This is a genomic window from Pseudoalteromonas sp. JSTW (genome assembly GCF_013423925.1).
Lineage (GTDB): Bacteria > Pseudomonadota > Gammaproteobacteria > Enterobacterales > Alteromonadaceae > Pseudoalteromonas > Pseudoalteromonas lipolytica.
Map to the genome: position 1 here is coordinate 57672 of NZ_CP058972.1, position 115343 is coordinate 173014.

The window sequence follows — 115343 nt, forward strand, 5'->3', positions numbered from 1 at the left end:
TATTTTAGCTGCGCATAGTATTCGCTACTTTGCCGATTTAGGCATTGATAAAGTACGCGCCCATAACTTAGCAATGCTTGCTACGTTGCATGCTGAGCTGAGTGAATATATGCGTTCGCCAAGTGCAGCAGATAAATGCTCCGGCACGGCAATCATGCATTTTGGTCGTCAACAACAGGCGGTTAAAGCGGCGTTGCATGAGGCTAATATCGCTGTTGATGAACGTCATTTAGGGCTAAGGGTCTCAGCCCATGTTTATAATGACGACAATGATATAAATGACTTTATTAAGACTGTGAAAAGCGTTTTAGATTAAGTGCTTGTCGCGCTTTTGCCTTTACAGAACGCCAGTGTGTCATCGGCTTTTTCGGTACCAGCGCTAAAATGTGTTCGAAATCGATGTCATCAATATGCATTTCATTACTGTGCGCAAACATAATGCGTTGAGGTTTAAGGGCTTTTAGCATTAATAAAGAGTTTAAATACAGTTTAGGATAAAACACAGGAAAGGGTGGCATAAGCTGCCCTTTCACTTTTACGAGTAAGTCGGCAATGTAAATTCGCTCTGTGGGAATATGGTACAGGCTAATATCGCGGTCGGTATGACCTGGCGTATGCAGTGCTTGCCAGTCATCAAAATTCGGTAGGGTAGAGTCGGTTGCTAAGTAATAGTCGGCATCTAGATATCGGCTATACCAAAGGTTGCGTCTTTCTTTGTTTAGCCGACCTGCAACCCACCATGCAAGAGCGATATCGGTCAAGTGCATTAAAATACCATCAAGGCCCTTATACCATTGCCCCGGTGCATTAGATGTCGCAATTTTTGCACCGCTTAGTTTTCTTAGGGCATGGGCGCCACCGGCATGATCGGGGTGCATATGAGTCACAACAATCAGTTTTAAATCAGTCAGAGGGCGGTTGAGTTGTTCGGTAATATAGTTAAATACGGTGTCGACATCAGCGCGGCAACACCCATCGAGTAGCATTAGTTTGTCGGGATATTCAACTAAGTAAATATTTTGAATATAGCCTTCGATTGTGTGTATGTGCATTACCCTCGCTCCCTTAATTAACCCGTCTCAATTGTTATATCATGCCTGACCAGTTTAGGAAAATTAGGGGGTTTGTGTGCCTTTCAGTTGCTTTTTACGCTCTTCTAATTGTTTTATCTGTTGTGCAAATTGCGTAAGTTGGTTTTCATAGTATGAATTTATGCGCTTACTTTGTTTACTTATTGCATCGTCAATCGAATCTGCACCTAATCTGTTCGCCGCATCTTGAGTCATTAACTTAAGTTTTTCTATTCGTTCGCGCTGTTGTTGCTTTAGGTTTTTACGTTCTAATTCTAGTTGTTGAATTTTGCGATCGATTTCTTGGACTTGTAGGTAGTCATCAACGCTTAGCTCAGGCTGTTTTTTTGTATTATCGGTGAGTTGTTTAGGGGGAAGGTTGATTTTTATGATAGTGGCGTCTTTTCCACAGGGTTGCTCTGAGAAAGTGGCAACACCCTTTATCATGCATTTATAGACAGTTGCTTGGCTGCTATTCGCGCCTAACAGTAATGTTAAAGTTAACAAAGCTGAACTGATCATGGCGTCTCACCGATAATTTAACTGAGACTTAGCATGCATGATTAACAATAAAAGGTGCAAGTTTTTGGGCATAAAAAAACCGCTAAAAAGCGGTTTTTAATAATAAAATGGTGGAGAAGGAGGGATTCGAACCCTCGATAGAGCTACAAACCCTATACTCCCTTAGCAGGGGAGCGCCTTCGGCCACTCGGCCACCTCTCCAACGCATAATTCAGATTGTAACTTGCTGATAATTATCAACAAATAAAAATAAGTGGTGGAGAGATAGGGATTTGAACCCTAGAGGGGCTACAAACCCCTGCCGGTTTTCAAGACCGGTGCATTCGACCACTCTGCCATCTCTCCACAAAGTGTTGCGAGAATAATACTTAGCTGAATCGGTTGTGTAAATAGGAAAAAGTTCGTTTGCTTGTTTTTTGAGCGTAAAGACGGTGTTTTTTGTAAAAAGCTTTAAATTTTTGCTGTTTTAGTGCTTTTAAAAAGAGGGGAGCAGCAAACGAGGAGCTAAAGAAGATGCTTCGTTAGTGGTTGGGTGTTTGCTGCACCTAAAAAGTAACCATGGTTGGGGATTACTTATATTGTACTGCACCGCCAAGCGCTAGCTTTTTGCCGTAGCGATTAAGTTTTGCCAACATTTTTGCTTTGCGGTTAGTTGGTTTTACGGCAACATGAGTTGCAGCATTTTGATTTAAAGTGTTAATTGGGTTCATTACTTTGCTCCAGATTGTGTTTGGTTGAAAACATGGGTATTTTGCAGGCAAAGTGAACAAAAATAAAACGATAAAATTTGAGTCTACCGGATAACTTTTTCTTATCTGAATGTGCCTTGTTAACGGTGGGTTAAGTTACGTGTCTCATTGTTTTTTGAATAATTATGCTAAGGGAGTTCGCTCTAAAACCCTTGTTTATAAGGGTTTTTAGATTTTGAAACTTTGTTTTATGCGTTTTTAAAGTTTCAAATTGAGTATTTATTCAGATTAATTTAATTTGAATAAAAAGGGGTTTCTTACTGAGAAGATGAAGTGATAGTTGATGTTAATAATAATAAAGCCAAGTGACAAAAAAAATACTAAGCAAAGTGTCGAATGGTTATTAAACGAATGCACATTACGGCACATTGAGCCGCAACTTTTCTTTACCACGGGACACTTTGAAAGTGACCATAAAGCAATTGCGAATCTTGCAAAGCACGTTAATCAGGCTGTTGTTATTGGTGGCGATGGTTCACTGCATTTAGCCATTAATGCACTGTTTGGTTGTGATTGTTCAATTGCCTTATTGCCAGCAGGGACCGGTAATGACTTTGCGCGAGGCTTTGCTTTTAAGCCGCAACAATGGCGAGACGCTGTCTTTTCAGGCCATACTCAGTTAATTGATGTTGGGAAAATTAATCAGCGGTATTTTATTAATGTGGCTGGGGTCGGTTTTGATGCGGATGTTGTTAGTCAATTAAATCAAGTGGGGCGGTTTACTGCGTTTGGTTATCTATGGCAGGGCATTAAACAGTTATTTTCTTTTCAAGCAAAGTCTTTATCAGGGGTATTTGCCGACAAGCATGAAGAGTTCACTAATTTAGTGACTTTATTTGCTAACCATCATTATTTTGGTGGAGGCTTAAAAATTGCGCCTCATGCCATATTGAATGATGGAGAGCTTGAGTGTTATCGCATGCCAGCAGGTAACTTAGTGAAGAATTTACGCAGTTTTTTACATCTCATTTTTGTAAAACATCATAACTTAAACGAGCTTCAATACTGCCGTTTGTCTCGTGCCGAAATACACACTGCCGGTTTACTAATAGAGGCTGATGGCGAGTTGGTCGGTGTGACACCTGCAAAAGTTGTCATGTATCACCAAGCATTACGTTTTCATTTACCATAAAAAAGCGCCTGCTATTTTTAGCAGGCGCTTGGTGTTAGAGGTGACATAATCACTTCTAACTGGGGACAGAGCGATTTTGCAGATTATTTCTTGTAGCAAAAAACGCTTTAATTCGTTGTGTGGGCGTTAATACAATGGCATTGCCAAATAGCACTAAACTAAACCCTATAAATGTGTTGGTTTGCCACTCAAACCCTTCAAACAATGTACTCAGTACGACTGCAACCAGAGGAAATAATACAATGACGTAACTGGCGCGCTCGGGACCAATATTTTTCAACAGCGCAAAATAACAAGCAAATGCGATGACAGTGCCAAATATGGCTAAGTAAAGTAGCGATACCCAGTAACTTGCAGGTGCAGTGAATGTCAGTTGCACGTCGCTTATTAATACATACACGGCTAAGCCAATAGCACTGTAAAGCATGCCCCATGCATTCCCCTGCATAACGCCAATATCACGCTGAGAATTGCGGACGCTGATCATATTACCTAATGAAGCCACAAAGGTCCCTGACAGCGCAAGTAGTAACCCGACCAACGTACCATTACTCAAGTCGAACTGCTGAATTTGTGGCCAAAACAAGCTGGCGATACCCAAAACGCCTAACAATGCGCCAACGTAAATTCGCTTGGCGATTGGTTTCGAAAAAAACAGTCGGGTATTAATAATATTCATCACTAATAGCATTGAGAATGCAATGGAGGCCATGGCAGAACTAAGGTAGTTTTGTGCCCAATACAGTGTTAGGTAGTTCAAACCAAAGTTAAATAATGCCAGTAGGGTAAAAAAACCATGATCACGCCATGAATAACGCATCGGCAGGTTTTTAAATAACACAAATGCCCACATTAAAATGGCGGCAATCGCAAAACGATAGAACAAAGAAATTTCAACGGCGACATCACCTAATTGAAACTCAATAGCCAGCCACGTTGATCCCCAGATCAATACAGTTGCAAGGTAAAGAGCGGCGCTTTTCATCTTTATTGCCTAAATAGGGTAAGTGTGTTTATTTTAAGTTGATTCTGTATACTTAACATATACAGAAAACTACAAATGCAACCTATACAGTTTGGTGGGCTATGTCACAAGTGATCAGTCGCAGTAACAGTGAGTTCTTGTATCAGCAAGTGACTCAGTTAGTAAGAGATTTATCGTCACAGGGATCGTTATTACCCGGTGAAAAACTCCCTTCATTGCGAAAAATGGCTGAAAAGCTTAATGTCAGTATTCCTACCGTTAAGCAGGCCTATCAGCTTCTTGAGGGGCAAGGGTTGATTGAAGCGAGAGAGAAGTCGGGATACTTTTTAAAATCATCGCAGTTAAATCAATCAAGACCCAAGCGCGTGAAATTAAGCCGCGAGCCAATGACTGTCAACAAGCAAGCGCTGATAGAGCAAGTTTATAGCGCAATTCACAAAGCCAATGTTGTCCCGTTTGGTATTGCTAATCCAATTGCTGCGGCACCCACCGATAAAGCATTAGCACGAACGATGCGCCGAGTGATGACATTGGCCGGAGCTACGGTAATTAATTATGGGCCGATGGATGGCTTTGCTCCGTTAAAAAAGCAATTGATTCATCGTTATTTAGATTTCGGAATTGGTGTGGCGAGCGATGAATTGGTGATCACCAATGGGGCACAAGAAGCGCTTGCCATTGCACTAAAATGCGTGGCAAAACCTGGTGATGTGATTGCGATTGAATCACCTTGTTACTTTGGCATCATTGAGTTAATTGAAAGTTTAGGATTGAAAGCGCTGGAAATCCCACTATGCCCAGATGAAGGCATTTGGTTAGATGACTTACAACAGGCGCTAGATGAGCATGATATAAGAGCATGCGTGTTCTCTACCTCATTGAATAACCCCGTGGGGAGTTTTATGCCTGATAGTAAGCGTGAACAGCTGGTCGCTTTACTTGAGGCTCGTGATGTTGTGCTGATAGAGGATGATGTATACGGTGACCTACATTACACCGCAAAACGTGCTACACCAGCGCAGGCTTACTCTAAAAAAGGATTGGTGATCACCTGCGCCTCATTTTCAAAAACGGCTGCGCCGAGTTATCGGATTGGTTGGATTATTGCGGGCCAGTTTGCTGAACAAGCCAGACGTTTTAAACGAGCCTTGAGCTGCTCAGCGCCATTGATCAATCAATGGACCTTGTATGAATTTATTGCCAGTGGTGAATATGACAGAAATATTCGTTTATTACGCCAGCGACTAAGTGCCAACAAAGAGCGAATGATTTGGTGCCTGCAGCAATATATGCCAAGTTGTGCACGTATTAGTAACCCGCAGGGAGGGTGTGTTATTTGGGTGGACTTAGGGAGCCAATATGATGCCGTTAAACTATTCCATTTAGCATTAGATGCGGGGATTAGTATTACTCCTGGGCTTATTTTTTCGGCGGGGAAAAAATACCGCAGCTGTTTTCGATTAAGCTATGGTTTGCCTTGGTCAGAGCGTTTGGAAGACGCGCTCAAAACGTTGTCACAACTAACCGTACTTGCAAAAAAATAAAAAAAGCGCAGAGCAAGCTCTGCGCCATAAGACCAAGTAGATTGGTTCAGGGATGTTAATGCATTACAGGGTGTTCTGTTTGAACGTGAACAGTTGGTATTCTTTGAGTTGTGGCACTAAAGCAACGAGCTGTTGCTCTTTGTGAGCAATATCGGCAAAGCTGCCACACAATGCGTCGGCACGTTTTTCAAGTTGCGCTGCTTGTGTTTCTACACGCGCTTCGATTTGTTCACCCATGTTTTCCATGCGCTGTTCAAACGTGTCCATATCACCACCCGAGCCAAGAAGCTCAGAGCCTAGCGCAACTAAAATACTGCCCATTGATTGCATCATTGCCGATTCAACTGCAGACTCAATTTGTTGGTCGAATTGTTCATCAAAATTTTGACCAAACTTTTCAAAACTTTGCTGACCCATGGTGAATGCACCTTGTTGGTAAAAGGTATTTTGCACTTCTACACTAATCTCATCCATTAATTCCGAGATGTCATCAAAGCCACTAATGTTGAATGCGTTTGCCACTTCTTCAATTGCAACACCGGCAATTTTCACACCCTCTAGAGCAATGTTTGCCACTTCGGGTAGTTGGCTACGTAAGCTATCTGAGTAATTTGCAATAGCTTGTTGTTGAGATGCATTCAGCGATATGTTTTCGCCATCAATGTATAAGTTATTTTGATCAATGATTTTCATTGTGCGGTTATCAGTAGTGAACACTTCTAATTCGTTTGGCGTGATGCGAACATCGTTCTTGAACTCAACATCACATTGCTCACCACTGAATGAAATATGCGTATCATTATCGTTATGAGCCATAGCGCTGGTTGCGATAAATAAAGAACTTACTAACAATAACTTTTTCATTTTTTTCTTTCCTGTTTGAAATGACGAAAATAAATAATCAAACTTAATGCCAAGGTTTTTATTGTGTTTATTTTCATTGAGTTATGTTGTTTTTGTGGTTTTTTAAAATGAAAGCTGTTTGGTTTTTTAGCCATTTTTTAGTCAAATTAACTAAAAAACACACATGGATAAATGTGTTTTATCGAAACGATAAAAAACTCTCACTTTTCAGAAATCAAATTTAGCGCTATTTATTCACAATATTGACATATCGCCACTTTAGCATGGCGGTGTGGCTTTATTTTGGTGGTTTTTTACATACTAAATAACCACTGAGCTTTTTAATCTTTGCCAATTCACAGAGCAAATTTTAATCTCCTGAATTGGTCTCAAACACTTTATGGAGTGGGTTGTGGGTAAGACATTTAGTTATGATGCGCTAGATGACGATTTTGTTGAAGACGAGTACGAAATGGTCGGGCGTAATCAACACGACAAGAAAAAGCAACGCGTTAAGAAGAAGTTGGAAGACTATCTTGAGCAAAAACGCTTGCGCAGAAACTTAGGCGAAGACGACTTTGATGAGTACATGAACGACTAAGCATAAATTTAGATAAAGAGGCTATTGCCTCTTTATTGCTTTTTGGTTCGAGGTTTATTTGCTCAGTGCTGTAATAATTGCAGACTCGATGTGTTCTGGTTTAGTGAGGGGCGCGAATCGTTTAATTGCTTTACCATGCCTACCAATCAGAAACTTTGTAAAGTTCCACTTTATTTTACGGGTGATAAAGCCCGGTAGTTCTGATTTTAGGTGCCTAAAGACAGGGTGAGCATGTTCACCATTGACATCCACCTTACTCATCATTAAGAAACTCACGCCATAGTTGATGAGGCAGCCTTCCTTAATTTCTTTTGCGTCACCGGGCTCTTGTTTACCAAACTGATTACACGGAAAGCCAATAATAATGAGGCCTTGATCATGGTATTTTTCGTGCAATTTTTGCAGGCCTTCGTATTGTGGTGTAAAACCACACTTGCTCGCTGTATTGACGACTAAAACGACTTTATTTTCGAAATCAGAAAAGTGAACCGTTTGGCCTTGTAAGTTGGTTGCTGAGAGTTGATAAAATTCGTTCATAATAGTGACTTTTTATTATTATTTGATTGATTCTAACCCGCTTGCCTTATTTCTGAAAGTGTGAATTTTATTCAGCGAATTCATTGGTAAGGTGCTCAATTAGTAAACGTACGCGGTAAGGCAAGAGATCTTTGCGCGGATACACCAACCAAGAGGCGTTGTCGCTGACTTGAAAGTCATCCAGCACTGTTACAAGTTGCCCTTTTGCAATATAGGGCTCAACAATGTCGTGTGCCAAATGCGCGATTCCGATGCCAGCAATAGCTGCACTTAGAATGGCTTGAGGGTGATTGCTGCGCCAATTGCCATTTATACGGACTTCTTTGATGTGTTCATCAATGTTAAAACGCCAACGTTTTCTCATCGCGATTAGGCAATTGTGTTCAGTCAACTCATAAGGGTGCGTTAAGCGTGGATGGTTGGCTAGGTATTCAGGGCTTGCGACAAGCGTCATTATTCGCTTGCAAAGAGGTCTGGCGATAAGATTGGAGTCTTCCATGCGGCCAAAACGAACGGCTAAGTCAAAGCCCTCTTCAACTAAATTGACATTACGGCTATTGAAGTCGATTTCGACTTCGACCTCTGGGTAGCGTTTGACAAATTCGGCAACTTTCGGTGCAACTTGATTGGCAACAAATTCACCGGCACCTGTAATACGAATAAGCCCTTTAGGTTGGCGTTGCTCACCCTGTAACTGGTTATTCGCATCGATAAGCTCTTGCCGGATTGCTTTAAGTTTGATCGCATATTCTTTTCCGGCCTCTGTCAGGCTTATTTTTCGCGTGGTACGCTGAAAAAGGACTGACCCTAAGCGGTTTTCAAGTTGTTGAATTTGCCTACTAATATGTGAAGTAGAGACCTCCATCGCCTTGGCTGCATGGGTAAAGCTCCCTTGCTCAACAACATATAAAAATTCGTCTAAACCTTGCCACATATTCATATCCTAAGATTTCTAGCTAGTGTGAGTTTACGTTAATTATTATTGCATTACTGCAAAAGTGATTATCTATTTTACCGCTTTATCCCTATATAAAAATAACTAAAATGGTTTATTCACTGATAAAAACTCACATCAACGATGAGGAAGCCACATGTTAAATTTTAGTTTTGAAAACCCAACCAAGATTCATTTTGGTGAGCAACAGATTAAAGAGATTCAGTCAGAAATCCCTAAAAATGCCAAAGTACTCGTCACTTATGGTGGTGGCAGCATTAAGAAAAATGGCGTTTATGATCAGGTTAAAGCAGCATTAAGTGAGCATACGTGGTTTGAGTTTGCAGGTATTGAGCCAAACCCAAGTTACCAAACCTGTATGAAAGCCGTAGAGCTTGTTAAAGAAAAGCAGATTGATTTCATTCTGGCTGTAGGTGGGGGTTCTGTGGTTGATGGCAGTAAGTTTATTGCCGCTGCGGCTGAATTCACGGGTGAGCCTTGGGATATTTTAGCAAACGGCGCAGAAGTAAAATCGGCGGTTGCACTCGGTGTGGTACTGACCTTGCCTGCAACGGGGTCTGAGTCGAATACCTTTAGTGTTGTCTCAAACCTTGAAACTCACGATAAACTTCCATTTGCCAGTGAGTATGTGCGCCCTCGTTTTGCGGTACTTGACCCCGCAGTAACGTTTTCATTACCAGAGCGCCAAGTGACTAACGGGATTGTTGACGCATTTGTACATACTATGGAGCAATACCTTACGTATGATGTAGGTGCAAAGTTGCAAGACCGCTTTGCCGAAGGAATTTTAATGACCCTCATTGAAGAAGGGCCTAAAGCATTCTCAGAGCCAGAAAATTATCAGGTGCGCGCTAATATTATGTGGTCAGCAACAATGGCATTAAATGGGTTGATTGGTGCGGGCGTACCTCAAGATTGGGCAACACATATGATAGGGCATGAAATGACAGCAGTGTACGGCCTTGATCATGCGCAAACCCTAGCGATTGTATTACCACGCATGATGGCTGAGCAAAAAGACACTAAGCGCGGTAAGTTACTACAATATGCAGAACGTGTGCTGGGACTGGATATTACCAATGAAGAGGCGGCAATTGAACACGCGATAGCTGCAACGGAAGCTTTCTTCCACAGTGTTAAAATGCCAACACGTTTGAGCGATTATAACTTAGACGACAGTGTGGCAGATAAGCTTGTTGCGCAGTTAGAGCGCCATGGTATGACTGCACTGGGTGAGCGTGAGCAAGTGACACTTGAGAAAAGCCGCGCTATTTTGCTCGCCAGCGTATAAGTTGCGTTAGCTCAAGATTATAAATAATCCCATCCCTGCCAGTGTTGTGTAGTAAATGTTGTGTGTTTTGTAAGCCACAATAACGGAAAGTACTGCAGCAATTAGGTAGGGATTTTGCCAATCTAAATTAATCCCTTCATCATTAATAAATACAATGGGCACCCAAATAGCAGTGAGCACGGCAGGAGCACTAAAACTCAAAAACTGCTGCATTTTAGGGCCTACCTTAAAAGGCAAAGCGCGGTGTAGAAACAAGTAACGCGTAAAAAAAGTAATACACGCCATTAATACAATCGTGGTCATCATGCACTATGCTCCTCTTTTGCTTGCCAGCGGCTAATTGCGTACCCAACCGACATAGCAATCAGTGCTGCTGTTACTAACCATAACTGAAAACCGTGGCTTTTAAGGAGGGTTGCAACGACTCCTGCGGTGACGACGGTGGCAAGAGTTGCGAGGTTTTTCACCCCTGGCACCACTAATGCAATAAAAGTGGCGGCAATAGCAAAATCAAGGCCTAGGTTTGTTAAATCGGGCAATAAGCTGCCAGCAACAATACCAAGCAATGTCCATATGTTCCATGCGATATAAAAACTAAAGCCAGCACTTAAAGCATAAATAAGGCGCAGCTTTGTTTGGTAGGCTTTAGGGTGATGCGAAAAAGCAAATAACTCATCGGTTAAAACAAAGCTGACAGGTAAACGCCAACCAAATGGTTGATCAATGACTTTATGGCGGATGGCTAGGCCATACAAAAAGTGTCTTGAACTTATAATAAGCGTGGTAAATAAAATAGTGAGTAAGGGGGTATTGCCAGCCATTAATTCAATCGCGACTAACTGCGCAGAACCGGCAAATACGAGTAGTGACATTGCTTGTGTTTCAAACGCACTAAAACCATTTTGGATTGCTAAAGAGCCACACAGAATGCCCCATGGGATGACGGCTAAACATAGCGGGAGCATGTCGAAAAAGCCTTTTAATAACGCTTTGAGAATAGGTTTTTGCATTTTATCGCTCTTACTTGTTGTTATGGCTCAGATCAAAACACCTGTAATAGAGGCGTGTCAAAATAACCGAAGTTTGCAATAATGTATACCCCAATGCCTTGCCGGTTCTGGTCTTTTTAAGTGCTTTGAGTATATTTCATAGGGAGCGTTATCATGTCTAAAGTGAAAGTATGGGATGGCTTTATAAGAAGCTTTCATTGGTTATTAGTTGTTGCAATTGCAACGCTTTATTTTAGTGCTGAAGAAGGCATGCTGGAGCTACATTTTGCAACTGGGTATTTCACGCTAGCGCTCATAATCACGCGTCTTATATGGGGAGTTATTGGCAGTAAAACAGCCAAGCTGTCCTCATTGATACATTCACCGATTGCGGCAATTAAGTCATTTAAAAATAATGAGCATAAAGCTGGTCACGGGGCTGCCGGCAGCTATATGGTCATTGCGTTTTTTATATTAATTTTGGCGCAACTAGGCTCAGGATTGATGACCAGCGATGACATACTTACCGATGGACCGCTTGTTAAATATGTATCTACGGACACGGTTGAGTTTGCTGGTTGGTTACATCACCTGAACTTTGATATTTTACTGTATGCTATTGTGCTGCATGTAATTGCGATTGTGATATATCGCATTAAAGGCAAGAACCTCGTTAAACCAATGCTGACGGGCAGTAGTGAGCAAGTCTCTGTGACTGAGCCTGTGACAAAATCACCCTTGCTTGCATTCGTTATTTTTGCGCTGTGTTTAGTGGTACTTTTTACCACATGGGGTGCTGAGCCATTAAGTTATTTGTTTAATTAAGTGAGTTGAGTGAGTTAAGTGTTAAAAAAGGCGCAGACGGCGCCTTTTTTAATGTCGTTGACTAGTCTTTAAATGACTTATGACAGTCTTTACATCCTTTAGCCCACGCACCGAATGCTTTACCAATTACTTTCTGATCACCACTTTTTGCTGCAACCGCAAGTTCATCCGCATATTGCTGGAAAGCGACTGCTTTTTTCATAAAAGTATCGTTATCGCTCCACACCGCGGGAAGCGCTGATGTTTCGCCTTTGTCTGAACCTGCAACAAATGCTTCCCATGGCATTTTTGATAAAGCGGCAGCATTATTTGCTCGCATTTGGAAGCGCTCAGCATCAAAAGGGACTTTTCCTTTTAACATGTCGCCCATATCACCAATTTGTACACGGATCATAGAAAACGCAGCTTGGCGGTATTCAATCGCGTCGCTAGGTTCTTCGAATACGGTGCTTGCTGTTGCGCCTAGTGCCAGTGTCGATAACATGGTACCTAATACTAAGTGTTTTAATTTCATTCCTTTTGCCCCTTTAGATGTCATAAAGATAAACTGTTTGAGTTGTATCTTAGCTAGGTGTTTTATTCAAGTGTAATGCGGTTAATCTTAACTTAAGTTTAATTTAATCATTAATATCAATGTCAGCGAAGATCATCCCGCGTCGCATGCTACGTGTTGCTAAGAAAACTTCGCCAAGTAACGATAAAAAGCCACAAATGAGCAGTGCCATCGCAGCCACAAAGCAACTGGCAATGGTCACACTTAAGTTGATAGAGTGAATGTGTGATAAAAATAAACACATAACCACGGCGCACACGAGCAAAGCACTTAATACACTTGCACTAAATGCAATATGAATACAGCGAGAACGTTTTAGCAGGGCTCTTAATTCTGTGGTCAGTGACTTATTGAACTCTTCGTCGGTACTGACTTTTAGCTTTCGCTCTAACTGCCTAGCGCGGTCTGTAATACGCGCTAAACGATTTGATAAAACACCTAAGGTTGCCGCAATACCGGTGATTAAAAAGACTGGAGCGACAGCGGTTTGTATAACCTTTGCCATCGTTAGTATGTTAATGACTTCTGAGTTCATTGTGCCTTACTCTACTCTAAAAATACTACTTTCGTTTACAAACGTTTACATCAAATTTATGATGTCAAAGCTCAATTAAAACAATGGGGTAGATTAACATTGGCACCTTTTGTAGGTTGTAATGTAACCATAATGTAATCGAGATGTTGTTCTGGTTTGTGTTTACGTTTTATATTGGTACTGAAACGTAGTTTCAATCACTATTTAGACGATAACATAACATATCCCAGGGGAACCCATGTCTAATAATCTAATAAAAAGAACAGCCGTTGCTTTAGCTGTGACTAGTGCACTATGTGCCAGCGCGCAAGCGAATGATTTTTCAAAATATAATCTAGCAGGTAAAGAATTAATTAAACCGAGTGCGGTAAGTAAAAAAGAACAAAATACTCGCAGTGAAGTGACTAGTTGGTTAGTTAAATTAAATGTGCCAGCAACTATTAATGCAAAAAGTTTAGGGGCAGATGTTGCCTCAGTTCAAGCACAAGCCAAATTAGCACAAGCCAGTGTAGAGCAAGCTATTCAGAGTATGGACTTACCCGTTCAAGTTGTAGCTAAGACATCAACACTTGTAAGCTCGGTTGTACTGAATGGTAACAAACAAGATATCGCAAAATTACTTTCAAACTCGCAAGTTGAAGGTATTTATCCCGTCTATGATTACAAATTACATGTAGCTGATAGTGCTGACTATATTGAAGCGACTCCACTTGTAGCGAATGGCTTAGCGACGGGTCAAGGTGTACGTGTTGCTGTACTAGATACAGGTATTGATTATACGCACACTGCATTTGGTGGTGAAGGCACTGAAGCTGCCTATGAAGCAGCCATTGCAGACCCTACAACTGTTGATTGGCCGCAAGGAAAAGTGCTTGGTGGTTTCGATTACATTAATAATGATGCGGATCCAATAGATGTAACGACAAACCATGGTACGCACGTATCTCACTCTGTGAATGGCATTGCACCAAATGTTGATTTATTTGTTTATTCAGTGTGTGCTGCTAACTGTCCAGGGTTGGCGCAATTACTTGCGTTAGAGAATGCGATGGACCCTGATGGTGATGGTGATATTTCTGATCGTGTAGATGTCATTAATATGTCTTTAGGTGGTGACTATGGTGACATTGCTAACGACGCGGTTGGACTTTTCATTAATGAGGCTGTAAAGCTAGGCACTAACGTGGTTATTTCAGCGGGTAATGATGGTGCATACCCATTTATTGTTGGTGGTCCGAGTACAACAGAGAATGCGTTGTCTGTTGGAGCAATGACTCACCCTACAGAAGAGCAGTCAGTTGCTAGCGGTACAGTTAACGATGAAGAAACTATTGTTCAACCAGCTAGCTTCGGTCCACAAACTGCATTTAGTTACACAAATGACAACATTGAATTAGTTTACCCAGAAGCAAATCAAACAGCGTGTGAAGCATTTGCTGATGACGTTGATTTTACTGGCAAAGGTGTGATTATTGACCGTGGTGCGTGTGCATTCACAGTTAAAGTATTAGCAGCTCAAGCAAAAGGTGCAGAGTTCGTTGTCATTGCAAATAATACAGATGATGGCACGCCAGCACCTATGGGCGGTGCCGATGCAGCAGTCACAATTCCTTCTGTAGGTGTAACATTTACAGCAGGTGCTGCGCTTAAAGCGGGTGGAACATTTAACTTAACTGTTGAGCGTTTAGTATTGTCTGGTGCAATTGCAGACTTTACATCACGTGGTCCATCAATGGGCGGTTTATTAAAACCAGAAATTACCGCGCCGGGCGTGAACATTATGACGGCTCACCCAGGTCTTGGTGATGGTTTAACAGGCGCTACAGGTACTTCGTTCTCTGGTCCTATCACGGCTGGTGCAGTGAGTTTACTGAAAGAAGCATTACCAGAGCGCAATGCACTTGAAATTAAAGCAACGTTAATGAATACCGCTAACTTAAACGTAACAATGGAGCCATTAGCACTTAACCCAGATGCTGAACTTGCGCCAATTAGTTACATCGGTGCGGGTTTAGTTGATGTTAATAAAGCTGCAAACTTACCTGTTGCTGCTTGGGCAGCAGATACCAAACAAGCGGCTCTTTCGTTTGGTTTAGTGAATGCATCAGAAACAGTTAAATTAACAAAAACGGTACAAGTTAAGAACTTCTCGAATGAAGTCAAAGTGTATTCGCTTTCTTTAGAACAGCGTTATCAAAACGATATTGACCGTGGTTCATTCTCATTAGATTACCCAGAGACAATCACTGTTCCTGCAGGTCAAACGCTATCATTTGATGTGACAGCAACGATTGACCCTACTACATTACCAGAATGGACACTGACGGATGATAACATTGGCTCGCAAGCAGTCACTGCTGATTTAACAAACTTAGAGCTTGATGGTGCGTTAGTCTTCTCTGATGGTAGTGAAAGAGCATTCCACCTTGTGTATCACGTATTGCCAAAAGCAAACGCTGCAATGAGCTTTACTCCTGTGATGACAGAAGATGGCCTTGCTCATACGTTAACTAATACTGGTGCAGTGGCACTTGAACCAGTATTTGCACCAACAGTAATGACTGATGAAATAGATGAAGACCAACGCTTTGATTTAGTGGGCGCGTCAATTGAGACGTTTGCTGTGCCAACAGAAGTCTGTGCAAGCGGTTTTGTTACTTTAACTACGGTAGTGATGAATGAAGGTATCACTCACTCTTATGTGGGTGGCTTTATGGCTGACTTCGATATAGACCAAGATGGTACATACGATGTAACAGTTCAAAATGGTAAACTTGAGTGGTTCTATGATGTTGAGCCTGGTACTGCAATTACCTTTACACATGGTTATGGAAGCAGCTCTGGCGCGCTGAATAATATCTATCAAATCATTGGTAATAATCACTTAACAATGCAAAGCTGCTTGGGTGATTTTGGTTTAACTGCTGAAGATATTGGTAAAGTCTCAGCAAATGTTCGCTTCCGTACAGAGGAAGAAACATGGACACCAATCGCTACAGGTGCAGGCGATGTTGCAATGGGAACATATACGTTTACTGATGCTTCTAATGATGTATATGCTGTACTTGTGAATGAAGCTGGTGAAGCAGTAAGCTCAGTTGAGCCTGGTGCATCAGCAACGCTATTAAACGCAGGTGCAGACTTCATGATCCTGTCTGATTCAGGTTCTAAAGCATTTGTAGCAACACCTCGTGATGACGCAAATTCAGCCCCAGTTCTTTCTGATGCAATGTTTAGCGTTGATGAAAATACATCGACAGGTACTGTTATTGGCACACTTGAAGCAACATACAGTGCAGATCTTGCAAACCCTATCTCTGAGTTTATTGTACTCAGTTCCAATTCAACAGCTGTTTCAGTAACTTCTGAAGGTGATGTTGTTGTAATGGATGAAGCAATGCTTGATTTCGACGCAGGACTTGTGTCTATAGAGATAGAAGTTGTGGTAACTGACTCTGCTGGCAATATTTCTGAACCGGCTATGGTTACAGTAATGGTTAATAACTTAGCAGATGAAGCCGCTGAAATGATGCCAGTTGTGGAAGCGGGTCAAATGTTTACTGTTCAAGAAAATGCAGTGTCAGGAACAGTGATTGGTACTGTTTTGGCATCTGATCCAGACGCTGAAACTACGCCAATTGTTTCTTACTCAGTAGAAGGTCATGATGGTATTGCTATTGATGAAATGGGCAGCCTGACTGTTGTAGGTGAAATTGATTTTGATACAACACCAGTTATCGAATTAATGGTTACTGCGATAGACAGTGCTGAAAATATGTCTGAGGCTGTTCTAGTTACTATTGAAGTTACAGAAGACCCAGCAGAATCTAAGCCTGTTATAGCTTCAGGACAACGCTTCTCTGTTGATGAGAATGTTGCTTTAGGTACTGTGATTGGCACGTTAGAGTTCTCTGATCCTGATTCAGATGAAACGCCAGTTGTTGAATTTATCGTATCGGGTAGCAACTTAGTTACTGTTAATACTAATGGTGTTATTAGTGTTGCGAGCGAGCTTGATTATGAATTCCAAAGTGAATTTACATTCTCTGTAATTGCTGTTGATTCTGCCGGCAATATGTCAGACGCAGTAAACGTTGAAGTTGAAGTGAATGACATTCGTAGTAATGACGATGATGATAAAGATGATTCAGGTTCATTAGCATGGTTAACTTTACTAGCTGCACCGTTTGCATTTATGCGCCGTCGCAAGCAAAAGTAATGACTTGATTTGTAATTAATAAAGGGAGCTTCGGCTCCCTTTTTACATTGCTTCACAAAGCATGCTTATATCTTGCTCTGTTTTTACTTATATTGGAGGATGAATAATAAAAAATACAACAGGAATCTCATGAACGTTGGTTACTCTCTCTGCTTTGCAGCACTCTCATTTGCCGTTTTAACGGCGTGTAATAAAGTCCCTGATACCGCACATAATATTGAGCAATCACGTATTACAGAAAATGCAGTTATAGCGGCACCTATTGCAAAAAAAATTCGCCATGAAATGAGTATTCATGGTGATACGCGTGTCGATAACTATTACTGGATGCGTGATGATGCGCGTAAAAATGAGGCGGTAATTGCCCACCTCACTGCTGAAAATACTTACGTAGATCGCACGATGGCGCATACAAAAGCGCTGCAAGATACACTTTTTAATGAGCTTAAAAGTCGTATAGAGAAAGACGATAACTCTGTGGCTACCAAAAAGGGAGACTATTATTACTCATCGCAGACGCGAGGTGATGATGAGTATCCAATTTATGTGCGAAGCAAATCCAGTGATGGTAACAACCAACAAGTCATATTGGATGTTAATGAGCTTGCTAAAGAGCATGACTACTTTGCTGTAACAGGCTTAGAGGTAAGCCCTAATGGGCATTTATTGGCATACGGTGAAGATACTTTAAGTCGGCGTATTTATACCATTAGAGTGAAAGACTTGGTCAGTGGTGAGCGACTGGCAGATACGATAGAAGGGAGTGAGGGAGATGTTGTTTGGGCAAATGACAACCGCACTTTTTACTACATTAAAAAAGATCCACAAACGTTATTAGGTTATCAGGTTTATCGCCATACATTAGGCACCCCACAAGCTGATGATGAACTGGTTTATGAAGAAAAAGATACTCGCTATTACACCAGCATAGGTAAGAGTAAAGACCATCAAAAAATCTATATTTATCATGAAAGTACTAGTGCTTCTGGTGTCTCTGTTATTGATGCAAATGACACAGGTACTTTGCCGAAGCGGTTCATTGAGCGTGAACCAGAACTTGAATATAGTATTAAAAAGCACGGGGATTGGTACTACATAGTCACCAATCTACATGCCGTTAATTTTCAATTAATGAAGGTACATCAATCACAAGCGCATGATAAAGGCCATTGGCAAACGGTGATTGCGGGTAGGGATAACGTTAAACTTGAAGATATCGAGTTATTTAAGAATCATTTGGTATACAAGGAACGTGAAATGGGGCAAACCCGTTTAACTATTCGTGACTTACGAAACCAAAATGAACAAGTGATTGTTTTTAATGATCCAACTTATATGGTTGATAGCTATGGAAATTTTGAGCTGGATAATCCTCGTTTACGTGTTTACTACTCAAGTATGACAACCCCAGATACCCATTACGATATCGACCTTATAAGCGGCGAAAAAACAGTGCTTAAGCAGCGCAACGTTTTGGGTGACTTTACGCCAAGTAACTATGCATCTGAGCGTATCTATGTAACAACCCGTGATGGTGTTGATGTACCGGTCAGCCTTGTTTATCGTAAAGATAAGTTTAAAAAAGATGGCAGTAACCCTCTTTTACAATACGGATATGGTTCGTATGGTGCGACGATGGATCCGCGTTTTTCGAGCTCGCGTTTGAGCTTACTCGACCGCGGTTTTGTGTTTGCGATTGCACATATTCGTGGCTCTCAAATGCTTGGTCGCCCTTGGTATGAAGATGGCAAATTACTTCATAAGAAAAATACGTTTAATGACTTTATTGATGTAACTAAATCTTTAGTTGCACAAAAGTATGGTGACAAAGAACGCATATTTGCCATGGGAGGCAGTGCCGGAGGGTTATTAATGGGGGCGGTCGTTAATCAAGCGCCAGAGCTTTATAGCGGGGTGATTGCTGCAGTGCCATTTGTTGATGTAGTCACCACGATGTTAGACACAAGTTTACCACTAACAACCAACGAATATGACGAGTGGGGTAATCCGAATGAAAAAGTATTTTACGATTATATGCTGTCATATTCACCGTATGATCAAGTAAAAAAACAAGCCTATCCTCATATGTTGGTCACTACAGGGTTACATGATTCGCAGGTGCAATATTTCGAACCTGCAAAGTGGGTTGCTAAACTGCGCGAATACAAAACAGATAACAATTTAGTACTGTTTAAAACAGATATGGAAGCCGGGCATGGAGGGGCGTCGGGACGCTTTAAAAGCTTACAAGACACCGCCTTGTACTATGCCTTTATGCTTGATTTAGCGGGTTATCAACAATAAGCAAAAAGGCATCAATGCGCTTTTATTGATGCCTATTTTGATAAGTTAAAGCGAAACTGGCTGCCTTTCCCTAAGGTACTCTTCACTTCGATATTACTGTCCATTAGGGTTAGTAAGTGCTTGCATATTGCTAACCCTAGCCCTGATGTTCCTCGTTTTATACTGTTTCGTGCTTGATAATGTGGCTCAAAGATCGCGTGTAACTCGTCTTCGTGTATGCCGATACCCGTGTCTGATACTGTGACGTAAAGTTGCTCACTTTGCTGTGACACGCTAATTGAGACAGTGCCCTTTTCCGGAGTATGGCGAATAGCATTTTCGATCAGGTTGGTTAATATACGTTCTAGTTTGGCAATATCCGTGGTCACGGTGAAATCGCAGATTTCAGGGATAACCTGGAGAGTTATGCCGGCTTTTTGTGCAGTTAATGCTAGCTTGGCCAGGCAATCATAAATAAGCTCTCCTAGATTAAAGGTTTCTGTGTTTATTTTTACTTGGCCACTTTCTAAGTGCGCTAGTTCGAAAATTTGTTCTATTAACAGTTTTAACTGCTGGCAGTTATCCATAGCAAGGCTTAAGTAGTGCTGTTTTTCGTGTTCATTCAAATGACTTTTGGGTTTTTTTATTACTTCAATAAATCCGTGCAATGAAGCAAGCGGTGTTCTTAAATCATGCGAAAGGTGAGTGAGTAACTCGCGGCGCTGTTTATCTGCCTGTTGTAACGATTTTAATTGATCATCAATGCGAGACAACATGCCATGAACTCCTTTGCTTAAGTTACCTATTTCATTGTTACCCGAATAGCGTGGGCTTTGTGTCATTTTTGTTAAGCTGTAATTTGCCGCTCTAATTTGGCAAATCTCGTTATTTAGCTGCGTGAGGGGTAAGGTAAAAAATCGAAAGAGAATAAGCATGATAATAAGTAACGTAATGACTGCAACTACAAACCCTATTGCACCAATCTTAAGAATGTCATTACTTTTAATATTATTAAGTAAAGTATCAAAGGTTTGACCACCAATAATCACGTACAAATAACCTTGCAATTGTTGTTGGTTATAAACCGGCGCGGCAGAGAATATTTTTTGGGTATTACTGCGAGGATCATCACCGTAAATCGGTGTTGTACTCGTTTTATTAATTAGTTCTTTGATAGGGACGAGATTTATTTTTTGTTTAATTACTTGCCCAGGTTTAGCCGAATAGGTCAGTAACTTACCGGTTGAATCAACAAAGTAGAATTCAAAAGCCGGGCCGAGGATCATCAAGGTATGAAATAAGTTCTCCAAAGCTTTATAGTCATAGACACCTTGTTTAATTAATGGATTGTCATTCACTAGGTGCTCAGCTAACTGTAAATGCAGGTTTTGTTGTGCATGATCTTGGGCGCTTTGCTCCAGCTGTTTACTCCAGTTGAATACCAGTGTACACAACAGGCTAAAAATAAATATGAACGACCATGCGAGCTTTTGATATAAGGTCATCGAGTGCATTAATTGGCACTCAACTGACGAGGGTTTAGTTTATAGCCAACACCCCAGACGGTTTCTATAAATGGTGTTTGATGGTATTGCTCAAATTTACTCCGCAGACGGTTGATATGTGAATTCACTGTATGCTCATAACCACTGTGTTGATAACCCCACACTTGGTCGAGTAATTGTTGTCGGCTAAATACGTGGTTCGGGTGCTTGGCAAAATACACCAGTAAATCAAACTCGGTGGCGGTTAAGTTAATTGCTTGGTTAGCTAAAAATGCTTGGTGGCTGGCAAATTCTATGTGCAGTTTGCCTAGTTGTATTATGGGTTGTTTCTCAGTTTGCTCGTTACTTGATTGTGCCATAAGAAGCTGTGCGCGATGGCGTAGTTGGGTTTTTATACGTGCCTGTAACTCTCTGGCGAAAAAAGGTTTGCAAATATAATCATCTGCTCCCATTTCTAACCCTATAACTCTATCCATATCGCTGCTAAGAGCGGTTAGTAAAATGACTGCGATAGTTGGGTAATGTTCCTTAACTTTTCGACATAAACTTAATCCATCCATCTGCGGCAAGTTTATATCTAGTAATACAAGCCCATAGTGATTGCTAGCAAGCTTTTTAATCGCTGATTCAGCACTGCATGCTTCATCAATGTGTAGGTTTAAGCTTTGTAACTGGGTGGCGATCAAGTGTCGTATAGTTCGGTCATCTTCAACAATTAATACTTTTTCTGTGCGCATAGTCATATCCAAATCGCTAAGGCACCTCCCTATGCCCTCAGCGTAAGTGGGTGCTATTATTATTGCGTCCGCGTTATGATTATCTGAGCAACAGGGTTATCAAATTTATGTTGGTTCGTTAGCACTGAACTTCGTAAACCATCATCTTGGCTAACAACACCAGGGTGCATTGCTACACTGTTGATATCATCTCGGCTTTCGTTAAAACCTTCTCCTGAGTCAGCAGGACCTGGGATCGTACCATGTGCTTCTGAGTTGGTCTCTGTACCAGCATCATAAGCATGACTATGGCGAGAAAGTGATTCATTAACAGCTAACGAAGACACGTCTATAGCATTAAGACCGGTAAAAGCGTCATTTGTATTCACCAACATTGTCGCTAAGCTAATCTTTAATGATTCAAGCTGCTCCGTGGTGAGTGTAAGAGTAAGTTGCTCTCCCGGAGGTAGTGGGCTTTCAGCACTCTGAGCGTGTGTTGCAAAATCAACGGTTAATAGTTGGCTGTTATCACCGCCCTCGGCCATTCTTTCTAATGCCTCTGAAGCAGAGTTTCCTATTTGCCATAGCATACCCTCTGTGTGAGCGATAAGGGCAACAGGAGAAAAAGGTTGTGCGGCGGTTAAATTGGTTATTGTCACAGTAAATTCGTAGCTTGTCGGAGTGACAACCACGGGAGGTTTTACTTCCACATCATTGTTATCTGAATCACTGCATGCTGCGAGGCTTACACCCAGCGCGAGTATAATTAAGCTTTTTGAAAAGCGCATAACGGCCTCCTACTTCACGGTTACAGTTAACATCGCAACAGGGTTAAGCCATCTGTGTACTGTATTATTAAGATCACTGATACCCGCTTCGAGGTCGTCATCACCTAAGTTACCTGGATGAATGTGTACCATGGTATTGTTTTCGTTACTTGTTACACCACTTGCTCCACTACCAGCATTCCCACCAGGTGCCGCAGGAATACCTAAAACACCTAACGCACCCGCACCCTCAACAACACGTTCATCATTGGCTTCTGTACCCGCATCATAAGCATTTAAATACACGGTGTAAGTTCCTGCTTGCGATGGAATCATCCAGCTATCTAAGCCGACAAAACCATCATTGGTGGGGAGTAACATTGCAGTTAGCGATAAATAATTGTTGCCATCGCTGGTGGTTAATGTGGCCATAGTGGAACTGGTAGGCGCTAATAAGCCTTCTGCAGGATTCGCAACCATGTCACTACTTGCAGCAGTCGCTTCATTAATTAAAGGCTCTAAATTTCCGCCTTCAGCCATTGTTTGTAATGCCGTTGAGGCAGGCATTGCTACGTTAAATAACTTATGTTCACTGTTGTGGGCTGCAATGAGCACTGGGGTAAAATGTAACCCTTGGGTGAGGTTGGTCAGTTTAATGTCCAGTTCAGCCGCTTGGCCTAAAAAACTAGTCAAAGCGCTGGCTGCTAACATTGATAAAGGTAAAGCTTTCATTGTTCTTTCCTGTTTTTGATGATTTAAAAACAGTATCAAAGCGCAATATCAAGAAAGCCTCACGAAGTTATCACTTTTTTATCACAGCAAATTAAGTAGCCGTTCAAGGGCGTATACATCTTCGCCATTTTCTTCTTGAATCAGTCGGTTATCTTCATCGAGTAGCAATAGGCGAGGAATCCCTTTGTTTGCATAGGCATTATAAATTGTGCGATTTTCATCACTGATAAGCGGATAGTTAAGATGGTAGTCACGTTTAAACTGTGCCAACGACGTGGAATTTTCTTCACGGCCAATCGCAATAATTTGCAGTTCAGAATTATTGACCCATGGACTTGCTTGTAATTGCTCAATAGTACGCTGAGAATCAGCGCACCAGGTGGCAAATAAAATAATTAGTTTTTTCTTATTCTTAAGTTGTACGATATAGTTTTCAATATCAGTAAATTGGCTATGTTTAAATGATCCGCCTGGTTTAATAAACGTGACGTAATCGTTTTGAGGTAACGCTGGGGTCGTAGCTTGCTTTGCTCCGTTTGAAGAACAAGCGGTTGCTAGAAAACTACAGAGTATCAGTGTTATGCGTGTTTTTTTCATTTGCATCGTGAGCGTTTAATTTTTAATCTGCCCTCATAATATAGGCAAATGAAAAACGAAAACAATACAACAAGGAGATAAAATGGAAGATAATCAAAAAGTTGAATTAGTGGAATGTAATAAAGAGCAACGCACTTGGGCGATGTTATGCCACTTAAGCTCGTTTGCAGGGCTGTTGATCCCCTTTGGTTCCGTGATTGGTCCGCTTATAGTGTGGCTTGCTAAAAAGGATGAAATGCCATTAGTCGCCGAGCATGGCCGTAAATCACTTAATTTTCAATTAACCATGATGATCGCCTACATCGTGAGTTTTTTACTTATCTTTGTAGTGATTGGCGTGATTTTACTGCCTGTGATTGCGGTGTTTGCTTTTATCATGGTGGTGGTCAGTGCAATTAAGGCCAATGATGGTAAAGACGTTAACTACCCGTTGAGTATTGAATTTATAAAATAATGGGATTGCAATATACTGTTAAAGCTCAGTAACCGTGCTGAGCTTGTCTTTTTTGGTGTGTAATGGCCTATTTATCACTTTTTTTTACTGCTTTTATTTCAGCCACCTTATTACCGAGTTCCTCAGAATTAGTCATGACAGCGATGGTAGCCAAAGGCAACTACGTTTTATGGTTACTGTGGCTTAGTGCCACCTTAGGCAATGTGTTAGGGAGCTGTGTAAACTATTGGTTAGGAACACAAGTTTTACGTTTTAAAAACCGTAAATGGTTTCCGGTGTCAGAAAAATCAATTAAAAAAGCAGAAACGCAATTTAACAAGTACGGCATATACAGTTTGTTGTTTGCATGGCTGCCTGTTGTGGGCGACCCTCTGACAGTGGTTGGGGGAATATTTAGAGTTAAATTTTCTGTGTTTTTGATATTAGTTGCCCTTGGCAAAGGCGCACGTTATTTAGCCGTGCTTGCCTTTGCGGTTGGGCTAGAAGGGTTGCTTTAGTCTTTTTGCCAGTCAAGTGTGAGTGACACAGAGTCAGCAAAGCGAAGAGCATGAGGTTTATCAACGCGCACTTTAGCGTAATGAACGCTCTGGTGCTCATGGCAAATTGCCAGTATCTCTGCAACGAGTTTTTCTAAGAGTAAAAAATGCCCTTGCTCCACAAGACTGATCACCTCTTTAGTGATGGTTTTATAGTTGAGCGCTTTATCAACGGCATCTGTTTCACATGCTTGGTCAGCCGGGTAGTGAATTTCTAAGTTGATCACCACATCCTGCTTTTTTTCCCGCTCGTCTGGGTTAAAACCAATAAAGGTTCTCAGTCTTAAATTCGTTACATTAATAATTGCATTGGCCATAATTACCCTCTAACTAGTTGTAAAAACTCGTTACGGGTTTTTGGATCAGCCCTAAAGTTGCCAAGCATCACTGAGGTGCGCATGCTTGAGTTTTGTTTTTCAACGCCACGCATCATCATGCACATGTGTTTCGCTTCAACAATCACCCCCACGCCTTTTGCTCCAGTGACTTCTTCAACTGCTTTCGCTATTTGATGAGTAAGTTGCTCTTGGATTTGAAAGCGACGTGCAAACATATCAACAATACGTGCAAACTTTGATAAACCAAGTACTTTACCATTTGGAATATAAGCAATGTGGCAACGACCAACAAAGGGTAGCAAGTGATGCTCACACATTGAGTAAAGTTCAATATCTTGAATTAATACCATGTCATCAGCATCTGAGGTAAACACCGCGTTGTTGGTAATTTCATCTAACGTTTGACGATAGCCTTTTGTTAAATATTCCATCGCCTTTGCGGCACGCTTAGGTGTATCTAGTAAGCCTTCGCGTTGAGGGTCTTCGCCTACAGCGCTAATAATGCCTTGGTAACTCTTTTTTAAATCATCGTGCATAGGTTTCTCAATAATTCGTTATTTTAAATGTCTGCCACCATCAACGGGCATCGAACGGCCTGTGATGTAATGACTGTTAAGTAGTAGCTCTACACTGTTAATAATTTCGGCGCAGCCGGGCTCAATACCCATCAACGATTTTTTCAATGTTTTGGCTTTGTATTCGTCGCTATCGTGTTCATTAAAAATGATGAGTGAAGGGGCGATAGCATTGACCTTGATTGCTGGGGCAAATTTTGCAGCAAATGATTTTGTTAAGTTATCAAGCGCGGCTTTACTCGCAGAATAAGCAAGGTGTTTAGGGCTGCCTTTTTCAACTACGTAATCAGTAAGATGAATAATATCGGCAGGGTGTCCTGTGTTTTTTTGATAATTAAGTAATAAGTCTGCCGAAGCGAGATTTATTAAATAGGGGGCTTTCGCGTGAATGCGCATCATGTTGTCGAACAGGGCAGCATAATCGTGATTATTTGCTTCGCAGTCCCAGCTTGAAGCGTTGTGAATAATTGCTTTAAGCTGGTTTGTGTGACTTTTTAATTGTTCAATAAAGTGCGCAATTGCTTCGTCGTTATTAAAATCTGCATGAATGCAGGTTGCCCCTTTTCCAGCAAGTGTATCAATCGCTTCATGACGTGTGCGATAAGTGACAATGATTGCTTGCCCTTGTGCTAAAAAGTGCTCTGCTAAAGCAAGTCCTATACGTTGACCTGCACCAGTAATTAAAATGGGCGATGACATAAATTAATATAAATCCTTAGACTTTTTAATGCGATAAGGTATGCATTAAGAGTACGTTACTGTAACAACTATAAACCAAATTACAGAACTATTTCATCTTTACTGCAATCATGTAAGCAAAACTTTTACGTATCTAATCTCTATATAGATCATTTGCTGAACTTCAAGAGTCAGGCATAATAATCGCACTCGAGATTCTTCTAGCTGCTTATGTTTGCTTTTTTAAGGTCATGGCATTGGTTACGGTTTATGCCATGGCTGTTCATTATCAGTGTGTACTGTTCCTTATTATTTTCTCAAGGAGCCACCGGGCTAATGGGTCACTTTATGGCGCAATTGAGTATTGCCGCCACGATGGCTCTCGGATCCTTTGTTGCCGGAGGTACGGCATTAGGGGGCGGGGCGGTGGCGTTTCCTGTGATGACCAAAGTATTAGCAATAGAGCCTGCAACAGCTAAAGTTTTCTCTCTAGCGATTCAAAGTTTTGGTATGACAGCCGCGGCTTTAACAATTATTTTTGGTCGTATTGCCTATTACAAGCACGTGGTGTTGATTGCTGCGCCTTTGGCAATTGTGGGCGCTATTTTTAGCTTACTGTTTATTGCAGATTACGTGCCTCGCTTAGTCGTGAAAGGGGTATTTAGTTCACTACTGTTGTGTTTTGCGCTCACATTAGCGTGGCGTATTTACCGACGAGCCCAGCATATTTGCAGTCAAACTGATATTACCGTGAATAAAGCGCGAGTGGCGCTGGTGGCTGTTATTGGTGGCATTGCATCGGGGTTAGTTGGTTCAGGGGCTGATATTGCCATATTTGCACTGCTCGTCATTGCATACAATGCGAATATTCAACGTGCGACAGCAACCACGGTGATTATAATGGCGTTGACTTCGGTGGTGGCCAGTTGTGTAAACTATTTCTTTCTTAACGTAGTTACTGCGCAGGTTGAAGCGTATTTATTAGCCGCGATCCCTGTGGTTGTGCTTGGTGCGCCATTGGGGGCGTATGTGTGTGCGCGGGTCAAAAGCGGGCAATTAATAGGCTTTTTATTGCTGTTAATTGCCCTTGAAGTGTCATTTACGGTTTATGAGCTGTTAAATGCAGTTTAAAGCGCGTCGTAAACAGTGGGGATAGCTTGGCGTTTGTGCTGTGTACGCAGGTAAATCGCCGTTAGTTTTTGCTCTACTTCACTGCTCACATCTTTCCCTTCTAAAAAGTCATCAATTTGCTCATACGTTAAGCCGAGCGCCTCTTCGTCGGTTAAACCTGGGCGGTCACATTCTAGGTCGGCTGTTGGTACTTTGTGTACGAGCAGTGCTGGGGCACCTAAGTGCTCGGCAAGCGCTCTAACTTGACGTTTCGACAGACCAAACAATGGCGCAAGGTCGCATGCACCATCACCAAATTTAGTGTAAAACCCTGTGATATTTTCAGCACTGTGATCTGTGCCTACAACGAGGCCTTGGCAAAAACCAGCAATTTCGTATTGCGCGACCATACGTTGGCGAGCTTTAACGTTACCTTTAATGAAATCGATTTTTGCTTGTTCAGGCAATTCACCCCCAGCGCCGATGACAGCCGCCATAGCTTGCTCATGCATGCCATCCACAGCGGCTTTAATATTAACGGTCATGCGCTTGCTGGGTTGAATAAAGTCAACGGCCATTTGCGCTTCGTCTTCATCGGCTTGAATACCGTACGGTAAGCGCACAGCAATAAATTGATACTCGTTGGTGTTATGCTCTTGGTTCAATTCATTCACGGCTAATTGACATAAACGGCCACAGGTTGAAGAGTCCACACCGCCACTAATACCTAATACTAGCGAGCGCGAGTGCGCAGCAAGCAGTCGGCTTTTAAGAAAGTTGACGCGTCGAGTGATCTCCGCTTTTACGTCAATCGTGGGTTGGACTTTCATTTCTGCCAGAATATCGGCACGCATGGTAGAGCTCCTATTTATGTTATTTTTGGCGTTGAATCTAGGGGTATTATGTTACGGGTCTGCTTTTTATTAAAGCCCTAAATGTGCTTTTATAGTGTCTATATGTCGCTTAAGTTCGTCGATCTCAGCCCGTAATTGCTCAACTTCATCGACACGATCGTGTTCAGGCTCTGCTGAATGCGTTATTTCATGTACACTTTGTGGATCAACAAATAGATGTTGATAACGGCTTTCGCGTTTACCGGGCTCACGCGCTAAGCGAGTAACATACTCTTGCTCAATTAGATAGTTTAAAGCGCTTTCGACCTCATTGACGCTTGCAAACTCAGCAAGGCGATTACTGCGCGTTCTTAATTCGCCCGGCGTCTGTGCGCCGCGTAGTAATAACAAGCAAATAATGGCGCGTTGCTGCTCGGTAAATTGCAAGCTGCCGAATTCAGTATTACAAAAACGGTGCGCGTACTTATTCACGCGACCCGACAGCCCCTCATCAACAGTGACAAGGCGTAATGCAATTAACTCATCAAGCGTGTCTTGCACATCGGCTTCAGTAAGAGAGAGCACAGGTTCCCGATTTGATTTTTGATTACAGGCATTGGTTAATGAATTTAAAGACAGTGGATAATGTTCGGGTGTTGTACTTTGTTTTTCGAGTAAACAGCCAATAACGCGTTGTTGATTAGGAGATAATTGCATTGTTTTACTCTCTTTCTTGGTGGGTGTCTAACCACACGGATAGTTTTTTATTAAGTGAATCAAAGTTTAGCGGCTTGGTTAAATAATCATTCATACCGGCGTTTAAACAGCGCTCTTTATCGCCTTGCATCGCATTAGCTGTAAGCGCAACAATACTAACTTCGCGATGTGCTGTGCCTGCATCGCCGTTACGAATTGCCCGTGTCGCTTGGTAACCGTCCATTTCAGGCATTTGACAATCCATTAAAATTAATTCGTAGGGCATATGTTCTCGGTTTGCTATTTTTGCAATTGCCTCAAGGCCATTTTCGGCAATGTCAAAGCTAATACCGGCTTGTTTTAGCAGCGCGCCTGCAACCATCTGATTTACTTTATTATCTTCAACTAACAATATTTGCGATGCCGAATTTACAGTGTACGTTGCTACTTTTTTTACTAAGGTTTCTTTATTGATTTGTTGCTGCTCGATATATTTATCGTTAGCAAGAGAGTTAAACAAATCAGAGGGCGTTAATGGCTTAAAGATAATACTCTCAACTTTCAGTGTTTGTCTTGTTTGTTTTTCTGTCAGACTCATCGGGGCCATTAAAATGCGTTTACAGCGGGTTGCATTAAAATGTGTTTTAAAGGCCTGTTTTTCGGCTGCACTTGCTTGCATATACAGTTGATAATCAACAAAAATGGCGTCGCAACGTTGACCATTTTGTTGTTTGGCGCGATTTAATAAACTGGCCATGTCGTTTATTTCTTCGACTTCTGCGCCCCATAATTGCAGCTGCTTTTTGGCAATATTACTGCTTAGAGTACAGCTGTCGGCAATTAATATCTGTTTTTTATCAATGATATGGCTAGGCTCGAGGGACTGTTTTTTATAATCTAATTTTACCTTAATGGAAAAGTTAAAGGTGCTGCCTTCGCCATAAGAACTAACCACATTGACATCACCCTGCATCAACTTACACAGCTGCTTTACAATAGCAAGACCCAAGCCCGTGCCACCGTATCGGCGCGTGGTTGAAGCATCGGCTTGGGTAAATGAATCAAATAATGTGGCTTGTTTTTCAGGTTTAATACCAACCCCAGAATCAACGACAGAGCAATCTAAATACATCGCATCGTCAATCTGTTTGACCGTCGCAATGACGATTATTTCGCCATCTTTTGTAAATTTAATCGCATTTCCGAGTAGGTTATTAATAATTTGTCGAATACGATTAGGATCGCTAACAATAAATTCATGAGTAATTTGGGTGGCATCAAGCACAAGCTTGGTATTGTTTTGCTCTGCTTTAATCGCAAATGACTCAACGGTGTCACCCAGTAGTTTTGATACATTAAAGCTAATATTTTCAATATCTAATTTGCCTGCTTCAATTTTCGAGAAATCTAAAATATCGTTGATAATATGCAATAACGACTCAGCAGATGATTGTGCTAATTGAATATGATGATTTTGTTGGCTATCTAACTTGGTTTGCTTGATGATATTAAGCATCCCAATTACGCCATTCATGGGCGTGCGTATCTCATGACTCATACTGGCTAAAAACTCACTTTTAGCTTTAACAGCCTGCTCTGCGGCTTCTTTCGCTTGCACCAGTTGTTGCTCGGTTTCTATACGACGTTGGCTGGCATGTAGGCTACCAATCAGAGCAGCCACGGCAATTAAAAAGCTTTCTTCGTTTTTACTCCATTGCTGGCGACTATGGCACTTTTCAGCACATACCACCCCCATAGTTTTACTGCCTGTAGGAATAATCACCGTAAGCAGAGAGCGAATATCAAACTTATCAAGGTAATCCGTGTATAAGTCTTTAGTAAAGGGATGTTGTTGAGCATCGCTGGCGTTAATAACGGCATTATTGTTAATGGCATCAAAATAGTTTTGCACCTCAATCTGCTGCAAACAGATGGGGTCACTAAATTGTGGGTTGCTCTGATCATGAATAGCAAAAGTGTTGAGTGACTGCCTATCGTCGCTAAACAACCAAATACTTGCACGGTCGACATTGAGCGCATGGCAAATTGCTTGCACAATTACATGCTTAGACAAGTTTAAGTTGCCAGTCAGGACTGCATCATTCACGGTTAAAGATGCTAAAATTTCGTTGTGTAGTGCTATTTTCTGGTTTTCAAGTTCGATTAGTTTGCGCGCATCTATATCTTGAATTGAGCCAAATAGCTTGATGCATCGACCATTCTTATGCTCAGCCTCACAGTGGACTAAAACCCAAACCGCATCACCTTTTGCATTAATAATTTGAATTTGTGTTTCAAAGCTCTTGCCATGTTTAAGCGCCTGCTCGTAAAGGTGGCGAATTTTGTCGCGGCTAAAGCCCGCTTTAAAACCGTTAAAATTGGTAGGCCATTCAGGTTGTTTATTTATCGGATAGTTAAATATTTGCTTGGTCATATCTGACCAATACATGTTTTTGGTTTCAAGATTAAAAGACCACGCGCCGATTTTGGCAAGACTGCTCATGGTTTCAAGCATTCGTTCGCTTTTGTATTGTCGTTCTAGCATTTTTAAGAAAAATAGCGATGCGCTAGCAAATAACGCACAAACCAAAATTATGGCTATCCTAAGTGGCCATATTGTTGAACTAGGAGGGCTCCAACCTGCTTTTGGCGCCGCATACATGCGCCATTCACCACCCGGAAATGTAATACTGAAACTGAGTGGCGTGTTCTCTAAAATATGCTTTTGACCATAAAAGAATTCACCGTGTTGGCCTTTGCCGTTTCGCCCTTGTAGTGCTATGTCGTAATGATTACCTAATGAGACCAAGCCAGAGTTGGTATAGATCTTATTAATATCGAGCACCACCGAGAGTAAGCCCCAAAATTTATGGTCAGGTGGCATAAAAACAGGCATTCGGGCGACTAATGCGTGGCCACCTTGCACCAATTCTAATGGGCCCGCCATGACAATGGTATTCTCGTCACGTGCTTTAATGGCATCATCGCGCTGTGCTGCATTCTCTAAAAAGTTAAGGCCAATCGACTTTTCGTTACCTTCTAGCGGGTAGCCCATACGAATAACCATATCGGGCGCGCCACCAATATTTCTAAGCTCTGAAGAGGTCTCAAATAGAGGGGCTGCAATTTGTGCAAAGCGTGTTTGATCAAGGTTGGGCTCGGCAGCAACCGCGACAGCAAGGCCACGAACAAGCTGGATATTTGAAATGAGGATTGATTCAAGTTCAGCACGGTAGGCGCTTAATTTAGCCAGTTCTTGAGAGCGAAAGGCGTCTTTTCCGCGGTTGTAATTAATGTGATCTAATACAAAACCAATCAATACAATTAGCGCGAGCGAAAACCAGAAAGCGAGCCTGAGTTTTCTTAGCTTTTTATTGTCGTTTTCAGTCGCTAGCGGCATAAGTCTTATTGCGTATTATACTATCTTCCTACTATAGACAATTTCTGTCGTAATTAACAATGGACAATTGAGCTGTCCACGTTAAATTTAATTATTTGTATCGTAACACTATTTTTTCACAAAGCACGGGTTACTATACCCATGTATTTGTTACTTTCGCGCAAGGAATTTGGGCATGTTTAAGATAATCAAATGGTTACTAATAAGCTTACTTATAGTGGGGCTACTCGCTACGGGGATCACTTATGGTGTGTTGAATTTAAGTTTACCTGCTTTAGATGGTCGGGGAACCAGCTCGGCAATTACCCACTCAGTAAAAATTGAGCGCGATAAGCTGGGGCAAGCCGTAATTCATGCTCAAAACCGTTTAGATGCCGCTTATGCACTTGGCTTTGCGCATGGGCAAGATCGCTTTTTTCAAATGGATTTATTGCGTCGAAACGCAGCAGGGGAACTGAGTGAGCTATTTGGAAAAGCAGCTCTAGGCCTTGATAAAAAAATGCGTTTTCATCAATTGCGACAACGCAGCCAAATTATGCTCGCACAATTACCGGATAAAGATCAGGCTTTATTAAAAGCTTATACAGCGGGAGTCAATGAAGGGCATGCACAAGTTGGTTTCGACAGTTTTGAGTATATTTTAACGGGCGCAGAGGCCAAGCCTTGGCAAAGTGAAGACAGTTTACTGATTATTTTTAGTATGTACTTAGATTTGCAAACGGCAACCTTTGAGCGTGATAAAACACTGATTGAAATTGAACAACGGTACGGTAATGCAATGGTTGAATTTATAACTCAACCGAGTCCCTATCAAGCCGCGCTAGATAACAGTAAATTAGCCCCATATTCAGGCAAGATTCCCGCATTAAATGAGCCGCTGTGGGCGATGACTCACATTGATGAAAACCAAGAAGTAGGCAGTAATAACTGGGCAGTAACAGGCGATTTAACCGCCACAGGGTCGGCCATGTTATCGGATGATATGCATTTGTCGTTTGCTGTGCCAATCATTTGGTATCGCGCGCAATTGAATTACCCATTAAAGGGAGAAATGCAGCAAATTACAGGGGTATCATTACCGGGAGCGCCCGCTATTGTTGTGGGCACTAATAATAAAATCGCTTGGGGGTTTACCAATGGGTACCTCGACACTGCTGACTGGATTGCACTGGATGGAAAAGAAAAAACATGGCAAATCGACGAACCCATACTCTTAAATGATGGCAGCACTGAGCATTATGCATTAACGATGAGTGAATATGGCCCTGTGACAGAGATTAACGGTAAGCCATACGCCTTAAGCTGGGTTGCCCATCATGATTATGCTGTAAACATGGCGCTTTTAAAGCTTGAGCAAGCGCGCAATGTCGATGACGCTTTATCGCTTGCAGAGTATGTTGGTATTCCGGTGCAAAACCTCATGGTGGTTGATGATAAGGGCAGTGCAGCATGGAAAAATATGGGGGCAATTCCAGCACGTAAAGTGCCTCATCAGCTTGCGGTATCGGAGCAAGATTACTCACCCAAATGGCATGATAATGAAACCGATCGCCCCTTTGTTAAAAACCCTGAGAGTGGTCGCCTTTGGACGGGTAATTCACGTGTTGTTTCTGCAGCAGACCATGCGCGTTTTGGTAATGGAGCGTATGCGATGGGGGCTCGTTCAGCGCAAATTCGCGATCGCTTATTTGAAAAACAACAGTTTAACGAACAAGACTTTTATGACTTACAACACGATAATGAAGCGCGCTTTTTAAAAGATTGGCATAATTTACTTGTTAATCAATTAACTGCTGCCGGTGATAAGTATGCTGTTTACTTAACAGCGCTTAACAACTGGCAAGCCTGTGCTTGTAGCGACTCAATAGGCTATACCTTAGTGAAACGTTATCGAGACGAAGTTATTAATAGCCTATTTAGTCCTCTTGAAAACACACTTAAGTTAGACGGCGGTAGCTTGAAATATGTAAAGCGTGATTTAGAGCCTGCGCTTCGGCAATTGATTGAGGAAAAACCGGCACACTGGTTAAATCCAAAGTACAGCGATTGGCAGCAGCAAATGTTGGCAGTATTCGATCACACCGTCGCTAAATTAACGAAGCAGTATGGCAATAATTTACATAGTTGGGAGTGGGGAAAAGTGAATCAATTGGTGATTGAACACCCATTCGCTAAGCAGATCCCAGTGCTTAAAAAGCTGTTGAATATGCCAACGGCTCCGGGGTTTGGCGATACTTTTATGCCCGCAGTACAAGGTCGAAGTTTTGGCGCATCACAGCGCTTTATCGTACAGCCAGGTTATCTAGAAAATGCGATTATGGCGATTCCTGGAGGTCAGTCAGGTCATCCTTTATCGGAGTTTTACCGTGCAGGGTTTAATGATTATGTGTCTAGCGAGTTGACGCCACTGTTGCCGCAAAATATCGTACACAGTATTACGATTAACGCGGTTAACTAACGGCGTCAACGTTATTAAATACGCTACTTTGTCCGGTCGCGATGGTGGTTTTATTTCGCCCTGAGTGCTTGCTTTTATACAATGCGGCATCTGCTTGTTGCAGCATGCACTCAAGCGACGCTAACGGTTGCCATTCAATAAGGCCAAAACTCATCGTGACGGTTAATTCAGGAAAGTCTTGATGCGGTTCAATGGCTGCAATTTGCTGGCGTAATGCTTCGACTTTGGCAAAGGCTTGTTGTTGATTGGTGTGCCCTAGTAGTAACAAAAACTCTTCTCCTCCCCAGCGTACCGCAATATCATTTTCAGTTAAAAAAGCACGAATAGCGGCAGAAATATTCAACAATATGGTGTCGCCTTTATCATGGCCGTAGCTGTCATTTATATTTTTAAAGTGATCAATATCAGCCATAACTAAGCAGAGGTTATCAGCGTTCTCAATGCTTTTTTTATGGGCTGCTAGGATGAGTTTTTTTGCAAAACGACGGTTATACAATTTTGTAAGTGGGTCACGAGAGGCCATTTCTGTCAGCTCTATTCGCTGTGATATCGTTATTTCTCTAATTAAGCCAATGCCATATACCATGGGTAATCCAGCGATAATGATGTTGATCACATTGATATGAGGAATGAGTTCAGGGTAGGAAAAGGTATAGGTTACTTCGGCAAAAAAGACGTATAACAAAGCAAAGGTGATGATCATTAAAAAGCTATAAATAGCAGCGCGTTTTAACGGCAATTGATAGTCGATCATTAAAATACAAGAAATTGTCCATAAATAAAATTGAAACCCTGCGCTGAGTCCCAGTGTTGCACATACCACCACTGCATGAATGAGCACTTCGAGGCAAAATACTCTCAGCGCTAATGAGGTTAATCCTTGGTTTATAAGAAAGATGCCACCGCCCCAAGCAAAAACACTTAATACGTTTACTATGGCAAGCGTATTGGCTCCAATGTGGGCAAAGGCTGGTATTAATAAGGCATGAACTGCTAACGCAAAATAAGCAATTCTAGAAATGATGAGAAACTTTACATGTTCAATTTCTTCTAATCCAGTCTGCGTAGGTTGTTTAAGTAGATGTTTTATCAAACCAACCTCATAGATACAGACAGGGAGAATGTAAGTATAGATGATAATTTCAGCAGTGATCAGCTATTCTAGGTTATTCACATAGATAACAGTAAAAAAGTTCACAATTTGGGCGCAGGATTAAACACGTGTTCACCTGATATTTGCTAAGCTTAGGGTTTAGCATAACAAGCAAAAGATGCAGACTAGAATCAATTAGTTGAGAGAATAGTATGCACATTGCCGCTTGGTTTGTCCTCTCGTGCCTAAAAGGAGTATGTATGCCGGCAGAAAAAACGCATTTAGCGATCTGTAATTTAACGAAAGAGCAGTATCCACAAATAAAAACTTTAATGGATCAAGCCTATCCTGGGCTGGGGGGCGCGTGGCCAAGCCATACGATTTTCAGACTGATTGATCAATTTCCTGAAGGTCAAATCGGGATTGTGGATGATGGCGTTTTAGTAGGCATAGCACTGAGTGTGCAAGTTGATTATGCGCGTTTTTCTAACCCCCATACTTATGAAGATATTGTTGATGGTCATGACCGTGTCTTTAGTGATCCAGAAGGCGATGCGTTATACGGATTAGATGTGGTTATTTCATCGACCCACCGAGGTATGCGACTCGGTCGTCGTTTATATGACGCACGTAAAGAGCTTTGTCGTCAGTATAACTTACGCGCTATTTTAGCGGGCGGGCGAATTCCACGTTATTACAATCACAGCAGTGATATGTCGCCAATGGAATACATTGAGAAAGTTGATCACAAAGAATTATATGATCCGATTCTCAGTTTCCAGCTTTCGAATGATTTTCAGGTAAAGCGACTGCTAAAAAAATACCTACCTGAAGACCAAGAGTCAGTGGGCTACGCTACGTTGTTAGAGTGGAATAACATTATGTTTGAACCCACTGATACTGTGCTTGAATCAACTAAATCTATAGTGCGTGTAGGGGCTGTACAATGGCAAATGCGCTGTGTTGACTCGGTAGAAGAACTGCTAAAACAAGTTGAATATTTTGTGGATACAGTGTCTGACTATAAAAGCGACTTTATTTTATTTCCAGAGTTCTTTAATGCGCCAATAATGGGCTTAACTGAGCAAAGCAATCAAACAGAAGCGATCCGTTACTTAGCTGAGTACACCGAAACTTTTCGCGATGCGATGTCACGTATGGCTGTTGAATACAATGCCAATATTATTACCGGTTCAATGCCACTGGCAGAGGGCGATAAGATTTATAATGTCAGCTACTTGTGTCATCGAAGCGGTAAAATTGATGAGCAGCGTAAAATACATATTACGCCTCATGAACAAAACGACTGGGTTATTCAAGGCGGCGATAAAATTGCGGTATTCGAAACCGACGCGGGGCGTGTGGGGATCCAAATTTGTTATGACGTTGAATTTCCAGAGTTGTCGCGTATTTTAGCAAAACAAGGCCTAGATATTTTGTTTGTGCCTTTTTGGACAGACACTAAAAACAGTTATTTACGTGTGCGCCATTGTGCACAAGCGCGTGCTATTGAAAATGAGTGCTACGTGGTTATTGCTGGCTCTGTTGGTAATTTACCTGAAGTTGAAAGCCTTGATGTACAGTATTCACAATCGGCAGTATTAACGCCGTCAGATTTTTCATTTCCACACGATGCGACATTAAACGAAGCAACCCCAAATACCGAAATGCTGTTATTCAGTGATTTAGACATGGATAAGTTGAAGATTCTTCACAGCGAAGGAACCGTGCGTAACTTAAAAGACCGTCGTGAAGACTTGTACGATGTGATACTGAAAAAGAGAGACGACTAATGGCATGGCTATACTTAATTGTGGCGGGGTTATTAGAAATAGGCTGGCCTGTTGGGCTTAAAATGTCGCAAGATCAAGAAAGCCGCTGGTTAGGTATTTCGATTGCCGTGGCGTTTATGGTCGCCAGCGGGTTCATGTTATGGCTTGCACAAAAACAAATACCCATGGGGACATCTTATGCAGTATGGACAGGCATTGGTGCTGCAGGTACTTTTTTAGTGGGTATTTTGTTTTACGGCGATGCAGCCACATTTGGTCGCATCGCGGGTGTATTACTGATTATAAGTGGTGTGATCACGCTTAAAATCAGTCATTAAAAAAGCGGCTATTGCCGCTCTTTTAAGGAAGCATAACGAGTATAGCCGCGAGCGCAATTAACACGAGCCCTGCCGTGTCTTGGCGTTTTAGCGGCTGTTTAAGCCACAGTATTGATACCATTATGGTAAAGAACACCTCAATTTGCCCTAGCGTTTTCACATACGCAACATGCTGTAAACTCATGGCACTAAACCACCCTATAGACCCCAAACAACTACACACACTGACGGCAGTTGTCGTGCCTTTGTGTTGCCACATTTTTGCAAAGGTGTCGCGTTCTTTTAGCGCGATATAAAAACACAACATAACAGTTTGCAGACTAATAATAAGTACTAAAACCCATGCTGCAGAATGCGGAAAACTCAGTCCTGAGTTAAGACTTGCTTCGCGGATCCAAGATGATGAAAGCGCAAATGAAGTACCACAAGCCAATCCCAATAACGCGGTACCTAAGTTGAAGTGTTTGACATTGGCAATCCCACTGAGCAGTAAGACGGCAATGGCACCAATAAATACACCAAACCAACCTAATAAAGACAGCGCAGAACCAAAGAATAGCACTCCTAAAATGGCGGCCATTAAAGCTTCACTTTTAGCAAGCCCTGCTCCAACAGCAAAGTTGTTCATTTTAAACAGTTTAACCATTAAGCCGGTTGCGACAATTTGTACAACACTTGCACCAACAATATAACCAATAAAAGCAGGGTTGAAGTCGGGGAGTGCGGTTGCTTGATAACGATAAAGGCTCAATAAATACAGCGCTGCAATAGGACTTGCAACAATAAAACGTGCCAAAGTGACCCCTGCTACACTGACATGTGCGCTGAGTTTACTTTGTAATGCATTTCGCCACGACTGCATAAAGGCGGCAAAAATGGTTAAGAAAATCCAAGTCATATTGAAAATAAATTAATGGGGAGAGGCTGTTAGAGTAACAAAGCCGTGTTATAAGCGCATTAGCTTATCGATCAACTTGAGAAAAAATCAGCTGTGTTAGACGGTGTCGTTAAAGGTAGCGGCTTTTTTCTGTTTACGTTAGGGTAGGTGTATACAACAGAATAGGGAAGCGTTATGACAACATTAATACTGTGTGCACTCATTGCTGTATTATTGCCTTATTTAGCGAAAGCGCCCGTCGCATTTGCACAAAATAAGCTTGCGGGATACGACAATAAACACCCAAGAGAGCAGCAGAGCAAACTAACAGGATTTGGCGCTCGCGCGTTGGCTGCACACCAAAACAGTTTTGAATCTTTGATTGTTTTTGGTGTTGCTTTAGCGGTCGTTATGAGTACTAACAATGTGTATCACGTTACCGAAACATTGGCTGTTATGCATGTTGTTTCACGTGTTATGTACTGCATTTTTTACTATATAAACCAAGATATTCTGCGTTCATTGGTTTGGCTCGTTGGTTATGTTTGTGCCGTGGCGATGATTGCAGTCTGTTTATAAAAACCACAAAGCAAGCGGTTTAAAAAAGGCGCTTGCTTTAGGGTCTTTGGTGCTCGTTAATTACTTAGAGCTCACTTTAATTTTCTCAATTAAATCCTTCGCTTTAACGTTTTCATCCAAAGCAAAGTCGAGCTGCACGAGGACATTTTTATAGCCTGATTCAGTTGGCGCGTATTGCCATTTTTTTAGTGCGCGCTTAGCCTCTCGGTTAAATACATCCTCAGGCTCAGCACTCACAACACTGATATTGCTGGTGGCCCCGCTGGGTGAAATGTCGTATTTCAATACAACTGAGCCGCTTATTCCTTGCTCTACTGCCTGCACTGGATAGATAGGCTCTACACGCATCACAGCTTGGTAGTCTTTTTCTTTCTCTGCATTCACAGGCTGTTTTGCAATTGCAAAGCTACTAAGCATACCGGCCGCAAAAATAACAAGTGCTGTTTTTGCAATAAACGAGCTATTATCGAGTTGTTTAATTTGGTTGAGTCTTTGTAACATGGTGTTTTTATCTCCGTATTGTGAGTAAGCCATGAGTCCCACGGTGCTAAAGCTTGCACAATGCACTAATGCCTTGCTGTATAGAATTCGTTGTTCCGTTGATTTATCTTTTAGTACGTGTTCATCGCATGAAAGCTCTTGCAATCGACGCAGGCTGGCATAGCCCAACCAGGCGAGTGGGTTAAACCAAATTAACAAGGTGCCCATGAGCGCCAACGCGTTAATTAAATTATCTTTACGATGAATGTGGACACACTCATGCTCCAAAATAAGGGCTAAAGCATGCTGGTCGTAATTAATGTTGTAATTAGATGGCAGGACTAATTTGGTTTTTATCAGCCCAATGACTAAGGGTGAACTGACTTTTTCACTTTGATAAAAACGTAATCCTTTATAGTTGTCATTAGGGGTCGCTATTGGCTTTAATTTTAAGCGAGTGAGAAACTGATAATGAAAGTACACGGCACAGAGCATAAGTGTAATTGTTATTAGGCTATAAATAGCGAACCAGCTCAGTGATAGCTGTGGCGTCACTGGATTAGATGGGGTAATGGTAAACTGACTAATGAACTGATTGTGTATTGGTTTTAAATGATCAGGCAAATTTGCCAACATTAAACACGCAGGGAGTAATGCCCATAACGCATAAACAAGGCGAGCAGATACGTGGCTGAGGAGCTTTCGCTCAAGAAGGATAAGAAATAAAATAGCGCAAGAGATAAAGAGTTGCTGCTCTAATAGCCAATTAAAAAACGTTTCGAACATGACATCACCTTACTTTTGCTGCTTTTCCCAATCATTAATGACTTTTTTAAGCTCATCAATGTCGTTTTGAGAAAGTTGTTCAGACTTTGCAAAGCCGCTAACCAGCGGGGCTATACGGCCATTAAAGAAACGTTCAACAAAGCTTTGGCTTTCTTTTAGTGTGTACTCTTCACGCGCAATGCAAGGCGTGTAGTTATACAGTCGCCCTTGTTTTTCAAAGCTGAGTGCGCCTTTTTTAACTAAGCGGCTGAGTAAGGTTTTTATGGTTTTTTCGTGCCACTCTTTATCGTCACTTAAACGCTCAATAACTTGGCTGGCTGTCGCAGGATAATCGAGCCACACGGCATCTAATACTTCGAATTCTGCTTTTGAAAGTTCAATCATTTTATTGCCTACATATGTAATCTTTAATTAAAGATTACACCTGTAGTCAAATAATGCAAACTTTTTTTGTTAGATGATGTCTGTTTTTTCGATACGGGTTGTTTGCCCTTCTGCAAGGCCGAGCTGTTCGATAGATAAATTGGCAATTTCAATTCTATAAAGATCAATAACCTTGTAGCCACAATAGTGCGCCATTTTGCGAATTTGACGGTTAAGCCCTTGCCTTAAGATAATCATAAACTGCTGCTCATTTACTTGCGTTACTTCACACGGAAGAGTGATGTGTTTATCGACAGGCACGCCATGTGCCATTGTTTGGCAGAAAGTGTGATTTAACGGTTTATCGACCGTGACCAGGTAGCGTTTTGGCTGATGAAAGTCTGGGTGGATTAATTGGTTACAAAACTCACCATCATTGGTCAGTATTAACAGTCCGCGGGAGTCTTTATCTAAGCGGCCAATGGGGTAAACGCGGGTTTCGCTCGGTAAAAAATGGATAAGGCTCTGTGCATCGCTACGATTGAGTTTGCAATCAATGCCTACGGGTTTATGGTAAGCAAAATAAACCATTGGTGCTTTTCCTGTGATCGTCTGTCCTTCAACAATCACTTCATCTTCGTCGTTTACATGGTCAATATGATTTGCCGCTTGGCCATTAACCCTTACAACGCCTTGGTCAATTAAGCGTGAGGCTTGTTTACGAGAGCATATGCCAGCATGAGCAATATATTTAGCAAGCCGTACTTTTTCTACCATGGATGATTTTTGCACAATTAATTTGATCACAGTATACCAAATTCACGTATAGATAACTCTATACACAAAGAGGATTTCACATGGCGATTAAGTTATCTGAACTTGCAGCGCACCAACCACTGCAAAAAGTTATTGTGCACTCATTGGAAATGGCACTTTATCAAGTGTCTGTGGTTATCAATAATGTGGAGTACTATGTTACTGACGAGAAAGGCGAGTTTATCCGTGATTTGAGCCCGCTGCATATTCAAAAGCGACTTGATCATTTGAGCTATGGTGAGATGGTGTTACGTCATACCAGTGCGTACGATGAAATGTGTGGCCAGCCAGAAAAACTTGCGAGCAACATGCTAGAAGTCCCTTACGGAAAAAATCATTTATACTGAATACGTTAAACGCTTATACTGAGTCATAACATTTATAGGTATGCTATGTATCAATTAAAAAGTGATGACTCGGTAGAGCTAAACGATGAGCTAAGGGCGCATGTTGTTGCATTTAATAAGCAGCACTTTAATGCTGAACGCGTGCCGTTAGGTTTTAAATACGTGAATAAAAAGTGTGATACTGTTGCGGGTATTCATGGTTATGTATTTGGTAACTGGCTGCTGATAAGTTGGCTGTGGTGCGACGACTTTACACGAGGTAAAGGGCTTGCAACGCGTTTGCTCCATGAGTTAGAAACCAAAGCTATTGCGCTTGGGGCAACGGTCGCTCAACTCGATACGCTTGATTTCCAAGCTAAACCTTTCTACGAAAAAAACGGCTACCAAGTGGTGTACCAAATGGCAAATTATCCACTCAACGGCTGCCGTTATTTTATGGAAAAAAAGCTGTAGTTATTTTGCTTTTAGTACATTTTCTTCACTAAAGGTGATCCCCAAAAACGGCGTAGTCTCAGGTGCGAGCATAAATGTGCGTATATTCATGTGATCTTGGCCATCAGGGTGTTTAACAACGTCTTCACGGTAAAACGCGCCAAAACAATCGAGGGTGTTTTGTTTGCTGAGTTGATTAAGTTTGGCAAACGCGAAGATTTTACATGATCCATTATTCTCATTGGCTGAACTAATTAGTCCGTGATTATTGAAACCACTGGGCGTAAAGTCATAATGACGATCAATTACCGCCATTGTATCGGTAAACTCGATTAAATGGGGTGTTTCAGCTAATTTTTGTAAGAAGTCATTGAGTGTCATGTTTCGTCCTTAATAAATAGTCTTTGTTAACTCTAACTCATCCAGTTGCTGATTGATATTAAACTTAAATTTCTCTAAAAAGTTCATACCAAGTAGGCCGAAGCCCGTGTGATTGTTGATAACCAAAATATCAAAGTCATCAACTTTTTGCTGGCCTATGCGAAACGATTGTACTCGATAGCGTTGTGCTTCAACGAGCCCATTCGCCGTATTTACGTGTAAGGTGTCAATATAGCGGGCCGGTTCGCTGAGTGTATTCAATAGCGCTTGGTCAATAACGGTAAAGCTTGCTCCCGTATCAATCATGAGCGTGGCCTCAATCTCATTATTAATAACGCTACTAACAAGGTAATGCGCCCCTCGGGGAGTTAATTTTATTTTCTCAACGCCTGCCAAAGCATGCTGTATTTTTTGCCTAAGTTGGTCGGATTGTGTTTTAAAGGCATGGTTATTAGGTAACTGCTCTAAACTTATTTGACTCGCCACATAGTCACCTAAGTGGTAGTAAGCCAATGCATGAATATATAAGTAGTAGGCATGATAGGGCGCGTATTCTAACCATTGCTGGCTGTGTTCGAGCAATTGCTGCCAATGTTGTGTGTTAATTAAGTGATTGCTGTGTAAAGTAGTGAGCTCTTCTATTTGCTGAGTGAGGTCACTGTGCGGATTACTGTCTAATTGATCACTTAGCGCCATCAAATTAACAATACCCTGTTGTACATAACCTTGATTAATTAACCGTTTTGCATCGAGCTTTAACATGGCGGCATCGTATGGATGACTGTTTAAAAAGGCGCTTAGAAATTGCTCGCTGATATGCTCGTGCTGCTCTAGCAGCCATGTTTCAACGGTTTGTTGCCATGCATGTTTAAGTTGCTGTGCGTATTGCGGTGAATTGTCCTTGAGCTGCGAGTATGCGGCAACAGCCTTATCGAATTGTTGGTTATTAAACAATGTGATGGCGTGCTCAAATAGCTTAGGTTGAACAGCGCTATTAACCTGAGTTGCTGTAAATTGCTGTTTATCTGCTATCACCGTGGTCTCTTGACGACTGAGCTGCCAAATAAAGTAGCCATTAATGCTTAATGAGCACAGTAGTAAAAGTTTCAGCAGAGTATTCATTTATTTTGCCTAAAAATCTCAATGATTAGAGGATTACTTTAGCAACAACCGAGACCGTGTAAAAATAGTTACTCTTTAATTAAGTGATTTAATGCAAAAATATCTTCAATTTCAATATCCGCCAGCCCTTTGTATTGATAATTAGTCGCTTGGTTATTTAACCAAACACTCTGACAGCCCGCATTATTAGCGCCTTGTACGTCAGTGTCTAAGCTATCACCAATATGCAAAATTTCACTGTGAGCGACATTTAATAACTGCGCTGCGTTATTAAATAAAGCAGCGTGAGGCTTTGCTTTACCATGTGGGCCTGCTTGAAGCACTAACTCAAACACCCCATTTAGATTAAACTTTTCAACCTCGACATTGCCATTAGTAATCGCGATTAAGCGAAAATGCCTGCCAAGCTTTTCAAGTAATTCAAGCACATCATCAGCAACGGTTATTTGACTACGAGCATCTGCAAAGGCCTGATATGCTTGTTCGGCATGGTGTTTGGCAAGGTCGTGTTCAAAGCCAAGATCCTGCATTGCATATAACAGGGCTGCTTGTCGCCAACGAGTGACATCGTCAACCAAGGTTGTGTCTTGTTTTAATGCATTATCGCGACATGTCAGCCAGTAGTTCATACTGTCGGCAGGCCATTGCTCAATATTTGCTAAGTAGTCAGCTTGGGCTTGTAAGGCTGATTTTATGATTGGATGATTGTTGTATAAGGTGTCATCTAAATCAAAACTTAGAACAGAAACGGGCGATAAGGCACGATTAAATCGGATCATAATTACAGGGTTACTCGGGTGTTGAGCGCTTTTTAGCGCGTGGGTGGGTGTTGTCGTATACTTTGGCTAAATGTTGAAAATCAAGGTGTGTATAAACTTGAGTCGCAGACAAACTAGTGTGTCCCAATAACTCTTGTACTGCACGCAGGTCACCCGACGATTCTAAAATATGTGATGCAAATGAGTGACGTAACTTGTGCGGATGTACTTGTGAGCTGATACCTTGCTTGATCCCCCACTCTTGCATGCGCAACCGTACATGACGTATTGAAATACGTTTCTTTTGGCTGCTGACGAATATGGCTATTTCATCAGGGTGTGCAAATTGTGGGCGAATTTTTAGCCATGCTTTTAACGCACTTAACGCTTTACTCCCCACGGGCAGTAAACGCTCTTTGTTGCCCTTACCCCGTACTAAAATTTCGCCTTCTCGGGGATTGATATCTTGTATGTTGGCACCAACTAACTCGCTAATACGCAAGCCCGATGAGTACATTAACTCCATCATCGCTTTATCACGAATAGCGAGAGGATCGTCATCGGGTAATTCTAGCAATTTTGCCATTTGATCAACGTCTAAATTTTTCGGCAAGGGTTTTGAGAATTTAGGCCCTTTAATAGCTTCAGCAGGGTTATGGTAATGTGCCTGATTGGCAATGTTCTTTGCTTTTAAAAATTTATACAAGCTGCGAATACAGCTGAGCTTTAAACTAATGGTGCGGCCACTTAACTGTTTACTGCGCAGCTGCATACTGTAGCGGCGAATATGCTCACCTTGAACCGTAAACCAGTTCTCACTGAGCTTACTAAAATATAAAGCGGCAAAGCCGAGCTGGCTGGTGTATTGGTTTATGGTGTGTATCGAATATTGTTTTTCGTAACGTAAGTAGTCAGCAAAAAGCTGGATGGGCGTACGCCATGCATCGCTTAATTCATTAAGGTCTGGCGTTGTTACGTCGCTCATGCAAGTTCCAATAACCGTAGCTGTAATGAGCGAACGAACTCAAGCACAAAAAAACTGTCTTTAGCGGGCTCAAAGTGGTTAACATCATCACTGCCAAACGCCAAAATAGCGACAGGGTGGTTGCTATTTCCAATCAAATACAAGGCAGTTGATTGGGTTGATTCTGAAAATAATAAATCGCGTTCTTGCTGATTCACTCGTCCTAAGTAGATGCCGTCATTTTGTAAACGGTGAGCAATTAAATCATCGTATTTTTTTTCATACTTTACTAACTGACATTCATTGATTAGCGGGTTTGTGCAAATAATATTGCGCAGATTATTTGCCAGCGTTTTGAAGTCGTAGTTAGTCCACAGTTGGCGATGGCATTCGCTAAACAAACGATGAATCAATTCATTTTCTTTTGCTTGTGCAACTAACTGCTCAATTTTATTTTTTAATAAGGTGTTGTGTTCACGCAACTGACGCTGCTGAATGTGCACTAATGATGTCGCAGCGGCCGTTTGCTGTTGCAACTCAAGTGTCGCAAGAACATCTGGATTATTTATTAAAAAGTCTGGATGTGCTTTTAAATACTCAGCTACATGTTGTTCTGTTAGTTTACTCATAATGCCACTTGTCCGTCGAATACATGCTCTGCAGGCCCTGTCATTCTTACTGGATGACCTTCACCTTGCCAGCGCACTTGTAAGCTTCCTCCTGGTAAGTCAACTTGTACAGTGCTTGCCAGTTTACTTTGTATTTGACCAATCACCACCGCTGCGCACGCCCCTGTACCACAGGCTAATGTTTCATTTACGCCTCGCTCCCACACTCTTAGTTTTATGTGGTCTTGTGAAATAACCTGCATAAATCCTACATTTGCGCGCTGTGGAAAGCGTTCATGGTTTTCAAGTAGTGGACCTAAGGTTGCGACTTCTGCGGTTTGAATGTCGTCGACTTCTAACACGCAGTGCGGATTCCCCATCGACACGGCACCGCTAAAAATAGTGTGCTCTTCAGTGCGAATAATGTACGTTAACTCGCGTTTACTTGCCTTGAGAGGAATTTTGTTTGGCTCAAAGACTGGGTGGCCCATGTTTACGGTTACTTGACCATCTTTTTCTATGTATAAGGTTAAGTTTCCCGACTTGGTTGATACGGTAATTTTATGTTTGTTGGTCAAGCCTTTCATGCGCACAAAACGCGCAAAACAGCGAGCACCATTGCCACATTGTTCCACTTCGTTGCCGTCAGCATTAAAAATACGATAGTGAAAATCTAAATCAGGAGAGTAAGGGGCTTCAACCATAAGTAATTGATCGAAGCCGATACCAAAGTGGCGATCTGCCAGTTTCTTTATTTGATCACGTGACAAGAAAACATTCTGCGTGATGTTATCAATAACAACAAAGTCGTTACCTAGGCCGTGCATTTTTGAGAAATTAACTAACATAGCGCTCTAATTCGGATTTGCTCTGAGCTAATCATGCCACAGAGCAGGGCGGTTATAAAAACGTTTATGGTAAAATTTTCTCACCTTGCCAAAGGCTTTCTAAGGTTTCTCGTTGGCGGATTAAGTGGCTTTGCTTGCCATCGATCATGATCTCAGCGACGCGTGGACGTGAGTTGTAATTTGAGCTCATGGTAAAGCCGTATGCGCCAGCACTGCGTTGCGCCAGTAGGTCACCAGCATGTAGCGCAAGCTCACGGTCTTTTCCTAAAAAGTCACCCGTTTCACACACTGGGCCAACAATGTCGTAGTTTTGACGTGGCGTGCCATCTTCGCGCGGTTCGACAGGCACAATTTTTTGCCATGCTTGGTAAAGAGATGGGCGCAGCATATCGTTCATACCGGCATCAACAATGGCAAAATATTTGTCTTGATTTTGTTTAATAAACTCAACTTTGGTCACTAAAATACCCGCATTAGCTGCAATGGCTCGACCGGGCTCAAAAATAAGCTCTAAGTCTTGATAATTAGCTAAGCGAGATGTGATTTTATCAACGTATTCACTTGGGTGAGGCGGTGTTTCACCATTATAAGGCACGCCTAATCCTCCACCAATATCTAGGTGGGTAAGTGTGATATTCACGGCTTTTAATTCTTCGATTAAGGTCAGCACTTTTTCCAGAGCCGCTAAGAAAGGCTTAATTTCTGTAAGCTGTGAGCCAATGTGACAGTCAACCCCAGTAATGTTTAAACCTGGAAGCGATGCTGCATATTGATAAACGCTGACCGCTGTTTGAATATCAATACCAAATTTATTTTCTTTTAAACCGGTTGAGATATACGGGTGTGTTTTGGCATCGATATCCGGGTTCACGCGAATCGAGATAGGTGCAACACGGTTTAGTGAAGTTGCTACTTCTGATATACGGTCTAGCTCAGCAACCGACTCAACGTTAAAACATTTGATCCCCAATTCAAGCGCGTAGGCAATTTCGTCAGCAGTTTTTGCAACGCCAGAAAATACCACTTTACTGGCATCGCCACCGGCTGCAATAACGCGAGCTAACTCGCCTTTAGAAACAATGTCAAAACCAGAGCCTAAGCGCGCTAAAATATTTAATACAGCAATGTTTGAATTCGCTTTAACGGCGTAACAGACTAAACTTTTGTGTGATTTAGCTGCCTCGGCGAAAGCGAGATAATGGCGCTCAAAGGTTTTACGTGAATAGATATAGCAGGGCGTACCGTATTGGTCGGCAAGCTCTTTGACAGCGATGTCTTCAGCGAACAGCTGATTATTATTGTAGTTAAAAAAGTCCATCTATTGGTCCTGTTTTTGCTCTGGTTGTTCGGATGGATCAGCCTGTGGCTGAGATTCTGCTGGCTTTGCAGTATCATCTGGAAGATAAAGCGCACCGCTTTGTCCACAGCCCACCAGAGTGAGCATAAGTAGGGCACTAAGAGGTAAAATTGTTTTAAATTTTTGGCTATGAGTCTCTTTCATTAGATTAATACGGTTGCTGGCTTTATAATCGCAGAGTAACAGAATATTTAAAAAATGCAGCTATTCGCGGATGAATTTATTCCTGTTACACTTGATGTACACAATCTGCCTCCAGATCTAGGCTTAAAGCCCGTTAAAGGACACTAAAATGACTGATCATGAATACCACACACTAGCCGATGCGTTGATGCTAACAATTGAAGAGCAAATCGATGAATGTGATGCTGATTTAGACTACGAGTCTGCATCAGGTATTTTAGAAATCATCTTCCCAGATCGCAGCAAAATAGTGATCAATAAACAAGCGCCATTGCACCAAGTGTGGGTGGCAACTAAATTCAATGGTCATCACTTTGAATTGCGAGACGATAAGTGGATTGATAATCGTTCTGGTGCTGAGTTCTGGCAATTTATGTGCGATGCGGCTACGCGCCAAGCGGGTCAACCAATCGAGTGGCGTTCTGAGTTATGAGTTTAGGGTTTGTAGAATACCCCGCGCAAGGTGAGCATAAGGCAACCGTTATTTGGTTGCATGGCTTGGGTGACTCGGGGGAAGGGTTTGCCCCTGTTGCTCCGCAGTTAGCGATACCGAAAGAGCTCGGTGTGCGGTTTGTGTTTCCTCATGCGCCAGTGCAACCGGTCACCATTAATGGGGGCATGGCGATGCGCTCATGGTACGACATTAAATCGATGGATTTAGATAAGCGTGCCGACGAACAAGGCGTACGAGAGTCTGCTGCTAAAGTGGTTGAGCTCATTGATCAAGAAATAGCGAAAGGCATCCCCGCGAGTAAAATTATTTTAGCAGGGTTTTCGCAAGGGGGTGTCGTGTCACTGCATTTGGCTCCACGTCTTGATTATAAGTTAGCAGGTGTCATGGCGTTATCAACGTATATGTGCGCACCCGATAAGTTGGCTGACGAAGCTAAGCAACAGGCGTTAAATATATTTATGGCGCATGGGCGTATGGATGATGTTGTACCGCATAGCGCGGGCAGGCAAGCATTTGACGTACTGAGCGCAAATAACATGGAAGTTAGCTGGCAAGACTATCCGATGGCACATCAGGTGTGTGGTGAAGAACTGATGGCTATTCGAGCGTGGTTAATTGCTCGCTTAAGTTAATTTTTGGTTGTGAAGAGGCCAACATGACAAACAAACTTGTAATAACAGCAAATATGAATTCGGCGGAGCCTGCAAGCACATCACCCACAGCGGTAACGTACCAATGGCATTGGCGACGTATTTTTATGTTCAGTGGCGTGATTTTAGTGGCCCTGGCGACTGTAATATATAGCTTCGTAGGTGCTGTGAGTGCTGAGCAAAGTGAACAAGATGAGCCGCACACTGAGTTGACTACCGCTGTATTACAAGCTCCTGATAATAATCTTGCAGCAGAGCACGTTGACGAGAACACAGAGGACAGTGCAGAGCAGCCCGATGTGAATACCCCTGACCTTGTGCCTAATAGTGTGGCCAATGAGCCAGAAACTGAGTCTCTCAAGCCCAAAACACACGTGCAATCACTTGACACCGTTACTTCGCAAGACACTCAATTACCGGCTAAAACGACCACAGACAGTGAAGCGAAGCCTGAAAATAACGATGAACAGCAGCTCGCTTTAGCAGCTAATAATAAAGTGCAGCAGTTTTCACAATCAGCTCATGTTGCCAGCGTGGCCATTGGCGCTAAAATAGATACAGATAAAGTGAGCCGTGCGGTATTAACCACCGATGTTGTTGATCGAGAACCAGTCAATGTTCTAAAAAACGATGTAAGATTAGCGGACATTACGCATAGTTTGAGCTTCTTTAGTGAGCTTAGAAATATGCAAGGGCAAACGGTTCGTCATCAATGGTATTACCAAGATGAGCAGCTAGCCTCTATTGAATTAGCAGTAAGTAGTCCGCGTTATCGCACTTACTCGACAAAAAATATTATGCCAGAACAGCTTGGTGAGTGGCGTGTTGAAGTCGTTGACGCACAAGGCACTTTACTTGCACAAAAAGAATTTAGAATTTTAGCTGATTAAGTTCAGCCAGATAAATAATTGGATTTTTCATGACACAGACAATCAAACGCGTTCGAATTGCCACTCGTAAAAGTGCGCTAGCGCTATGGCAAGCAGAATTTGTAAAAGCCCAACTTGAACACTTTCATGACGATGTGACAGTTGAACTCGTTCCAATGTCAACGCAAGGCGATATTATTCTTGATACCCCTTTGGCTAAAATTGGCGGTAAAGGCTTATTTGTAAAAGAACTTGAGCAAGCGATGCTTGACGGCCGCGCTGATATTGCTGTTCATTCAATGAAAGATGTACCGGTTGAGTTCCCTGAAGGGTTAGCGTTGCATACGATTTGTGAGCGTGAAGACCCACGAGACGCATTTGTATCAAACAACTTTAAGAGTTTAGATGCGTTACCACAGGGTGCAATCGTCGGTACGTCAAGTTTACGCCGTCAATGTCAAATTCGAGAAGCGCGACCAGACTTAGATATCCGTGATTTACGCGGTAATGTGAATACTCGCCTAGCGAAACTCGATGATGGCCAATACGATGCAATTATCCTTGCCGCTGCAGGTTTAATTCGCCTTGAAATGCCAGAACGAATCACTGCGTTCATCGAGCCAGAAGTCTCTTTACCTGCAAATGGTCAAGGTGCAGTTGGTATCGAATGCCGTATTGATGACGAAGTAACTAAAGCGTTACTGGCTCCGCTTGAGCATACAGAAACGCGTATTCGTGTTAATGCCGAACGCGCTATGAATCGCCGCTTAGAAGGCGGTTGTCAGGTGCCAATTGGTGCTTTTGCACTCGTGAATGATGATCACGTTTATTTGCGTGGTTTAGTTGGCGCGGTTGATGGTAGTCAAATGCTGCGCGACGACGTTACAGGCCCAGTAGCTGATGCTGAGAAGTTAGGCATTGAACTCGCTGAAAAGTTATTGGCGCAAGGTGCAGACAAAATTTTAGCTGACGTATACAGAGACGCGTAATATGCATATTTTGATAACTCGTCCAGAAGGAAAAGGCACTGAGCTTGCACTTGAGCTTCAGCAGGCGGGTTATCAAACGACCCTGTGCCCAGTATTGACGCTTGATTATCTTACGCCAAGTAGTCAAGCACTCGCGCCGCTTGAAAATGCCGACAAAATTATTTTTATCTCACAAGATGCCGTTCACGCATTATTAAAGCTTACCCCCACAATTAACAAAACTGCGCAGCTTTATGCGGTTGGCCAACAGACGGCAGATGCGATACATGAGGCATTTGGGCGACGCGCAGCAGTTCCTAAAAAACACGACTCCGAGGGCTTACTTGCACTAAAAACACTGCAAGATGTAGAGCTTAGCAATATTGTTTTAGTGAAAGGAGAAGGTGGGCGTACCACAATAGCAAAAACATTAAAACAACGTGGTGCCGTGTTAAATCAACTTGTTGTTTATAAGCGACGTGCCATAGAAAGCGAATCAGGTAAGTGGATGGACCACTGGCAAACAGCGGGTGTAGAGGGTATAGTCATTACAAGTAATGCGGCTGTTGATGCCATTTTTAATGGCTTAAATGAGTCACAGTTGGCATGGTTGAAGGGGTGTCAGTTTTATGTTGCTAGTGAACGTATCGCTGAATACCTACAACAAAAAAATGTCATTAGAACACATATACATATTGCTGCAGGGGCTAGTGATAGCGCTATGTTCGCCTGCATTAATCAGCAAGGTAGCAAAATGAGTGAATCAGATCTAAAACAGTCAGCCAAACCTGCTGCGGCTGAACCAGCAAAAAAGGCAGCAGCGGCTAAGCCTGCATCAAACCAAGTGGTTCAGCATAAAAAAGGGATAAGTAAAACCGGTAGTTTGGCACTGTTGATTTCACTTCTCGTTGCTTCAGCGGTCGGTTATGAGTTTTACCATAAACTGAATAGTGATCAGCAGTCTACTCTGGCATTTAACGAGCTGACAACTGAAAACCAACGTCTAAAGCAACAACTCGATGCCATCAAGAATGCTCAGCAAACTCTGCAACAAGCTTTGTATAATAGCGAGCAAAAAGTCGCGGATACGTTGCGTGAAAATGCCGAACAAACTCAGCAACAACTGCAAGCCGCTTTAAAGCGTGCTGAGCAACAAAGCTATACGTTAAACCCACAAGAAGTGACCAGTCTGCAGCGTATGGCTGAGTTTAAGTTGTGGGCTGAGCATGACTTTCGGGGAGCGGCTGCTGTTTTATCACGATTAGACAGCTTATTAGCAGAGCATCCTGGTACGGGGGCTATTCGCCAAGCAATTCATCAGGACTTACAAACTTTGAACGGCATTGACCCAGTGGCTGTTGAAGCGATTTATTTAAAGCTGCATGGCATCAATCAAAAAGTCGATGAGTTGGTATTTAACGCGATTTCATTACCTGAAGAAGTCAGCCAGGACGATCCTAATCAATTAAGTGAAAATGTCAGCGAATGGCGTCAGAATCTTGCAAAGTCGTGGCTGCAATTCAAAGATTTTTTTGTCACGGTTCGTACGCGAGAAGACATGGTTGTGGCGCCGTTTTTAAGTGAACAAGAGCGTCATTTAGTTAAACAGCGTTTAAGGCTCTATTTAGCACAAGCACAGGATGCGATTTTAACCAAGCAAAGTAGTGTGTACTTTACAGCGGTTGAAGCGGCACATGCGCTTGTGAAAGACTACTTTAAGCAAGATGATGCCGTGACTAAAGCTGCATTAAAGAGTTTAACTGAGCTTTCTAAAGAGCAACTCGATTTTAATCCTAACGTGTCATTGCAAAGTACGGAGCAGGTGAAGGAGTGGGCACAATGATCCGCTTTTTATTGCTGATAATTGCGATTGCAGTCTGTTTAGGCATTGCTCCTTTTTTTATAGATCAAAAAGGCTATGTACTGATTGCGTTCAATAAAACGACCATCGAGGGCACTATATGGGGGGTTGCAGCCCTTATTGTGCTGGGGTGTGGTATTGCTTACTTAGGGTATAAGTTGGTGCGTTATTTATGGTCGTTATATAGCCATACACGCCATCGTTTTTTTGCCCGCAGTGAAGAGCGCAAACAAGCGGCTATTGAACAAGGCGTATGGAGTTTGATTAATAACGACTACGCAGAGCTTGAATTAGCACTGGATAACAACAGTGTCGCAGAGCCGTGGACCGATATACGTTATGCGCTGCTTGCCAAAGCTGCACTGGCGAATAATAACAGTGAAAAAGCGATTAGCTATCTTGATAAAATCAACCAAGCAAATCAATTAAAAGTGGCTAATTTATGGCTTGCTAGCGGTGAATGCAGCACGATCTTTGCGGAATTAAAAACGTTAGCCGAGCGCAAAAAAGCAACAAACCTAGAGCTCAAAATGTATGCTCAGGTCTTAGTTCAAGAACAGAAATGGTCTGCGCTTGATGACTTTATGCCACGATTACTGCGTAAAAAAGTGCTCACAGAAAAAGAATGGCAACAGGTGTTTGACCGTTATTTTGCAGCGCAGGCTGACACCTCGTTAACCGAGCGTTTTGAGCAACTGACAAAGAACTTAAAACCAATGGCAGAAGTAAGTTACTTAAAAGCCATGGCGCGCGCAGGAAAACTAAATAAAATAGAGCTAAGCTTAATTAAAATGATTAAAAAGCCTCTGCAACATAAAGACTTAGCTCGTATTCTTCGCACTAGTGCAGCAGGTGATGCGCTAAAACTGCAGGCCAGTTTGCAAGATGTATTGAAGAAAGACACCGAAAATACCGACCTTCTTCTTGCGCTTGCGTGTTTAGCCAATGCGCATGGCGAATACGATTTAGCTGCACGTGTGTTTGATAAAGCACTGAACGCAACGAATCGTGACGACTACTTACAGCAAGCTGTATTGAGTTACAGTAAGAGTGGGCAACCAGACAAAGCATTGGTTCTGTATCAATAATTTTATGACTGCCAGTTAAGGAGTGATGGCTTGAAAAATGCGTTTACGTTAACAATAAGTATCGCTCTGGCCTACTTTTTTACGGGGTATTTAAGCAATTCTTTACTGGCAATCGACGGCTATGCTGTTGCAGCTTGGCCTCCATCGGGTATTGCTCTTGCCAGTATTTTACTCAGCCGAAACCGAGCACTCCCTGGGGTTTTGCTGGGTGCATTTCTGGTTAACTTAATTCATTTAGATAACGTATCCGACATTTTGCATTGGCAGATAATGCTGCAAGCAATCGGTGTAACCCTTGCCTCAACTTTTCAAGCTTGGCTTGCGTATTACATTATTATCCATTTAGTAAAAAACCCACTCGAACTTTCTTCGCTAAGACAAAGCGTACAAGGGCTGATTATTGGCGGTCCATTGTGTAGCTTAATAGCTGCCTCTGCAGGCACCGCATTATTGGTTATCAATGATGTGATCCCCCATTATATGGCGTTAAACAATTTTGTTGCTTGGTGGATTGGTGACAGCATTGGTGTACTGATTTTTACTCCATTGGTACTGGCTGCGTTTAGTTACAATCACATTCAACAACGTGTTCAAATTATTGTGCCGTCTCTGGTGATTTACATGATTATTTGTGTCAGCTTTTATGGCGCATCAAGTGTAAAAAAAGCTAAGGACGAGCAACGTCAACAGACTAAAGTAAGTGCCATTAAGACTAATTTAGAACACCGTGTTGGTGAAATACAGTCTCATCTAGCGTTACTGGCGACATTTTTTGCTAGCAGCGATGACGTTGATTTTAGAGAGTTTAAGCGCTTTACCTCTCGACAATTGCAAGATAGCACCGAAATAGCGGCATTTGAGTGGGCACCCAAAGTCATTCACTCACAGTTGAGTAATTACGAAAACTTACTGCGCGATGAGTTAGGTGACGACTATTACGTAAAAGAAAAAAATACTGAAGGTGAATGGCAAGCTGTCAGCAAACGCGATATTTATTTTCCAGTGCAGTACATTCATCCCTTGATTGGAAATGAAGCAGTGAAAGGCTTTGACTTGGCTTCAAGTGCGGTCCGTTTTGAGGCGCTGACCAATTCGCGCTTGAGTAAAAGTGTCACCGTCAGTGAACCTATTTCGCTCATGCAAGGGGGCGGGAATGAACGGGGAGTGCTGTTTTTCAACCCTGTGTATGCGGATTTACATCACCAAGTTGGTTTTAAAGGTTATGTTGTGGCTGTCGTTAACTTAGAGGTTTTGGCACAAACGCTTAACTACAACCAAAACACCGATATTGATGCCAGTTTTTATGATATGACGGATGGAGATAATCCCACCGAAATATTCAGTCCGCAGCGGGTTGGTACAAAGGTAATAGCGCATTTTAATTTCATTGTTGGTGAGCGTGTTTGGCAAGTAAAGCTGTGGGAGCCGGTTAAGCAATCCTCATGGCTTGTGTATTGGTTTGCGCAAATAGTGGGCATGCTATTCGTATGGTTGCTGATTACGTTTTTAATCTCGGTGACGGGCACGAATATTCAAATTCGACAGCAAGTGGCAAAACAGACACAAAGCTTACGAGAAGAAAAATTAAAAGCCGATAAAGCCAGTCAAATTAAAAGTGAGTTCTTGGCTAATATGAGCCATGAAATCCGCACCCCAATTAATGGTATCAAAGGGTTACATTATTTGGCGTTACAAGAGCAAGATTGGCAGCAAGCCCGCGCTTATATCGAACAAGCAGATGGTGCGCTAAACGTGTTACTGCGCGTTCTTAATGATGTGCTAGATTTTTCGAAAATCGAAGCTGGGCGATTAGAGCTGCACCAAGAACCTGTCGATATTAATAGCTTAATTAATGAGATCAGTAATTTAATGCAGTTTGAACTGAACTCACGCTCACTTAATTTTGTGGTTGATTACGACCGAAGTGAATCATTAGTGATTCAAACAGATGCTATTCGGTTGAAACAAATTCTGCTTAATTTACTTAATAATGCCGTTAAGTTCACCCCTGAAGGCGAGATCACGTTACGAATTTGGCAAGAAAATAAGATGACTTATTTTAGCGTCATTGATACGGGCATTGGGATTAAAAAAGAGGTGCAGGAGCAGCTATTTCAACCATTCTCTCAAGCCGATAGTTCGACATCTCGCCGCTTTGGCGGTACGGGACTCGGTTTAAGCATTTGTAAAAAGCTTATTGATTTAATGGGCGGAGACATAAGCCTAACGAGTGTTGAAGGGCAAGGCTCTACCTTTACATTCACAGTGCCGTTTGAGTCGCCTTTAGAGGCTGTTATCCACACGGATGACGTGCTATCAGAAATTGACATTTCGGCGATATCATTTGCGAATGTGGCTATTTTATTAGTGGAAGATAACCCGCTCAACCAGCATGTTGCGTGCGCTATTTTAAAAACAAAAGGGTGCCTTCCCGATGTTGCCAAAGACGGTCACGAAGCAATTAAGATGATTAGCGAAAAGAGTTATGATTTAGTACTCATGGATATTCAGATGCCGAATATGGATGGCTTGCAAGCAACGCAAGTTATTCGTAATGAATTATTAATAAATGACCTACCAATTATCGGCTTATCAGCGAATGCGCATGATGATGATTTGAAAAAAGGGCTGGCCAGTGGCATGGATGGATATTTAACGAAACCCATTGATGCCGATAAACTGTTTAAAACCTTGTGGTATCACTTACAAAATAAATCAGTGAATTAATGCAGACAATTGACCTCAATAAAGTAAATAAAATCATCTAAACTTGAAATATCAACGCGGGTACGTATGATCCGCGAAAACTGACTGAACTGAGTGCCAATTATGATCAACAACACACTTCCTTTGCTTGATATTCATCGCCACCTTGATGGTAATGTTCGACCACAGACAATTTTAGACTTGGGTCGACAGTTTAATCTTGCGCTACCGGCAGACCATATTGACGCACTTATTCCGCACGTACAGGTGATTGACCCTGAACCTAATTTAGTGGCGTTTTTACAAAAGCTTGATTGGGGTGTAAAAGTGCTGGGAGATTACGATGCGTGTCGTCGTATCGCAGTCGAAAATGTTGAAGATGCATTAGCACAAAAGCTTGATTATGTTGAGCTGCGTTTTAGCCCTTATTACATGGCGCAAAGCCAAGGCTTACATCCACAAGGTGTTGTGGAAGCGGTTGTTGATGGTGTAAAAAGTGCTTGCCAAGGTGCCCCGATTAAAGTGAATTTGATTGGTATTATGTCACGTACGTACGGGACTGAAATTTGCCAACAAGAACTGGATGCACTGCTTGCATTTAAAAACGATCTTGTTGCGGTTGATTTAGCTGGAGATGAAATGGGGTTTCCCGGAGAGTTGTTTGTTAACCATTTTAAGCAAGTACACGATGCTTATTTGGCCGCGACGATTCATGCTGGTGAAGCGCGAGGCAGTGACAGTATTTGGCAGGCAATAAATCAGCTGGGTGCGACGCGTATTGGGCATGGCGTAAAAGCCATTGAAGATCCAAAACTTATGGACTATTTACGCGATAAACGCATCGGAATTGAATCTTGTTTAACCAGTAATATTCAAACCAGCACAGTGGCTGAATTGGCAAGTCATCCTTTAAAAACATTTTTAGATCACGGTATTTTGGCGTCAATTAATACGGATGATCCCGCCGTAGAAGGCATTGAAATTGAACATGAGTATCGTGTCGCTGCGCCCGCTGCGGGCTTAACCCAAACAGACATAGAAAAAGCACAAGCGAATGCGCTTGAAATTGCTTATTTGAGTAATGCCGATAAAGCCGCTTTAAGAGAGTTAGCTGCGAACCGCTAATGAGCAGCAGCTAGCTACAAAACTTACACTTGATGCTCTTGGCACGAGACATAGTTCTCATAAAGTGCTTTGAGCACATCGCCACGGCTGATCATGCCAACCACTTTGTTACCTTCAACAACTGGGTAGTTTTTGGGTTTGCCAGTCTTCATGCCGTCGGCAAGCTCAATGATATTTTGATCAATACTCACGGTGACGACATCTGTTCGCATTAGCTGTTTCACCTTTACCACACCATCGCAGAAATAACTGTTTTGCATCAGTGGTTGTAGTAATTCTTGCTCAGAAATAAAGCCAACCAAAGCTTTATTATCATCAAACACCGGCGCGCCTAATAGTTTAAACTTTTGCAGCTCGCTAATGGCGGTGGTCATTTCGGTTTCGGGTGTAATATGTGGCAACTTACGTTGCATAAAATCTTGTACTTTTGTATTTAGCATTTGGGTCTCTCCCCATCATTATTCTACATAAAGTATGGTCAAGGAAATGCAGTTTGTGAAATCGTTATATGGATTTAAGTGTGAGTTATGTCTCGTCCTAAAATACGTTGACGGTTTTAATTGAAGGCCAGTAGCTTTTGCTCCTGGTCTTTTTTATGCACTTGGTTTGGGGTTTCCATGCCTAAACTCAAATGCGGCCTCATTTCATTGTATATTACTATTGATTCTTCGACGAGTTCACGTAGCTCTTTCAGATTTTGGCATTTATAGAGTAAGAATTCTTGCTTCAATATGCCATTAATGCGCTCCGCCAATGCATTTTGATAGCAATCATAGCCATCGGTCATCGATGGAGTAATGCCATTTTCATTAAGCTTTACTTGATATACCCGTGAGCAATACTGTAACCCTCTATCTGAATGGTGAATCGTACTGCATTGATACTGACGATTAGCGATGGTCATATCTAATGCCTTAACCACATCTGTCGCCTTCATTTCATCACTGAGTTCATATCCCATAATTTTGCGACTATACGCATCAGTTACCAGCGATAGATAGTGAACACCTTGCGTTGATTGAACGTAGGTTATATCACTTACAAATACCTCTTCTGGCCTCGATGGTTGTCTATCTTTAAGCAAGTTAGGATGCTTTTTCATCCAATGTTTACTAAACGTCGTTTTTGTATAACTACGCTTAGGTTTAACCAATAAATGTTCACTTTTTAAGTAACTAAAAAAAGCATCTCGACCTAAACTTATACCTTGCTCTATGAGTTTGGGTTTCAGTAGAAAATATAATTTCCTTCCACCTAAACGCGGCATAAAGCGTCGTATTTCCAATACCATCGCTTTAACTGGTGCAAGTTCAATAGCACGCAATTTAGCTCTGCTCTCTCGTTGATATATTGCTTGTCTCGTTATCCCAAGCAGCTTGCAAGCACGTTCTAAGCTAACTATTTTTTGCTTTTGAAGGCTTCTTGCTCCTTGGCAATATACTTTTTTCTAAGGTTTGTCCCATGCTCAGCGTCAAGAATATTAACCACTTCATTGAGTAACAGGTTACGTAAGTGCTCATCTTCGAGCTCTCGTTCGAGACGCTTGATTTTTTGTGCGGGGCTTTCTTTGGCTTTAGGTGATTTAGGCATAGTCATCTTAGGTGATTGAGTCCAATCCATCTTACCGTGTTTTCTCAACCAAGTAAGCACAGTTGAGCGACCTTGTATGCCATAAATTTTTTGGGCTTGTTTATAAGTCATATCGCCTTTTTCTACAGCGTCGACAACTTGTAATTTAAAGCCTAATGAATAATCTCGTTGTGTTCGTTTGATCGGTGTATTATTTGACTTGGTCATAATAAGTCCTAAATGTGTAAACACATTTCAGGACGAGACATTAAAACAAATAAAAAAGGCACCCAGTAAACTGGGTGCCTTCATAGCAAGAAAGGAGCACTTACTTTATAAATGCAAATGCATCTGCGTACATGTTTTCACGAACTGCACCATGTGCAATAAAGTCATCACGCACAATGCCAATCATGTCAAAACGGCCAGCCATATATATATCGTATGGCTCAAGAGACACTATATCAGCCATGACCGCTTTGTGAACAAAGCCTGTTTTGCCAGACCAACTTGCAGGGGCATTTTCAACAACGGGAATGTATTGAAAGTGAGGGTTACTCTCAGCCCAAGCTTGCATTTCGTCATGGGCATAAAGAGCCGATTCTTCACGCACACCCCAGTAAAACAACACGGGGCGATCACAGCCTATTTCAGCTAGGTGATCAGCCATCGATTTTGCATACGAAAAGCCCGTACCGCCCGCTAATAAAATGATAGGGCGTTCGCCTTCAGTGCGAAGTTGTGACACACCTAAACCAACTTCAACGTTAACCTGTTGTTGTTCTGTATGAGCGTGACGTAAGTGTTCAAGTGCCTGCATTGCATATGAATCCGCACCTGATGCGCCTATGTGTAATTCAATTTGCTCAGTTTGCGATGGGCGACTAGCAATTGAAAAGGCACGCTTATCTTTTTCGCCTAATACAAGTTGCATATATTGGCCTGCCTCGAATGACACAGGTTGCTGTGGTTTCAAAATGACCTTATGTACGTGGTCTGTAAGCGGGCTGATCGCAACAACGTCAGCGAGTAATGTTTGCATAGTTTACCTTTATAAAGCAGAGACGCATAACCGATTGCGAGTGCGCTCACAACCGTTAATTTTTGAGCAGTTTATCACAGACACAGCTTAGAGAATATCTAAGCTGTCCCATATTTCATCAACACGATCTTTAATTTTTGGGTCCATTACAATGGGCTCACCCCATTCCCGATCGGTTTCTCCAGGCCATTTATTTGTCGCATCCATTCCCATTTTTGAGCCTAGGCCAGAGACGGGTGATGCAAAGTCTAAATAGTCAATCGGTGTATTTTCAATCAGTGTGGTATCACGGGCAGGATCCATGCGTGTGGTTATCGCCCAGATCACGTCATTCCAATCACGTGCATTTACATCGTCATCACAGACAATGACAAACTTTGTATACATGAACTGGCGAAGAAATGACCACACACCCATCATTACGCGTTTTGCGTGGCCTGGGTATTGTTTTTTCATGGTCACGACAGCCATACGATATGAACAGCCTTCAGGGGGCAAATAGAAGTCGACAATTTCTGGAAATTGCTTTTGTAAAATAGGCACAAAGACTTCGTTTAATGCTACGCCTAATACCGCGGGTTCATCAGGTGGACGACCTGTATAAGTACTATGGTAGATTGGATTTTCACGATGCGTGATGTGCGTCACTGTCATAACAGGAAACTCATCTACCTCATTGTAATAGCCTGTATGGTCACCGTAGGGGCCCTCTGGGGCTGTTTCACCCGGCATAATATAGCCTTCTAAGATAAACTCAGCTGTTGCAGGCACTTGCAAGTCATTGGAAATAGATTTAACCACTTCGGTTTTACTACCGCGTAACAGGCCTGCGAATGCGTATTCACTGAGTGTATCTGGTACAGGTGTTACCGCGCCAAGAATAGTGGCAGGGTCTGCGCCAAGGGCTACCGACACTGGGTATGGCTCGTTCGGGTGTTCTTTGCACCACTCACGGAAATCAAGCGCGCCACCACGGTGAGATAACCAGCGCATAATGATTTTATTCTTACCTAATAATTGCTGACGGTAGATACCTAGGTTTTGGCGCTTTTTATAAGGTCCTTTGGTGACCGTCAGACCCCATGTGATAAGTGGTGCTGCATCACCCGGCCAACAGTGTTGAATAGGCAGTTTTGTTAAATCAACGTCATCGCCTTCAAGAATTACTTGTTGGCACGCTGCTTTTTTAACTTCCTTAGCTGGCATATTTAACACTTGTTTAAATACGGGGATTTGACCTAGCGCCTCTTTAATTCCTTTTGGTGGCTCTGGCTCTTTTAAAAATGCCAGTAACTTACCGACTTCGCGCAGTTCACTCACATCATTTTGCCCCATACCCATCGCAACACGCTTGGGTGTTCCGAATAAGTTGGCAAGTACAGGAATTGAGTGGCCTTTTGGATTTTCGAATAATAGGGCAGGGCCTTCAGCACGTAAGGTGCGATCGGCAATTTCGGTCATTTCTAGGTAGGGATCAATCTCTTGTTTGATCCGCTTTAGTTCACCCTTTTGTTCTAATAACTCGATAAATTCGCGAAGATCTTTGTATTTCATTTTGGTCGCTTAAACGCTGAAAAAACTGTCGCTATTATACTCAAAATCAATCTTTAAGCTAATTTAGCAGGGAGAATTCGCTGTTTTATTGGGCGAGAGCACAGTGGTATTTTTTACCTCTCAAAATGAGCATAGCCTCAGGACCTTTAGACCAAAAAAGTACGGTGTCATTACTGTACTTTACACCCGAGGCGCTGACTTGTCGGCTTAGTAAAAAAGACTCTTGTTGAAATGAAAGTGTTGCTTGCTCTTCATTGATGTCGGTAATACTCGCGATTTCTTCATCACACTTATAATTGTTTGGCCCACTTTGCTCGGCACAAGCACACAAGGTGACTAAAGCGAGCCCTAAAGTAAGTGGCTTAATCATGGAAACACCCCTGTTTTAATGAATCTACCCAAACCATTGGAAATGTGTTTCTTCAGATGGTGTGGATTTATAAGCTTAACAAAGAAAAATTAACCGTTGGTGAAAATACCAGGATAAGTTATGTTGTTATTGAAATTAATGGGCAAGGAGCCGCTATGGCTGGGACTAACTTATTAACCTTACTTGATGATATTACAACGCTTTTAGATGATATTGCGACGATGAGTAAAGTCGCAACTAAAAAAACAGCAGGGGTATTGGGTGACGACCTAGCACTCAATGCGCAACAAGTAACTGGGGTCACGGCTGATCGAGAATTACCCGTAGTCTGGGCTGTTGCAAAGGGATCGTTTATCAATAAAGCGATACTGGTACCTGCCGCATTATTGATTAGTGTGTGGTTACCTTGGCTTATTACGCCGCTTTTAATGATAGGTGGCTTATTTTTGTGCTTTGAAGGTGCTGAAAAAATTATTGAAAAGCTGTTTGATCACACAAAAGCTGAAGATGAATCTGCCATCGAACATCAAGACTTGCACGAATACGAAAAACAGAAAGTGAAAGGGGCTATTCGCACGGACTTTATCCTCTCAGCCGAAATTATTGTTATAACCTTGGGCACTGTTGCCGGTGCAACACTGGTTAATCAAGCATTGGTGTTAACGGTTATTGCAATCATTATGACTATCGGCGTTTATGGTCTTGTTGCAGGCATTGTAAAACTTGATGATGCCGGTTTGTATTTGCTGCAAAAAGCCCAGCAAACAGGCGGGAAATTTAAACAGTTATTAGGCACCTTTTTAGTCGCGGCAGCCCCTCAGTTGATGCGTTTTTTAGCGTTCGCAGGTACAGTTGCAATGTTTTTGGTTGGCGGTGGCATACTCGTTCACGGCATACCTGTGTTACATCACGCTCAGCAAGGCGCGAGTGAGTTTGCACTTACTTATCTTGGTAAAACAGGGGAAGTTGTAACACCGATTTTATTCGATGGTTTGCTTGGCGTCGCTGCGGGGATTGTGGTGGTGCTAGTGGTTGAGTTGTGGCACAAAGTGAGAAATTAAATAAAAAGTGCCGGCGAGAAACCTCGCCGGCAAGAAGTTAGCACGGGAACGTAAGCGTGCTAATGTGCAGGGTGTTCCTTTAAGCTATATAAACCCAAAGGTGTTTGTCTTCTGGCACTCATAGAATTCCTAAAACAAAGCAGGAGAGTTATTTTGCTCTTTCTATCTACACTTCATTATGCATCAGTTAAAGTGTGTTATAACATAACCTTGTTGGTGTAAATAACCAATGCGTTTGTTATTCATTGGTTTACTTTATTGGATGTTATAAAAAGTGGATTTAATCTGTGTTTAAATTACTGCAGTCGTAGCTTAGGCATAATTCAGCAAGTTCAATTTTAGCTTTGAGGTTGCCTTGTTGTGTGGCTTTATTGAGCCAATAGGCCGCTTTTTCTAGACTTTTTTGAGTGCCTTGACCATCGCGATACATTTGCCCTAAGTTAAGTTGCCCCCACGAATAACCCCCCTCTGCAGAAAGCGTAAAACTGTTTAGCGCTTCTGTGTAAAGCCCATCTTTAAAATAAGTGATACCTTCTTGATTGTGCTTATCAAGTTTTACGCCGGTATATAAGGGTTTCGGCTTTGGTGGGTGCATTACAAAGCCTCCGAATAAGCTATAAAGCTCAGGGCGCATGATTTTGTAAATGCTGTTGTCTTCATAAAATTGCTGTATTTGTTCTTTGCGAAAGGTCATGGTTTTACTTGAGAAATAATTATCTTGGACCAACATGCTTGTGCGCATAGCAATTTCAATGTCTTTATTATATTTATAGGTGTAATTACCGACACGAAAGGTCATGTTGTCATTATCAAATTCAACCAGTTGTGCCACTTTTAAATTATTAATCCGTTTTGGGGTGTCGGTAAATTTGTCAGCGTGGACAAAATACGTGTCGAACAGTTTTGGCTTATTTATATAACTAACTTCGTTCGTAGTTTGTTGATGAACACCAAGCACAGTTTGAATTAAAAAATAGCCTAAAAGTAACACGCCGGCAAAGTACTTAATAATCGAGAGCATTTCTAAAGTAGGAAGTGCGTACCAAGACACGGGAGTCATATAGCCACAATCATCACACTGGCGCTGATAACTGATTGATAGTGGGATAACTGGCAAAATAGTAAAACGCAGTATCTTGCTGTGATTGGTTAATGAATAATGCTCGCTTTGACAGTGGGGGCATGTTTTAGGTTGTTTGTAAAAAACATCAGCAGCAGCAGTATTAAAAAGTAGCATAGTGTCTTCCTTGGTAATAACTACAAACTAGAACAAATGCAGCAAGTTATAAAGATGCAAACTGTAACCAAATATGAATTTCAGTATGAAAGGCTTTTCACTTAGAGAATAAACCCATTCTCTGCTATGATCCTCTGAATCTTCGAGGATATCCCTCCACTATCAAGTTTGGAATGTTACTGTGACTGCTACTGCTTTTTCATCGTTGGCTTTGCCGCAAGAGTTAATCGATAATTTATCGACCTTAGGTTATTCACAAATGACGCCAGTGCAAGCGCAAAGTTTGCCGGTCATTTTGCAAGGAAAAGATATTATTGCCCAAGCTAAAACTGGCTCAGGGAAGACTGCTGCATTCAGTTTAGGCGTGCTGGCTAAATTAAATGTTAAACGTTTTCGAATCCAATCATTAATTCTCTGCCCAACGCGTGAATTAGCTGAGCAGGTTGCAGAAGAAGTCCGTAAGTTAGCGCGTAGTATTCACAATATTAAAGTACTTACTTTGTGTGGTGGCGTATCAATTGGACCGCAAATTGGTTCGCTTGAACATGGTGCACATATTATCGTAGGTACACCAGGGCGAGTCGATGACCATATTCGTAAAGGGACATTGCGCTTAGATGATGTTGAAACTTTAGTGCTTGATGAAGCCGATCAAATGCTCGACATGGGTTTTCAAGATACCTTAGATGCGATTGTTGAATGCATTCCAGCCCAGCGTCAAACATTATTGTTCAGTGCGACGTATCCGAAATCAATAGCAGCAATTGCAGAGCGTGTATTGAGCAATCCTGAGACTATAAAAGTTGAAGAAGAGCAGGCAAAGAGCACAATAAAACAGTACTTTTACAAACTTGATAATAACAAGCAGCGCTTTAATACTTTAAAACTTTTATTGTTAAAGTTTCAGCCAGAAAGTTGTGTGGTGTTCTGCAACACGAAAGTTGAGACTCAGCAAATTTGTGATGACCTTTTTGCTGAAGGATTTAGTGCCGTCGCATTGCATGGTGATTTAGAACAACGAGAACGAGAACGTACATTAATTCGTTTTTCTAATAAAAGCGCTTCAATTTTGGTCGCGACGGATGTTGCTGCACGCGGGCTTGATATTAATGATATGGATATGGTGGTGAATTACCACTTAGCACATGACCCTCAAACACATGTGCATCGTGTGGGCCGCACCGGGCGTGCAGGTAAAAAAGGGATTGCCTGTTCAATTTATGGTGAAGCTGAGCAGTTTAAAGTGGCACAAATAGGTGATCACTATGAAAAAGATTTTGAACCAGAGCCTATTCCGCCGTTTAGTTTATTAGAAAAGCCAGCTTATAAGCCTACAATGGCAACGCTTATGATTGATGCAGGTAAAAAGCAGAAAATTCGTGCGGGTGATATTTTAGGGGCGCTAACGGGTAAAGAAGGGGTCGCGGGACACCAAGTTGGTAAAATAAATGTACTTGATAATGTTGCCTTTATTGCTGTTGAGCGTGCTGCTGTTAAGCCTGCTCTGCGTAAATTAACAGAAGGTAATATTAAAAAGCGTAAAATACGAGCTCGTCGATTAACGCGCTAAAATTAATGTGAGCAATTCGCCTTGAGTTGCTCATATTCTTGCCGTATTTTTTTGAACTTGGTAGCAGAACCTTGTCGATCAGGGTGATACTTTAAGGCGAGTTGTCGCCACCGTTTTTGCAGCTCTCTATATGAATAATCTGCAGGGAGTTGCCAGTGTTGTATGATCGGGTAAAGTTGCTCAGCTGATACTTGAGTAAGACAGAAGCGATTGTGTGTGCTAAAACGCTGCCAAAATTGGTCAAGTAATGCATCAATGGCGTCTCGTGACGTGTCATAGTTTTGCCAATCTAAATAATATGCTCTTAGCGGATCGTCTTTTTCTGGACGGTCTGTAGGGCATGTATCTATAAGCTCTATATGAAGCGATGCAATCTCTAATCGCTGGGTCGGGGCTAGCTGTGCTTGTAACTGATACAATCCGTTCATAATTAGAAAATTACGTTTAAAGAGGTTTTTTTGCGGGTCTTCATCGAGTTGCTTAAGGTAATTCGTCTCTCCCAGCGCGCTGGCTAGCGTATGCACCTTCCAAGTAGACTGTCGTAGAAGAAGGTAAAAAATCTCATCAATCAGTGGGTTAACCATTGTTCGTAGGCCAATGTTTAGTGTAATCTTAAAGTATATACGCTAACACAGCTGCGTTATTGAAACTACGATCATGTTTTAGGTTTAAAGGAATGCATTTGGCGATGCTTTAGCGAGTTCTGCTAATGCACGCTTGGTTGATTTTTAGGGATATAAACATATGCACATCACATTGCGCCTCAGCTTGCTTTATTCAACGCTCGCGTGTGTCTGTTTGTTTTTTACGTCTCCTAGTTTTTCATCTCACTCATTGTTTGAGCAGTTTACGCAATCACAGCAATGGGATGAGAAAAAACAACTTTCAATAAAGCTGCTAGCCGCACCTAATATCACATCCGATGAAAAATTAGAGGTTTATCTACAGTTAGCTGACTTTGCACTAGAGAAAGATAATTTCTCTGCTGCAGTGGAACACTATCAACTGGCTGCAACATCAACCTCTTTTGAAGAGCATCCACAACGTTATTTTCAAGCTCTTAAAATGCAAGGTGTGACCTATTATTATCAAGGGTTAATGCAGCAAGCCGTGAGTGCGTATATGCGAGCCTTGAGTGTTGCAAGAAATATGGAGCAGCCAATTTCTGAAGCTAATCTTTTGAGTAATATTGGTCTTGCTTACTTCAATATGTTTAATATGAATCAAGCGCTTGATTATTATAAACAAGCGAAAACGATTTACGATAAATATGGAACAGCACAAGATAAAGCGGATATTTTGCACAATATAGCGGGTATTTATATCCGTTTGTCTAGCTACGATATTGCACTGGATATGTATCGAGAAGCACTGGCTATTTTTCAAAAGCTTAATGATGAAGATGGTATCGCTCAATCTTATGGCAATATGGGAGTGGCTTACTCAGAGCTTGGCGAGTATCAACTGTCACTGCATTACTACCAGCGTGCTTTGCGCCATTACCAAGAAACGAATGATGCATACTACCTGTCCTCTCGACACGGTAACATTGCTAACGTGTACTTGCGAACGGGCGATCTTGAGATGGCCTTAAATCACACGGAAAAAGCGATAAAATTCGCAAAGCAAATTGATAATAAGGGGCTCGAGTTAGCGGGGTTATTATCACAAGCGAAAATCGAGCTGTTACAAGGGAAGTTACCTGAAGCAGAAGTCACACTTAACACATCTGTTAGTATGGCGAAAGAGTATAAAGATGAGCTCAGAGTACTCGATGGTTTGGGTATGCATGCATTGATAAAAGCGGGTCAAGGAGACTTTGAAAGTGCAGTGTCATACTTTGATAGCTTTGTTCGCAAAATGAATGCTTCTAAAAATGAACAGCTTTTAAAATCATTGGGTAAACTACAAAGCCAAATTCAAGCCAGTCAGTTAAATCAAGAAATTGTCGATCTTAAGCAACATCAGCATGTGCAAGAGCTCGAAATGTCTAAACAACGCCAGCTAACGATCATGCTGTTCATTTTGTTTGTAATGATTGTTGTGACAGGAATTACTCTTTACCGACGCAAGATTGAAAAAGAGGCGAAGGAGCAACTCTCTTTAATGGTGGCTAAGCGCACCCAAGAACTTGAAGAAATTGCAGAGCAGTTGCGTAGTGCAAATGATATCAAAAGTCAGTTTCTTGCCAATATTAGCCATGAAATCCGCACTCCACTGACTGCTATTCTTGGTCAAACCGATCATTTAATGAATGGTCTTTATAAGCCTGAGAAGTTGAATGAAGAACTTGCGGTTATTCAAAAACAAAGTGATCACTTAAAAGAGCTTATTAATGATGTACTTGATATTAGTAAGATTGAGGCGAATAAACTTGAGTTGAACTTAGAAGAGGGCAACTTAGTGGAATTACTGACAGATGTGCATTCTATGCTGAGCGGTCAGGCGAAAGAGAAAGGATTAAAATTTGCGTTTCAAAATCAACTTGGTGAGCAGTTTTTCAGCTACTTAGATTTTACGCGTGTAAAACAGATATTAATAAACTTATGCGCGAATGCCATCAAGTTTACTCAGCAAGGAGAAGTTGAGTTACATGTATCGCGCGTCGAGCAAGGCATTGTGTTTCGCATTAGAGATACCGGCATTGGCATGAATGCTGAGCAATTGAAACTAATTTTTGATTGCTTTAGTCAGGGTGATAACAGTATTAGTCGTCGTTTTGGTGGTACGGGGCTTGGACTTAGCTTGTCGCAGCAATTGGCGATGATGATGGGCGGGTACATCAGTGTTGAGAGCGAGGCGAATAAAGGCAGTGAGTTCTCTTTTTACTTACCCTGTAAAGAACTTGAGCCTGCGGCGTATATTGATGACAATCAAGCGATTACACACTCAGCTTCTAAAGGATTGTCAGGCAAAGTATTACTTGCCGAAGACCACCCAGATAACAGACGCTTAATTTGCCGTTATTTAGAATCTATGGGGCTAGAAGTCATTACAGCAGAAAATGGTGAGCAGGCTGTTGAGCAATGTTTAAAAGAGTTCCCAGATGTGGTGTTACTCGATATTCAAATGCCAGTACTTGATGGTTTAAGCGCATTGAAGCTATTACAAAAATGTGGCTTTACTCAACCTGTATACGCATTAACTGCGAATGCGATTAGCCACCAAATTGAAGGTTATTTAGAAGCGGGTTTTACTGGGTATCTTGCTAAGCCAATCGATAAAAAAGTGTTTTACACGCAGCTTGCTAAGCATTGTAAAAGTACCTCTCAACTAGCTAATTCAATGCCCGATACACGTGATCTTGTCACTAGCTTTATCAATAGTTTTGCCTACGAAGCGGACTTGATTCAGCAGCATTTCTCAGCGGATGATTTAATGAGCTTACAACAAGATGCTCATCGAATTGGAGGGGCTGCAAAAATGTTTGCCTTAGATGATATTGCACACAGTGCTTTAGCACTCGAGCTGGCCATAAAAAACAAGACAGCGTTTGAAATTAATCACTTAGTAACGCAACTACTCGAGCTTATGCACTGCACACGTTTAGCTCAAAATAGCTCAATATCACCATCTTGAGCTTGTTTTATTTCTTCGTCATTGATGAATCGTGAGCGGTCTACTCGCTTTTTTAAATCAATGCTAGGGTAGGTCACTTTAAACATCGACAACTTATTATCTATTGAATGTGCGAGATTAACGAGATCCTTACTTGAAACGGCTTGAATTTGCGTGCTGGATAATGCATCTGAGTTAATTTCAACCATAGAGTCAATACTTGCTTGTGCTTCATCAGACATTTGGCTTTGCAGTGCAACTTGTGCGTGAATACTTTCTGATAAAGCATCGATGGCTAACATCGCTTGTTCTATTTTATTTGTTTCACGTGTTGATTCGTCAGATAGCTTAACGGTGTGCTCTGTTTCTTTTAATGCCTTTTGCATCAACTGATTCGCTTGCTCAGTATTATGCTGAATTTTAGCAACCATATTTCGAACTTCTTGTGTTGATTTACTTGTGCGTGCAGCTAAGTTTCGAACCTCATCAGCTACCACTGCAAACCCTCTTCCTTGCTCGCCTGCTCGGGCTGCTTCAATGGCGGCATTAAGAGCCAATAAGTTAGTTTGTTCGGCAATACTATTAATGACCTCAATCACAGAACCTATTGCGTCGCTATCTTGCTTGAGCAAAACAATTTGTTGGCTTGTTTGATTAATATTATCGGCGAGTTTTAATAAACTTGATTGACTCTTATCAGTGTCTAAACGGGTTTGTTTTACGGAATTCGTGGCATTTGAAACCGCGTGATAAATTTGCTCTAAACTTCGATCGAGCTCTCTTGATACGTCAATGGTACGCTTTATTGTTATGGCGAGATCGACACCGTGAGCATCTTGAATCGTGGCTTTTTGGGTCATAGAGGCATAAGTGTCTCTTAGTGCATCCGCCATAGGGAGCAATCGCGCAGAAGAAAAATAAATCTCTCCGAGCAAGTGCTCTACTGTGGTTAAACTTTCATTTAATGCATGGCATGCTTGCGGTAAATTAGGGTTATTTTCATCAAAACGAAAGGAGAAGTTAATACCTTGCTCTGCGGTCATATTCGTCGCAAAGTCATTTAAGAAGTCCAGCTGCTGCTTGTCCGTCGAATAGAGACTATAAATCATTACTGCCCACGGTCCACAGATAAAGAGACTGAGTATAAGTAGAGCCGAAGTAGAGAAATCAAACACAGCAAAACTAGCAATACACCCCAGTAAGCTTGTTAAAAACAGAGCGATTGCTATTTTAATGCGCGTCATTGAGTGTTCCTAAGCATTTCATCTCATTATTTATAGAACAGCTTTCAATGAAATTCCATTTATATTATGAACTTATATTAACCTGAAATAACACTTACCCACGTGGCTAAGTGACAGTGGTTGTTATCAGTGATAGATATTTCTTATTTAGAACAACAAAATAACACAAGAGTAGGCAGGGGTATTACTTGCTTCAAATAGAGTATTGAATGCAGCGAATGGGTATCAAAGGGGCTTCTTTTGGGCAAAAAAAATGCCTGTTTAATACAGGCATTTACTTAAAATATTCAAATGTGATTATTGACGTTTCATTGAATCGAAAAACTCGTCATTGGTTTTGCTCATTGACAGTTTATCAATTAAAAATTCCATCGCATCAATTTCTGACATGTCATGTACGATCTTACGTAAGATCCACATTTTTTGTAGCTCATCAGGTTTAGTCAGCAACTCTTCGCGACGTGTACCAGAGCGGTTAAAGTCAATGGCAGGGAATACACGTCTTTCAGCAATCTTACGATTTAAGTGTAATTCCATATTACCAGTGCCCTTAAACTCTTCGTAGATAACTTCGTCCATTTTCGAACCAGTATCAATAAGCGCTGTCGCGATGATTGTCAGGCTTCCGCCTTCTTCAACGTTACGTGCCGCACCGAAGAAACGCTTAGGCTTATGTAATGCGTTTGCATCAACACCACCGGTTAGTACTTTACCCGATGAAGGAATTACCGTGTTGTATGCACGAGCAAGACGTGTAATTGAGTCAAGTAAGATAACCACGTCTTTTTTGTGCTCTACAAGGCGTTTTGCTTTCTCGATTACCATTTCAGCAACCTGAACGTGACGGCTTGCAGGCTCATCGAATGTTGAAGCAATCACTTCACCTTTTACAAGGCGCTGCATTTCGGTTACTTCTTCAGGACGCTCATCGATAAGTAATACCATCAGCTCACAGTCTGGTTGGTTATAACTGATCGATTGGGCGATATTTTGCAGAAGCATCGTTTTACCTGCTTTCGGCGGTGCAACGATAAGTGCGCGCTGACCTTTACCAATTGGCGAGGCTAAATCGAGTACACGCGCTGTGATGTCTTCTGTACTACCATTACCGCGCTCCATACGTAAACGTTCATTTGCGTGGAGTGGAGTAAGGTTTTCAAAAAGGATTTTAGTGCGTGAGTTTTCAGGTTTATCGAAGTTTACTTCATTTACTTTCAGTAAAGCGAAGTAACGTTCACCATCTTTCGGTGGACGAATCAAACCGGAAATAGAGTCACCAGTACGCATGCTGAATCGACGGATTTGACTCGGAGATACATAAATATCGTCAGGACCGGCTAGGTAAGATGCTTCAGATGATCTCAAGAAACCAAAACCATCTTGTAAGATTTCTAATACACCGCCGCCATAAATGTTCTCACCGCTTTTTGCGTGTGCTTTAAGAATGGCGAAAATAATGTCTTGTTTTCTTAAACGGGCTACGTTTTCGAGCCCCATGGACTCAGCTAAGTTTACAAGCTCTTTGATAGACTTGTCTTTTAATTCGCGTAAATGCATATTGGTGGGTTCTTTATTACAATTGTCATACTCAAAATCGTCGTTTGATACATGAGTGAGGTTTGTTGGTATAACTAAGGATTAGTTGGCTTTATAAACTAGCAGGTCACTAGCAAGGCGTCCAGTCTTTAAACAAAATAAAGCTAAAAAAAGGGCAAAAAGCCCTTTTTTTATTATTTCATTAGATGTTGTTTTCTAAAAACTCGACTAATTGAGTCTTAGAAAGGGCACCTACTTTAGTGGCTGCAACTTGACCATCTTTGAAAAGAAGAAGTGTAGGGATACCACGAATACCAAATTTAGGTGGTGTGCCTGCATTTTGGTCAATATTCAGTTTTGCAACGGTAACACGACCATCAAAATCGCCTGCTACCTCGTCAAGAATTGGGGCGATCATCTTACAAGGTCCGCACCATTCTGCCCAAAAATCAACAAGTACAGGTTTGTCTGATTGAAGTACGTCAGCTTCAAAGCTATCGTCAGTTAATTGAATAATTTTCTCGCTCATTGCGATCTCCGATAAGTTAGGCGAAATATTTAATGCGTATTTAAACACTCTTGTTTCTTATTGCAAGTTTAAACGTTATGCTTAAACGCTATGACTAAGACACATTTGACCGATAAAAAGTTTTCAGACTTTGCTATCGCACCGGAAGTGGTTGCCGGTTTAACCGAAAATGGGTTTGAATATTGCACACCCATACAAGCTAAATGCCTACCTTTTATTTGTGAGGGCCGTGATATTGCGGGCCAAGCACAAACAGGTACGGGCAAAACGTTGGCGTTTTTAACGGCCACGTGCCATCGGTTATTACAATCTAGCAAAGCACCTAGTAAACATCCAAGAGCCCTGATCATGGCCCCTACGCGGGAGCTGGCGATTCAGATACACAAAGATGCAAAAATTTTAGCGCCACATTGTAATCTTAACTTAGGATTAGTATATGGTGGCGAAGATTATGAAAAACAACGTGCACAACTAGAAAAAGGCGTTGATATTTTAATTGGGACGACTGGACGCCTTATCGACCTTTATAAGCAGGGCTGTTATACCCTGAACGAAATTGAGGTTGTTGTGCTTGATGAAGCGGATCGCATGTTTGATTTAGGCTTCATTAAAGACATTCGTTATATGTTCAGACGTATGCCGGAAGCATCTGAGCGTTTAAATTTATTGTTTTCAGCGACCTTATCGTATCGTGTACAGGAATTAGCATTTGAACATATGACTAATCCTGAGCATGTACAAATTGAACCTGATGTGAAAACAGGTAAGCGCATTCAGGAAGAGCTCTTTCATCCATCACAAGATGATAAAATTAAGTTGTTGTTAACCTTAATTGAAGAAGAATGGCCTGAAAAAGCCATTGTGTTTGCAAATACCAAACACAGTTGTGAAAACGTGTATGCGTGGATGAAGGCGGATGGGCATCGCGTTGGGTTATTGACTGGTGATGTTAACCAGAAAAAACGTCAGTCAATTCTGGCGCAATTTACCAAAGGTGATTTAGACTTTTTAGTTGCGACCGATGTTGCAGCTCGTGGTTTACATATTCCAGAAGTAAGTCACGTATTTAATTTTGATTTGCCAGATGATTGTGAAGACTATGTACACCGAATTGGACGTACAGGACGTGCTGGCGCATCAGGCCATGCAATCAGCTTTGCCTGCGAACAGTATGCTTATAATCTTCACGAAATCGAAGAATACATAGAGCACAGCATTCCATTATCACATTATGATAAAAGTGCATTGCTTGATGATTTAACAAAGCCTACTATTCAGAAAAAGCGGAACTATTCAACAGGCCCACGTAATCGTAATAACAACGGACGTCGACCAAATAATAGTTACCAAAAATCACGGTCATCATAACTGGCCGTTGTTTAAGACGTAGTAGTAACTAGAGGTTTTTGAACGGTGGGGCAACTTCAACCGCAAAAAAATGTGTATGCAGTTATCGATTTAGGATCAAACAGCTTCCATATGCTGATTGCCAAATCGATGGCTGGCGGCCTACAAACTATTGGCCGAGTCAAACGTAAAGTAAGGCTAGCAGCAGGACTTGATGAAAACAATGTTCTAAGTACTGAAGCCATGCAACGAGGCTGGGAATGCCTCGCCTTGTTCGCTGAACGTTTACAAGATATACCAAAGAAAAATATCACCATTGTTGCAACCGCAACACTGCGCCTTGCTATTAATGCCGATGTATTTCAACAAAAAGCTGAGAAAATCCTTGGCCATAAAATCAATGTTATAAGTGGCGAGTTAGAAGCAAAGACTATCTATAAAGGGGTTGCTCATACATCTTCATGTGGTGGTCGACAGCTGGTTATTGATATTGGTGGAGCAAGCACAGAGGTTGTCATTGGAAAAGGTTTTGACGCGTTGCATTATAAGAGCCTCAACATGGGGTGTGTCACTTTCCTTGAGCGCTATTTCAAAGATCAAAAGCTTAGTAACAAAAATTTCAATACCGCTATTAAAGCAGCGCGAGATGTTGTTGAAGATATTGTACCTGAATATAAAGCTGCTGGATGGGAGATTGCCAGTGGTGCATCCGGTACAGTTCAAGCCATTCAAGAGATTATGGTTGCGCAAAACCAGGATGAGTTACTAACGCTAGATAAACTGTTAGCAATTAAAGAACAGTCAGTCACGTTTGACACCATTGCTGATCTTGAATTACCTGGTCTTAGTGAAGAGCGTCGTTTAGTGTTTGTATCTGGACTTGCAATTCTTATTGCTTTATTTGAATCGTTAGAAATAAAGCAAATGGGGCTTGCGCGCGGTGCATTGCGTGAAGGTGTGTTATATAGCATGGTGCCTGAGCTACATAATCATGATATTCGCAAACGCACCGTTGATGGTTTAATGAATCGTTACCATGTTGATCAAAAACAAGCGTGCCGAGTAGCGCAACTTGCGGAACAACTGGCAATAAGTGTAATGAACCAATGGCAATCAATGGATAGTAATGCGATTGCACTGTTAAAGACTGTGGCAAAATTGCATGAGATTGGTTTGCTAATCGAATATAAGCTTTACCATAAACATACGGCCTATATATTAGAGAACACAGACATGCCTGGCTTTTCACAGTCAGAGCATAAACTTATTACAGCAGTAGCGAATGGGCACCGGGCTGATCTTGCAAAAAATAGCTTTGCATATCTAGGGTGTAATGAGCAATTAGCTGAATGCCTAACACGTATCATTCGGATCGCAGTGATCTTATCGATGCGTCGCCAAGACGATGTATTACCAGCGCTAGGTCTAAGTGTAGATAAAAATGCGCTTATACTGACATTTGATAGTGATTGGTTAAAATATCACCCACTAATGGCAAGTGAGCTACAACTAGAGTCCAAGTTACAAGCGAAAGTTGGTTGGAAGCTCATAATCAAATAACTAAAAAAGGCCCTTCAGGGCCTTTTTTAGTATTGTTTTTGCCCGTTTCGTTCGTATTTTGCACGAACAGTCATTTTTTTCATAAAAACGTAAAAAAACAGTTGATCTGAATTCGGATCTCCCTATAATGCGACCCCACTGAGACGGCAGACTGCAACGCTTAGCGAGGCAAGAGCAACTCAGAGTGTTAAGTAAAACTTAGTTTCGAAAAATTAAATTTTCTCAAAATTAAGTGTTGACAAAAAAATAGGAAAGCGTAATATACGCAGCCCTAGCGAGTTAAAGTGAAACGCTTTAATCGCAACGTTCTTTAACAATATAAAGCAATCATCTGTGTGGGCACTCGTGCAAATTGAGTTCTAACAGTCGAGCTACTTAGGTAGTAAGACAAACAAATTTAGAGTCTCAATGTTTTTTCCTTTAATGGAAAGTGAGTGACCAACGGAAATAAGTTTACTTATTTCAGCACAGTCAATTCAACATCGAAAGATGTTAAATAAATTCAGAATTCATTGAGCATGTCCGCTCCCTTAATGGGAAGGACAGAAAAAACTTTTAATTGAAGAGTTTGATCATGGCTCAGATTGAACGCTGGCGGCAGGCCTAACACATGCAAGTCGAGCGGTAACAGAGAGTAGCTTGCTACTCTGCTGACGAGCGGCGGACGGGTGAGTAATGCTTGGGAATGTACCTTATGGTGGGGGACAACAGTTGGAAACGACTGCTAATACCGCATAATGTCTTCGGACCAAAGCGGGGGACCTTCGGGCCTCGCGCCATAAGATCAGCCCAAGTGGGATTAGCTAGTTGGTGAGGTAATGGCTCACCAAGGCGACGATCCCTAGCTGGTTTGAGAGGATGATCAGCCACACTGGGACTGAGACACGGCCCAGACTCCTACGGGAGGCAGCAGTGGGGAATATTGCACAATGGGCGCAAGCCTGATGCAGCCATGCCGCGTGTGTGAAGAAGGCCTTCGGGTTGTAAAGCACTTTCAGTAAGGAGGAAAGGTTGGATGTTAATAGCATTCAGCTGTGACGTTACTTACAGAAGAAGCACCGGCTAACTCCGTGCCAGCAGCCGCGGTAATACGGAGGGTGCGAGCGTTAATCGGAATTACTGGGCGTAAAGCGTACGCAGGCGGTTTGTTAAGCGAGATGTGAAAGCCCCGGGCTCAACCTGGGAACTGCATTTCGAACTGGCAAACTAGAGTGTGATAGAGGGTGGTAGAATTTCAGGTGTAGCGGTGAAATGCGTAGAGATCTGAAGGAATACCGATGGCGAAGGCAGCCACCTGGGTCAACACTGACGCTCATGTACGAAAGCGTGGGGAGCAAACGGGATTAGATACCCTGGTAGTCCACGCCGTAAACGATGTCTACTAGAAGCTCGGTTCCTCGGAACTGTTTTTCAAAGCTAACGCATTAAGTAGACCGCCTGGGGAGTACGGCCGCAAGGTTAAAACTCAAATGAATTGACGGGGGCCCGCACAAGCGGTGGAGCATGTGGTTTAATTCGATGCAACGCGAAGAACCTTACCTACACTTGACATACAGAGAACTTACCAGAGATGGTTTGGTGCCTTCGGGAACTCTGATACAGGTGCTGCATGGCTGTCGTCAGCTCGTGTTGTGAGATGTTGGGTTAAGTCCCGCAACGAGCGCAACCCCTATCCTTAGTTGCCAGCGATTCGGTCGGGAACTCTAAGGAGACTGCCGGTGATAAACCGGAGGAAGGTGGGGACGACGTCAAGTCATCATGGCCCTTACGTGTAGGGCTACACACGTGCTACAATGGCGCATACAGAGTGCTGCGAACCTGCGAGGGTAAGCGAATCACTTAAAGTGCGTCGTAGTCCGGATTGGAGTCTGCAACTCGACTCCATGAAGTCGGAATCGCTAGTAATCGCGTATCAGAATGACGCGGTGAATACGTTCCCGGGCCTTGTACACACCGCCCGTCACACCATGGGAGTGGGTTGCTCCAGAAGTGGATAGTCTAACCTTCGGGAGGACGTTCACCACGGAGTGATTCATGACTGGGGTGAAGTCGTAACAAGGTAGCCCTAGGGGAACCTGGGGCTGGATCACCTCCTTATACGATTTAGAACTTATTTGTTCGTAGTGTCCACACAGATGATTGTTAGTTAGTAAAGCCGCAGGCTTCACTAATTAATATGCTCTTTAAAAATTTGGAAAGCTGATAATAAAATTCTGATGAATGACAATTGTTATTTATCAAGAGTTTTCAAAAGTAAAAATATGCCAATTAATTGAAAAATTAATCGGTATCTACTTTAGTATTCTCATCATTATTTGATGAATTAACTTCTGGCGAAGTTAACAGCTGTCACTAACAAAGACCCGTTTGGGTTGTATGGTTAAGTGACTAAGCGTACACGGTGGATGCCTTGGCAGTTGGAGGCGATGAAGGACGTATTAACTTGCGATAAGCCTAGTCAAGCTAGTAAAAAGCACTTGAGACTAGGATTTCCGAATGGGGAAACCCACCTGCTTGCAGGTATCTTGCACTGAATACATAGGTGTAAGAGGCGAACGCGGAGAACTGAAACATCTAAGTACCCGTAGGAACAGAAATCAACCGAGATTCCGGAAGTAGCGGCGAGCGAAACCGGACCAGCCCTTAAGCTTATTATGTGTTAGTGGAACATTCTGGAAAGTATGACGATACAGGGTGATAGTCCCGTACACGAAAATGCATCTTAAGTGAAATCGAGTAGGTCGGAGCACGTGAAACTTTGACTGAATATAGGTGGACCATCATCTAAGGCTAAATACTCCCAACTGACCGATAGTGAACCAGTACCGTGAGGGAAAGGCGAAAAGAACCCCTGTGAGGGGAGTGAAATAGAACCTGAAACCGTGTACGTACAAGCAGTAGGAGCCCACTTGTTGGGTGACTGCGTACCTTTTGTATAATGGGTCAGCGACTTATATTTTGTAGCGAGGTTAACCGATTAGGGTAGCCGTAGGGAAACCGAGTCTTAACTGGGCGTTGAGTTGCAAGGTATAGACCCGAAACCCGGTGATCTAGCCATGGGCAGGTTGAAGGTTGAGTAACATCAACTGGAGGACCGAACCCACTAACGTTGAAAAGTTAGGGGATGACCTGTGGCTAGGAGTGAAAGGCTAATCAAACCGGGAGATAGCTGGTTCTCCCCGAAATCTATTTAGGTAGAGCCTCGGACGAATACTTACGGGGGTAGAGCACTGTTAAGGCTAGGGGGTCATCCCGACTTACCAACCCTTTGCAAACTCCGAATACCGTAAAGTACTATCCGGGAGACACACGGCGGGTGCTAACGTCCGTCGTGAAGAGGGAAACAACCCAGACCGCCAGCTAAGGTCCCAAAGTCATAGTTAAGTGGGAAACGATGTGGAAAGGCCCAGACAGCCAGGAGGTTGGCTTAGAAGCAGCCACCCTTTAAAGAAAGCGTAATAGCTCACTGGTCGAGTCGGTCTGCGCGGAAGATGTAACGGGGCTAAACTATGCACCGAAGCTGCGGATTCAAAATTTATTTTGAGTGGTAGGGGAGCGTTCTGTAAGCCGTTGAAGGTGTGCCGGGAGGCATGCTGGAGGTATCAGAAGTGCGAATGCTGACATGAGTAACGATAATGCGGGTGAAAAACCCGCACGCCGGAAGACCAAGGGTTCCTATCCCATGTTAATCAGGGTAGGGTAAGTCGACCCCTAAGGCGAGGCCGAAAGGCGTAGTCGATGGGAAACGGGTTAATATTCCCGTACTTGGTATAATTGCGATGGGGGGACGGAGCAGGCTAAGCAAGCATGGCGTTGGTTGTCCATGTGAAAGTGAGTAGGTTGAGAGTTTAGGAAAATCCGGACTCTTAAGACTGAGACACGAGACGAGCCACTAAGGTGGTGAAGTTGTTGATGCCATACTTCCAGGAAAAGCCTCTAAGCTTCAGATTATACCGAATCGTACCCCAAACCGACACAGGTGGTCAGGTAGAGAATACTAAGGCGCTTGAGAGAACTCGGGTGAAGGAACTAGGCAAAATCGTACCGTAACTTCGGGAGAAGGTACGCTCCGATTGGTGATGAGACTTGCTCTTTAAGCTGATTGGAGCCGCAGTGACCAGGTGGCTGGGACTGTTTATTAAAAACACAGCACTGTGCAAAATCGCAAGATGACGTATACGGTGTGACACCTGCCCGGTGCCGGAAGGTTAATTGATGGGGTTAGTTTTCGGACGAAGCTCTTGATCGAAGCCCCGGTAAACGGCGGCCGTAACTATAACGGTCCTAAGGTAGCGAAATTCCTTGTCGGGTAAGTTCCGACCTGCACGAATGGTGTAACCATGGCCACGCTGTCTCCACCCGAGACTCAGTGAAATTGAAATCGCAGTGAAGATGCTGTGTACCCGCGGCTAGACGGAAAGACCCCGTGAACCTTTACTACAGCTTGGCACTGAACATTGAACCTACATGTGTAGGATAGGTGGGAGGCTTTGAAGCAGAGACGCTAGTCTTTGTGGAGCCGTCCTTGAAATACCACCCTTGTAGTTTTGATGTTCTAACGTTGGCCCCTAATCGGGGTTACGGACAGTGCCTGGTGGGTAGTTTGACTGGGGCGGTCTCCTCCCAAAGAGTAACGGAGGAGCACGAAGGTTGGCTAAGTACGGTCGGACATCGTACGGTTAGTGTAATGGTAGAAGCCAGCTTAACTGCGAGACAGACACGTCGAGCAGGTACGAAAGTAGGTCATAGTGATCCGGTGGTTCTGAATGGAAGGGCCATCGCTCAACGGATAAAAGGTACTCCGGGGATAACAGGCTGATACCGCCCAAGAGTTCATATCGACGGCGGTGTTTGGCACCTCGATGTCGGCTCATCACATCCTGGGGCTGAAGTCGGTCCCAAGGGTATGGCTGTTCGCCATTTAAAGTGGTACGCGAGCTGGGTTTAGAACGTCGTGAGACAGTTCGGTCCCTATCTGCCGTGGGCGTTTGAGAATTGAGAGGGGTTGCTCCTAGTACGAGAGGACCGGAGTGAACGAACCGCTGGTGTTCGGGTTGTCATGCCAATGGCATTGCCCGGTAGCTACGTTCGGAACTGATAAGCGCTGAAAGCATCTAAGCGCGAAGCAGGCCTCGAGATGAGTTCTCACTAGACTTTTAAAGTCTCTGAAGGGCCGTTGAAGACTACAACGTTGATAGGCAGGATGTGGAAGTGGTGTGAGCCATTAAGCTAACCTGTACTAATTACCCGTGAGGCTTAACCATACAACGCCAAACGCGTTTTATGACAGCGTAACAGACAGAAGTTAGTATACTAAAGTAGATTTACGATTATCAGAATTCCAGATTTTAGTTAATTGCAGATGCGATTAACAACCAAATTTGCTTGGTGACAATAGCGTTTTGGACCCACCTGATTCCATGCCGAACTCAGTAGTGAAACGAAACAGCGCCGATGATAGTGTGGCATTTGCCATGTGAAAGTAGGACATCGCCAGGCTCCAAATTAGAGAAACCCGATTCGAAAGAGTCGGGTTTTTTTTGCCTGTAGGAAAATAAAACACCCAACCAAGACCCCTACGACCTATATCCTAGTAGGCATCAGCGCAAGGTGAAGAGATGTAGGAGGCACTTTAGTGCCGAAGTATCTGATATGCCCTTCATACATAACCACTGACATTCACGGCTAAAGCCGTTCCCACGCTTTGTAATCAGATGTTTAATCACAATTCCCATGTTGTTTAATCATGACGACAAGAATGAAAGATTCCCTTAAATTGCTCACTTCGCTTCTGGTTCAAATAACTAGGCGTAGTAGGAGGCACTTTAGTGCCGAAGTGTCTGATATGCCCTTCATACATAACCACTGACATTCACGGCTAAAGCCGTTCCCACGCTTCTTAATCACAATGACAGAAGTGCAAGGGGCTCTAAATCGCTCATTTCACTTCTGGCTCAAATAATTAGGACGTAGAGGCACTTGAGTGCCGAAAGTGTCTGATATGCCCTTCATGCATAACCACTGATATTCACGGCTATAGCTGTTCCAACGAGATAGTGATTCATTGCTAGTTATTAAAACAAGCCATATTCTTCGGTCTCTTCGGCTTCATGGCGCATTAAATGCTCAGGGCGGAATATGGCGCTAGGATCGAGTAACAAACTATGCTTGTTTTTCATTTTGATTAAACCACGCATCATATTTCTAGTTTGAGGATCAACATCAAAACCTACGGAGGTAAGCTTATCAAGCGGTTTAATATCCTCTTTCTTTACATTGATATTGTCTTCTACCTTGTCAACGAGGAGGCCTATATGAGGTGTTACGCCATCTTTAGTGGTAAAGATTATGATAGGCTTGTAATCCAGAATAATCTGCTCTCTTGCAGACTCAAACAAGCGTATTAACTGATTAAACACTTGGCGCTTCTTTTCTTCAAACAAACGAATAACGTTCTCTTTTGTCATTGTTTTTTGAAGGTCTAAGAATTCACGCGCCATGGCGTGCAATTCTCTGTGGGGGGTGTCGAACTTATCGAGGATATTTTGCAGGTCTTCGTTGTCAGTTTTAAAGCTGTTGTACCATCGGCCAAAATCGCATTTATCCGGATCAATTGTGTTTGTGAAGGCTGCGCCTGTGAGCAGGCTATGCTCTAGTGCGCTCAACCATTGTTGGTGATCTTTTTCTTTTTCAACCAATAAGTCAGTGAGCTCTGCATTTGTCTTATTGGTTGATTGGTTATTAAGTACAATGCCTAAATCAAAGATGGGCGTGGGTGTTTCCATGTAATCTTTTACACCAATGAAGCTTTTATTTTCATTAGGCAAAGATGTCAGGTTATTTTCGTAACGTTCTGTTAGAAGAATATCGAGAATCTTAAGTGAAATGGTCTTTTGCCCAACACGAAAATTAATCAGATCCATATTTCCCTCAAAGCCTTGTTAAGTCTTTAAAGCATAGAACATTATTTCGATTTAGCAGTAGTTAATTTCAATTACTTTTAAAATAGGATCGGTAGATCTTTTTATCCGTGTTGTTTGTCTGATTGTTAAATAAATCGGCAAACTCAGACGTATCACTAAAGAGCTTATTTAGTTCAGTCAGTAAGCATTGATTATTCAACGGTGTTGTGCACTTTTGTGCGGCGCTCACTAACGCAACTGCATTCAAATAGCCTTCAAAAATAATTCTGTTAGGGCTTGTGTTATAGGGCTTGATATCTGCTCTAAATTGCTTGCATAAGGAGTTGTCACACTGATTGGGGTCTGGCACAACCTCCGTTACCATAATAGTACTTGGGTGGTGAATGAGAGAGTATAAATCAAAACTCGACACAAATGATACTGAGGTATAGTCGGGTTTGAAACCTTGCTCGTATCCAGTATTAATAAATTCGGCTAATGGTTGATAAGTGCCTACCATGCATACTGCGGTGACTCCACTAACTTTAAGTTGTTCTAGTGCCTTTGATATCTCTTCGCTATTTCGTTTGAAACGTGCAACTTCAACCGGTACCAAATCGTGTTTTTGCAGTGCCATTATTAAGTTACTTTCAACTAAAAAACCAAACTCATCGGCTTGGATCATCAACCCTATTTTTTTATGCTTGCGCTCCTGAACTAAATAATTAATTTGCTCTATCGCTTCATCTTGATAGCTTGCGCGTAAGTTAAAGACGTTTGGCATTGACTGGTTATGGAGAAAGTCAGCACCAGTAAAAGGCATCAGGAAGGGCACTCGATGTCTATCTAAAAGGGGCTTAATCGCATTTGCAGTCGGTGTACCCATCGAGCCGAAAATAGCGTCTATTTTGTCATTAAATAAAAATTGTCGTGTGTTTACAACGGTGTTTTTAGGCTCATAACCGTCATCAGCAAGAATAAGATCAATATTTTGACCATGTATTCCATCACGTGCATTTACTTTGTTGAAATAGATTGTACTACCCAGTGCTAATTGCTCGCCGATGTGTTTTGCAGGACCAGTTAGTGCGGTAGACATCCCTAATTTTATAGGTGGCTGTGTATGTTGAGTGTTTCCTATAATAGGCACGAAAAGCAAGCAAATCGCTAGGCGCTTAACGGTTGCTCTTATTAAGTAAAGTAAACTGGGCATACCAATCGTGTACTGCTTTTTTGAACCGAATGTCGAACTCTTTTTTACCCGTGAAGTGTGCTTCATCAATTACGCTTTTCACATCAATTTGCTGTAATACTAGTCTAATAAGGATCATTTTTGTATCTTGGTCGAGTAAATTTAGACTAATAGGCATGTGCCAAATAAGCTGCCACAGTAAGGGTTGTAATTTAAAGAGTGAAACGTCGTTGTTGAGTAACCTGTCTGCTCTATTAAGCATTTCTGAAGAGCAACCTATTGTTGAATAGCCTGAGAGTAGTTCATCAACTAGTTGCCATGGTAAAGAGTTAAAATGCCCAAATAGTTGCACGGATAGGTCTTGCTTAAATTCTTCTTTTAATTGCTCTGTGACTGCTTTGCTTTGTGTTTTTAATGGCTTAATAACAAGTGCAGCATGTTCTGCAGTGGCTTTATCACGGTTAAAACCTAGCTTTACAAGGCGAAAACCATTTGTTTTCCAAAACCTAACTAATGACGCATTTGCCCCAAAACTTGCACCAAAGAAATCGCACGTACTTAGTTGTTGTTGGCAAAAATCTAATAAGGCAGATCCTATACCTTGTTGGTGGCTCTCTGGTGCTACAGCGATTCTCACAACGCGTGCAGAGTGACCTGTTAGCCACTGCGTATCATGCGTTAACTGAGTTAATGTTTGTGCCATTAAATGCCCTTGCGGGCGGCGTTCGCCTGTTATTACTTGCTCTGCAATATCTTGCGATAGTCCCCCTTCAATTGCGACTAAACAGACGGCTTGTAGGTTTTCTGCTTGTCGGCAAATAAATAAGTGTAATTCAGGTGCATCAAGCAATTGACGTAAATCACTCACACTGGTTTGGTAGTGCGCTAACGCGAGGAGTGCCATAACTTGGCTTAATAAGTGTTCATCACGAATAAGGCGCTCCTTGCTAACCTGCTCGAACTGCAAAGGTAACGAACTAGCGACTTGATTGTATTGCGCATCAAGCAGTAATAAATCGCGTATGGCGTACTCAAGCGGATCATGCTTTGCAAAGCGGATCGGTGCGTCTAAGTTTATTGTCTTTAATGACTTAAACTGGCTGCGCAAATAATGTAAAAAGCGCAGTGTATAACCGCGGCCATTGCCTTCATAACCGACCATGGTGCTAGCAAACACAATACGTGGGTACGAGTGTAAAATTTGCATTAGCATAGGAACAGGGATAGCTGCAGCTTCATCTATAAATAGCAGATCGCATTGAGGTTTTTCATTAAGGAGGTTATCAGGAGCACTATAACTTAGGTTTGCAAGTTGCTTGCAATTGGCTTGCAAAGGGACATTAAGTTGTTCAGCTAAGTGTTTAAATGTGGTTTGCACCGCTTTAACTTGAGTCGCACACAGCAGTATTTTTTTATCCTTTAATGCAGCAGCTGCAAGGCCTAATGCGGCTGATTTTCCTCGCCCTCTATCAGCACTAATTACGAGAGGACGATGTGCGCGACCCTGTGCTGTTTTAATTATTTGCTCAATACACGCCTGTTGTTGAGAAAAGTCAATTAATGCGTGATGTGGGTGTATTGTTTGATATGTCGTTGGCGTGATGTGCTGCTTAAAAATGTGTGTTTGCGACTCTAATAATGTAGTTAGGCGTTCATTAAAGAAACTATGCGTTATTGTTTGTCCAAACGATGTGACGTTTTCAAGCGCAGGATCGACCCATGTTGGGTCATTCGGGAGTAATAAAATAAACACACCACCGGCTTTAACTGTACCGGCAAGCGCGGCTAACTTATCTGCATACAGTCCACTAAAACCATCAAAAATCGCGTGTTGAAACTCTTGTCCAAGAATTTGATGAACATGCTTTGGGAAGGCGCTATTTTTTAATTGATGGCAACTGCTAAACACATACGTGTTTGGCAGTGACAGTTGATTGGCAAATGCATAACACCAGGTTGCATCACCTTGCACCACAATAAGCTGACGATGCTTGGCAATCGTCAGCTCAGTGATGAGCATGCTTAGGTAGTCGTTATAAGGCTTGAAGTCTTGCATACTGAGTAACAAGCCACTTACTGCCTAAATCATCAAAGTTCACTTGAATACGTGACTGTGCACCACTGCCTTCATAATTTAGTACCGTTCCTACACCAAATTTTGCATGTAAAACGCGTTGCCCTAAATTAAAGCCACTGTCTTCAAATGCGGCATGTGTGACTGATGAGCTAAAACGGCCTGCGGCTGGGGGCCTTGAAACTTGTGTTTTGATACGAATTTCCTCAACACAGTCTTCTGGCATTTCGCGCAAGAATCGAGAGGGGCTGTGGTATTTTTCTTGGCCATATAAACGGCGAGTTTCAGCGTGACTAATGTACAGCTTTTCCATCGCTCGGGTCATGCCTACATAACACAAACGGCGCTCTTCTTCTAAGCGACCAGACTCCTCATTACTTTGCTGTGAAGGAAACATGCCTTCTTCAACACCCACCATAAAAACAAGCGGGAACTCAAGGCCTTTTGCTGAATGAAGTGTCATCATTTGCACGGCATCTTCGTGCTCATCGGCTTGACCTTCGCCTGATTCGAGAGAAGTGTACGCAAGAAAGCCTTGCAGTGGTGAGCTGAATTCTTCGTCTTCAGGTAGCTCATATTGGCCACAGGCACTAATGAGCTCTTCTAAGTTTTCTACGCGAGCGCGGCCTTTTTCACCTTTTTCAGCTTGGTACATGGCCATCAACCCTGAAGTTTGAATCGCGTATTTAGCTTGCTCTTCTAAGGTAAGATCACTGATTTTGTCTTCAATGTGCTCAACCAGCTCTAAAAATTTTGTTACTGCACTGGCTGCACGCCCAGATAGATGCTGCTGTTCAATAATGGCTTTTGCAGCATACCACAGAGGAAGAGACTCGTTCCGCGCACAGTCACGAATGTGGCTGAGGGTTTTATCTCCAATGCCACGAGCAGGGGTGTTAATAACGCGCTCAAAGGCGGCATCATCTTGGCGATTACCCACTAAGCGCAGGTACGAAAGGGCGTCTTTAATCTCTTGACGCTCGAAGAAGCGCATGCCGCCATAAATGCGGTATTTAAGCCCTTCTTGTAACATGGCTTCCTCGAGTACACGAGATTGCGCATTGTTACGGTATAGAATCGCGGCATCTTGCAAGGCATTACCAGCATTTAACCAGCTACGCAGTTTACTGCTTACGAAACGGGCTTCATCTAATTCGTTAAAAGCGGCATACACCGAAATTGGTTCACCTTCGTTACCATCGGTCCAGAGGCTTTTACCCATGCGTTCAGCATTATTTTTAATTAGCGCATTGGAGGCTTTTAATATTGTGGCTGTTGAGCGGTAGTTCTGTTCAAGACGAATGGTTTCGGCTTCGAAGTCGGTTAAAAAGCGTTTAATATTCTCAATACGTGCACCGCGCCAACCATAGATACTTTGGTCATCATCACCTACTATCATAATGCTGTTGGTGTTTCCTGCTAGCAGCTTTAACCAAGCATATTGAATCGTATTGGTATCTTGGAACTCGTCTACCAACATATGAGCAAAACGCTGCTGATAATGACGCAGTAGCGTAGGGTGATTGTTAAGTACTTCGTAGCAGCGTAATAAAATTTCTGCAAAGTCGACCAAACCAGCACGATCACATGCTTCTTGATATGCTGCATAAACTTTCAGCATCATTTGCTCATTGATATCGTAAGCCTGAATATCTTTAGGGCGCAGACCTTCGTCTTTTTTAGCACTGATGTACCAGCTAAACTGTTTCGCTGGCCACTTTTTATCATCGATATTCATTGCTTTAAGTAAGCGTTTGATCATTCGCTGCTGATCGTCTGAATCTAAGATTTGAAAGCTTTCAGGTAATTTTGCTTCACGATGATGTGCACGCAAAATACGGTGAGACAACCCGTGGAAAGTGCCAATCCACATGCCACCAACAGGCGCTTTTAAGGTTTCTTCTACGCGAGAGCGCATCTCTTTTGCAGCTTTATTGGTAAAGGTGACCGCAAAAATACTGTAGGCAGAGGCTTGCTCAACTTGCATTAGCCATGCGATACGATGAACAAGTACTCGAGTTTTACCAGAACCTGCACCAGCAAGTACTAGCATATTTTGCAATGGGGCTGCGACTGCATCCCGTTGTTTGTCATTTAAGCCATCGAGTAATTCAGAAACGTCCATCGTTACGCCTTTTCAATCTATAATGAGAGGAGTATAACAGGTGTTTATGCAAGGCTAAATAAAATACTGTTTTTATAAACAGCTATTTTGGCAAGTTATTAAAATTGCATAATAAAAATTGTGAATTTGACCTATTTGTGGCAAAAAGAACTAAAATAAAAACAGTGTGAAAATTTAACGTGTTGATTTATAAAATATAATAAGTTGGCATGAAGTGTGTTTATAAAAAGTATAATCATCAAAAACTACAGAGGTTAGTATGGCAGAGCAAGGTTCTGGCGGTAATGTAATCGCAGCAATATGTAATATCTTTTTTCCCGGTTTAGGGCAACTGGTGCAAGGTCGTTTGATGGCGGCGATCGCATTTTTCTTAGCGTGGATCATAAGTGGGGTATTAATTTATGTCGCCGTTGGTTTCATATTACTTCCGATTGTATACCTATGGGCAATCATTGATGCCGCGCGTTTCAAGTCGCGACTCTAGCAATTTTTTATATATCTAAACAGCATTAACACTAGCGCCATTGGGCGCTAGTGTTGTTTTTGGCCTTCTGAACTCGCTACTGCATGCCGCAACCGATATAATTACTGCATCAAGAGTTGTGAGTATTTACGATGGAATATCAATTTATCCGCGATCCAATGAGCGGTTTACGTATTAAAATTTCGACTGAACATGCGGTTATCGGTCGTTGGTTGAATGAAGAAATAGGCAAAGAAAAAATAGCGATGGTCCAGGCGCTAATTTCCGCCGTTAAAAATAGCCATGAGCCCTTAACACTGCAAGGCCAAGAAATAGATTTGATTTTGAGTAAGGACGAAGCGTTGTTTGAAGCTCATGCTCTTCATCAAGATAATGAAGATCTCATGGCGTATCAGGATGATGATTTAATGCTTGAAGAAGATGGCTTAAGCAGTGGCTGCGGTTTTGAGGATTTTGTTGATTTAATTGAGTCTTGGCACGCGTTTGCGCAAGGTCGTTAAGCAGGGCTTAAAGCCCTACTTAATTAATCACTCGATAGTGTGTTTATTGTTCGCTCACTGATTTAACTGCGGCTAACAATACGTCTTCTGTTAAACGAACGTTATAATTAGGGTTCGCATACTGAAAGTGGATAAGCCCTTGCTTATCTACTACAAAAACAGCAGGAACGGGTAACGCAACCTGTGCTTTGCCATCGAGTGATACAAAGTTAACCCCTAACTTGTTGCGATAAATTTTTGCGGTCTTGTCATCGAGATAAAATGCCAATCCCAACGTTTGGCTCAATGCCAAACTATCATCAGAGAGTAGTTGATAGTTCGCAGAGGTTATTTTAGTCTCGGCTAGCTTTTCTGGACTATCCGGAGATATTGCAATAATTTGTGCCCCCAAGTCTGCTAATTGATCCTCAATTTTTTGTACGTTGGCTAATTGCTTGGAACAATAGGGACACCATCCACCTCGGTAAACGATTAATACGGTAGTTTTTTCTTTAAAACGTTTTTTTAAAGAAACGGTTGTGCCGTTTTGGTCTTTTAAATCAACATCTGGAATTGTTAATCCAGGCAATAGTGGACTGACGTGCTCTGCCGAGTCAGCAATATTATGAGCTGTGGCTGCAAGTGTTTGGCTAGATAGCACAAGTAATGCACTAACAAGAAGGGTTCTCAGCATGGTATTCCTCAATTATTTTTTTCAACTGCTTATGAAGACCTGCTTAGCTGTTTTTTAATTTCATCAATGCTGAATTTATCTGTAGTATATAGCTAAATAAAAATGCAAGTTGGGATTAAAAATGTCTGCTAATTTACAAAAAATCGTTGTCATGCTTGAGATGCAAAATGCCATGAATACAAAAGTGCATGAGCAATGGTTTAGCCAAGGTTTTGAATGGTATCGTGCTATTTGGGTTGAGTGTGCTGAAATGCTCGACCACTATGGTTGGAAATGGTGGAAAAAACAAACCCCAGATACTGAGCAAGTTATTTTGGAGCTGGTCGACATTTTCCATTTTGGTTTATCACTGCGTATCGACGGGGAAACAAGTTACGAGCAACTTGCCGCTCAACTTGAAGCTGAACTAAGTGCGCCTGAGCAAGCTGACGATTTTAAACAAACGCTTGAGTTATTGGCTGCAACCGCCGTTGCTGAAAAGCGTTTTAATGCTGCCGCATTCGCTGGATGTATGGCGCAAATTGGCATGGATATCGACGATTTATATCGTGGCTATGTTGGCAAAAATACACTTAATTTCTTCCGCCAAGATCATGGTTACAAAGATGGCAGTTATATAAAGGTGTGGAACGGTCAAGAAGATAACGAGCATTTAGTTGAAGTCGTTAAAAGCCTCGGTACGGAGCATGCTGATTTTGCAAAGCTTGTCTATCAAGGCTTAGAGCAGCGTTACCCTAAATAAACCTATTTATGCTCATTTTAGGGGCATGAAGTCACGAAAGTCGGTGGTAGATAAATAGCCATCGAACTGTTTATGCGGTTGTCGGCTATCAGGGTTGGCAACCGCAAGTATATGGCCTATGCCAAACTCTTTGGCCGCATCGAGCACTGCGGGACTGTCATCAACAAATAAAGTGCGCGCTTTATCAAACTGCCATTCTTGTTGCACTTGCTGCCATAAAGGTTGATGTTCTTTACTCACACCATATTGATGGGTTGAAATAACGCCATCTAAATAATTGTCTATTGCCGTTAACTCAAACTTTAACATGACACAATCTGGGTGGGCATTCGTAAGTAAGATTAATTCTTTGCCTGTTTTTCTAAGTTCGGTTAGAAAAGGGGGGACGTCTTCGCGAATTTTTATTAAATGCTGAATATCACGCTTTAACGCCATAATGGGTAAATCGAGTTGCTGTTGCCAGTAATCTAAACAATACCAACTTATTTGGCCGCTTACTTTTTGATAGCGTTGAAAAATGTCTGTTTTCGCCTGCTCTAAACTGAGTCCATGCTTTAATGCATATTGTTCGGGAATAACGGTAAGCCAAAAGTAATTATCAAAATGCAAATCGAGCAGAGTGCCATCCATATCAAGCAGTACTGTATCGATTTTTGACCAATTTAACATAGGCAATTCACTTTAAAAGATTTATCATGAGTGTAACTGACATGATAGCAAATTAATGCCAATGACACAGAAAAAGCACCCAACACCTCCGCAAATATTGTCTAACGAAGTCGTCGCCAAAAGCCGACTATTTACTGTTGAATCTCTGGCTTTGAAGTTTTCAAATGATGAACAAAGGCAGTATGAAAGAATTCGTGGTGGAGGCCGGGGAGCTGTGATGATTGTGCCCGTTACAGCTGATAATGAATTGCTATTAGTAAGGGAATATTGTGCAGGCACGAACGACTATCAACTCGGTTTTCCTAAGGGCTTAATTGATCCTGGAGAAACACCAGAGCAAGCCGCAAACCGAGAGCTTAAAGAAGAGGTCGGTTTTGGTGCGAAGCATTTTTCTGCACTAAAAAAAGTAACGATGGCACCCAGTTACTTTAATGCCACTATGCATATTCTCTATGCAGAGCAACTTTATCCAGAAACGTTACCTGGTGATGAGCCTGAACCGCTCGTTGTTGTTAAATGGCCAATACAAGATTGGCAATCTTTATTACAACAAGATGACTTTACTGAAGCACGAAGTGTTGCAGCTTTGCTATTATTAACAAAGTACCTAGAGTCAGGAGCGGGCAATGAATAATTTTTTAGAACCGTGCATTCGTTTAGCTGAGCAGGCAGGTGAGGCTATTATGGCTATTTATCAGCAAGATGATATTGGTGCTGAAGAAAAGTCAGATAATACACCCGTAACGAAAGCTGACTTGGCATCGAACGAAGTATTGATGGCAGGCCTAAGAAAGTTGGCTCCCGATATTCCGATTATGTCTGAAGAGACGCCTATTCCAGCACTTGAAGATAGGAAACATTGGCAGCGATATTGGTTGCTAGATCCTATGGATGGTACGGGAGAGTTTATTTTAGAAAGTGGCGACTTTGCGGTAAATATTGCGTTGATTGAAAACAATCATCCCGTCTTAGGCGTTATACACTGGCCAGCTAAACAAGTGACGTATTTCGCAAGTTATCAAAATGGTGCGTTTAAACGTGAAAATGGCCAAGATAAGCAAATTTCGGTAGCAACGCCAGATAACTTAACATTAGCGGTGAGTCGCAGGCAAAAAATTGAGGCGGTCAGTCAATATTTAAATACTCAGTTTGCCACCGTAGCATTAGGGTCATGTTCATTAAAGGCTTGCATTATTGCTGAGGGAAAAGCAGATTGCTTTTTACGTATTGGCCCAACAGGTGAATGGGATACTGGTGCATCTCAAGTAATTGTCGAAGAAGCTGGCGGATGCATTACTGACGCTGAATTTAACCCACTGACTTACAATCAACGAGAAAGTACTGAGAATCCTGATTTTATTGTAATGGGACACCCAGATTGGGAGTGGCAAAAAATGATCAGTCCTCATCAACGTGCTATTTAGAGTAGTTTTGTGTGCTTTTTGTTCGCTTGAACCGCTTTTATTATTATAACCCTTGATTTCTAATTTTTTTGCTATATTATAGCGCTCTCTCTGGTACAGGGCATCGTTAACATGCTTATGTTACTAAGAGATTACAGGCGCGGGATGGAGCAGCCTGGTAGCTCGTCGGGCTCATAACCCGAAGGTCGTCGGTTCAAATCCGGCTCCCGCAACCAATTTTTTAAATTGGCTGACTTCTTAAATTAAGTGAGAAGAAAAATAAACTTAATAATTTCAGGCGCGGGATGGAGCAGCCTGGTAGCTCGTCGGGCTCATAACCCGAAGGTCGTCGGTTCAAATCCGGCTCCCGCAACCAATTCTTTGAATTGGCTGACTTCTTAAATTAAGTGAGAAGAAAAATAAACTTAATAATTTCAGGCGCGGGATGGAGCAGCCTGGTAGCTCGTCGGGCTCATAACCCGAAGGTCGTCGGTTCAAATCCGGCTCCCGCAACCAACTGAAATTAAATTAGCAAACATGATCAGACACGCCACCGCGTGTTTTTTTATGCCTGAAATTCAGGTTTATAATCCGAAGGTCGTCGGTTTGCCTTCATTATTTACTGCTCCCGCAACCCACTGAAATTAAATTAGCAAACATGATCAGACTCGCAGCCGCGTGTTTTTTTATGCCTGAAATTCAGGTTTATAATCCGAAGGTCGTCGGTTTGCCTTCATTATTTACTGCTCCCGCAACCCACTGAAATTAAATTAACTAAAATTATTAGATACACATCAACGTATTTTTGCCTGAAACAATAGCGGTATTATTGGGCTTAAACGTGATGAGCTTTAGAACCGACTATAATAAAAGCTTTTCTTTCATGTAGTTAAAATGGGGAACTATTATGAATGTTAACTGAACTGAACTATTCTTTATTAATAACTAATAATAAATGTGTAGCTTTTAGGGATGACTCGGTTTCTTATTTATCTTTTTAGTCTATTTTTTTTACCTTTTGCGTGGCCTGCGTTTCAAAATTTCAGTATTGATAATGGCTTATCACAAAGCGTTGTATTTGATATTCAACAAGATCAGCAGGGGTTTGTATGGTTCTCTACGCAAGCAGGGTTAAACCGCTTTGATGGGAATGAATTTATTGTTTTTTCGTCAACAGGAGAAAACAATAGTTTAACGAATAACTACATTTATCCGCTTGCACTCGATAACGAATCGCACCTTTTTATAGGCACCCGCAATGGGGGCGTAAATCAACTCCCGTTATACGATTACCAATTTTCTTCGCCCATTTTAACAGACTACCGTATTACCAGTTTGTTTGTTGATTCTCACGTGCTGTATATCGGCACGTATGATGGCAGTTTATTCGCTTACAATAAACGCAATGAAAAAGTGACCCCACTAGTGCGGGATATAAAAAAGCCTATTTATGCGATAACAAAAATACACGATGTATTGTGGCTAGGTACTCATGGTGCAGGATTAATTCATTATGATCTTGCTAAGCAACAACGTGTCAGTACGTTGTTGAATGGATTTACAAAGCCGCCTAGCATTCATTCGAGTATCTTTGCGATAAAGCAGGCAAATGACGAAACAATATGGTTGGCCAGTCAAGGCGGTGGGTTATTTAAGATTGATTTATCAGCAAAATCGATGCAGCAATGGCTTAAATCGAGCGACTCAGAGTACGGGTTAACCAGTAACGAAATTCGTGATATCGAGTTTGATCAGCAAGGTCGAGTATGGCTTGCAACGCGAGGGGGCGGCATCAATATTTTTGATCGCAAAACCAACACGTTTACTGCTTTAACCCATGACCCATTTGACAGATATAGCTTAGCGCACGACCGAGTTTACAGTATTTACCGTGATAGTAGCGATATTATGTGGTTTGGTACTGCCAATGGTATCAGCAAGCTAGATCCTGCTTCACTTCAATTCAGTAAATTAAAAAAACCGACACCGCTTTCAAGTAAAGATGCTTGGGCGCTATTTGAAGATTCGCAGCAACGTATTTGGTATGGCAGTTGGGGGGGGCGGGATAGATATCCTTGATCAACAATTAAACCGTATTAAACACCTCGTGGCGAGCAACTTACCCAATTCAATTACCAGTAACGCAATTAAAGCGATAACCGAAGATTTAAATGGAGACATTTGGGTTGGTAGTTGGCAGCAGGGTATTGATGTGCTCCACCAAGATGGCAGTGTGACACATTTTCGAGCTGATGAAGGGAGCCATGGATTAACTGAAAACAGTATTTACGCCTTGCTGGTGGATGAGAAAAATAATGTCTGGGTAGGGACGAATGGTGGTGGATTATTTTGTTTTGATAGGCAATTAGGTCGGTTTATCAGTTTTTCAGAAAAACAGGCACATTCTCAATTAGTCATACCTACAGCAAGGGTGACAAGCTTATATCAAAGCTCCGCAACAGACATGTGGATAGCAACCGATGGGGATGGGGCGTATTACTATAACTTTGCGACTGATTCTTTAATTAATTATCGCAAAGGTAACCCCGCATCTGCTTTATCTGATAATACGGTGAGAGCCTTTTTACAGGAAGGTTCACGTATGTGGTTAGCGACGTCTAATGGAATAAATATCATTGACACCAATAGCCAGCAAGTAAAGGTTATTAATGTGGCAGATGGTATGCCTAATCAAGTGATTTATGCTTTATTAAAAGGCAATGATGGCATGGTTTGGGTAAGTACAAACAATGGATTAGCTAAAATAAATCCAGAGAATTTTGCAATCACCAGTTATAAAGCTCGTCACGGTTTGCAAGGCAATGAATTTAATGCCGGCGCCTATCTGAAAATGCGAGATGGCCGGTTAATGTTTGGCGGCACCCAAGGTGTAAGTGTTATTAACCCTGAAACACTCGTTAAGAATAAACAAGGTGGGCAGTTAGCATTAACGCGTTTACAGTTTGACGATCAAGACCTTATTACTTCTGCTGGGAGTAAGCTCGGTAGCCTTTACCAAATCGAGAAGAGTCGCATCGTCACAGTGCCAGCCGATATTACACGCATGCACTTACAGGTCAGTTATTTGCATTATTCAGAACCTAAAACTAATAAGTATTCTTACCGTTTAGAAGGTTTTGAACAGCAATGGAGAAATGTAACTGGTCCTTACTTATCAATAGATTACACCAACTTACCGCCTGGCAGTTATCAGCTTATCGTTAAAGCAAGTAGCGAAAGTGGAGCGAACGCACTCGCCCCATTGTTATTGAATATCAAAGTACTGGCTCCATGGTGGCAAAGCCCTGCTTTTTATGTTGTTTGTGCAGTACTTGTCTTATGTTTGGTGTGGTTATTAACGGTGCTTTGGACCTATCGGATCCGTAAACAAAAGTATCAACTAGAGCAACTTGTCAATGAGCGCACTGATGAAATTGCAGAGCAAAAAGCGCTGATAGAACAGCAAGCTGATGCGCTTAGTGATTCGCTTGAAAATAAAGTGCGCTTTTTTACGCATGCATCTCATGAGTTACGTACGCCACTTAGTTTGTTAATCGCACCATTGCAGCGTCTTATTTTTAATGAAAAAAACACAGATAAACGTGAGCAGTTAACCTTGGTATTACGAAACAGTCGACGTTTAGAAAATCTGGTCGATAAACTCTTAACATTGACCCGTTATGATGAGCGCAATGAAGAGATTATTAAGGTTGTATCCTTGTCTGCGATTGCGCGTGAGGTTGCAGGACAGTTTTCTGTACTCGGTGAGCAATCAGTAGAGTTTTATGTTGAAATAGAAGAAGCAATTTTTATATCAAGCACCCGAGAGGGGCTAATTACTATATTAAGCAATTTACTCAGCAATGCCTTCAAGTATACAAAACAAGGGAGTGTAAGCTTAAAAATAACAACGCATGATAACAATGCCTTTATTGAGGTGACCGATACAGGTAAAGGGATTGCTGATGCGGAGAAAGAGAAAGTATTTGATATCTTTTACCGTGTAAGCAGCCAAGCCAATGTAGAAGGCAGTGGTGTTGGGTTAGCCATTGTGAAACGTCTCGTTGATAAGTATCAAGGCGACATTCAGCTTGTTAGTCGCTTAGCGGTAGGCACAACATTTACGCTTCGTTTCCCATTAGCTGAGGCTCTCGAGCAGGCAACCTCGGTGAGTATCGACAGTGAGAACCTTAAAGCCAAGAAAAATTGTGAGCAACCTACCGTACTAGTTATCGAGGATAATGATGAGTTGCGTCATTATTTAAAAACTGAATTACACCCGCGTTATCAGGTATTACTGGCAGAAGATGGCCACGTTGGTTTGCAAATAGCGCAAAGCCAAGTGCCAGATTTGATAGTGACAGACCTAATGATGCCAAAAGTGGATGGCTTTGCCGTATTAGATGCGTTACATAGCTCCCCTGTTACGTGCCATATTCCCGTGATAATACTCACTGCTAAAGGAGACTATGAAACGCGGGTAAGCGGTTTAAAACAACATGCTCTGGATGTAATCACCAAGCCTTTTGACAGGGAAGAATTATTATTAAAAGTCGAAAATTGGATTGATTGGGTCAATCAATATGCGCAACAGCATGTGATTCAGGTGCCAGATCAAAGCCCACCAAAGGCAGATACTCCCGTTGATCCGCGTGATAAACAGTTACTTGAAAAGCTTGAGCACTATGTATCTGAAAATTATCAGCAACAAGGATTCTCAATGACGCATTGTGCTAAGCATCTCGCACTGAGTGAACGTCAGTTGCAGCGTAAGTTAAAAGTGTTTCTCAACATGACACCGAGTGAATATTTACGGGATTATCGACTCATAAAAGCTGCCGAGTTGTTACGCCAAGGTCGTCAAATTAGTTTGGTGATTGACGATATTGGTTTTTCATCTCGCTCACATTTCTCGAAATTTTTTAAAGTAAAATATGGTATGACGGCAAAAGAATATCAGTGTCACTACGTTTAACTTATTGATTTTTATTGTTATGTCGTATTTGAGTACATTTTTGTCGGCATCAAGCATACATAATTTTTGCATCTCATCTAACCTATAAAACTTAACGAAAGATGAACCGTTTTGATGGGATCTCACGTGTTCATATTTGACGGGCAAACATAGCTGAACTCAGTATATGGTTAAGGAAGTCACGGAGATCCCGCCTTTGTTCATAATTGTTAGATTTCGCTTCCCTTGAGATATGGCAACTGTTTGTGCAGTTGCCTCTTTTTGGGTGGCTACGTAGCAATCAATGTAAGGAATGACATGATGAGCCCTCCTAATTCACGATTAATAAATCACTTTAAACAGCTACTGCTCGCGACAAGTCTTGTCGGTTTAACCGCTTGTGGTGGCAGTGGAAGCGATAGCGACGAGGATAAAAAGCCGCCAGTTGCAGAAAATAAAAGCCCTACAGTATCAATAAGCAGCGATGAAACACTCACCGAAGGTAGCGAGTTAACGCTTCTAGCAACCGCCACTGATAGTGACGGCACTATTAGTACTTATGCATGGTCGCAGATTTCTGGTCCTGATTTAGCTTTGTCGGGTAGTGACAGTAGCAGCCTAACGATAACGGCACCTGCAATTGAAGATGATGCGGATGTGGTGTTATCTGTGACCGTCACCGATGACGATGGTGCAACAGCTAATGCACAAGTCACTATTCAATTAAAGCGTAAAGTGCTCAGTGTCACAATTACAGGTATTGTAACGGATGAGCCCATTATAAATTCAAATGTGGCGGTACAAATTGGTGATGAGTTATTTGAGGTTACTGCTGATGAGCAAGGCCGCTACCGTGTTGATGTTGAAGTAGACGACTCTTTTGCTAATAAACTGGTGAAACTTGTTGCGCTAGGCGATAACGCCATCAACCCAGGTGTAGAGTTTGTTTCTCAACTTAAGTCGATTGCTACTTTAATCTCGCAAGCAGGCGAAGATGGAACACTGAGCAAAGAAGAAAACTTTAGTGTCAATATTACCAATGTAAGTACTGCTGAATTTGCTCTTATTAGTCGTGATAACGACACGGTTGATTCTGAGGATGCATTAGACAAAGCCTTGCTTGCGATTGATGCTGACGAAAAACTGCTGCTATCAGCACTAATTAAAATTATTGTTGATAATCCTGATTACAGCTTACCTGAAGGGGTAGAGTCTACGCTTGATTTAGTCAGTGACAGCGAGGGTATTGATGACTTTATCAACACCGTGAACAGTCAAGATCCAGCCTTAATAGAAACAGTAAAAGAAACCATTAAAGACGATGAAGAGTTGGTTGATAACTCATTTGGCAGTGTTGTGGGTGACTATGTTGTTATGGCGCCCAAGTATTACACGCGTTTTGGCGCGGGTCAGATTAATTTTAACGCTGATGGAACGGGCAGTTATGTTTTTATTAATTTTAATGCTTCATTCTCTTGGACACAGGACAATGATGGCGTCAGTATTACTGTTCCTGAACCAGTCAAAGTATCGTGTTATTTTGATGCAGGTACAGTGACTCAAGAAGAAATGTGCGAGTACTTAACTGATTTGGATATGCGCATTTTACTTGAAAATGACGCTAATAGAACTGTTGAGCTTTATTCAGCGTTTGAAACGAAAAACGAATCAACGACTGAGATAACATCGACAGAAGAGTTGACCGCGAATCGTACGTTAATCGATAAAACACAAACCTTAAATGTTGCCGCAGCCGATTTAGTCGGTTCATGGTATGTCGATAATACATCTGATTTTTACGGCTACAGCAGTGCCGTTAATTTTAATTTAGTTGAAGGTGGTACGGGAACACTTATCAATAATAGCAATGCACCGGTTGCGATTACTTGGTCAGTGTCTGATAACCAGTTGATGATTTCTAGCACCGATGAGTCACTTACGTTTGACTACTCGTTTTGGTTTATAAAATCACTGAATGTCGGTTACCAATTCACAGCATCTTTAATGTCTAAAACGGATGATTCAAGTATTACAAGTACAGGGTTATTTGTAAAAGATAACACGCTGCAGCTTACAAACAGTGATGTGTTGGGTAAATGGACTATTTATCAAGGTGTAAATTCAGCGCAACCTGATCTCCATTACGATGTATATGATGATGGCTTAATGAATTTTAGCCTTAATCAACATTATCGCTCTTGGCAGATTAACAGCGAAGGTGTGTTTGTTCGAAATAACTACTACACCGACACCGGAGGCATATCGGCAACCTGTGATAAACCCGACAATAGCTGCCCTGTCTATACTGAGTTTACACAACAGCTGCTAGCAAAAGATGGCGAGCACTTCTTTACCTATCGTAAATACCGTGCATTTGAAATGGATGGCACCGAAATGCCTGGATATTATGCTTCTCACATTCGAGAGTTTTCTGTTTCAAGCGATTATGGTGTAAGTCGATTTGCGCCGTATTGGTGGGAGCATATGTATGCTGAAGATGATACAAGCTATCGTTACTTCTCAAACTTCTATACTCCAAAAGAGCTTGGGGTAGAAACCATTGAGTTGGCAACTATCACTGACAAAAGTTCAGATGCTTTTGAGTACTCAATCGCAACAACCTATCAAGGCGTGTATATGCAAAACAGCTATGCACTGCAAAGTGGTAAGTTGATGTCTAATGAATGGGTGTTTGAGGTCGTTGAATTTGACCGCGATTTCTTAACTGTGTGTGTTTACAGTCAAGGAAGTAGCTGTACCGAAGATGCTAAGCAGGCATGGTACTTCGATGAGGCTATGGCTCAAGAACAAGTTGTTATAGAACGTCCCGCGACTATTCATCCTCTTGATGGTGCATGGCAACTCGCTGATGAACCTGAAGTGGCGGTGATTTTACGTGATGGTAAGTGGTTACAAATCCAAGCTATGTCAGACCCTGATGATGAGACAGCCTTTGCGGGTTATGAAATAGGTGACTTTACCTGGAACGAGTCAACAGGTGAGTTCTCTGTTCAAATTAGCGAAGATACAAATGGTAGTTTTGGTATTGATGATGCTGGAGCAATCACAGCCACCGTATCTGGTGATACGTTAACCCTAGATATTGAAGGTGAAGGTACTGTAACGCTCACACGCATTTACAGTGCAACTAATCCGCTGATAGGAGGATACTATGATGGCTCATTTGACAGTGATTTCTTTATTGCCGTATTTAAAGAAGATGGCACATTCTTAGAGTTAGCACATGATACTGAGTTTAATGAGTTAGGTATTTCAGGTGGTTATTACAGCTACGATACAGAAACTCAAAAGGTGTCAGTAGACTTCTATGAAAAAACCTATGGTAGTCCTATTGAGCAAGCCGACCCTAACTTTATTGTGAAAGCGCAAGGTAACTTTATACACTTTAAAGATGGCGACGATTTCGGCATTATGGAGCGAGTCACGCGAGTAATAGAACAAGCGACCTTTACTGAAACAGAGTTAGTGGGCTCACATGTATTTACCTACATGGCAGATGATGGCAGTGGTATGCAAACATCGAATGTTGTTATTTCAAATGATGGTACCGCAACATTTGAATTAGAGGGTGAAGTGAGAGAAGCGACATGGGAGCTACACCTAGGTTCGTTAATGATGTACAGCGACCCGACCGTTACTCAAAACTACGGTTATGGTGTACTCATGACCCCCATAATGATGATAGATGGCGGTTTTAGTGTTGAGACTTTAGGCTTCGAAGTGCCAGAAACCTATGATGATAACGATGACCCTGCTCTGCATTCTTTTGTATCAGGCAGTTTAATTAAGCAGTAACCGTGCACAGCCCAGTAACAGCAATGTTACTGGGCTTTTTTTTGAGGATTTAATCAATGAAACTATTTTATTTCTCAGTTCTTCTACTCAGCCTAACAGCCTGTAAAACAATGGATGCAGTACAAGAAGATATCAGCGATATTGGTACTAGTTTGTTTTCAAGCGAAGAAATGGATGAAAGTGCACAAGATGCATTTTTAAAAGCACAAGAAGCCTTTTATGAAGCTGATCGTGTTCGCAAGCAACATTCGCAGTTGACTGCCAAAGAGCGGAGTTTATGGCTTGAGCTAGAAGAGGACTATAACGTGTTATTAGCGACACCCAGTAAAGCGACCGAAAAGGAATCGTACTTTTCTGATACCACACTTGCTGATGGGGTTATGATGCAAAGTCTCCAATTTATTGAGCTGGTAGAAAGCGGCGAGTAATTGATTCTTCGCTTAAAAGATTGAAAAGTTTATGTTACAACGTAAGTAACATTACTTTTTAGTTACAAACATGACGGAACTTTACCACTGGTTTGATTTAATCGGCGTTGCCGTGTTTGCTGTTTCTGGGACGTTGTTAGCGTACGATAAAAAAATGGATGGCTTTGGTGTTGTTGTGTTAGCGACCGTTACAGCCATTGGGGGTGGGACCTTACGAGACCTCATTTTAGATATTCCAGTTTTTTGGTTGCATGATCAAAGTTACTTTTGGGCTATTCTAGTCTCAGTTTTTATTTCGACACGGCTAATCAATAAACAGCGCTCTATTCCGTTATATGCTTTACAAATAGCGGATGCGTTTGGTTTGGCTTTTTTTGCTGTAATGGGGGCGCAAAAAGCCCTGCTTGCAGGCATGCCAGATACCACGGCTATTATTATGGGAGTGATTACAGGTTGCTTCGGAGGCATGATCCGCGATGTACTTGCTGGCAACATACCTATGTTATTAAAAGGTGAGCTTTATGCGATCACTTGTATCGCGGGTGGCATCGTTTATACAGTGGGAATTTCACTTGGGTTAGTGACAGAAATGGCCATGGTACTGGCCATGTTAATGACCCTCACATTACGACTTGCAGCAATGAAGTGGAACCTCACATTACATGTTTTTAAATATCCCGACTAAACTGTAATAACAAGGATACATTACAGGGACAACGGAACGTGTCATTAGCTCGGATTTTCTCTCGTGCTCAAGTAGGAGTGCAAGCTCCAGAAGTCATTGTCGAAGTGCATTTAGGGAATGGCTTACCTGCTTTTCATATTGTTGGTTTACCTGAAGCCTCTGTAAAAGAGGCTAAAGATAGAGTGCGCAGTGCGCTTGAAAACTCACAATTTGGTTTTCCCGATCAGCGCATCACCGTTAATCTTGCGCCCGCTGACCTACCCAAAGACGGAGGGCGCTTTGACTTAGCCATTGCCGTTGGGATTTTAGTGGCATCAGGGCAAATAGTGTGCCCTGATATTCATCGCTATGAGTTTTATGGTGAGCTGGCCTTAAATGGTGAAGTAAGGGGAGTGAATGCTATTTTACCCTCCGTATTAGGAGCGAAAGAAAAGGGTCGGTGCTGTTTTTTACCAGCGGAAAACGACACCTTAGCCAGTCTTGTTTCTGGTGTGTCACGTAAAGCGATTTATTCTATTCAAGATGTATGGAACGACTTACTGAATCAGCAGCCCTTACCGCTTAATATTGAGTACCCAGAGCAACAAATAGAACGCGATTCAATCTATGATTTAAGTGATGTTAAAGGCCAACCTGGTGCCAAGCGTGTGTTAGAAATCGCGGCTGCGGGTGGCCATAACTTGCTTTTTTTAGGCCCGCCAGGCACGGGTAAATCGATGCTAGCACAGCGAATGCCAAGCATTATGCCGACCATGTCGGATGATGAAGCAATTAGCACCGCGGCGCTTTATTCTATTATTGGTCAGTCTGTTGATTTATCTAAGTGGCGAGAGCGTCCCTTTCGAAATCCACATCATACTTGTTCGGCAGTCGCGCTGGTTGGAGGGTCATCGAACCCGAAGCCCGGTGAAATTTCACTGGCACACAACGGCGTGTTATTTTTGGATGAGCTCCCTGAGTTTGAGCGTAAAGTGCTAGACTCGCTTCGTGAGCCAATGGAAACCGGGGTCGTAACAATATCAAGGGCTGCGAGGCAAATGGAATTTCCTTCTCAATTTCAGCTTATAGCTGCACTTAATCCCAGCCCAACGGGAAGCCATACCGACAAGCGTGCGACACCAGATCAAGTATTGCGCTATTTATCTCGTGTATCGGGTCCGTTTATTGACCGAATAGATTTACAAATTGAATTACCACGACTTACCAGCGCTCAATTGCAAAGTACCGAACCAGAAGAGAGCAGTCAGCAAGTACGTAAACGTGTGGAGCGAGCGCATGCGCTTCAGCATGCACGGCAAGGTAAAGTGAATGCACGATTGAACAATAAAGAAATGAATCGATATTGTGAGCTTGCAGCTGCAGAGTTGCAGTTTCTAGCGAGAGCCAGTGAAAAACTGGCGCTGTCACCACGTTCTTATCATCGTGTTATTAAAGTTGCCCGAACAATTAGTGACTTAAAAGAGCAACCAACGATCACCTTAAGCGAATTAAAAGAGGCATTAAATTATCGTGCCTTTGAGCGCCTAATAAGCCAATTAACACAATTTTAAATCGATGCTTTATTCAATATTTTACGTGTTTTAGCAAGCGTCACCGTGTTAGGTGGTATGTTTATAAACAATGAGTCATTTAGGCGCTGTGTATACCTAAATAGAAAGCATATAACCTTTACCACGAACTGTTACGATGCGCTTTTGGTCTTTTTCGTCACTGAGCTTTTTACGTAAACGGCCAATTAACACATCGACGGTACGGTCACTTGGGCTCCAGTCGGGTTGCCCAATCTCTTCAGATATTTTCTCTCGAGAGGTTGCTTTTCCTGCGTTGGCAATCAAGCAAATAAGCACTTTATGTTCAGCTTCAGTGAGGCGAGACTCTTCGCCACTTGGGGTGATCAAAGTGCGATTGTCAGGGTGCAGCTTAAAGTCAGCATATTCTATAAACTCTTCACTTTCATCGTCGTGTTGTGAGCCTTTTAAACGTTTGTAAAGGGCGCGCATTCTTAGCTCAAGTTCAAGCAGGTCAACCGGTTTACAAATATAATCATCAGCGCCTTGAGCAAGGCCTGCAATACGATCGGCTTGTGAGTCACGACTAGATAAAACAATTACACCAATATTGGTCAGTGCATTGAGCTCTTTGGCAAGTAACAAACCATCGCGCTTGGGTAAGACTATGTCGATCACTGCCAGAGAAATTGCATCTTGTAGAGAGGCACGTGATTGCACGATGCTTAAAGCATCGGCTCCCGTTGAATCTACCTCAATATTAAATTCAGTCTCTTTAAAATGATTGAGAATGCGTTTAACGAGAAGCTCGTCGTCTTCAACCAATAAAACTTGAATAGTCATTCGCTTTAATTTCATACTTGATTTGCTGTTATGTTAGCACTGTATGGTAAAGGCTGAGAAGTGCAATGGAGCGGTTTGTAACTGTTTCTTACAATTTAATGGCTTAGCTTTTATATATTTGTAAAAAGCTGAGTACCTTTGCAGGTACTCAGTGATGTTTTTTTGTTATTTTTCAGGGTAAAGATACTGCCACCATTGAGGCTGATCTTTTAAGTTTTTATCGAAATAAGCCAGCATCGTATTCCACCAATCAAAGCGTTTGTCACGGGCAAATATTTGGTGATCTGCACCTTTATATTCAATCAGATCAACATCTTTACCTAATAACTTTAATGCCGTGTACATATTGTGGCTTTCACCAACCGGTACATTGGTATCTGAGTCACCATGAAGTAGTAATAGCGGCGTTGTTACTTTGTCAGCATGAAACACGGGACTGTGTTGGCTATAAAGTTGCGGGTTATTCCACGGGTAGCTATTTTTAGATGCTTCAGCTGAGTATAAATATCCCCACCAACCTTGACCCCAATAAGACGTGATATTTGAAATTCCCGCATGTGCAATAGAGGCACTAAACATATCTGTTTTTGTCGCCAGCAGCATAGTCATAAAGCCACCGTATGAGGCGCCTAAGTTACCAACGCGTTTACTATCGACAAACGGATACTGGTTAAGAAATGCTCGTGTGCCATTAATAATATCGTTTGCGGTGTATTCACCCCATGCATTAACGTGTTTAGCCGAAAACTCTTGGCCAAATCCCGTTGCACCTGTTGGTTGAATAACGTAAACCACATAACCATGTTCCGCCCACAGGTTAAAAGGGTAACGCCCAGTAAAGCCACGCGTCACCGGTGATGTACCGCCATAGTAGTAAACCAGAGCTGGGTATTGTTTACTCTTATCTATATTATGCGGCAAGTACACGCGACCTTTAATTTCTACACCTTCAGGGTTAATGAAATTAAACTCTTCAAGCGCTGCAATATCAGTGTGTTGGTAGCTAATTGGTGTGGAGTCCCACAGCACCTTAGTACGACTTTTACCTACAGTGAGTTGCTTAAGTTGTTGTGGTGTTGATGCTGTGGTGCCTGTAACAAGCACAGTAGGGTTACGCTCGTCTGAGAAACTAAACTGCTCAACAACATCAAAGCCCGTACTCACGTTGTTAAAACGTTTTTTGCTTAAATCGTATTGATATAATTGCACAGTATCTTGCTCAGTTACTTTTAACAGTGCATCGCCATTTGCAAGCACCGTAAGTTGGCCTATCGCCGGGTCAAACTCTTTGCTTAGTGGTGTCGCTTTTTTGCCATCGCGGCTAAGTAAGTAGAGTTGCCCATCGTAATTATTGGCAAGCATGCCTTCGGGTAAATTACGGCCAAGGCCATCTCTGAAGTCAGGGCCAGCTGTAACATAAATACCGTCGTCGGTGTATTTTGCTTGATTAAAGGTTTTAAATTGGCCAAGTACATTACTCGTTGCAGTGGCAATATTTAGCTCAACAAGTTCAGTCGCGGGTTCTGGCGAACGGTTCATAGCTTGGGCTGAGCGACTCATTAACACAACACCTTGTTGAGCATCGAAGTCTTCAAGTGAATGGCTTAGTGGGCCTTGACTTAAAATTTTACTTAATCCTGTGCTTATATCGAGTAAGTACACTTGTGACGTGGTACGTGCATAAGACCAGCGGTCTTGAAGCCCTTGATAGTGTTTGGTGAGTTTTCCATCGTCGCTGGGTGATTTTGACCAACTAAAAATTAAGCTGTCATTATTGTAAAATTGAAACCCATTTGCACCTGCAAGATGCTTAGCTATGACAGTGAGTTGCAGTGTTTCTAAATTTAAGCGCTTAAGCTCACCCTCGATTAAATACACCAAGCTTGAACCGTCTGGGCTCCAAGTTATATTGCTAGGCTGCGCTGATTCAAAACGATAAATAGTCTTATTTTTAGCGTTTTTTAACTCAGTGACATACAGAGCTTGGTTTGCTGATTTATCGTCGTAATGGCGTGTACTCGCCAAAAAATGTGCGCCATTTGGTGACATAGAAATGTAGCTTATCGTTGGCGCATCAAATAATTGCTTTGCCGATAAACCATGCTGCTCTTTTGCTGAAAAGGTCAGAGCGCTTTCCTCTGATTTAGCTTCAAAATCAATGGCAACATCATGCCAATTAGGCACTTGCTCTGTGATGATCACTATTTGATGGTCGCCTTGACTCAATGCCAATTCATAAGTTTTATCTTTTTCAGTCTGTTTTTCGCCGTTAATAAATAACTGGGCGTTTTCGATCCCCTTTAACGTTAACTTACCTTGACTAAAACGTTCGGCTGACGCTGTGAATTTTAGGGCTTGCAGGCCCCCTAAAGTAAGGGCACTTACTTTATCAAATGCTTGCCAATCTTGTTCATCACCAAAGACACGTACACGGGGGGTATTTTTTTGTAAGTGTGGCAGTAGATTGGCGATGATGGCATCGCGGTGCTCGGTTTGATAGGGCTTAAGTTGCATGTCATCGCTAAGTGGGCCAATAAATTGTATTGCAGACTTATCAATGGCAGCAGCCATTGCTGTGCTTGTTAAAGTGCACAGTGCCACAGCGCTGAGTGCTGTTTTTAAGCGAGCGCGCTTGCTCAGCCAAGTTGTTGTAAACATCATGATTTAGCCTATTAAATGGTGGTTTAGGCCAATATAACACGCAGCAAAAATGTCAAAAAGTGTGCTGCGTTAGAATGCAGAATGGATTGAGCTTCGTGTAAACACTTGTTAAGGTGAGTCACTTCATTATAGCTGAGGGCGCACAGTGACACTATTACTTGTATACATGCTGGTGGCAATTACCGTTTCTTTTTTATGCTCAGTAATGGAGGCTGTGTTGCTAAGCATTACGCCAAGCTATGTTGCTTTAATACGAAAACAGCAACCTCTTTTAGCTGAGCGTGTTGCTAAGTTGAAAGACAATATAGATCAACCATTGGCGGCTATTTTAACTTTAAATACGATTGCTCATACTGCAGGTGCTGCGGGTGTTGGTGCGCAAGCCGCGGTGGTTTTTTCGGATGCGGCTGTCGGCATTGCTTCAGCAATAATGACACTACTGGTACTCGTGTTATCCGAAATTATTCCAAAAACATTAGGTGCTAATTACTGGCGTGCTTTAACCCCCATCGTAAGCGTAAGCCTGGTGGGTTTAGTCTTTATCTTAAAACCCTTTGTTTGGTTTGCGGATATCTTAACGCGCTTTTTAGGGCGCAATTACGATGAAGCATATTATATACGCCAAGAAATTGAAGCAATGGCAGATATAGGCACTGAATCTGGGGCACTTAGACAAGATGAGTCTGAGATTATTCGCAGTTTATTGCATTTTCGCCATGCCAAGCTTGATACATTAATGACGCCGCGCACTGTGCTTTTTAAAGTACACAAAGATATTACAGTGAATCAGTATTTATCGGAATATGGTTCATCGTCATTTTCTAGGGTGTTGGTATACGATAAAAATGGCGATGACATTATTGGTTTTGTACATAAAAACGATATTATGCTTGCTTACCATCGCTTGGGTGAAGACTACAAAATTAGCAAGCTGGTCAAGCCTATTTATACGGTGCCAGAAACCTTGCATGTGCCTACTTTGCTTGAAACCTTATTATCGCAACGTGTTCATATTTGCTTAGTGGTTGATGAATATGGTGATATTCAAGGCATTGTGACATTGGAAGATTTAATTGAGGCCTTAATGGGGCTTGAAATCGTTGACGAACATGACCAATCTGCCAATATGCAAAAAGAGGCAAAGCAGCGCTGGCGGCAGCGTTTAGAGAGCAGTAATACGATTGTTAGCGACGATAAACGTGAGCCTTAGCGGCGATACCCCGCTGCGGTTTTAACCATTTGCCGCCATGAAAATGACCAATTTAAAAAGTCTTCTTTGGCTTTCGGGCGGCAAAGTAAAAAACCCTGCATTAAGATAAATTCTTTATAACGGTCTAGGTAGTCAAGCTCTTCTACGCGCTCTATCCCCTCAGCCACAATGGCTAAGTCTTCTTGAATCGCAATATTTACTAAGCTACTGACGATAACTTGTGAAAACTGATCAGTTTCAATATTACTGATTAGTGTCCTGTCTATTTTTATCTCTGTAAAAGGCAGGGTTTTGAGTTGTTGCACGTTGGTGAAGCCGGTCCCAAAGTCATCGAGCGAAATACCAAAGCCACGCATTCTAAGGCGGTTTAGGGTTTCGAGTTGTGCGGCACTGCGAAGTGCATACTGCTCTGTAATCTCTAAAATCACTTCGCTTGGCGATAAATTGTTTAAGTGCAAAATGAGGGCTAGTTTATCTGGGCAGCTTAAGTCTTCAAGCTGTGAAGGCGATAAATTAAAAGCCAGTTTTAAATTTGGTTCAAAGTGCTCTTTAATTTCAGAAAAGTCGCTCGTCGCCTTTTCAAATAATTGAAAAGTAATAAGGTTAATAAGATCTAAATCTTCGGCAATACAGATAAAGCGTTCGGGTAAAACGATATCATCTTCTTTACTGGTGTTAATTCGTGCCAGCACTTCAATACTTTCAACCCGATTGTCATGGCGATTGATTTTTGGTTGATAAAATGGCACGACTTCATTGTGACTAATAGCATGCAGTAAAAGTGACTCCGAAATCGGGGATTTTGTTCGTTCGACATGAATCGAAAAATGCTCAAGTTTTTGGAGTAGTAAGTAAACTTGATTCAGTTGCACGGGTTTTGAAATATTGCCAATAAGATGCGCGTTGTGTTTACGTGCAAGGTCAGCCGCTAAATCGATGACTTTAGGGTCCATTTCAGAAATGATTGCGATCGCACCATGGTATTTCATTGCGCCTAAATGACGCATAAGCTCCATGCCATCCATATCAGGCATATTTAAATCAGTGAAGACGGCATCAAAATAATGCGGGGCTTTTTTTATTTTCTCTAAGGCTTCGCAAGCACTTAAGCAGGTTGTGACATGAGGAACTTCAAGCTCATTTAAAATGGCCTGCATAACGATAAGAATCGCTTTAGAATCATCGACTACGAGTATATGCCGTGCTGACTTCACCATATTCACTCCATGAACAAGAAATGCTTTAGTTAAAAGTAGTAGAAAAATGCTATTTCGTCATGTTTTTTACTTGTGTATTGATGTAAATAATCACAACAAGGGCCGCAAGAGTTAATTCGTAATTTAGCGCTGCCTCAGTATAATAGCCACACTCCTTATTAGCCGTTAAATAGATTATGATCAGACTTCAGCTGAGCTTAGCAAATGAAACCTTTACATTGCATTTAAAGGGCGCGCAGTTAGTGCAATTATTTCATCAACAACAAGCGATTGCGTTCGAGAACCCAGAACAACAAATGTATGAGTTTGATTTTCAAGGGCAGCGTATCGGGTTAGATACCAGCACCGTGCACGATAAAAGCTTGGGTGTTTATGTAAATCAACAGTGGGTGAGTCAACTTGCATTACCCGCTATGCAAGAGGCTGAGCCAAAACGTGGCATCATCGGTTTGCTCGCGTTAGGATTTAAACTCTTTAAAAGTGCAAAGGTCGTCAAAGCGGCACTCGCTGGTGCGTCAGTTGCTGGCTATGCATGGCTATTCTCAATCGAGTTTGCGTTAATGCTGATTGCCTGTTTAGTGGTGCATGAATATGGTCATGTTAGAGCCATGAAATACTTTGGTATTAAAACCAAGGGTATTTATCTTATCCCTTTTGTTGGAGGACTGGCTGTATCCGACGATAAAATAACAACGCGCTGGCAAGATGTGGTGATCTCACTCATGGGGCCTGCATTTGGTTTAATTACCTCAGTGCTCGGCGTGGTGCTTTATTACGCCACTGAAATGGAAATATTTGCCGGTGTTGCTGTACTGAGTGCATTGCTTAATCTATTTAACCTATTACCAATTTTACCGCTGGATGGTGGCCATGTTTTAAAAAGTATTAGCTTTTCAATGCGATCTTGGATTGGTTTAAGCGTGTGTTTATTAGGGGTGTTATTTGGCTTATGGTTAAGTTACACCTTTGGCTTAATGCTGTTGGTGTTTTTCTTATTTGTCGGGGCGCTGGAAATTGTCTTCGAATGGCGCGGCCGTCATTACTCGCATTTAATCCCTCTGGACACCTATGGCCAAGGCTTTTCAGCGGTAATGTATGCACTTGTTGTTGCCGGGCATGTGGCTGTTATGATGCACTTTGCCGATTCAGAAAGCGCAATTTTAAGCCTACCAATGAAAATTTTATCGAGTTAAGTTTACAAAAGCAGAGCGAATATTTTTGTGAATCTAATGACTAAGCAGGAAGTGTTTTTACACTTCCTGCTTTGCTTTTTAAGGATAAAAACTCAACATTAATGAAATAAACACACCCGTGATGATCAGTTGCACCAAGCAAAAGCCCATGATGTCTTTGGCTTTTAGGCCTGCAATGGCAAGCACAGGGAGTGCCCAAAAGGGTTGTATCAGGTTAGTCCACGCATCACCCCACGCAACGGCCATCGCTACACGAGGTATGTCGGCACCGAGTGCGTGTGCTGCCGGGATCACGATTGGTGCCTGAACGGCCCATTGGCCTCCACCAGATGGCACAAAAATATTTACAAACCCCGCACTTAAAAAGCTCCAAAAGGGCAGTGATTCGGTGGTTGCAATGGCAATAAACCCTTCAGATATTTGTTGGGCAAGTCCTGTTTTGACCATGATGGCCATAATCCCTGCATAAAATGGAAATTGAATCACGATGCCTGCGCCACTCGGGATCGCCTGTTGTAAGCTTTGCAGTAAATTATGAGGTGTTTGATGCAGTAAAATAGCGCTGAACAGGAAAATAGCGATGACACTATTTAAGTTTAAGCCACCGCCACTGAGCACAAAGTAATAAAATAGATAGCCAAGACCAACAAGGCCAATACCGATACCTAATATACGACTATGCTCAATCACTTCGGCTGGGCGAGTGGGTTTTACTGATGCCGTGGGCTCATCGTTAAGTTTTGCTGGGTCAACATACACACTGTCTTTCTCGTTTGGCAACATGTAGCGATTAACCAATGGCATAATAATAAATAAACCCAGCACAATCGCAATATTAAAGCCTGCGAAGACGGTGTTTTCAGTGCCAATTACCCCAATACTTTGTTCCGAAAAGTGCCCATCGGTGGCGATAGTTAGCGGTACTGAACCCGCTAAACCACCATGCCAAACAATAAAGCCTGAATAAGCGCTGGCAACCAGTAGTCGGTAATCTACCCGGGTTTGTTTGGCAATCGCTTTGGCAAATAAAGCCCCTATAACCAAGCCAAATCCCCAGTTTATCCAACTTGCCAATAAAGAAACTAACGTCACTAGTATGATTGCTTTAGCGGGGGTATTCGCGAGCGTCGCAAGCGCAGTTAACAGGTGTCGCATAACAGGGGTACTTGCCAGCATATAACCTGTTAGCAAGACCAGCAGCATTTGCATGGCAAATTGCAATAAGTTCCAAAAACCACCTCCCCACGCAGCTAATACTTGCACCGGGGACGAGGGGGTAAAAATACTGGCCACAATAAAGCTCAGCAAGGTTAATAAAATGACGAAAATAAATGGATCTGGTAGATAACGTTCAACCAGCTTGGTAAATGGTTTAGCAACGCGATTTAGCATAGTTTTTATTGTTGTCGTTGAATCGATAGTGCCAATTAATCATGAATGAAGCTAATTGGCAAATTGATACCGAGGAGACTGTATTCGGTGTATTAGAAAAAGCAGTGTTACGGTTGCTGTTCGAGTACCGCTTTTAGTCGTGCTTGCACTTCTTCGACCAGTAAAATGGGCTGAAACTTTGATAAAAAGGCATTACAGCCGACTTTTTCGACCATCGCCTGATTAAAGCTACCACTGAGTGAAGTGTTCAATACAATGTGTAAGTTTTTAAGACGATTATCGTTACGAATTTCGTGTGTAAGGCGGTAACCGTCCATCGCGGGCATTTCTGCATCGGTGATCACCATCAGCAGTTCTTTTTCAACATCTTTGCCTTCATCTGCCCACCTCTTCAGCATGTTAAGTGCTTCAAGTCCGTTACGTGCAGGGATAATTTCAATACCAAGTTGAGAGAGCGTGTCACTCACTTGCTTGCGGGCTGTGGGAGAGTCATCAGCATGCAGTATTTTACGACCAGCAAACTCATTAACGATGCTTTGATCTAAAATGTCGTCAGAAATATTGACTTCGTATTCGATGATTTCAGCGAGTACTTTTTCAACATCAATGATCTCCACTAAGTGTTCTTGGCCATCGCGTTTGATTTTAGTGAGTGCGGTTAAGTAGTGATTTTTACCAATCGCCGTTGGCGGTGGCATGATGTCAGACCATGTCATGTTGATGATTTGATCGACCTTCCCAATCAAAAAGCCTTGCACCGTTCGGTTGTATTCAGTAATTACAAGGTTGGTATCTTCGATATGCTGTGCATCAGGCATACAAATCGCCTTGCGTAAATCAATCACGGGGATGGATTCGCCACGAATATCGACCACGCCAGCAACCTTAGGGTGGGCGTGGGGGACTTTGCTTATATGTGGTATTTTTACCACTTCTTTGACTTTAAAAACATTGAGGGCAAATAGATGGCGGCTATGCAGGTAAAAAAGCAATAGCTCTAAACGGTTTTCACCGACCAGTTGCGTGCGTTTGTCGACTGAGGCTAAAACACCAGACATATATCACCCTAAATACTAAATACAGAGAAAGTATAGTCTACTATTAATTTTCATTGTTACGCATTAGTAATTTTCCATCAGTTGCCAAAGGCTAAGCATTAAAGTACCGTATCGGATAAATTCCTCTACGACTATTTGCAAGGATTATGCATCATCTATTTAATCGTTTAGTGGTGATTATTCGCAGCCATATTGACCAAGTGAGTTGGCAAGCTGTGGTAATAACAACCCTATTGCACATGCTACTTATTTGGTGGTTACTTGTGCTTGTTGGCGAGCAGGCCTTAACACCACTTAGCACCTATTTTTATTATTATGTTGTGACAACGTCAACGGTAGGGTATGGCGACTTTAGCGCCAGTACAGAATTGGGACGTTGGATTGTTGCAATATTACAAATACCATTTGGTTTAGCATTATTTGGCGTTCTGTTAGGAAAAACAGGGCAAACAGTAACTTACTTAATTAGGCGCGCTATGACGGGTGATAAAAGCTTCGCACATATTAACAATCACATCATTATTTTTGGCTGGCATGACACGCGGACTAAAAAGATGATTGACTATATTTTAGCAGATCAAAAA

At 42.2% G+C, this 115343-nt stretch carries 100 protein-coding genes, 5 tRNA genes and 3 rRNA genes (2 of these 108 cut by a window edge); 50 read left to right on the plus strand and 58 right to left on the minus strand.

What is annotated here, in order from left to right; all coding sequences use genetic code 11:
• Positions 1 to 316: the 3' portion of an aminotransferase class V-fold PLP-dependent enzyme gene (locus GZH31_RS00300; RefSeq protein ID WP_180311274.1), read on the plus strand. Its footprint begins 803 nt before the window's first position; only the last 316 of its 1119 coding nucleotides appear in the window; its start codon lies beyond the left edge, outside the window; its stop codon occupies positions 314 to 316.
• Here the strand turns inward: GZH31_RS00300 and GZH31_RS00305 are convergent.
• From GZH31_RS00305 to GZH31_RS00325, 5 genes are all read right to left on the minus strand, one after another.
• The gene (locus GZH31_RS00305; RefSeq protein WP_075594404.1) at positions 288 to 1052 is read right to left on the minus strand and encodes an MBL fold metallo-hydrolase; all 765 of its coding nucleotides are present in this window, start codon (positions 1050 to 1052) and stop codon (positions 288 to 290) included. The two genes, GZH31_RS00300 and GZH31_RS00305, sit on opposite strands and share 29 nt — an antisense overlap.
• A gap of 63 nt (positions 1053 to 1115) precedes the next feature.
• Positions 1116 to 1592, minus strand: coding sequence for a DUF4124 domain-containing protein (locus tag GZH31_RS00310; RefSeq protein ID WP_075594403.1), 477 nt, complete (start codon positions 1590 to 1592; stop codon positions 1116 to 1118).
• 108 nt (positions 1593 to 1700) lie between these two features.
• Positions 1701 to 1793: transfer RNA gene (locus tag GZH31_RS00315), tRNA-Ser, on the minus strand.
• A gap of 53 nt (positions 1794 to 1846) precedes the next feature.
• Positions 1847 to 1937, minus strand: a tRNA-Ser gene (locus GZH31_RS00320).
• Positions 1938 to 2161: 224 nt separating this feature from the next.
• On the minus strand, positions 2162 to 2302 hold the full coding sequence (locus tag GZH31_RS00325; protein ID WP_162898013.1) for a hypothetical protein: 141 nt from the start codon (positions 2300 to 2302) through the stop codon (positions 2162 to 2164).
• Positions 2303 to 2624: 322 nt separating this feature from the next.
• On the opposite strand from GZH31_RS00325, the gene GZH31_RS00330 reads away from it, so the two are divergent.
• Positions 2625 to 3473, plus strand: coding sequence for a diacylglycerol kinase family protein (locus GZH31_RS00330; RefSeq protein ID WP_036974456.1), 849 nt, complete (start codon positions 2625 to 2627; stop codon positions 3471 to 3473).
• Positions 3474 to 3528: 55 nt separating this feature from the next.
• On the opposite strand, the gene GZH31_RS00335 is transcribed toward GZH31_RS00330, so the two are convergent.
• Positions 3529 to 4458 carry a DMT family transporter gene (locus GZH31_RS00335; protein WP_180311275.1) on the minus strand — a complete coding sequence of 310 codons (930 nt, stop codon included), beginning with the start codon at positions 4456 to 4458 and terminating at the stop codon, positions 3529 to 3531.
• A 110-nt stretch (positions 4459 to 4568) separates the two neighbouring features.
• Here GZH31_RS00335 and GZH31_RS00340 point away from each other — a divergent pair, with 110 nt between their 5' ends.
• Positions 4569 to 6002, plus strand: coding sequence for a PLP-dependent aminotransferase family protein (locus tag GZH31_RS00340; RefSeq protein WP_180311612.1), 1434 nt, complete (start codon positions 4569 to 4571; stop codon positions 6000 to 6002).
• Between the two features lie 63 nt (positions 6003 to 6065).
• On the opposite strand, the gene GZH31_RS00345 is transcribed toward GZH31_RS00340, so the two are convergent.
• Positions 6066 to 6866: a YggN family protein gene (locus GZH31_RS00345; RefSeq protein ID WP_180311276.1), complete on the minus strand. Its 801-nt coding sequence runs from the start codon at positions 6864 to 6866 to the stop codon at positions 6066 to 6068.
• Between the two features lie 391 nt (positions 6867 to 7257).
• Here GZH31_RS00345 and GZH31_RS00350 point away from each other — a divergent pair, with 391 nt between their 5' ends.
• Positions 7258 to 7446: a PA3496 family putative envelope integrity protein gene (locus tag GZH31_RS00350; RefSeq protein ID WP_036974357.1), complete on the plus strand. Its 189-nt coding sequence runs from the start codon at positions 7258 to 7260 to the stop codon at positions 7444 to 7446.
• A gap of 54 nt (positions 7447 to 7500) precedes the next feature.
• Here the strand turns inward: GZH31_RS00350 and GZH31_RS00355 are convergent, their stop codons facing one another.
• Complete coding sequence (locus GZH31_RS00355) at positions 7501 to 7983, minus strand: glutathione peroxidase (RefSeq protein WP_180311277.1); 483 nt, start codon at positions 7981 to 7983, stop codon at positions 7501 to 7503.
• Positions 7984 to 8050: 67 nt separating this feature from the next.
• On the minus strand, positions 8051 to 8923 hold the full coding sequence (locus GZH31_RS00360; RefSeq protein WP_036974361.1) for a LysR family transcriptional regulator: 873 nt from the start codon (positions 8921 to 8923) through the stop codon (positions 8051 to 8053).
• A gap of 151 nt (positions 8924 to 9074) precedes the next feature.
• Between GZH31_RS00360 and GZH31_RS00365 the strand changes: the two genes are divergently transcribed.
• On the plus strand, positions 9075 to 10229 hold the full coding sequence (locus tag GZH31_RS00365; protein ID WP_036974363.1) for an iron-containing alcohol dehydrogenase: 1155 nt from the start codon (positions 9075 to 9077) through the stop codon (positions 10227 to 10229).
• A gap of 6 nt (positions 10230 to 10235) precedes the next feature.
• Here GZH31_RS00365 and GZH31_RS00370 read toward each other — a convergent pair whose 3' ends face one another.
• Together GZH31_RS00370 and GZH31_RS00375 are read right to left on the minus strand one after the other, a co-directional pair.
• Entirely contained in the window at positions 10236 to 10535 is a 300-nt protein-coding gene (locus GZH31_RS00370) for an AzlD domain-containing protein (RefSeq protein WP_074989611.1), read from the minus strand.
• Positions 10532 to 11239 carry an AzlC family ABC transporter permease gene (locus GZH31_RS00375; RefSeq protein WP_036974367.1) on the minus strand — a complete coding sequence of 236 codons (708 nt, stop codon included), beginning with the start codon at positions 11237 to 11239 and terminating at the stop codon, positions 10532 to 10534. Before GZH31_RS00375 ends, GZH31_RS00370 begins: the two co-directional genes overlap by 4 nt.
• A gap of 153 nt (positions 11240 to 11392) precedes the next feature.
• On the opposite strand from GZH31_RS00375, the gene GZH31_RS00380 reads away from it, so the two are divergent.
• Complete coding sequence (locus GZH31_RS00380; RefSeq protein ID WP_036974369.1) at positions 11393 to 12043, plus strand: cytochrome b/b6 domain-containing protein; 651 nt, start codon at positions 11393 to 11395, stop codon at positions 12041 to 12043.
• 61 nt (positions 12044 to 12104) lie between these two features.
• Here GZH31_RS00380 and GZH31_RS00385 read toward each other — a convergent pair whose 3' ends face one another.
• Complete coding sequence (locus GZH31_RS00385) at positions 12105 to 12557, minus strand: cytochrome c (RefSeq protein ID WP_036974371.1); 453 nt, start codon at positions 12555 to 12557, stop codon at positions 12105 to 12107.
• A gap of 103 nt (positions 12558 to 12660) precedes the next feature.
• Positions 12661 to 13131, minus strand: coding sequence for a DUF2721 domain-containing protein (locus GZH31_RS00390; RefSeq protein WP_036974373.1), 471 nt, complete (start codon positions 13129 to 13131; stop codon positions 12661 to 12663).
• A 238-nt stretch (positions 13132 to 13369) separates the two neighbouring features.
• On the opposite strand from GZH31_RS00390, the gene GZH31_RS00395 reads away from it, so the two are divergent.
• Complete coding sequence (locus tag GZH31_RS00395; protein ID WP_075594399.1) at positions 13370 to 17350, plus strand: S8 family serine peptidase; 3981 nt, start codon at positions 13370 to 13372, stop codon at positions 17348 to 17350.
• A gap of 129 nt (positions 17351 to 17479) precedes the next feature.
• Entirely contained in the window at positions 17480 to 19654 is a 2175-nt protein-coding gene (locus GZH31_RS00400) for a S9 family peptidase (RefSeq protein WP_118843877.1), read from the plus strand.
• A gap of 32 nt (positions 19655 to 19686) precedes the next feature.
• Here GZH31_RS00400 and GZH31_RS00405 read toward each other — a convergent pair whose 3' ends face one another.
• The 5 genes from GZH31_RS00405 to GZH31_RS00425 all read right to left on the minus strand — a co-directional run bounded on the left by GZH31_RS00405 (position 19687) and on the right by GZH31_RS00425 (position 23950).
• Entirely contained in the window at positions 19687 to 21147 is a 1461-nt protein-coding gene (locus GZH31_RS00405; RefSeq protein WP_180311278.1) for an ATP-binding protein, read from the minus strand.
• The gene (locus GZH31_RS00410; RefSeq protein ID WP_074989615.1) at positions 21147 to 21875 is read right to left on the minus strand and encodes a response regulator transcription factor; all 729 of its coding nucleotides are present in this window, start codon (positions 21873 to 21875) and stop codon (positions 21147 to 21149) included. Before GZH31_RS00410 ends, GZH31_RS00405 begins: the two co-directional genes overlap by 1 nt.
• Positions 21876 to 21934: 59 nt before the next feature.
• Entirely contained in the window at positions 21935 to 22642 is a 708-nt protein-coding gene (locus GZH31_RS00415; RefSeq protein WP_075594396.1) for a spondin domain-containing protein, read from the minus strand.
• 9 nt (positions 22643 to 22651) lie between these two features.
• Complete coding sequence (locus tag GZH31_RS00420; protein ID WP_075594395.1) at positions 22652 to 23353, minus strand: spondin domain-containing protein; 702 nt, start codon at positions 23351 to 23353, stop codon at positions 22652 to 22654.
• Between the two features lie 81 nt (positions 23354 to 23434).
• Entirely contained in the window at positions 23435 to 23950 is a 516-nt protein-coding gene (locus GZH31_RS00425; RefSeq protein ID WP_075594415.1) for a TlpA disulfide reductase family protein, read from the minus strand.
• An 82-nt stretch (positions 23951 to 24032) separates the two neighbouring features.
• Between GZH31_RS00425 and GZH31_RS00430 the strand changes: the two genes are divergently transcribed.
• Both GZH31_RS00430 and GZH31_RS00435 read left to right on the plus strand, forming a co-directional pair.
• Positions 24033 to 24404, plus strand: coding sequence for a DUF4870 domain-containing protein (locus GZH31_RS00430; protein ID WP_036974384.1), 372 nt, complete (start codon positions 24033 to 24035; stop codon positions 24402 to 24404).
• Positions 24405 to 24466: 62 nt separating this feature from the next.
• Complete coding sequence (locus tag GZH31_RS00435) at positions 24467 to 24901, plus strand: YqaA family protein (protein WP_036974386.1); 435 nt, start codon at positions 24467 to 24469, stop codon at positions 24899 to 24901.
• Here the strand turns inward: GZH31_RS00435 and folX are convergent.
• The 3 genes from folX to folM are packed head-to-tail and all read right to left on the minus strand — an operon-like array spanning position 24898 to position 26552.
• Positions 24898 to 25257: a dihydroneopterin triphosphate 2'-epimerase gene (gene folX, locus GZH31_RS00440; protein WP_036974387.1), complete on the minus strand. Its 360-nt coding sequence runs from the start codon at positions 25255 to 25257 to the stop codon at positions 24898 to 24900. The two genes, GZH31_RS00435 and folX, sit on opposite strands and share 4 nt — an antisense overlap.
• 2 nt (positions 25258 to 25259) lie before the next feature.
• Entirely contained in the window at positions 25260 to 25814 is a 555-nt protein-coding gene (gene folE, locus GZH31_RS00445) for a GTP cyclohydrolase I FolE (protein ID WP_036974389.1), read from the minus strand.
• A gap of 18 nt (positions 25815 to 25832) precedes the next feature.
• Positions 25833 to 26552 carry a dihydromonapterin reductase gene (gene folM / locus GZH31_RS00450; RefSeq protein WP_036974391.1) on the minus strand — a complete coding sequence of 240 codons (720 nt, stop codon included), beginning with the start codon at positions 26550 to 26552 and terminating at the stop codon, positions 25833 to 25835.
• Positions 26553 to 26867: 315 nt separating this feature from the next.
• Here folM and GZH31_RS00455 point away from each other — a divergent pair, with 315 nt between their 5' ends.
• Complete coding sequence (locus GZH31_RS00455) at positions 26868 to 27662, plus strand: sulfite exporter TauE/SafE family protein (protein WP_230237323.1); 795 nt, start codon at positions 26868 to 26870, stop codon at positions 27660 to 27662.
• On the opposite strand, the gene nadE is transcribed toward GZH31_RS00455, so the two are convergent.
• From nadE to GZH31_RS00470, 3 genes are all read right to left on the minus strand, one after another.
• A complete protein-coding gene (nadE, locus tag GZH31_RS00460; RefSeq protein WP_180311279.1) occupies positions 27659 to 28495 on the minus strand; it encodes an ammonia-dependent NAD(+) synthetase in 837 nt (278 codons plus the stop codon). The genes GZH31_RS00455 and nadE overlap by 4 nt on opposite strands.
• Positions 28496 to 28564: 69 nt before the next feature.
• Entirely contained in the window at positions 28565 to 29191 is a 627-nt protein-coding gene (locus tag GZH31_RS00465; protein ID WP_180311280.1) for a YceH family protein, read from the minus strand.
• A 4-nt stretch (positions 29192 to 29195) separates the two neighbouring features.
• Positions 29196 to 32570, minus strand: a complete 3375-nt coding sequence (locus GZH31_RS00470; RefSeq protein WP_180311281.1) for a response regulator — start codon at positions 32568 to 32570, stop codon at positions 29196 to 29198.
• 175 nt (positions 32571 to 32745) lie between these two features.
• On the opposite strand from GZH31_RS00470, the gene GZH31_RS00475 reads away from it, so the two are divergent.
• A complete protein-coding gene (locus GZH31_RS00475) occupies positions 32746 to 35028 on the plus strand; it encodes a penicillin acylase family protein (RefSeq protein ID WP_180311282.1) in 2283 nt (760 codons plus the stop codon).
• Here GZH31_RS00475 and GZH31_RS00480 read toward each other — a convergent pair.
• Complete coding sequence (locus tag GZH31_RS00480; protein WP_230237321.1) at positions 35021 to 36121, minus strand: diguanylate cyclase; 1101 nt, start codon at positions 36119 to 36121, stop codon at positions 35021 to 35023. The genes GZH31_RS00475 and GZH31_RS00480 overlap by 8 nt on opposite strands.
• Positions 36122 to 36381: 260 nt before the next feature.
• Here GZH31_RS00480 and GZH31_RS00485 point away from each other — a divergent pair, with 260 nt between their 5' ends.
• Together GZH31_RS00485 and GZH31_RS00490 are read left to right on the plus strand one after the other, a co-directional pair.
• Complete coding sequence (locus GZH31_RS00485; protein ID WP_036974402.1) at positions 36382 to 37914, plus strand: carbon-nitrogen hydrolase family protein; 1533 nt, start codon at positions 36382 to 36384, stop codon at positions 37912 to 37914.
• Positions 37914 to 38231 carry a multidrug efflux SMR transporter gene (locus GZH31_RS00490; RefSeq protein WP_036974404.1) on the plus strand — a complete coding sequence of 106 codons (318 nt, stop codon included), beginning with the start codon at positions 37914 to 37916 and terminating at the stop codon, positions 38229 to 38231. Before GZH31_RS00485 ends, GZH31_RS00490 begins: the two co-directional genes overlap by 1 nt.
• A gap of 22 nt (positions 38232 to 38253) precedes the next feature.
• Here GZH31_RS00490 and GZH31_RS00495 read toward each other — a convergent pair whose 3' ends face one another.
• Positions 38254 to 39129 (minus strand): DMT family transporter, encoded by an 876-nt coding sequence (locus GZH31_RS00495; RefSeq protein ID WP_083633684.1) that lies wholly within the window; start codon positions 39127 to 39129, stop codon positions 38254 to 38256.
• A gap of 174 nt (positions 39130 to 39303) precedes the next feature.
• Here GZH31_RS00495 and GZH31_RS00500 point away from each other — a divergent pair, with 174 nt between their 5' ends.
• Positions 39304 to 39687 carry an MAPEG family protein gene (locus GZH31_RS00500; RefSeq protein WP_065978879.1) on the plus strand — a complete coding sequence of 128 codons (384 nt, stop codon included), beginning with the start codon at positions 39304 to 39306 and terminating at the stop codon, positions 39685 to 39687.
• 60 nt (positions 39688 to 39747) lie between these two features.
• On the opposite strand, the gene GZH31_RS00505 is transcribed toward GZH31_RS00500, so the two are convergent.
• From GZH31_RS00505 to GZH31_RS00515, 3 genes are all read right to left on the minus strand, one after another.
• A complete protein-coding gene (locus tag GZH31_RS00505) occupies positions 39748 to 40953 on the minus strand; it encodes a M56 family metallopeptidase (RefSeq protein ID WP_036974406.1) in 1206 nt (401 codons plus the stop codon).
• 9 nt (positions 40954 to 40962) lie between these two features.
• On the minus strand, positions 40963 to 41337 hold the full coding sequence (locus tag GZH31_RS00510; RefSeq protein ID WP_036974407.1) for a BlaI/MecI/CopY family transcriptional regulator: 375 nt from the start codon (positions 41335 to 41337) through the stop codon (positions 40963 to 40965).
• 69 nt (positions 41338 to 41406) lie between these two features.
• The gene (locus GZH31_RS00515; RefSeq protein ID WP_075594412.1) at positions 41407 to 42093 is read right to left on the minus strand and encodes a pseudouridine synthase; all 687 of its coding nucleotides are present in this window, start codon (positions 42091 to 42093) and stop codon (positions 41407 to 41409) included.
• Between the two features lie 80 nt (positions 42094 to 42173).
• Between GZH31_RS00515 and GZH31_RS00520 the strand changes: the two genes are divergently transcribed.
• Positions 42174 to 42479, plus strand: a complete 306-nt coding sequence (locus GZH31_RS00520; RefSeq protein WP_036974408.1) for a DUF6482 family protein — start codon at positions 42174 to 42176, stop codon at positions 42477 to 42479.
• Between the two features lie 45 nt (positions 42480 to 42524).
• Positions 42525 to 42932, plus strand: coding sequence for an N-acetyltransferase (locus GZH31_RS00525; protein ID WP_065978881.1), 408 nt, complete (start codon positions 42525 to 42527; stop codon positions 42930 to 42932).
• Here GZH31_RS00525 and GZH31_RS00530 read toward each other — a convergent pair whose 3' ends face one another.
• The 8 genes from GZH31_RS00530 to GZH31_RS00565 all read right to left on the minus strand — a co-directional run bounded on the left by GZH31_RS00530 (position 42933) and on the right by GZH31_RS00565 (position 49093).
• Positions 42933 to 43292 carry a HopJ type III effector protein gene (locus tag GZH31_RS00530; protein WP_074989623.1) on the minus strand — a complete coding sequence of 120 codons (360 nt, stop codon included), beginning with the start codon at positions 43290 to 43292 and terminating at the stop codon, positions 42933 to 42935.
• Positions 43293 to 43301: 9 nt separating this feature from the next.
• Complete coding sequence (locus GZH31_RS00535) at positions 43302 to 44414, minus strand: TIGR02281 family clan AA aspartic protease (protein WP_180311283.1); 1113 nt, start codon at positions 44412 to 44414, stop codon at positions 43302 to 43304.
• A gap of 68 nt (positions 44415 to 44482) precedes the next feature.
• Entirely contained in the window at positions 44483 to 45193 is a 711-nt protein-coding gene (locus tag GZH31_RS00540; protein WP_180311284.1) for an HAD-IA family hydrolase, read from the minus strand.
• Positions 45194 to 45203: 10 nt separating this feature from the next.
• Positions 45204 to 46157: a tyrosine recombinase XerC gene (locus GZH31_RS00545; RefSeq protein WP_036974413.1), complete on the minus strand. Its 954-nt coding sequence runs from the start codon at positions 46155 to 46157 to the stop codon at positions 45204 to 45206.
• Positions 46154 to 46765, minus strand: a complete 612-nt coding sequence (locus GZH31_RS00550) for a DUF484 family protein (RefSeq protein ID WP_036974415.1) — start codon at positions 46763 to 46765, stop codon at positions 46154 to 46156. Before GZH31_RS00550 ends, GZH31_RS00545 begins: the two co-directional genes overlap by 4 nt.
• On the minus strand, positions 46762 to 47592 hold the full coding sequence (gene dapF / locus GZH31_RS00555; RefSeq protein ID WP_036974416.1) for a diaminopimelate epimerase: 831 nt from the start codon (positions 47590 to 47592) through the stop codon (positions 46762 to 46764). Before dapF ends, GZH31_RS00550 begins: the two co-directional genes overlap by 4 nt.
• A gap of 64 nt (positions 47593 to 47656) precedes the next feature.
• Positions 47657 to 48910, minus strand: coding sequence for a diaminopimelate decarboxylase (gene lysA, locus GZH31_RS00560; protein WP_180311285.1), 1254 nt, complete (start codon positions 48908 to 48910; stop codon positions 47657 to 47659).
• On the minus strand, positions 48911 to 49093 hold the full coding sequence (locus GZH31_RS00565; RefSeq protein WP_036974419.1) for a lipoprotein: 183 nt from the start codon (positions 49091 to 49093) through the stop codon (positions 48911 to 48913). It abuts the gene before it with no gap.
• A 148-nt stretch (positions 49094 to 49241) separates the two neighbouring features.
• Between GZH31_RS00565 and cyaY the strand changes: the two genes are divergently transcribed.
• From cyaY to add, 8 genes are all read left to right on the plus strand, one after another.
• Positions 49242 to 49565, plus strand: a complete 324-nt coding sequence (gene cyaY / locus GZH31_RS00570) for an iron donor protein CyaY (RefSeq protein ID WP_036974421.1) — start codon at positions 49242 to 49244, stop codon at positions 49563 to 49565.
• On the plus strand, positions 49562 to 50218 hold the full coding sequence (locus tag GZH31_RS00575) for an alpha/beta hydrolase (protein WP_118843888.1): 657 nt from the start codon (positions 49562 to 49564) through the stop codon (positions 50216 to 50218). The genes cyaY and GZH31_RS00575 overlap by 4 nt, the downstream gene beginning before the upstream one ends.
• 23 nt (positions 50219 to 50241) lie before the next feature.
• Positions 50242 to 51126 carry a DUF2914 domain-containing protein gene (locus tag GZH31_RS00580; RefSeq protein ID WP_118843889.1) on the plus strand — a complete coding sequence of 295 codons (885 nt, stop codon included), beginning with the start codon at positions 50242 to 50244 and terminating at the stop codon, positions 51124 to 51126.
• Positions 51127 to 51155: 29 nt separating this feature from the next.
• The gene (gene hemC, locus GZH31_RS00585) at positions 51156 to 52094 is read left to right on the plus strand and encodes a hydroxymethylbilane synthase (protein WP_036974425.1); all 939 of its coding nucleotides are present in this window, start codon (positions 51156 to 51158) and stop codon (positions 52092 to 52094) included.
• Between the two features lies 1 nt (position 52095).
• A complete protein-coding gene (locus GZH31_RS00590; RefSeq protein ID WP_118843890.1) occupies positions 52096 to 53916 on the plus strand; it encodes a uroporphyrinogen-III synthase in 1821 nt (606 codons plus the stop codon).
• A complete protein-coding gene (locus tag GZH31_RS00595; protein ID WP_065978890.1) occupies positions 53913 to 55022 on the plus strand; it encodes a heme biosynthesis HemY N-terminal domain-containing protein in 1110 nt (369 codons plus the stop codon). The genes GZH31_RS00590 and GZH31_RS00595 overlap by 4 nt, the downstream gene beginning before the upstream one ends.
• A 30-nt stretch (positions 55023 to 55052) precedes the next feature.
• Complete coding sequence (locus GZH31_RS00600) at positions 55053 to 57749, plus strand: CHASE domain-containing protein (protein WP_036974432.1); 2697 nt, start codon at positions 55053 to 55055, stop codon at positions 57747 to 57749.
• 102 nt (positions 57750 to 57851) lie between these two features.
• Positions 57852 to 58853: an adenosine deaminase gene (gene add, locus GZH31_RS00605; protein ID WP_036974434.1), complete on the plus strand. Its 1002-nt coding sequence runs from the start codon at positions 57852 to 57854 to the stop codon at positions 58851 to 58853.
• Between the two features lie 23 nt (positions 58854 to 58876).
• Here the strand turns inward: add and GZH31_RS00610 are convergent, their stop codons facing one another.
• The 5 genes from GZH31_RS00610 to GZH31_RS00630 all read right to left on the minus strand — a co-directional run bounded on the left by GZH31_RS00610 (position 58877) and on the right by GZH31_RS00630 (position 63388).
• Positions 58877 to 59293 (minus strand): CBS domain-containing protein, encoded by a 417-nt coding sequence (locus GZH31_RS00610; protein ID WP_036974436.1) that lies wholly within the window; start codon positions 59291 to 59293, stop codon positions 58877 to 58879.
• 116 nt (positions 59294 to 59409) lie between these two features.
• Positions 59410 to 60650 (minus strand): IS3 family transposase gene (locus tag GZH31_RS00615; RefSeq protein WP_374027183.1). Its coding sequence is split into 2 segments (ribosomal slippage): positions 59410 to 60293 and positions 60293 to 60650, totalling 1242 coding nucleotides; the frame shifts between segments, so codons are not numbered across the junction.
• A 100-nt stretch (positions 60651 to 60750) separates the two neighbouring features.
• Positions 60751 to 61464, minus strand: coding sequence for an NAD(P)H-flavin reductase (gene fre / locus GZH31_RS00620; protein WP_075594385.1), 714 nt, complete (start codon positions 61462 to 61464; stop codon positions 60751 to 60753).
• An 87-nt stretch (positions 61465 to 61551) separates the two neighbouring features.
• Positions 61552 to 63018, minus strand: a complete 1467-nt coding sequence (ubiD, locus tag GZH31_RS00625) for a 4-hydroxy-3-polyprenylbenzoate decarboxylase (RefSeq protein ID WP_036974440.1) — start codon at positions 63016 to 63018, stop codon at positions 61552 to 61554.
• An 85-nt stretch (positions 63019 to 63103) separates the two neighbouring features.
• Positions 63104 to 63388 carry an MliC family protein gene (locus GZH31_RS00630; RefSeq protein WP_206770688.1) on the minus strand — a complete coding sequence of 95 codons (285 nt, stop codon included), beginning with the start codon at positions 63386 to 63388 and terminating at the stop codon, positions 63104 to 63106.
• Between the two features lie 155 nt (positions 63389 to 63543).
• On the opposite strand from GZH31_RS00630, the gene GZH31_RS00635 reads away from it, so the two are divergent.
• Positions 63544 to 64449, plus strand: coding sequence for a DUF808 domain-containing protein (locus GZH31_RS00635; protein WP_036974469.1), 906 nt, complete (start codon positions 63544 to 63546; stop codon positions 64447 to 64449).
• Positions 64450 to 64729: 280 nt separating this feature from the next.
• On the opposite strand, the gene GZH31_RS00640 is transcribed toward GZH31_RS00635, so the two are convergent.
• Positions 64730 to 65686: a tetratricopeptide repeat protein gene (locus GZH31_RS00640; protein WP_118843891.1), complete on the minus strand. Its 957-nt coding sequence runs from the start codon at positions 65684 to 65686 to the stop codon at positions 64730 to 64732.
• Between the two features lie 181 nt (positions 65687 to 65867).
• Here GZH31_RS00640 and dbpA point away from each other — a divergent pair, with 181 nt between their 5' ends.
• Entirely contained in the window at positions 65868 to 67256 is a 1389-nt protein-coding gene (gene dbpA / locus GZH31_RS00645) for an ATP-dependent RNA helicase DbpA (protein ID WP_036974444.1), read from the plus strand.
• Between the two features lie 2 nt (positions 67257 to 67258).
• On the opposite strand, the gene GZH31_RS00650 is transcribed toward dbpA, so the two are convergent.
• Entirely contained in the window at positions 67259 to 67840 is a 582-nt protein-coding gene (locus tag GZH31_RS00650; protein ID WP_118843892.1) for a DNA-J related domain-containing protein, read from the minus strand.
• A 160-nt stretch (positions 67841 to 68000) separates the two neighbouring features.
• Between GZH31_RS00650 and GZH31_RS00655 the strand changes: the two genes are divergently transcribed.
• Positions 68001 to 70835 (plus strand): tetratricopeptide repeat protein, encoded by a 2835-nt coding sequence (locus GZH31_RS00655; RefSeq protein WP_118843893.1) that lies wholly within the window; start codon positions 68001 to 68003, stop codon positions 70833 to 70835.
• Here the strand turns inward: GZH31_RS00655 and GZH31_RS20085 are convergent.
• The 3 genes from GZH31_RS20085 to trxA form a co-directional block, all read right to left on the minus strand.
• Entirely contained in the window at positions 70808 to 72058 is a 1251-nt protein-coding gene (locus GZH31_RS20085) for a methyl-accepting chemotaxis protein (protein WP_065978896.1), read from the minus strand. The two genes, GZH31_RS00655 and GZH31_RS20085, sit on opposite strands and share 28 nt — an antisense overlap.
• 297 nt (positions 72059 to 72355) lie before the next feature.
• Entirely contained in the window at positions 72356 to 73615 is a 1260-nt protein-coding gene (gene rho / locus GZH31_RS00665) for a transcription termination factor Rho (RefSeq protein ID WP_036974448.1), read from the minus strand.
• 181 nt (positions 73616 to 73796) lie between these two features.
• A complete protein-coding gene (gene trxA / locus GZH31_RS00670; RefSeq protein ID WP_036974472.1) occupies positions 73797 to 74123 on the minus strand; it encodes a thioredoxin TrxA in 327 nt (108 codons plus the stop codon).
• A gap of 90 nt (positions 74124 to 74213) precedes the next feature.
• Here trxA and rhlB point away from each other — a divergent pair, with 90 nt between their 5' ends.
• From rhlB to rrf, 5 genes are all read left to right on the plus strand, one after another.
• Complete coding sequence (gene rhlB / locus GZH31_RS00675; RefSeq protein WP_036974450.1) at positions 74214 to 75491, plus strand: ATP-dependent RNA helicase RhlB; 1278 nt, start codon at positions 74214 to 74216, stop codon at positions 75489 to 75491.
• A gap of 45 nt (positions 75492 to 75536) precedes the next feature.
• Entirely contained in the window at positions 75537 to 77030 is a 1494-nt protein-coding gene (gene gppA, locus GZH31_RS00680) for a guanosine-5'-triphosphate,3'-diphosphate diphosphatase (protein ID WP_036974452.1), read from the plus strand.
• Between the two features lie 556 nt (positions 77031 to 77586).
• A 16S ribosomal RNA gene (locus GZH31_RS00685) occupies positions 77587 to 79127 on the plus strand.
• 281 nt (positions 79128 to 79408) lie between these two features.
• Positions 79409 to 82294 (plus strand): 23S ribosomal RNA (locus GZH31_RS00690).
• Between the two features lie 120 nt (positions 82295 to 82414).
• Positions 82415 to 82529: ribosomal RNA gene (rrf, locus tag GZH31_RS00695) — 5S ribosomal RNA — on the plus strand.
• Together the 16S, 23S and 5S rRNA genes form the textbook arrangement of a ribosomal RNA operon.
• Before the next feature lie 575 nt (positions 82530 to 83104).
• Here the strand turns inward: rrf and GZH31_RS00700 are convergent.
• The 4 genes from GZH31_RS00700 to uvrD all read right to left on the minus strand — a co-directional run bounded on the left by GZH31_RS00700 (position 83105) and on the right by uvrD (position 89323).
• On the minus strand, positions 83105 to 83953 hold the full coding sequence (locus GZH31_RS00700; protein WP_074989638.1) for a CZB domain-containing protein: 849 nt from the start codon (positions 83951 to 83953) through the stop codon (positions 83105 to 83107).
• A gap of 67 nt (positions 83954 to 84020) precedes the next feature.
• Positions 84021 to 85031, minus strand: coding sequence for an ABC transporter substrate-binding protein (locus GZH31_RS00705; RefSeq protein WP_227006853.1), 1011 nt, complete (start codon positions 85029 to 85031; stop codon positions 84021 to 84023).
• Between the two features lie 76 nt (positions 85032 to 85107).
• Positions 85108 to 87180, minus strand: coding sequence for a GNAT family N-acetyltransferase (locus tag GZH31_RS00710; protein ID WP_118843895.1), 2073 nt, complete (start codon positions 87178 to 87180; stop codon positions 85108 to 85110).
• Positions 87158 to 89323: a DNA helicase II gene (uvrD, locus tag GZH31_RS00715; protein WP_036974281.1), complete on the minus strand. Its 2166-nt coding sequence runs from the start codon at positions 89321 to 89323 to the stop codon at positions 87158 to 87160. The genes GZH31_RS00710 and uvrD overlap by 23 nt, the downstream gene beginning before the upstream one ends.
• Before the next feature lie 259 nt (positions 89324 to 89582).
• Between uvrD and GZH31_RS00720 the strand changes: the two genes are divergently transcribed.
• Positions 89583 to 89807 carry a hypothetical protein gene (locus GZH31_RS00720; protein WP_036974279.1) on the plus strand — a complete coding sequence of 75 codons (225 nt, stop codon included), beginning with the start codon at positions 89583 to 89585 and terminating at the stop codon, positions 89805 to 89807.
• Between the two features lie 131 nt (positions 89808 to 89938).
• A complete protein-coding gene (locus tag GZH31_RS00725) occupies positions 89939 to 90307 on the plus strand; it encodes a YacL family protein (RefSeq protein ID WP_036974277.1) in 369 nt (122 codons plus the stop codon).
• Between the two features lie 43 nt (positions 90308 to 90350).
• On the opposite strand, the gene GZH31_RS00730 is transcribed toward GZH31_RS00725, so the two are convergent.
• Positions 90351 to 90977 (minus strand): peroxiredoxin-like family protein, encoded by a 627-nt coding sequence (locus GZH31_RS00730; protein ID WP_180311614.1) that lies wholly within the window; start codon positions 90975 to 90977, stop codon positions 90351 to 90353.
• Between the two features lie 124 nt (positions 90978 to 91101).
• Between GZH31_RS00730 and GZH31_RS00735 the strand changes: the two genes are divergently transcribed.
• Positions 91102 to 91722 (plus strand): dUTP diphosphatase, encoded by a 621-nt coding sequence (locus GZH31_RS00735; protein WP_075594192.1) that lies wholly within the window; start codon positions 91102 to 91104, stop codon positions 91720 to 91722.
• Between the two features lie 12 nt (positions 91723 to 91734).
• Here GZH31_RS00735 and yrfG read toward each other — a convergent pair whose 3' ends face one another.
• Positions 91735 to 92391, minus strand: coding sequence for a GMP/IMP nucleotidase (yrfG, locus tag GZH31_RS00740; RefSeq protein ID WP_036974272.1), 657 nt, complete (start codon positions 92389 to 92391; stop codon positions 91735 to 91737).
• A 61-nt stretch (positions 92392 to 92452) separates the two neighbouring features.
• Between yrfG and nudE the strand changes: the two genes are divergently transcribed.
• The 11 genes from nudE (at position 92453) to GZH31_RS00795 (ending at position 105227) form a co-directional block, all read left to right on the plus strand.
• Complete coding sequence (gene nudE, locus GZH31_RS00745) at positions 92453 to 93025, plus strand: ADP compounds hydrolase NudE (protein ID WP_036974304.1); 573 nt, start codon at positions 92453 to 92455, stop codon at positions 93023 to 93025.
• Positions 93018 to 93815 (plus strand): 3'(2'),5'-bisphosphate nucleotidase CysQ, encoded by a 798-nt coding sequence (gene cysQ, locus GZH31_RS00750; RefSeq protein WP_036974269.1) that lies wholly within the window; start codon positions 93018 to 93020, stop codon positions 93813 to 93815. Before nudE ends, cysQ begins: the two co-directional genes overlap by 8 nt.
• 138 nt (positions 93816 to 93953) lie before the next feature.
• A tRNA-Met gene (locus GZH31_RS00755) sits at positions 93954 to 94030 on the plus strand.
• Positions 94031 to 94093: 63 nt separating this feature from the next.
• Positions 94094 to 94170: transfer RNA gene (locus GZH31_RS00760), tRNA-Met, on the plus strand.
• Between the two features lie 63 nt (positions 94171 to 94233).
• Positions 94234 to 94310, plus strand: a tRNA-Met gene (locus GZH31_RS00765).
• Between the two features lie 456 nt (positions 94311 to 94766).
• Entirely contained in the window at positions 94767 to 95873 is a 1107-nt protein-coding gene (locus tag GZH31_RS00770; RefSeq protein ID WP_180311286.1) for a two-component regulator propeller domain-containing protein, read from the plus strand.
• On the plus strand, positions 95812 to 98769 hold the full coding sequence (locus GZH31_RS00775; protein ID WP_180311287.1) for an ATP-binding protein: 2958 nt from the start codon (positions 95812 to 95814) through the stop codon (positions 98767 to 98769). The genes GZH31_RS00770 and GZH31_RS00775 overlap by 62 nt, the downstream gene beginning before the upstream one ends.
• A gap of 297 nt (positions 98770 to 99066) precedes the next feature.
• A complete protein-coding gene (locus GZH31_RS00780) occupies positions 99067 to 102564 on the plus strand; it encodes an Ig-like domain-containing protein (RefSeq protein WP_180311288.1) in 3498 nt (1165 codons plus the stop codon).
• Positions 102565 to 102620: 56 nt separating this feature from the next.
• Positions 102621 to 102992, plus strand: coding sequence for a hypothetical protein (locus GZH31_RS00785; RefSeq protein ID WP_075594189.1), 372 nt, complete (start codon positions 102621 to 102623; stop codon positions 102990 to 102992).
• Between the two features lie 70 nt (positions 102993 to 103062).
• Positions 103063 to 103677, plus strand: a complete 615-nt coding sequence (locus tag GZH31_RS00790; RefSeq protein ID WP_036974258.1) for a trimeric intracellular cation channel family protein — start codon at positions 103063 to 103065, stop codon at positions 103675 to 103677.
• Positions 103678 to 103715: 38 nt separating this feature from the next.
• Positions 103716 to 105227, plus strand: a complete 1512-nt coding sequence (locus GZH31_RS00795; protein ID WP_180311289.1) for a YifB family Mg chelatase-like AAA ATPase — start codon at positions 103716 to 103718, stop codon at positions 105225 to 105227.
• 96 nt (positions 105228 to 105323) lie between these two features.
• On the opposite strand, the gene GZH31_RS00800 is transcribed toward GZH31_RS00795, so the two are convergent.
• Together GZH31_RS00800 and GZH31_RS00805 are read right to left on the minus strand one after the other, a co-directional pair.
• Complete coding sequence (locus GZH31_RS00800; RefSeq protein WP_036974296.1) at positions 105324 to 106028, minus strand: response regulator transcription factor; 705 nt, start codon at positions 106026 to 106028, stop codon at positions 105324 to 105326.
• Positions 106029 to 106193: 165 nt separating this feature from the next.
• Positions 106194 to 108689 carry a S9 family peptidase gene (locus GZH31_RS00805; RefSeq protein WP_180311290.1) on the minus strand — a complete coding sequence of 832 codons (2496 nt, stop codon included), beginning with the start codon at positions 108687 to 108689 and terminating at the stop codon, positions 106194 to 106196.
• 145 nt (positions 108690 to 108834) lie between these two features.
• Here GZH31_RS00805 and GZH31_RS00810 point away from each other — a divergent pair, with 145 nt between their 5' ends.
• Complete coding sequence (locus GZH31_RS00810) at positions 108835 to 109899, plus strand: hemolysin family protein (protein WP_036974240.1); 1065 nt, start codon at positions 108835 to 108837, stop codon at positions 109897 to 109899.
• Here GZH31_RS00810 and GZH31_RS00815 read toward each other — a convergent pair.
• Positions 109896 to 111116 carry an EAL domain-containing protein gene (locus GZH31_RS00815; protein WP_036974238.1) on the minus strand — a complete coding sequence of 407 codons (1221 nt, stop codon included), beginning with the start codon at positions 111114 to 111116 and terminating at the stop codon, positions 109896 to 109898. The genes GZH31_RS00810 and GZH31_RS00815 overlap by 4 nt on opposite strands.
• 176 nt (positions 111117 to 111292) lie before the next feature.
• Here GZH31_RS00815 and GZH31_RS00820 point away from each other — a divergent pair, with 176 nt between their 5' ends.
• Positions 111293 to 112309: a metalloprotease gene (locus GZH31_RS00820; protein WP_065978917.1), complete on the plus strand. Its 1017-nt coding sequence runs from the start codon at positions 111293 to 111295 to the stop codon at positions 112307 to 112309.
• A 78-nt stretch (positions 112310 to 112387) separates the two neighbouring features.
• Here GZH31_RS00820 and GZH31_RS00825 read toward each other — a convergent pair whose 3' ends face one another.
• Positions 112388 to 113701, minus strand: a complete 1314-nt coding sequence (locus tag GZH31_RS00825; RefSeq protein ID WP_180311291.1) for a short-chain fatty acid transporter — start codon at positions 113699 to 113701, stop codon at positions 112388 to 112390.
• A 107-nt stretch (positions 113702 to 113808) separates the two neighbouring features.
• Positions 113809 to 114759 (minus strand): chemotaxis protein CheV, encoded by a 951-nt coding sequence (locus GZH31_RS00830; RefSeq protein WP_036974232.1) that lies wholly within the window; start codon positions 114757 to 114759, stop codon positions 113809 to 113811.
• Between the two features lie 146 nt (positions 114760 to 114905).
• Between GZH31_RS00830 and GZH31_RS00835 the strand changes: the two genes are divergently transcribed.
• Positions 114906 to 115343 carry the 5' portion of a potassium channel family protein gene (locus GZH31_RS00835; RefSeq protein ID WP_036974230.1) on the plus strand. It continues 630 nt past the right edge of the window, so 438 of the gene's 1068 nt are visible here — the first part of the coding sequence; the start codon lies at positions 114906 to 114908; the stop codon falls past the right edge of the window.

What these genes read in the sequence shown, in the direction of transcription:
- GZH31_RS00395 (WP_075594399.1), top strand. Translation starts at nt 13,370, where the DNA reads ATGTCTAATAATCTAATAAAAAGAACAGCCGTTGCTTTAGCTGTGACT.
- GZH31_RS00830 (WP_036974232.1), bottom strand. Translation starts at nt 114,759, where the DNA reads ATGTCTGGTGTTTTAGCCTCAGTCGACAAACGCACGCAACTGGTCGGT.
- GZH31_RS00580 (WP_118843889.1), top strand. Translation starts at nt 50,242, where the DNA reads ATGACAAACAAACTTGTAATAACAGCAAATATGAATTCGGCGGAGCCT.
- GZH31_RS00495 (WP_083633684.1), bottom strand. Translation starts at nt 39,129, where the DNA reads ATGACTTGGATTTTCTTAACCATTTTTGCCGCCTTTATGCAGTCGTGG.
- GZH31_RS00400 (WP_118843877.1), top strand. Translation starts at nt 17,480, where the DNA reads ATGAACGTTGGTTACTCTCTCTGCTTTGCAGCACTCTCATTTGCCGTT.
- folX (WP_036974387.1), bottom strand. Translation starts at nt 25,257, where the DNA reads ATGGCCAATGCAATTATTAATGTAACGAATTTAAGACTGAGAACCTTT.
- GZH31_RS00475 (WP_180311282.1), top strand. Translation starts at nt 32,746, where the DNA reads ATGTTTAAGATAATCAAATGGTTACTAATAAGCTTACTTATAGTGGGG.
- GZH31_RS00540 (WP_180311284.1), bottom strand. Translation starts at nt 45,193, where the DNA reads ATGATCCGATTTAATCGTGCCTTATCGCCCGTTTCTGTTCTAAGTTTT.
- GZH31_RS00720 (WP_036974279.1), top strand. Translation starts at nt 89,583, where the DNA reads ATGGCAGAGCAAGGTTCTGGCGGTAATGTAATCGCAGCAATATGTAAT.
- add (WP_036974434.1), top strand. Translation starts at nt 57,852, where the DNA reads ATGATCAACAACACACTTCCTTTGCTTGATATTCATCGCCACCTTGAT.
- uvrD (WP_036974281.1), bottom strand. Translation starts at nt 89,323, where the DNA reads ATGGACGTTTCTGAATTACTCGATGGCTTAAATGACAAACAACGGGAT.
- GZH31_RS00630 (WP_206770688.1), bottom strand. Translation starts at nt 63,388, where the DNA reads ATGATTAAGCCACTTACTTTAGGGCTCGCTTTAGTCACCTTGTGTGCT.
- GZH31_RS20085 (WP_065978896.1), bottom strand. Translation starts at nt 72,058, where the DNA reads ATGACGCGCATTAAAATAGCAATCGCTCTGTTTTTAACAAGCTTACTG.
- GZH31_RS00335 (WP_180311275.1), bottom strand. Translation starts at nt 4,458, where the DNA reads ATGAAAAGCGCCGCTCTTTACCTTGCAACTGTATTGATCTGGGGATCA.
- GZH31_RS00735 (WP_075594192.1), top strand. Translation starts at nt 91,102, where the DNA reads ATGTCTGCTAATTTACAAAAAATCGTTGTCATGCTTGAGATGCAAAAT.
- GZH31_RS00490 (WP_036974404.1), top strand. Translation starts at nt 37,914, where the DNA reads ATGGCATGGCTATACTTAATTGTGGCGGGGTTATTAGAAATAGGCTGG.
- GZH31_RS00545 (WP_036974413.1), bottom strand. Translation starts at nt 46,157, where the DNA reads ATGAGCGACGTAACAACGCCAGACCTTAATGAATTAAGCGATGCATGG.
- GZH31_RS00525 (WP_065978881.1), top strand. Translation starts at nt 42,525, where the DNA reads ATGTATCAATTAAAAAGTGATGACTCGGTAGAGCTAAACGATGAGCTA.
- yrfG (WP_036974272.1), bottom strand. Translation starts at nt 92,391, where the DNA reads ATGTTAAATTGGTCAAAAATCGATACAGTACTGCTTGATATGGATGGC.
- GZH31_RS00590 (WP_118843890.1), top strand. Translation starts at nt 52,096, where the DNA reads ATGCATATTTTGATAACTCGTCCAGAAGGAAAAGGCACTGAGCTTGCA.
- GZH31_RS00520 (WP_036974408.1), top strand. Translation starts at nt 42,174, where the DNA reads ATGGCGATTAAGTTATCTGAACTTGCAGCGCACCAACCACTGCAAAAA.
- GZH31_RS00510 (WP_036974407.1), bottom strand. Translation starts at nt 41,337, where the DNA reads ATGATTGAACTTTCAAAAGCAGAATTCGAAGTATTAGATGCCGTGTGG.
- GZH31_RS00820 (WP_065978917.1), top strand. Translation starts at nt 111,293, where the DNA reads ATGATCAGACTTCAGCTGAGCTTAGCAAATGAAACCTTTACATTGCAT.
- GZH31_RS00410 (WP_074989615.1), bottom strand. Translation starts at nt 21,875, where the DNA reads ATGCGCACAGAAAAAGTATTAATTGTTGAAGATGACCGAACTATACGA.
- lysA (WP_180311285.1), bottom strand. Translation starts at nt 48,910, where the DNA reads ATGGACTTTTTTAACTACAATAATAATCAGCTGTTCGCTGAAGACATC.
- GZH31_RS00535 (WP_180311283.1), bottom strand. Translation starts at nt 44,414, where the DNA reads ATGAATACTCTGCTGAAACTTTTACTACTGTGCTCATTAAGCATTAAT.
- GZH31_RS00365 (WP_036974363.1), top strand. Translation starts at nt 9,075, where the DNA reads ATGTTAAATTTTAGTTTTGAAAACCCAACCAAGATTCATTTTGGTGAG.
- GZH31_RS00310 (WP_075594403.1), bottom strand. Translation starts at nt 1,592, where the DNA reads ATGATCAGTTCAGCTTTGTTAACTTTAACATTACTGTTAGGCGCGAAT.
- GZH31_RS00815 (WP_036974238.1), bottom strand. Translation starts at nt 111,116, where the DNA reads ATGGTGAAGTCAGCACGGCATATACTCGTAGTCGATGATTCTAAAGCG.
- GZH31_RS00725 (WP_036974277.1), top strand. Translation starts at nt 89,939, where the DNA reads ATGGAATATCAATTTATCCGCGATCCAATGAGCGGTTTACGTATTAAA.
- GZH31_RS00805 (WP_180311290.1), bottom strand. Translation starts at nt 108,689, where the DNA reads ATGATGTTTACAACAACTTGGCTGAGCAAGCGCGCTCGCTTAAAAACA.
- GZH31_RS00770 (WP_180311286.1), top strand. Translation starts at nt 94,767, where the DNA reads ATGACTCGGTTTCTTATTTATCTTTTTAGTCTATTTTTTTTACCTTTT.
- rhlB (WP_036974450.1), top strand. Translation starts at nt 74,214, where the DNA reads ATGACTAAGACACATTTGACCGATAAAAAGTTTTCAGACTTTGCTATC.
- GZH31_RS00345 (WP_180311276.1), bottom strand. Translation starts at nt 6,866, where the DNA reads ATGAAAAAGTTATTGTTAGTAAGTTCTTTATTTATCGCAACCAGCGCT.
- GZH31_RS00800 (WP_036974296.1), bottom strand. Translation starts at nt 106,028, where the DNA reads ATGACTATTCAAGTTTTATTGGTTGAAGACGACGAGCTTCTCGTTAAA.
- GZH31_RS00425 (WP_075594415.1), bottom strand. Translation starts at nt 23,950, where the DNA reads ATGAAAAAAACACGCATAACACTGATACTCTGTAGTTTTCTAGCAACC.
- GZH31_RS00780 (WP_180311288.1), top strand. Translation starts at nt 99,067, where the DNA reads ATGATGAGCCCTCCTAATTCACGATTAATAAATCACTTTAAACAGCTA.
- GZH31_RS00455 (WP_230237323.1), top strand. Translation starts at nt 26,868, where the DNA reads ATGGGTCACTTTATGGCGCAATTGAGTATTGCCGCCACGATGGCTCTC.
- hemC (WP_036974425.1), top strand. Translation starts at nt 51,156, where the DNA reads ATGACACAGACAATCAAACGCGTTCGAATTGCCACTCGTAAAAGTGCG.
- GZH31_RS00550 (WP_036974415.1), bottom strand. Translation starts at nt 46,765, where the DNA reads ATGAGTAAACTAACAGAACAACATGTAGCTGAGTATTTAAAAGCACAT.
- dapF (WP_036974416.1), bottom strand. Translation starts at nt 47,592, where the DNA reads ATGTTAGTTAATTTCTCAAAAATGCACGGCCTAGGTAACGACTTTGTT.
- folM (WP_036974391.1), bottom strand. Translation starts at nt 26,552, where the DNA reads ATGTCATCGCCCATTTTAATTACTGGTGCAGGTCAACGTATAGGACTT.
- GZH31_RS00375 (WP_036974367.1), bottom strand. Translation starts at nt 11,239, where the DNA reads ATGCAAAAACCTATTCTCAAAGCGTTATTAAAAGGCTTTTTCGACATG.
- GZH31_RS00380 (WP_036974369.1), top strand. Translation starts at nt 11,393, where the DNA reads ATGTCTAAAGTGAAAGTATGGGATGGCTTTATAAGAAGCTTTCATTGG.
- cysQ (WP_036974269.1), top strand. Translation starts at nt 93,018, where the DNA reads ATGAATAATTTTTTAGAACCGTGCATTCGTTTAGCTGAGCAGGCAGGT.
- GZH31_RS00640 (WP_118843891.1), bottom strand. Translation starts at nt 65,686, where the DNA reads ATGCTACTTTTTAATACTGCTGCTGCTGATGTTTTTTACAAACAACCT.
- GZH31_RS00700 (WP_074989638.1), bottom strand. Translation starts at nt 83,953, where the DNA reads ATGGATCTGATTAATTTTCGTGTTGGGCAAAAGACCATTTCACTTAAG.
- GZH31_RS00330 (WP_036974456.1), top strand. Translation starts at nt 2,625, where the DNA reads ATGTTAATAATAATAAAGCCAAGTGACAAAAAAAATACTAAGCAAAGT.
- GZH31_RS00360 (WP_036974361.1), bottom strand. Translation starts at nt 8,923, where the DNA reads ATGAATATGTGGCAAGGTTTAGACGAATTTTTATATGTTGTTGAGCAA.
- nudE (WP_036974304.1), top strand. Translation starts at nt 92,453, where the DNA reads ATGACACAGAAAAAGCACCCAACACCTCCGCAAATATTGTCTAACGAA.
- GZH31_RS00505 (WP_036974406.1), bottom strand. Translation starts at nt 40,953, where the DNA reads ATGTTCGAAACGTTTTTTAATTGGCTATTAGAGCAGCAACTCTTTATC.
- GZH31_RS00790 (WP_036974258.1), top strand. Translation starts at nt 103,063, where the DNA reads ATGACGGAACTTTACCACTGGTTTGATTTAATCGGCGTTGCCGTGTTT.
- GZH31_RS00595 (WP_065978890.1), top strand. Translation starts at nt 53,913, where the DNA reads ATGATCCGCTTTTTATTGCTGATAATTGCGATTGCAGTCTGTTTAGGC.
- GZH31_RS00710 (WP_118843895.1), bottom strand. Translation starts at nt 87,180, where the DNA reads ATGCAAGACTTCAAGCCTTATAACGACTACCTAAGCATGCTCATCACT.
- nadE (WP_180311279.1), bottom strand. Translation starts at nt 28,495, where the DNA reads ATGCGTGCCGATATTCTGGCAGAAATGAAAGTCCAACCCACGATTGAC.
- GZH31_RS00405 (WP_180311278.1), bottom strand. Translation starts at nt 21,147, where the DNA reads ATGCACTCGATGACCTTATATCAAAAGCTCGCATGGTCGTTCATATTT.
- GZH31_RS00650 (WP_118843892.1), bottom strand. Translation starts at nt 67,840, where the DNA reads ATGGTTAACCCACTGATTGATGAGATTTTTTACCTTCTTCTACGACAG.
- GZH31_RS00420 (WP_075594395.1), bottom strand. Translation starts at nt 23,353, where the DNA reads ATGAAAGCTTTACCTTTATCAATGTTAGCAGCCAGCGCTTTGACTAGT.
- GZH31_RS00390 (WP_036974373.1), bottom strand. Translation starts at nt 13,131, where the DNA reads ATGAACTCAGAAGTCATTAACATACTAACGATGGCAAAGGTTATACAA.
- GZH31_RS00370 (WP_074989611.1), bottom strand. Translation starts at nt 10,535, where the DNA reads ATGATGACCACGATTGTATTAATGGCGTGTATTACTTTTTTTACGCGT.
- ubiD (WP_036974440.1), bottom strand. Translation starts at nt 63,018, where the DNA reads ATGAAATACAAAGATCTTCGCGAATTTATCGAGTTATTAGAACAAAAG.
- GZH31_RS00430 (WP_036974384.1), top strand. Translation starts at nt 24,033, where the DNA reads ATGGAAGATAATCAAAAAGTTGAATTAGTGGAATGTAATAAAGAGCAA.
- GZH31_RS00305 (WP_075594404.1), bottom strand. Translation starts at nt 1,052, where the DNA reads ATGCACATACACACAATCGAAGGCTATATTCAAAATATTTACTTAGTT.
- GZH31_RS00435 (WP_036974386.1), top strand. Translation starts at nt 24,467, where the DNA reads ATGGCCTATTTATCACTTTTTTTTACTGCTTTTATTTCAGCCACCTTA.
- trxA (WP_036974472.1), bottom strand. Translation starts at nt 74,123, where the DNA reads ATGAGCGAGAAAATTATTCAATTAACTGACGATAGCTTTGAAGCTGAC.
- GZH31_RS00825 (WP_180311291.1), bottom strand. Translation starts at nt 113,701, where the DNA reads ATGCTAAATCGCGTTGCTAAACCATTTACCAAGCTGGTTGAACGTTAT.
- GZH31_RS00655 (WP_118843893.1), top strand. Translation starts at nt 68,001, where the DNA reads ATGCACATCACATTGCGCCTCAGCTTGCTTTATTCAACGCTCGCGTGT.
- folE (WP_036974389.1), bottom strand. Translation starts at nt 25,814, where the DNA reads ATGCACGATGATTTAAAAAAGAGTTACCAAGGCATTATTAGCGCTGTA.
- GZH31_RS00355 (WP_180311277.1), bottom strand. Translation starts at nt 7,983, where the DNA reads ATGAACGAATTTTATCAACTCTCAGCAACCAACTTACAAGGCCAAACG.
- GZH31_RS00705 (WP_227006853.1), bottom strand. Translation starts at nt 85,031, where the DNA reads ATGTCTACCGCACTAACTGGTCCTGCAAAACACATCGGCGAGCAATTA.
- GZH31_RS00325 (WP_162898013.1), bottom strand. Translation starts at nt 2,302, where the DNA reads ATGAACCCAATTAACACTTTAAATCAAAATGCTGCAACTCATGTTGCC.
- GZH31_RS00530 (WP_074989623.1), bottom strand. Translation starts at nt 43,292, where the DNA reads ATGACACTCAATGACTTCTTACAAAAATTAGCTGAAACACCCCATTTA.
- GZH31_RS00385 (WP_036974371.1), bottom strand. Translation starts at nt 12,557, where the DNA reads ATGAAATTAAAACACTTAGTATTAGGTACCATGTTATCGACACTGGCA.
- cyaY (WP_036974421.1), top strand. Translation starts at nt 49,242, where the DNA reads ATGACTGATCATGAATACCACACACTAGCCGATGCGTTGATGCTAACA.
- GZH31_RS00515 (WP_075594412.1), bottom strand. Translation starts at nt 42,093, where the DNA reads ATGGTAGAAAAAGTACGGCTTGCTAAATATATTGCTCATGCTGGCATA.
- GZH31_RS00565 (WP_036974419.1), bottom strand. Translation starts at nt 49,093, where the DNA reads ATGAAAGAGACTCATAGCCAAAAATTTAAAACAATTTTACCTCTTAGT.
- GZH31_RS00500 (WP_065978879.1), top strand. Translation starts at nt 39,304, where the DNA reads ATGACAACATTAATACTGTGTGCACTCATTGCTGTATTATTGCCTTAT.
- GZH31_RS00635 (WP_036974469.1), top strand. Translation starts at nt 63,544, where the DNA reads ATGGCTGGGACTAACTTATTAACCTTACTTGATGATATTACAACGCTT.
- GZH31_RS00465 (WP_180311280.1), bottom strand. Translation starts at nt 29,191, where the DNA reads ATGCAATTATCTCCTAATCAACAACGCGTTATTGGCTGTTTACTCGAA.
- GZH31_RS00610 (WP_036974436.1), bottom strand. Translation starts at nt 59,293, where the DNA reads ATGCTAAATACAAAAGTACAAGATTTTATGCAACGTAAGTTGCCACAT.
- GZH31_RS00415 (WP_075594396.1), bottom strand. Translation starts at nt 22,642, where the DNA reads ATGCGCTTTTCAAAAAGCTTAATTATACTCGCGCTGGGTGTAAGCCTC.
- rho (WP_036974448.1), bottom strand. Translation starts at nt 73,615, where the DNA reads ATGCATTTACGCGAATTAAAAGACAAGTCTATCAAAGAGCTTGTAAAC.
- fre (WP_075594385.1), bottom strand. Translation starts at nt 61,464, where the DNA reads ATGCAAACATTACTCGCTGACGTTGTTGCGATCAGCCCGCTTACAGAC.
- GZH31_RS00575 (WP_118843888.1), top strand. Translation starts at nt 49,562, where the DNA reads ATGAGTTTAGGGTTTGTAGAATACCCCGCGCAAGGTGAGCATAAGGCA.
- GZH31_RS00470 (WP_180311281.1), bottom strand. Translation starts at nt 32,570, where the DNA reads ATGCCGCTAGCGACTGAAAACGACAATAAAAAGCTAAGAAAACTCAGG.
- GZH31_RS00485 (WP_036974402.1), top strand. Translation starts at nt 36,382, where the DNA reads ATGCCGGCAGAAAAAACGCATTTAGCGATCTGTAATTTAACGAAAGAG.
- GZH31_RS00785 (WP_075594189.1), top strand. Translation starts at nt 102,621, where the DNA reads ATGAAACTATTTTATTTCTCAGTTCTTCTACTCAGCCTAACAGCCTGT.